This is a genomic window from Terriglobia bacterium (assembly GCA_032252755.1).
Classification (GTDB): domain Bacteria; phylum Acidobacteriota; class Terriglobia; order Terriglobales; family Acidobacteriaceae; genus JAVUPY01.
Genome location: JAVUPY010000017.1, coordinates 1 through 115,343 on the forward strand (window position 1 = coordinate 1; position 115,343 = coordinate 115,343).

Sequence of the window (115,343 nt, forward strand, 5' to 3'; positions counted from 1 at the left end):
TTTGACCGCGACAGGACCGGACCCCGGACCACCGCCGCCATGAGGCGTCGAGAACGTCTTGTGCAGGTTCAGATGCATCACGTCGACACCGAAGTCGCCGGGGCGCGTCTTGCCGACCAGCGCGTTCATGTTGGCGCCGTCCATGTAGAGCAGGCCGCCCTTGGCGTGCAGGATCTCGGCAATCTTCCCGATCTGCGTTTCAAAGCCGCCGAGTGTGCTCGGGTTGGTGATCATCAAACCGGCGATCTCGTCGTTCATCTGTGATTCAAGCGCCGCCAGATCGACCATGCCCTGCTCGTTCGATTTGAGGTTCTCGACCGCATAGCCGGACATCGCCGCCGTCGCAGGGTTCGTTCCGTGCGCAGAATCCGGAATAAGCATGCGCTTGCGCGGATTGCCCTGTGACTCCAGGTACGCGCGAATCAGCAGCACGCCCGTGAGTTCTCCGTGCGCGCCCGCCGCCGGTTGCAGCGTGATCGCATCCATGCCGCAGATTTCGATCAAGGCATCTGCAAGCGTCTTCATTACGCGCAGGCATCCCTGCGACACACGCTCCGGCTGATACGGATGCGCGTTCGCGAGTCCTTCAAATCGCGCTACTGCCTCGTTCACGCGCGCATTGTATTTCATCGTGCACGAGCCGAGGGGATACATCCCGTGATCGACCGCGTAGTTCCAGGTCGACATACGCGTGAAGTGCCGGATGATCTCGATTTCGCTGACCTCGGGCATATTGCCAAGGTCCTCGCGGGCCACGTTGCCGAGTTCCTTTGCCGGATCGACTTCTGGAACGTCGAGCGGCGCGAGTCGGTACCCCTTCTTGCCCGGAGAGGATTTCTCGAAGATCAGACCTTCGTTCTGGCTGATGTGCGTTGTCGCTTTGAGGATTTTGTCTTCCATCACTTCACCTCCGCGACAGCCGCGTCGATTGCTTCGCGCGTATTCATTTCGGTGCAGCACCATACGGCGGCATTGCCGAGTTCGGGATAGAACTTCCTCAGAGGGAAGCCGCCGACGATGTGCTTGTCCGTCAGCCGCTGCCCTATGACATAGGAATCGTCCGCCGTTTGCACGACGAATTCATTGAAACGTGGCGCCGAATCGAACAGCACCTTCGCCTTCTTGGCCATCTGCTGCCGTGCGTAAGCGGCCTTTGCAAGGTTCTGCTTCGCTAATTCCTTCAGCCCCTCGCGCCCGTAAATCGTCATGTAAATATTCGCCATCAGCGCGATCAGCGCCTGGTTGGTGCAGATGTTCGACGTCGCCTTCTCGCGCCGTATGTGTTGCTCGCGCGTCGACAGCGTCAACACGAACCCTCGCTTGCCATTACGGTCGCGTGTTTCGCCCACAAGGCGTCCGGGAATCTGCCGTACGAATTTCTCCTTCGTCGCGATGACACCGGCGTACGGCCCGCCGTAACCGAGCGGGATTCCGAACGACTGCGTCTCCATGGAGATGATATCGGCATCCGCCGGCGGCTTCACGATCCCTAGCGATAGTGCCTCGGAGATCGAGACCACGAGCAACGCGCCTTTCTTGTGCGCGAGATCCGCAATAGCCGCAACGTCCTCGATGGTGCCGAAGAAATTTGGCGACTGAATCAGCACGCACGCAGTCTGATCGTCAATTGAAGCGTCGAGCGCCTTCAGATCTACTCGCCCGTTGTCGCCGAAACCGATCTCCCCGAGAGGCATCCCCTGGTGCTTGACGTAGGTGCGAATCACCTCGCGATACTCCGGGTGCACGCTCCGTGCTACCAAAGCCTTGCTGCGGCCAGTCAGGCGCACAGCCATCATCAGAGCTTCGGCCGCGCCTGTTGAACCGTCGTACATGGAGGCGTTCGCGACATCCATCCCCGTGAGTTCACAGATCATCGACTGGAACTCGAATATCGACTGAAGTGTTCCCTGCGCGATTTCCGGCTGGTAGGGCGTGTAGGCGGTGAAGAATTCGCCGCGCGAGATGAGCGAGTCAATTACGACCGGCCGGTAATGGTTGTAGGCACCGGCCCCAAGAAAGATGTGAAAGCCGGTTGTGTTCTCGGCGGCACGTGCCTTGAACCACTCCATGATCTCCTGCTCTGACATCTGTCGTGGCACCTTGAGATCGCGGTTCAGCCGGTATTCCGCCGGGATCGGCGCAAAGAAATCGTCAATAGAATTAACGCCGATCTCGCGCAACATGTGTTCGCGGTCGGTGGGAGACTTCGGAAGATAGCGCATATTAATAGGGTAATCGGGTGATCCGGAAATCGGGTAATCGGCAAATGCAGCTTACCCGCATAACGATCGAAGCTCTGCTACTTCTCTTCTGCTGCAAACTTTTCGTAATCGGCGGCGGAGAGCAGTCTATTCAACTCGGACGGGTCCTTCAACGTCACCTTCACCATCCATGCCGCATGAGCGTCGCTGTTTACTTTCTCGGGGGCAGTCGCCAGCGCTTCGTTAATTTCGGTCACCGTCCCCGAAACCGGCGCAAACAGGTCGCTGACCGCTTTTACCGATTCGACGGTGCCGAAGCTTTCGCCCGCCTTCAACTCGGCACCAACCTTCGGCAGTTCGACAAACACGATGTCACCAAGCGAGTTCTGAGCATGATCGGTAATCCCAATCGTTCCGGTCGTACCGTCAACCTTGATCCACTCGTGCTCTTTGGTGTACTTGAAATCTGCGGGATAAGCCATCGAACGCTCCCTTGGCAATGAATGCCACTGAATTTCGTCACACGCCGGGCTTCGGCGCTGTACTCAACTTCGGTCTCTTGTAGAACGGTGTCGGAATCACCTTGCACTTCACCATCTGCCCGCGAATCTCGACGTTAACCTCGGTATCGATGCCAGACAATTCGAGGGGGACATACGCGAGCGCGATGTTCTTCTTCAGGAACGGCCCGGGCGATCCGCTCGTTACGTAGCCAATTTCTTTCCCGGCGAGATCGAATACCTTGTAGCCGTCGCGCGGAATTCCTCGGTCGACGTTCTCAAGGCCGACCAATTTGCGGGTGATCCCCTCTTCCTTTTGCTCAGCCAGCGCGGCTCGGCCGACAAAGTTGCCCTTGTCCATCTTGAGGAACCGATCGAGTCCCGCCTCCCAAACCGTAATCGACTCCGAAATTTCGTGCCCATATAAAGGAAGGCAACCCTCGAGCCGCAAGGTGTTGCGCGCGCCGAGCCCGCACGGAAGCACGCCAAACTCTTTCCCGGCGTCCATCACGGCGTTCCACACACGCGCGCTGGTCGCCTCGTCCGACGGGATATAGATCTCAAAGCCGTCCTCGGCCGTATATCCGGTCCTCGCGATTAGCGTGTTCGGCAAATCGCAAACTGCACCGTGCGTGAACCAGTAGAACTTCACCCTCGAGAGATCCGCGTCTGTCAGCTTCTGCAACAGCTTTACGCCGTTGGGACCCTGGATCGCGATCTGCGTGAAGTTGTCGCTGAGGTTTTCGACCCTGCAGTCGAATCCTTCCCCCTGACCCACGACCCAGTTGACGTCCTTCTCTCGAGTTCCGGCGTTGATCACCAGCAGGTAATCGCTCTCGCCCAGCCGATGCACGATGACATCGTCTACGAAGGTTCCCTCGGGATAGAGCAGAGCCGAATACTGGCACTGGCCGATCGCGAGTTTCGTCGCGTCGTTCATGGTCATACGCTGGATGGCGGCAAGCGCCTCACGCCCATGAACGCGAATATCGCCCATGTGGCTGACGTCGAAAATGCCGACGCTCGTGCGCACTGCCATGTGCTCGGCGATGAGTCCGCCGGCCTTGCGATCACCGTGAGGCGGGTACTCGACCGGCATATCCCAGCCCGCGAAGTCGACCATGCGGGCGCCCATCTGTCGATGAACAGCATTCAATGCGGTCTTGCGGGGTGTGCCAACAACCGTGGGAGCCAAGGAGAGTTTCCTTCGGGCAGACAACCTGTCTGCGCTCAGCAAGATAAAGCAACCTTGTACGTTAACACGCGCATTTTCCACGGGTCAATGAGTCGCAACCGCTCGAAAGAGGCAACCCCAAGGATACGAACGGACACTCTGGATTTCATGTTCCTTAGTGCCCTTCATGGTTAGCAAGCTCTTTCTTCTATTCTCATTTCGCGCTACTCTTCGCCCATGACCGAACGATTCCGCTGCGTGGTTTGCGAGCAGGTAGAAGACAGGTGCGAGTGCACCAAGTACTGTGCCCTGTGCCAGGGTTCCAACCAGGTACGCCTGTGTGAGGACGGTCAGTACTACTGCCTGGAGTGCCGCGAAGCCTGCGATTACCTGCCCGAAGGTAAATAAGCGAGTCCGCGCCTCGCGCGGTCGACACACTCGTTTATAATTGCCCACCAATTTCCGACGAAAGCTGCTGCGAGGCCTTTATTATGCGCATCCGTGTCACGATAGCCCTCGTCCTCTTCTGCTGCACTCTCATCTCCATCGCGCAAACCACGCCCGCGGAAAACGAATTCAAGCGCGTCGAAGTCATGGTCCTCATGCGCGACGGGGTTCATTTGCAGACCGTCTATTTTGTCCCGCTGAACCAGAAGGAGCCTCTGCCCATTCTGATGGTGCGCACTCCCTATGGCGTCCCGGAGACCGAAGCCTTTCTGCACGCGCCCTCCATGAAGCAACTCATCGCCGACGGATACATCTTCGTCTACCAGAACCTGCGCGGACGCTTTAAGTCCGAGGGCACCTTTAACATGTCGATGGCCTTCGATCCGAAAGGGCCAAACGAATCCACCGATGCCTACGACACCATCGACTGGCTCTTGAAGAACGTTCCCAACAACAACGGGAAGGTCGGTATTTTCGGCGTCTCCTACCCGGGACTCACTGCCGCGTTGAGCACCCTCGATCCGCATCCAGCGCTGAAGGCCATTTCCGAGCAGGCGTCTCCCGCCGACCAGTGGATGAATGACGATTTCCATCGCTACGGCGCACTGCGCCTGAGTTACGCCTTCGAATATTCCGTCCTCGAAGAAGCTGATAAAAACGCCAACACGCATTTCAACTTCGACAAGTTCGATACTTATCAGTGGTATCTGGATCTCGGCCCGCTCTCCAACATCAACGCCAAGTACCTTCACGGAAAGCTGCCGGCGTGGAACAACATGGCCGACCATCCGAATTACGACTCCTTCTGGCAAAAAGAATCGTTTACGAACCAGATCCACGGTGCAACCGTGCCGATCCTCAACGTCGCCGGATTTTGGGATCAGGAAGACCCGTGGGGTCCGTGGAAGATCTATTACAGCGACGAAAAGAACGATCCGAAGCACTACAACTTCATGGTCGCCGGCCCGTGGAATCACGGTGGATGGCGCGGTGCGGACGGCTCCCATCTCGGCCTGATCCCCTTCGGCGGACACAACACGTCTCTCGAGTTCCGTGAAAACATCGAGGCCCCGTGGTTCCGCTACTGGCTGCACGGAGAAGGCCAGCCGTTTACGTGGGAGGCGCAGACGTTCCAGACGGGTTCGAATACCTGGCACAAGTACAGCGCATGGCCTCCGAAGGAGGCGAAGAATACCAATCTCTATCTGCTCGCGGGCGGTGAACTCTCCTTCATTGCCCCGAAGAGCACCACCGGTTACGCGCAATACATCTCCGATCCCGCGAACCCCGTCCCATACCGCCATCGCCCAATCTCGCCGACCTATCCGGGAGGCGATTGGACCACCTGGGAGGTGCAGGATCAACGCTTCGTCGAGCATCGCCCCGATGTGCTCACGTTTGAGAGCAAGCCGCTGGATCATGACATAACGGTCACGGGGGAGTTGGCAGCAGATTTATTCGCTTCAACCACTGGCACCGATAGCGACTGGATCGTCAAACTGATCGATGTCTATCCCGAGGACGCTCAGCCGCGCAACATCGACACTGCGCCATACAAACCGGGTGAATATGCGCAGAGCTTGAACGGATACGAGTTGATCATTGCGGCAGAAGTAGCACGAGCGCGTTTCCGCAAAAGCTTCGAGAAACCTGTTCCGGTCGTTCCGAACCAAGTCACTGAGTACAAAATCCCGCTGCGCAGCCATGATCATGTATTCCTGAAGGGGCACCGCATCATGGTGCAGGTACAGAGCACATGGTTCCCCATCATCGACCGCAATCCGCAGAAGTTCGTGCCGAATATCTTTCAGGCGAAAGCGCGCGACTTCATCAAGGCTACGCAACGGGTCTACGGCACCGTGAAGGCACCATCACACATCGTGCTTCCGGTTATGCTGACATCTGCCGCGGAGCCTGGCTCTCGGTGATCTCGGTGACATGCTCTTCCATGTGGCGCAGGTAGTCCTCGATGACATATCGCAGCGTGACCGGCGGGTCGTTGCCGATGCGGCATTGGGCGGCGAGTTTGTCGTCGGCAATCTGCCTCACCACGCGAGCCAGCAGCGCGTTGTGTGCCTTCCACAATTCCAGCAGCTCGGACCACTGCATGTTCGCGTAATCGTGTATGGCCACCCAACCCTGCGCGTGATATGCAGGACCGCTATATTCGGCATCGAGCGCGGCCACAGCAAAGCGGACGTGATTATTGATTGCGGAGTCGATCAGATGACCCAGAACCTGCTTACGGGTCCATACATCAGGCTTGTAGGGTTCAGAAGCTTCAAATTCTGTGATGACTCTCAAATCAGCTTCTGCTGAGGCGAGTCGCGCGCTGAAATCATCGGCTAACTGTTCCGGCATTTTGTCCTCCCAAAAATAAATCTGTCGCGAACACGAACTATTCGATTCGCGACAGCATGAAAGGATGAAACAAAAATCTTTCGGTTCTATTTTGCTGTTGCTACCTGCAATTCATTGTTCACGGAAAAAACTCCCGGAACACCATTAGCGCGAAGCCCCGCAGCGTTCTTGTCCGCCTGTGAATCTACCACTCCCATCAGCGTCACGTGCCCGCCGTTCACGACAATGTGAATGCTGGGCGCCGCCTCCCATCCGTACCGGGAAAGGCCGTCATAACTGAAAATGGCCCTCGCGGTAGCGATACGGATACTCTGGTCCATCGGCGAAGGCGGAAGAATATTAATCTTGTTCTCAACCTTCTGAACACCCTCAATTCTCTTCACTACGTTTTCCGAATCGCTCTTCAGCGTCGGATTGATCACGTTGCCCAGCAGAGTTACCGTGCCGTTGTCCACCTTGTAACGAAGATCGTCGAATAGGCTGTAATACGGCAGCATCAGCAGTTCATGCCGGACTTCGCGTGCAATGCGCACGTCTCCGCGATTTGGTCCCTGTATGATCTGTACTCCCGGGATTACCGGAACCGAGCCGGTCATCTCATTCAGGTTGCCTGTTTGCGCCACAGGTTGCGACTGATTCTTTTGTTGGCCTTTCTGGTTTTGCGCAAAAACCCCAATCGTCAAGCCTAGGACGGCAGTTGCAACTGCCAGCACTGCTCTTCTCATATTCCTCAACCTCTCTTTCTGGATCAGGAACCCGGGCCGAAAAGTGTGCGCAGTGTCGTCGCACACCCTCCACATCGGTTCGAGAAACCCTCGTTCGGCAAAAGGCCCCTAATGAGTTGAAACCGGAAACCGCTCTGCAGTTGCACCGAAAACATCGGACATCAAAACGGTGGCTGATCGCCAGCGCCCTGAAAGTCACGATAAGCCGCTCAATCTGAGGCAACTTCGTCGAGCAGGTCTCCTTTCGCTCCCACCAGCTGGACCTTCATCGCAAGCACCCCAGCGGCGTGGGTCGAGCAACTGAGACAGGGGTCATAGGCCCGTACCACCGCCGAAACGCGGTTCAGCATGCCTTCATGCAGTTTGTCGCCGTGCACGTAGTGTTCTGCAACCTGCTGCACGCTCTTGCCGATCGCAAGGTTGTTATGCCCGGTCGCAACGATCAGGTTCGCCCATGTAATCGCACCATCCGGATTGACCTTGTAGTGGTGAATCAAGGTACCGCGTGGCGCCTCGATCATCCCGATACCTTCCATCGCGTTAACGCCCGCCATGGCACGTACGTGTGTATCGAGGATTGCCGGTTCGGACAGCAACTCTTCCATACGCTCAAGCGCGTAGACGATTTCAACGAGCCTCGCGTAATGGAATAGGAATGCGCTGTGCGCCGGATGTCCAAAGCGCTGGCGGAATTCCTTGAGTTCGGCGTCTGCCTTCGGAGTACCGCACCGGTCTGCGACATTGAGTCGTGCCAGGGGACCGACCCGGTACACACCATCGGAGATTCCCTTCGGAGTGAAATACGGTGCCTTAAGATACGACTCCCGCAGGCTCGTCTCGCCGATGAAAGTTGCATAATCGTCGGCCGCGATCTGGTCTTCGACGATTGTTCCATCGGCGGCACGGAACCGCAGCGCACCTTCGTAGAGTTGCAGGTTGCCCTTGGCGTCGACCAGGCCGGCATACATGGTCGGAGTCGAGCCAAAGCATTCGATTTCCTCCTTGTAATCGTCCAGCACACTCTTGAAGAACTGTAGCGTGCGGTCCGTGACCGCCATAGCCTGTGGAATCTCCGCCAGCAGCTTATCCCGGGTCTGTGCCGTTATCGGCGATGCCACTCCGCCTGGCACTACCCACGACGGGTGTACGCGCTCCTGGGCAAGAGCCTCTATGACCATCAACCCGAACTTGCGCAGGTCGATGCCGTCGCGAGCGAGTTCGGGATGACGCGCAATGATTCCGAGCACGTTGCGAGTTGCGGGATCGGATTCCATCCCCAGCAGGAAATCCGGCGCCGAAAGATAGAAGAAACTCAACGCGTGCGATTGCACGAACTGGCCGCAATGCAATACCTCGCGAAGCTTTCGCCCGGCCTGCGGCACCCGCACGGCGAGAATCCCGTCGCACGCCTTCGAAGATGCCAGTTGATGGCTGATCGGACAGATTCCGCATATGCGCGAGGTGATCCCCGGCATCTCGTAAAACGGGCGACCTTCCGTGAACTTCTCGAACCCGCGCACCTGCGTGACATGGAATTCCGTGCCCGCGACCTTGCCCGAGTCGTCCAGTTGAATCGTGATCTTGGCGTGGCCTTCAATGCGGCTCACGGGCTCAATGGTGATGCGCTTCATGCGCTCTCCTTATCCGAACTTTACGACCGGGGTCGTGTCGGTTTTCTTCTTGCCTTCCAGAAGACCGTTGATCAGGCCGAAGATCATCTTCGCCGGCGGCGGACAGCCCGGTACCGCAACATCTACCTTCACGAACTCCCGTAATGGACGTGCCGTCTTCAGCAGTGCTGGAACGCGGTCGGTCGGAACCACCTTGTTGCCCTGCGAGCCTTCGACGTAAACCCGCTGCAACAGTTTGCTTACCGGCACGGAATTGCGCATTGCCGGAACGTTGCCGGTAACGGCGCAATCGCCCAACGCAATCAGGAGTTGGGTGCGGGCGCGTATCTTCTGGATCTTCGCGAGGTCGTCCTGCGAACTGACCGCACCTTCAACCAGCGTGACGTCCACGTCCTCGGGAAACTCCTGCGCATCCACCAACGGCCCGTAGACGATGTCGATCTTGCGCGCCAGTTGGATGATGGCGGCATCCATATCGAGTAGCGACATGTGACATCCAGAGCAGCCGTCCAGCCAGACGGTGGCGACTTTCACCTTCTTCATGAGCGAACTCCTCTGCGGTGCACCAGCGAACTGATGTTGTCGTTCCGCTTCACCATCTCCTCCACTGCCCAACCCTTCTCGGCAAGCGCGCCCGTCGGACACGCTTGCACGCACTTGCCGCAATTCGTGCAACTGCGGGCATCGCTCCACTTCTGGTTCAGGTCGCTAACGATCCGTGAATGGATGCCGCGCGACGTCACCTCCCAAACGTGCGCGCCCTCGATCTCCGCGCACACCCGCACGCAGCGCGTGCAGAGAATACAGCGGTTGTGATCGAGCACGAAGCGCGGATGGGAAGCGTCGACCGACATTTTGGGGAAGTTGTACGCAAACCGAACCGTATCGATCCCCATCGCCGTCGCCAAACTCTGCAGTTCGCAGTGTCCGTTGGAGACGCACACCGCGCAGGTGTGATTCCTTTCGACAAAGAGGAGTTCCAGGGCCATCCGCCGATAGGCCGCCAGTTTCGGGGACTTCGTCGTTACCGACATACCGTCCTGGATTGGCGTGGTGCATGCGGGCAGCAATCGATTTACTCCCGCCACTTCGACAATACAGAGCCGGCACGCGCCTACGGGCGTCAAGCCCTCGAGATCGCAAAGGGTCGGGATGTATTTCCCGCTCGCCTTTGCAGCCTGGAGAATGGTCTGCCCTTCCAGCGCGGTAACCAGCTCGCCGTCAATTCGTATTGATAGTTTCTTTTGCGCCAAGGACATGCTCCTCTCTAGCTGATGTTGCTTTCCAACTCGATGTCACAACGGAGGCAGCGGCACGCCTCATCCAGAGCCTCCTCATGCGTCAGGCCCAGCACGACTTCGTCCGCGGAGCGTTGTCGCTTCGCAACCGCGAGCGTATGGCCGTGGTGGCGATGGTTGGGACTCGGTTCCTCCGGCAGCTCCTGCGAATAGGCAATGGCCGGAAACAGCCGGCTCCAGCGATTCGTTTCCATCAGTTGGAAATCGATGTTGCGTGCCACCTGCTTGCCATAAGCCATTGCATTCGAAACGTTGGAGGCGCCGGTTACGACATCGCCGCCGGCGTAGAACCTCGGCCGGCTCGTCGCCAGCGTGTACCGGTCGACCTCGATAGTGCCGCTCTGCTTCAGGCTCAGACCCGAAGCACGTGCGAAATCCAGGTCCACGCTTTCTCCGATTGCGAAGATCACCGAATCGCACTCGTAGCGCGAGATCTCGTCCGTCAGCACCGGCTTGCGACGACCTGAGGTGTCGTACCCGCCCAGCCGCGTCTTGACGAACTCAATCGCCTTTACTCGGCCCTTTGGATCGCCGAGCACGCGGTGCGGCGCGGCCAGGAAGACAAACCTTGCACCTTCTTCCTTCGCCGCCCGTGTCTCTTCTTCGATAGCGGGCATGTCTTTTTGTGTGCGGCGGTAGAACACAGTGACTTCAGCTCCAGAACGCAACGCGGTTCGTGCCGAATCAATGGCCGCATTACCCCCGCCGATAATTGCGACCTTCTTTCCAAGTGAAATCGGCTCGCCCCGTGCGACCGTTTCGAGGTACAGCAGCGCCGGGTGAACTCCTTGCAGCTCCGTTCCGGCCTGGTACACCGACGATTCTTTCCACGTACCGATGGAGATGAACACGGAGTCGAATCGGTCATCCAGTTCGTTGAGGGAAAGGTCGGTGCCAATCCGCGTGTTGAACACGAACTTGACGCCGAGCCGCTCGATCAATTCGATCTCGCGATGCAGCACCGACTTCGGCAAACGGTATTCCGGCAATGCGAAACGCAACATACCGCCGGCCTCCGCCTTCCCTTCAAACACGGTCACCTCGTGTCCCAGCAGCGCAAGATAGAACGCGGCGGTCAGACCAGCCGGGCCTGCACCGACCACTGCGATCTTCCTGCCGGTCGGCTCCAGTTTGCGCGCAACGACCTTCCCTGCCATTTCTTCGAAACGATCCGAAAGGAAGATTGAATCGGCAATGAAGCGGTGTACTTCCCGCATGTTCACCGATTCATCGATGGTCTGGCGCCGGCAACGTTCGTCGCACGGGTGCTGGCACACTCGTCCCGTGGACGCCGGCAGCGGATTCTCCAGAATCACCGCCTCAAACGCTTCGTCCAGCCGCCCTTCCTTGTAAAGCTGCAGGAACCGGGGGATGTTCATGTGCAGCGGGCAACTGTTCTCACACGGCGAGACTGCCAGTTCCGTGCAAACTCCTGCCTGGCAGCGGCGCGCCACAATGTGGTCCTCGAATTCGTCGTGGAAGTGCCGCAGCGTCGTCAGTACCGGATTCGGCGCCGTCTGGCCTAGTCCGCACAACGAACAATCACGAATGAAGCGACTCAGCTCGTCCAGCAGTTCAAGGTGGTGCATGGTTCCCGCGCCCTGCGTGATTCGGTTCAAGATGCGCAGGCACTTGTCGAGTCCCACGCGGCACGGAATGCACTTACCGCACGACTCCGAGTGGGTGAATTCGATGAAGTACCGCGCCACGTCCACCATGCAGTTGTCTTCATCCATCACCACCATGCCGCCCGACCCCATGATCGACCCAAGGTGCGCGAGGCTTTCGTAATCCACCGGCGTATCGAACATTTCCACCGGAATCGTTCCGCCAGACGGACCGCCCGTCTGGATCGCCCTGACCTCACGTCCGCCAGCACCGCCCTCACCAATGTCGTAGACAAATGTTTTCAGCGGCGTCCCGAGCGGCATCTCGACCAGGCCGGTATTGTTGACCTTTCCAACGAGCGAGAATACTTTCGTCCCCGAACTTTTCGGGCTGCCCGTCTCCGTGAACCACGCCGGGCCCTTCATGATGATCGGCGACACGTTGTACCAGGTCTCGACGTTGTTGATGTTGGTCGGATATCCCCATAAACCGTGCTGCGCAGGATACGGTGGACGTGGTCGCGGCCGCCCCGCCTGGCTCTCGAGAGAGGCGATCAGGGCCGTCTCTTCGCCGCAGACAAACGCTCCCGCACCCTCGACCACCTCGATATCAAAATTAAATCCGCGCCCCAGGATGTTCTCGCCCAACATGCCGTACTCGCGTGCCTGCTCGATCGCGCGGTTCAGACGGTGAACCGCCAGCGGATACTCGGCGCGGACATAAACGATTCCTTGCGTCGCACCCATCACGTATCCACCGATGATCATGCCTTCGAGCATCGAATGCGGATCGCTCTCGATCTCGTTGCGATTCATGTACGCGCCCGGATCGCCCTCGTCGGCGTTGCAGATGATGTACTTGCGATCCGCCTTCGCCTTCGCCAGGTACTCCCACTTGTTACCGGTCAGGAACCCCGCGCCACCACGTCCTCGCAGCTTCGCCGCCTTAATCTGCTCAATCACCATCTCCGGACGGCCTTCGATCAGAACTTTGTAGAGTGCCTGGTATCCACCGACTGCGATGTACTCCTCAATGTCATCGGGATTGATGAGTCCGGAGTTGCGCAGCACGATCTTCTTCTGGCCCTTGAAGAACGCGACATCGTTCCACGACGGCACTTCCGGATATCCGCGCCCGTATTTGACGTGCGCGCTGATGTGGTCCCACTCCTCGATCTTGCAGTAAACAAGGTCGGGCGTGATCTTACCCGTCATCAGATCGTGCAGAATACGGCCCGCATCGTTGGCCTGAACCTTGCGCAGCATCACCAGCGGATTTCCGGGCAGCCATACGTTTACCAGGGGCTCCTGGCAACACGCCCCAAAACATCCCACGCCGGCCAGAACGATGTTCGCTCCGCTGCGATCGATGGCTTCGGCGAAAGCGTGGTATACGCCTTCGGCGCCGTTGCCGCGCCCGCACGTCCCCATGCTGACCGCGATGCGCGGTGTCGAGGGGACGAGTTTAGCCAGCCCCCCTTCGCGCACGCTGCTGAATGCGCCTATATCTTGTATGCGCGGCATCAGTCGTTCTCCCGCTCGACGTTTCGGATCTCGCGTTGCAAGGTCCGTTCATTGACGTGGCTGCAGATGCGATGGTTGACCTCGACTACCGGTGCCAGTGCGCATTGCCCGAAGCACGCTACCGTCCGCACCGTAAACTTTCCATCCGCCGTCGTCAGTTGGATCTTGTCCCCTTCCATCTCCGTCGAGTCTTCCATCGGAAGACCGAGTTCCAGCCGAACACTCTGCAGCAGGTTCCGAGAGCCGCGCGTATGACAAGCCGTCCCGCGGCAGATGCAGATCGTGTTGTCGCCCTGCGGGTCCAGGTTGAATAAGGAATAGAACGTGCCAACGCTGAAAATTTGCGAAAGCGGAATCTCCATCTTCGTCGCGATGTACTTCAGCGTATCGAGAGGAAGGTACTTATGAGGATTGTGGTCCTGCGCCGCCTGGAGAATCGCCAGCAGGGCTCCCGGCCGTTCGCTATTTTTCGCGATCACCTGGTCTAGAAAAGCCTGCTCGGCAGTATCCAAACGGTCTTCTACGAGTGCGGGCATGGCACTCCTTTCGAGAGACCAGCACGACATTGTGCGTGCCTTGAAATGCTGTTATCGGCGGATGAGTCGGCCAGATTTAGCCTGCTAGAAGCCTCGATCCGTAGTTACGCGTTCCCACTGGGGAACCAAACCGCGCATCAGCACACGCGGGCACAAACGCGAACCCGTCTTTCGCCTGAACTGTTATTCGGGCCGCGGTCGGGACGATTCTGCGAATCGTCGTTGGCATTGGACTGTCTCGAATTGCGCCCCGGAGCGATGCTTCCACCCGAGGGGTAAACCGTTATGAGCCAACTAAAAGGATGGCGAATAAAAAACAGCTACTTAAATCCATGAATGCAACACTAATTATGAATGCACTACTAGGTTGGCGATATGCCGAGTACATGGCAGTGATACCCGTCACATCGAGGGGTGCTTCGTTCCCATCTTTGCAGGGGGATCCCATATTCGCGCGCCTTGGCAGTTCCAGCAGCCCTGTTAACTCATTCCGCCGAAGAAGTTGCGTCTACCACGTTCTTACCTGGCCGCCGCTCTCTCTCCGTGCAACAAGTCCGCGATTTCCCGGTACAGCTTCGTCTTCATTTCGTACCGTTCCTGCGCCCGCGTGATGTACCGCACTGTAACCGTGATCCCGGCGCCCGCGGGCCGCACGTTAATGGCTGGCGAAAGACTGAACGATTGTGATTGTGCCGGATAACCGCTCGTTGCCCGACGCCACTCCTGCTCAGCCTGACGTGTGTTCTCTGCCAACTGACCGGTGACCAGATCCGTAATCGCGTCGCGGATCTGGTGCGGGTTCTTTCCCGTCGGCACGTCAACTTCAAGCGAATCCCATGTCCACTGTCCGGCGGTCGAAAAATTGAAGTAGTGACCCTCGATCGCGAAACTGTTGACGAAGGTCACGCGGCGTCCGGTGGGATGCCCAACATCGGCGGACTCACCGGTCTCCAGCAACACAGTACGCATCAATCCGATCTCGACGACTTCTCCGCCGATTCCATTGATCTCCACCCAGTCGCCGACCCGAATGCCATTCTTTCCCATCAGGATGAACCAGCCGAAGAACGCGACAATGAAGTCCTTCAGTGCGACCGTCAGCCCGGCGCCCGCAAACGCCAATATCGTCGAAAGCTGTCCCGGCGAACCCAGGATCACCAGCAGCACCAGCAGCAACCCGATGGCCTGCACGACAAAGTGTCCGAGCAGCCTCATCGTCGCCATCCGACGCCGCTCTGACGCCAACTTCGTCGAGGCTCGATCCACCGCCACGTTTCCAGCAACGGTTCCCATGACGATTAGTACGATCCACAGCAGCGACTGCAGCATGCCGTGCTGCATCGTGCGATCGCGCGATGAGAGCAGTGCCAACCAGTCGCTATAGGACTGCGCCATCTGCTGCGCGTCCTGAATGCGCGCGTCGTATTCGGACAGCGTCTTGCGATCTTCGGACTCGTGCTGCAATAGGGCGAGTTTCGCCTTGTTCTGTTCTCTTGACCCCTGCTTGCCTGGAGTCGCCGCCTGCTCAGGTGGTTGCGCCTGTTTCTGTTGCGCCAGTTGACTTACGTGCTCTTCCAGGGCGTCATGCTTTTTGTCGAGATCTGCCGCGAGATCGCTTGCCTGCTGCCGTGCAGCCTCGACTTGCGCGCACTTGTCGCGAAGGTGCCGCCAGCCACGAATCTGCCCGACTAGCGTCCCCGCGACTTGGTAACTCTCGGCTTTCGACAGCCATACCTGAGCGGGGTTTGTGTTCGTATCCGTGTGTTGCGTCGCTTCGTGGTTCGCGAAGGCTCGCTGGATACGGCTCTGCTGGTCGCCGCCAGAGCGCATCAGGTCCAGTTTAGAGTCCTCCAACTCTCCCTGGTGAAGCGCCAGTTCCGCCTGCAGCAATTGCACTTCGTCCTGCAGTTCGTCGGCGCGATCGCCCTTCGCAGCGGCAGCAGCCGCCGTCAACTGCTTGATCTTGTCCTGATCATCCTTGACCTGGTCTTCCAGCGAGCGAATCTGTTGCCGCAGTTGCTTCACCGCCGGGGTCTCAGCCGGTGGGTGTACCTTCGCGTCCCGCAGGGCTGAGGCAAACGCCAGGTCCACCTCGTTGTCCGCAAGTCGCTGCGCACTGCGCACCAGACGCAATTCGTCTCGGGTCTCGGTAATTTTTTCCAGTTGCTGTGCCGTCTGCAGCGGCCGCTGGTTCACGATTCTCGAAATCGGAACGATCGCCGAGTTCCGTCGCGGCTGCGGTGACTGCTCCGCCCCGGTGTACCAAAGCCCCGCGCAAATCGCGATTACCAGCAGGAACAGGAAGATGAATGCAAGTTTCTCGCGCCCTTTTTCCATGCTCTGAGTAGAAGTGCTTCGTTTCAGGATAGAGTGAGTTTAACCCGGAACAGGAACTGCAATTTGGGGGCCGATTGCGCAGAGGGTTACGAAAGACGGAGCACAGCGGAGAATGGGTGAGCGGCTCTCAACCGGTGGTGCCGTCCCGCGCCTCGGCAGCATCTGCCGCGGCAACTATCGGCGCTTCTACTGCCCCGCGCGTCACCGCTTGCGTCTTCTGCATTACCTCAATGGGCATCACGGACGGCACGAACACAGAAAACAGCGTTCCCGATCGGCCCGGTTCGACCGTGCTGCGGGCCCGTATCAGTCCGCCTTGCTTCTGCACGATACCTTGAGATACCCACAAGCCCAGTCCGGTGCCCTTCTCACCCTTGGTCGTAAAGAACGGTTCGAAAAGCTTTTCGCGATCCTGCGGGGCAATGCCGGGGCCCCGGTCCGCCACGACCACGCGAACTCCGCGTTTACCCGTACGCGGATGCCTGCATGACCGCACCGACAGCATCAGTTCGCCTTCAATGGGCAACGCATCAATAGCGTTGAGAACCAGGTTGCTGAACACCTGTCTCAGCTCTCCGGGGAAGTTCAGAATTTCACCGTCGCTCCGGTATCGTCTTGTTACCCGCAGAGACTTGTCCAATACCTGTCGCGCGTAGAGTTCGAGTACGCTGTCCAGCACTTCCTCGAGCCGCACCGGGATCGGGTTGGCAGCCTCGCGGTAGAACGAGAGCGTATTCCTCGCAATCTGCGAGACGCGTCCCAACTCTGCCGCTGCAAGGTCAACGTATCGTTGATGAATCTCGTCCAACCCACTCGTCTGCAAGAGGTAAAGGAGGTTCGTCACCGCAGACAGCGGGTTATTAATCTCATGCGCCAGCGTCCCTGCGATGCGCCCAGCGGCCGCCAATTTCTCCGAGCGCCGCAATGCCTCTTCGATCAGCATCCGCTCGGAAATATCGAGCAATGTGATTACACATCCAACTGCATGGCCCGAATCGGACAGAATCCGGCCGGCACCCATCAATAACCTCACACCTTCGCCACCTGGTTTGGCCAGAATGACTTCCGAACTCTGGTGAGTGGTCCCGGCCAGGACCTGTCGTGCATGGAAACGCGCCGGCCGGTCTCCCGGATTCACTAGTTCAAGTGGCAGCACATCGTCGAAATACTGGAACTGTGGATTACCCCCGCAGATTTTCTCCAACGACCGGCTTGAAAGGATGATTCGTCCCTCTTCGTCGCATACTGCGATTCCCGAGCTCGCGTGTTCCAGCATCAGCCGCGAAAGCCGGCCCTCCGCAACGATCTGCTCGTTTCGCTTGTGGTGCCGCAGGTCGGTCACAACCATGGCGATCGCCTGCAGATCCTCGCTCGAAAACGGACTCATCGCCACTTGCACGGGGATGCGTTCTCCGGCGGTCGATTGTATTTCGATTTCGGCTACAACTCGTTCGCGCAGACTCTGGCCGAACATTCCAACGAAGGCGCTCAGGTGCCCGGGCGCGATGAAGGCCTCGATGGGAGCCCCCAGCAGTTCCTTGGCCGACCCTTGAATCATCTCTGCAAAGCGGTTGTTGCAGTACAGTATGTTTCCGTCGCGGGCCAGCGTAACCGCCCCTTCTGCCATCGCCGCCACGAAATCCGGCGTCGCTCCCAAACGCCCTGCAAGCTGGTCGCGCTTCTTTTCCGCCTTCGTGCGTTGGCGGATCTCCTGCTCCAGTTTGGCATTGGCTTCCAGGGTTGCCGCGAGCGCCTCTTCCAGTTTGGCGCTATTGGCTTGCATTGCCGCACCGTACCGTCGTAGCATTTCGTTCTTCTTCGCCAGCTCAACGAAGATGCGCACCTTCGACCGAAGCACGTCGGGATCGACCGGCTTAAGAAGATAGTCCACCGCCCCAGCCTTGTAGCCCTGCAGCATTTGGCTGTTTTCGGTTCCCAATCCGGTCAGGAAGATAATTGGAGTGTGCTTGAAACGCTCGCGCGTGCGAATCGTCGCCGCCAATTCAAAGCCATCCATCTCTGGCATCATGACATCCAGAACGATGACTGCCGGATCAACCTTCAACAAATGCTTTAAAGCAGCATTGGCATTGACGGCCGTCAGAATTTCTTCATCCAGAACTTCAAGGGCAGCTGCCATCGAATTGAGGACGTCGACATTATCGTCCACCAATAAAATGGTGACTTTCGGCGTCTCCAACTCCTTCGGCTTGCGTCGAGTAACCGGGTCCATAGGCACTTAAGGTTCGAATCCTAAGCGGCAGTAGCCGTTGTCTTGTTGTCCGGCAGCCACACGCGAAGGAGCGAGAATAGCTGCTCCAGGTCCACCGGCTTTGGAATGTAGTCCCAGGCTCCCGCCTGGATGCATTTCTCGCGGTCGCCCAGCATGGCCTTGGCGGTCACCGCGATGATGGGCAGGTTCCGGAACTTGTCCATCGCCCGGATTGCTCTCATAGCCGCGTAGCCATCCATCTCCGGCATCATGATGTCCATCAGCACCAGGTCGATCCCCGGCGTGTCCTGAAGCCGTTCGAGTGCCACGCGCCCGTTCTCGGCGTAAACCACCTCTACCTGTGCGGTCTCCAGCGCACTGGTAACGGCGAAGATATTCCTTGCATCGTCATCGACCATGAGGACTCGTCGGCCGGCCAGTTTTGGGTCCTTGATGCGGACCTGCCGCAGCATCTTCTGCTTCTGCTCCGAAAGCTGCGACTCATGGCGATGCAGGAAAATGGAAGCCACTTCAAGTAGTTCGCTCGGCGAGGTTGTCGTGCGAACCACGACGTTATCTGAGAGTACTTGCAACCGTCCGCTTATTCCGGACGGCATTGGCTCCGGCGCGTACGCAATCACCCGCAGCCAGTTTTCCCGGTAGAGCACCTGCGTGCGTTCAATCAGATCTGCGACCGTTCCATCCTCAAAGTTCGGCGACGAAACGACGCAATCAAACTGCTGCATGGCGCATGCTCCCACTGCATCTGCAATGTTCGAGGCCGGATAGCAGTGGACTATGGCGTCATCGAGCAACTCCACAATTTCCTCCCGCTGGGCCTCATTGCCGGAGACCACGAGGACGTGCCGGTCCTTCTCCTCGATGGTGCGGTGAATCCGGTCCACGACCGAGCCGAGAACTTGCGCCCCCGACGACTTCTGCGTGAACGAAGCCGCCCCGAGCGCGAGTGCACGCGTCTTTTCTTCGGCGATGGAGATTACGTGCACGGGAATGTGACTGGTGTGCGAATCGCGCTTGAGTCGCTCCAGCACAGAGAATCCGGAACAATCCGGCAGCAGGATATCGAGCGTGATCGCCGTCGGCTTCAGTTCGCGCGCCAGGTTCAGCGCGTGAACGCCGCGCGTCGAAATCACGCCTTTCATTCCGCGATTGCGTATCACCTCCAGCAGCAGCGATGCGAACGTAAGGTCATTCTCGATGATGAGAGCAACTTTGTCGTCCGGACGAATCCTGTTCCGGTCGTCGTCGAATTCCTGCAGTTGGCCGTGCAGATCGGCCCGCAACTCTGCATTCAATACCGCAGTCGTAGGCTCGGTTTCCGATGGCACCGCGGTCCGAATCGGCGTTGGTTCTCTGTGCTGCGCCTTCACGACGCTCGAGGGCGCAGCTATCTTCGCCGGCAGATAAACGGTGAAGATGCTTCCCCGCCCAACTTCGCTCTGCAGCGTGATTTCGCCGCCGAGCAACCGCACGATCTCGCGGCTGATCGACAAACCCAGGCCGGTGCCGCCGTACTTACGGCTGGTCGTGCCATCGGCCTGCTGGAAGGCCTCGAAGATCAGCCGCTGCTTCTCGGTCGGAATCCCGATTCCCGTGTCGTGCACCGAGAACGCAATCACGTTCTCGGCTACGTCCAGTTGCTTGTGGCCCTGCGTCCACCCGGTTTCCGCCGGTCCGATCTTCAACTTCACCGAACCGTGCTCGGTGAACTTGAAAGCGTTTGCCAGCAGGTTCTTTATCACTTGCTGCAAACGTGAAGGATCGGTATTGATGCTCATCGGCAGCTCGGAATGTAGTTCGACCTTGAACTCCAGCTTTTTCGAATCCGCAACGTGCCGGAACATGCGCTCCGTCGATTGCAGAATCTCCTGGAACGAAACATCCGTCAGCTCGATCAGCATGTTCCCCGACTCGATTCGCGCAAGATCGAGGATGTCATTGATCAGTACCAGCAGGTCCTGCCCCGAGGCATGGATTGTCTCTGCATACTTCACTTGCTTGTCGTTCAGATTGCCTTCCGAGTTCTCCGAAAGCATCCGCGCGAGGATCAAGAGGTTATTCAGCGGAGTACGTAACTCGTGTGACATGTTGGCGAGGAATTCGGATTTGTAGCGCGAAGTGAGTTCGAGTTGCTGCGCCTTGTCTTCCAGCGCACGCCGCGCGTGCTCCACCTCGCGGTTCTTGTCTTCGACCTCCGACTTCTGCTCTGCCAGTAGAACGGCTTTCTCCTGGAGTTCCTCGTTCTTCTTCTGCAACTGTTCCTGCTGGGTACGAAGCAGGTCTTCCGAGTTCTGCAGCGTCGCTGCCTGCTGTTCCAGCCGCCGGTTCGTCTTCGTAAGTTCTTCCTGCTGCGTCTGAAGTTTTTCGGCGAGTGCCTGCGACTCTTTCAGCAGCTCTTCCGTTCTCTTCGTTGCCGAAATCGTGTTCAGTGCGATACCTATCGATTCGGTCAGTTGATCCAGCAGTGCGAGGTGAATGGTGCTGAAATTCTGGAATGAGGCCAGTTCGCAAACCGCCTTGACCTCGCCTTCAAACAGCACCGGCAACACGACCACATTCAGCGGCGTTGCCTCACCGAGCCCCGAATTGATCTTGATGTAATCGTTTGGGACCTCGGTGATCAGGATTCGCTCCTTCTCCAGTGCGCACTGTCCTACCAGCCCTTCGCCAAGCTCAAAGCGATTGGAAATCCCCTTGCGCTCGCGGAAGGCGTAGCTGGCGAACATCTTCATTACCGACTTGTCGCCATCGGTATCGCTCAGGTAAAAGACGCCGTGCTGCGCGCCCACCAGCGGAGCCAGTTCCGAGAGCACCAGCTTGGCGAACGTGACCAGGTCTTTCTGGCCCTGCACCATGCGGGTGAACTTCGCGAGGTTGGACTTGAGCCAGTCCTGCTCTGTGTTCTTTCGCGTGGTGTCCTTCAGGTTCAAAATCATTTCATTGATGTTGTCTTTGAGGGCCGCGAGTTCGCCTTGCGCCTCGACCGAAATCGACCGTGCCAAGTCGCCCTTTGCCACGGCTCTTGCGACTTCGCCGATGGCTCGCACCTGCGTGGTGAGATTGGCGGCCAACTGGTTCACGTTGTTGGTAAGGTCGCTCCAGATGCCCGCGGCGCCCGGCACGCGTGCTTGACCGCCCAACTTCCCTTCGACTCCCACTTCGCGGGCCACCGTCGTCACCTGGTCGGCGAAAGTCGCCAGCGTATCGATCATTTCGTTGATCGTGTCCGCCAGCGCGGCGATTTCACCCTTCGCTTCGAGTACCAGTTTTCTCTTCAGGTCGCCGTTAGCGACCGCAGTCACGACCCGCACGATGCCGCGCACCTGGGTGGTCAGGTTGGCGGCCATCGAGTTCACCGACTCCGTCAGGTCCTTCCACACACCGGCGACGCCCTTCACGTCGGCCTGGCCGCCGAGTTTTCCGTCGGTACCCACCTCACGCGCCACGCGCGTCACTTCGCCCGCGAACGCGTTCAGTTGATCCACCATCGTGTTGATCGTGTTCTTCAGTTCGAGAATTTCTCCTTCCGCGTCGACCGTGATCTTGTTGGAAAGATCGCCCTTCGCGACGCCCGTCGTCACCGAAGCGATGTTACGCACCTGGTTCGTCAGGTTGCGCGCCATCGAGTTCACCGATTCGGTCAACTCCTTCCACACACCCGCAACGCCGCGCACATTCGCCTGACCACCGAGCTTTCCTTCCGTTCCTACTTCACGCGCCACGCGCGTCACTTCGGCGGCGAAGGCGTTGAGTTGGTCAACCATCGTGTTGATGGTGTTTTTCAACTCGAGAATTTCGCCCTGCGCGTCCACGGTAATCTTCCGTGAGAGGTCACCGTTTGCGACGCCTGTTGTCACCTGGGCAATGTTTCGCACCTGGCCCGTGAGGTTGCCGGCCATTGAGTTCACCGATTCGGTGAGATCTCTCCACACGCCGGCGACGCCCTTCACATCAGCCTGGCCGCCTAGTTTTCCGTCGGTGCCTACTTCGCGAGCCACGCGCGTCACTTCGGCCGCGAACCCGTTCAACTGGTCCACCATCGTGTTGATCGTCGTCTTCAACTCGAGAATTTCGCCCTGAGCATCGACGGTGATCTTCGTCGACAGGTCGCCTTTGGCGACGCCTGTCGTCACTTCCGCGATGTTTCGCACCTGGTTCGTCAGATTGCGCGCCATGGAATTCACCGACTCCGTCAGGTCCTTCCATACGCCGGCGACGCCCTTCACATCGGCCTGGCCACCCAGCTTTCCATCGGTCCCTACTTCGCGAGCCACGCGCGTCACTTCGGCCGCGAACCCGTTCAACTGGTCCACCATCGTGTTGATCGTATTCTTCAGTTCGAGGATTTCACCTTGAGCGTCGACCGTGATCTTCGTCGACAGGTCGCCTTTGGCAACGCCCGTCGTAACCTGCGCTATGTTCCGCACCTGGCTGGTGAGGTTGCCTGCCATGGAGTTCACCGACTCGGTCAGGTCCTTCCATACACCGGCCACCCCCTTGACGTTCGCCTGGCCACCCAGTTTCCCTTCTGTACCTACTTCGCGTGCCACGCGCGTCACTTCCGCGGCGAACCCGTTCAACTGGTCCACCATCGTGTTGATCGTGTCCTTCAACCCAAGAATTTCGCCACGAGCATCGACCGTAATCTTTCGTGAGAGGTCGCCGTTGGCGACGCCAGTCGTAACCTGTGCAATGTTTCGCACCTGGGCCGTGAGGTTGCCGGCCATCGAGTTCACCGACTCCGTCAGGTCTTTCCAGACACCGGCGACGCCTTTCACATTTGCCTGGCCGCCCAGTTTCCCGTCAGTACCTACTTCGCGTGCCACGCGCGTTACTTCGCCTGCAAACGCATTGAGCTGATCTACCATCGTGTTGATCGTGTTCTTGAGTTCCAAAATTTCGCCCTGCGCATCGACGGTGATCTTCGTCGAGAGGTCGCCTTTGGCCACGCCCGTCGTTACTTCCGCAATGTTTCTCACCTGCCCTGTCAGGTTGCGCGCCATCGAGTTCACGCTGTCTGTCAGGTCTTTCCACACACCAGCGACTCCACGCACATTCGCCTGGCCGCCCAACTTTCCGTCCGTTCCTACTTCGCGTGCCACGCGCGTCACTTCACCGGCGAACCCGTTCAGTTGGTCCACCATCGTGTTGATCGTGTTCTTGAGTTCCAAAATTTCGCCGCGGGCGTCGACCGTGATCTTTCTCGACAAGTCGCCATTAGCGACGCCTGTTGTTACCTCGGCGATGTTTCGCACCTGGTTGGTCAGGTTGCCGGCCATGGAGTTCACACTATCCGTCAAGTCTTTCCATACACCGGCGACGCCCTTCACTTTCGCTTGTCCGCCCAGCTTTCCTTCGGTTCCCACCTCGCGGGCCACGCGCGTCACTTCGTTGGCGAACCCGTTCAACTGCTCCGCCATCGTGTTCACCAGTTTGGCCGTCTTCAGGAACTCACCCGAAAGCGGCTTGCCGTCGACATCCAGCGTCATGCGCTGCCCGAGGTCTCCCTTGGCGACCGCACCGATCACGCGTCCCATCTCGGCCGTTGGTTGAACGAGGTCGGTGATCAACTGGTTCACCGAGTTGACCGACGTCGCCCACGATCCCGACGCCGTCGGCAATGAAATCCGCGTATTGATCCGGCCCTCGCGTGCCACGGCGTCGTACACGCGGGCAATCTCCCCGGCGAGTCGCTCCTGGCGCTCCAGAATTTCGTTCAAAGTGTCGGCCACCTTTCCGGCCACTCCCACCTTGTCCGGCGCCATTCGGGCGCTAAAATCCCCGTTTTTGTATGAGTTAAGAACTGTCAGGAGTTCCGAGGTGTCCAGAAGATCGTTGTTCTTGAGTTTCGAAGGCACTTCTTGGGTAGCCATAGGGTGAGCGCGTCTCCAATCAGGGTCCCTTCGTGACCCAGATCTGCGCGTTTGTCGCAGACGCGGGCTTCCAAAGGGCTTGCAGACATCAGAAAAGCGAATTTGAGCGCAGTCCGGGCGCGTTTAACCCCTCGTGACACTTAACAAACCGCTTGCAGGGAGGAACTAAAAGGCGGACCACACCGCGAGTGAGAAGCAGTTCTGCTGCCCGAAGTTGCCCATAAGTGGAATTTTTTGTAATCGGTGTTCGGTTCTTCGATTCGCTTAAAATCCCCGAGCCTCGGCCTTTGCGCTCAGCGTATATTTCTGTTGCGGAGACTCACCCTTGCTGAAACACAAAATCGTCTTCTTATTTGACGTCGATAACACACTGCTCGACAACGACCGCATCCAGGAGAACCTGCGCGACCACATCACCACCAAAGTGGGGGCTGAGTGCCAGCAGCATTACTGGGAAATCCTCGAACAGCTCCGGTCCGAACTCGGCTATGTGGATTACCTCGGCTCTCTCCAACGCTTTCGCGTCGCGCACCCCCGCGACGAAGGCATTCTTGAAGTTTCCAAGTACCTCATCGAATATCCATTTGCCAATCGCCTTTACCCGGGCTCCATCGATGCCATCGAGCACGTTCACAAATGGGGGCCCGCGGTCATCCTCAGCGATGGCGACGCCGTCTTCCAGCCCTGGAAGGTCCACCGTTCCGGCCTTGCCGAAGCTGTCCACAACAACTTCCTCGTCTACATCCACAAAGAGCAGATGCTCGACGAGGTCGAACATCATTTCCCAAGCGAGCACTACGTGATGATCGATGACAAGCTCCGCATCCTCGACGCCATGAAGCGACAATGGCGCGAGCGCGTCACCACGGTTTCCGTCGACCAGGGACACTATGCCCACAATCCCCAGAACCTCGCCCAATACCCGCAAGGGGACCTTCGCATCGAGCGGATCGGCGAACTCGCGGAACTCTCCCTCGCCGACTTTCACCCCGACCCCGAATCTGCCACCAGGAGCAACTAGCTTGCTGCGATAAGATTCTGAACACTTCGGTCAGCTCGAATCAGTGTTTTTCGTTAACAGATTTACCATTGGCCGATGACCCGATTCACGATGGCACGATCGCTGGATCGCTCGATGACACGCCCCTTTCTTGGCGTCCTCGTATTCGCTTTGCTCCTTGAGGGCTTCTGGGTGGAAGTTCACGCCTTCCGCATTTCCCAAACCCTCGGCGGACACATTGCGCCCGCATTCATCTGCTTCGCCCTGCTGCTCGTTCCGCTTTGGTTCTTCGGCTTCGGGCTCGGTGAACCACTGGCAAAGATAAAGCCGGTGGCACTCCGCGTATTGGTCCCTGCCACTCTCGCGGTCCCTTATCTCATCTTTTCGATCCCCCGCCACGAATTCCACTGGATCTACTTCATCTCACTCGCGCTCATCCCTGTAGCTACTGCCGCAATCATCGAATTTTCACGCCTGCCGCAAAAACTCACACTGCAGGATGTCGTCGTTCTTCTCGCCCTCGCCCTCATTCTCGAAACCCATGCTGTTGGCGGCGCATGGCCCTATCCCGGCCTCGGCAGCCTCCCCAAGCTCTATCTCGCCGATGTCGCCCTTTACGTGTACATCGTGAATCGACGCCTTGAGGGTATCGGCTATTCCTTCGTCCCCACTGACTCAGGCGACCCTTCTCGCGCGCAGTCCAGTGCGAAAGCGTGGCGCGGTTTGATTCCTTTCGCAATCGGTCTCCGTGAATGGTGTTTCTTCGCGCCCATCGGGATCGGTCTGGGCCTCGTGCTTCACTTCATCCGCTTCTTCCCGCGCGTGCACAACGCGATCGAAATCATCGGCGCTCTGCTCGTCACATTTCTCCTCACCGCTATCCCCGAAGAACTCTTTTTCCGCGGTATCCTCCAGAATCTTCTCGAACCTTGGATGGGCCGCACCCGCGCGCTCTTTACCGCCTCCGTCCTTTTCGGCCTTTCCCATTACCCAAAGGGAGCCATTTTCAACTGGCGCTACGTCATCCTCGCCTTTATCGCCGGAATCTTCTACGGACGCGCTTGGCGCTCCCGCCGCCAAATCCTCGCCTCCGCCACCACCCACACCCTCGTCGACACCGTCTGGTCCTTGTGGTTCCGGTAGCTGCTTTCTGCTCTTTGCGTCTGTGGTGAATCGACTGCGCGATTGTGTTAGCCTTCTCCCTTTCTTATGCACAGCCCTAACCACCACGTCGATCTCGAGTCCCTTGCCCTCCAATCCATGCTCGAACACGGCTTCGAGCCCGATTTTCCGCCTGAAGTGCAGCAACAACTTGATTCTTTGAACGCACACCCGCCGCAGATCTCTCCCTCGACCGACATCCGCGATCTTCGCAACCAGCCTTGGTCGTCAATCGACAACGACACCTCCAGGGACCTCGACCAGATCGAAGTTGCCGAAGACCTTGGCGACGGAAAGATCAAGGTAATGATCGGCATCGCCGACGTCGATACTTTCGCGAAGCGCGCTACTCCCATTGATCAGCACGCCGCCCGCGAAACCACCACCGTTTACACCGGCGTGCGCATCTTCCCCATGCTTCCTGAGCAGCTTTCCACCGCCGCAAGCTCCCTTCTGCAGGACCAGGACCGTCTCGCGATCGTGACTGAGTACGTCGTCGACACGCAGGGCTGCGTCGATTCCGGAAATATTTATCGCGCCATCGTTCGCAATAAGGCGCAACTCGCCTACAGCGCGGTCGGAGCCTGGCTCGAAGGCCACTCCGGACCGCCCGAACGCATCGCCAACTCACCTGAAATTCAGCAGCAGATCAAGCTGCAGGACCGCGCCGCGCAGGCGCTCAAGAGCGAGCGTTATCGTCACGGTGCGCTCAATATCGAGAGCACAGAACTCCAACCCGTGTTTCACGGAGACCAGGTTGTTGACGTAGCTCAGCAGGAAAAGAATCGTGCTTCCGACCTCATTGAAGATTTCATGATCGCCGCCAATGGCGCGGTCGCGCGCTACCTCCTCGACGTCTCCTCAATTCGCCGCATCGTGAGAACACCCCTGCGCTGGGACCGTATCGTCGAACTCGCCGCCCAGCATGGCGGTCATCTGCCCGCCACCCCTGATTCCAAGGCGCTCAACGATTTTCTCGAAAAGCAAAAAGCCGCCGATCCCGACCGCTTCCCTGAAGTCTCCCTCATCGTCGTGAAACTCATGGGCCCCGGCGAATACGTCCTCGAGCCTCCAGGCGACACCGGCGAAGGCCACTTTGGCCTCGCCGTGCAGGATTACACCCACTCCACCGCGCCCAACCGCCGCTTCGCCGATGTCGTTACCCAGCGTCTTATTAAGGCCAAGCTCGCGAAACGAAACGGCCCCTACTCCGATACCGAACTCAATACCATCGCGCAGAACTGCACGCAAAAGGAAAACGCTGCGCGTAAAGTCGAGCGCGAAATGGGTAAGCGAATCGCCGCGGTCGCGATGAGCCATCGGGTGGGAGAGACCTTCAATGCCATCGTTACCGGTGCGGGCCCGAAGGGCACCTTCGTGCGAGCCTTCCAACCGCACATCGAAGGCATGCTTCAGCACGGCCGCAACGGCTTCGACGTCGGCGACCGCCTGCGCGTCAAACTTGTCCACACCGACCCCGTGCACGGCTACATCGACTTCGACCACGCATAAATGCCTATTCACGACCGAAACACAGGAACACCGAGCACAATAATCGGATCTCACGATCTTAGGTTTTAAGCCCATCTTCCTCTGTGTCTCTGTGGTGAATAGGCTTTCGCTTTCTGTTGGTAAAACTTTCATTGCCTCTCTTTAGTCCATGTCTCCCCGGTCCCTTTTTCACAGCGGTATTTGTGCTAACCTCATCTCAAATTTTCACTTGGAGGTCTCGTAGGATGTCTTTCATCCACAGGCGGTATCTTCAGCTTGTGGCCGCTACGTTCCTGTTCGCGGTCTTCGTTGTTCCGCAACTTGCAGCGCAGAGCCATGTCGTAAGCCAGGCCGACCTGCAGAAAGAAACCGTCTCGGCCACACAAATCCGTCAGCAGAATATCGACAAGCTGACGAACGCCCTTGCCGCACCGAAGGTGCAGAAAGCAATGAAGGCGGCGCAACTTGATCCGGCGCAGGTGAAGACTGCGGTCTCTTCTCTCTCCAGCGCCGAACTCGCGCAACTCGCCTCGCGCGCGAACAACGCGCAGAACGATTTCGCCGCCGGCAGGATCGACGATCACGACCTTCTGCTCATTCTCGTCGCGATCGCGGCACTGATCCTGATCATCGTCGCGGTCCACTAGCGCGAAAGTCATGCTCGGACGGGTAGCAAAAGTAATTGCAGTCCCCCTGTGCTTTTGCACCCTTTCGGTGCCCCATATCTGCGCGCTTTTCGCAGATGTGGGTCTTTCCGCGGCCTTCACGCATTCCGCTGCGGATACCGGAGTCTGGCTCGACGTTCCCTTCGTCCAGCAGTCGAAAGATGGGTGCGGCGCCGCGTCCATCGCGATGGTGATGCAGTACTGGATCCGCCAGTCAGGCCGGCAACCGACTAAAGCTGCCGACGCGGTGCACATATTCGGCCAAATTCATTCGCCGGAAGCGCACGGCATCTACGCTTCAGCGATGGAGCGATACCTGCAGCAACAGGGTTATAGAACATTCGTCTTTCGCGGCGCGTGGTCCGATCTCGATCAGCACCTGCGAAAAGGTCGTCCGCTGATCGTGGCGCTGAAGCCGGTCGAGAACAGTCAAGCCTTGCACTATGTCGTCGTCGCAGGCGTGGACACCGGCCGCAATCTGGTAATGTTCAATGATCCCGCCGGACGCAAACTAGAGAAGCTGGATCGAAGGACCTTCGAAAAAGAGTGGAACGTCACCGGAAACTGGACGCTGCTCGCCGTGCCTCAATCCTGAGTGCAGCGCTCCTGTACATCTTGTTGCCGTCGTTTGTGCCGGCCGCCGCGCAGAGTTCGTCATCCCGAGAGGAACGCCCGTCCGGTAACGCAGTCGAAGTACCCCCATCTCGCTCTTCCGATATTCCGATCTTTCGATCTTCCGATGCCGCCCGGCAGGACCTCGATAATCTCCACCAACTCTTCGCCCAGAAGCGCTGGGCCGAAATCGTCGCCATCGTCCAGCCCTTTTCCAATCGCTCTGCCGACACCGACTACATCTACGGCACCGCACTCGCCAAGCTCAACCGATGGCCCGAAGCTCGCGAATGCTTCCTCGCGGGCCGTAAGCTCGCCCCACGTGATTCGCGCTTCCCGGAAGAGCTCGCCGGTGTCGCCTTCAAACAAAAGAACCGTTCCGAAGCGAGGCACTGGCTTTTCGTCGCCTTACATCTCAATCCGAAAGACGACTACGCCAATGATTTCCTCGGCACACTCTATTTTCTCGACGGCAATCTAGAAGCCGCGTTGAAGTACTGGAACCGCGTCCAAAAGCCAGTGCTGCAAAATGTCCGCACCGGACCTGAACTTCGAACAGACCTCGTGCTCATCGATCGCGCCCTCGCATTCGCTCCTGCAAGCATGATGACGCGCCCCCAATATCTCGCCTCAACCGCGCGCCTCGGCGGCCTCGGAATCTTTCCTCAGTTCAACATCCAACTCGAGGCCCGCAACGACGGCAAATTCGACGCTGCGCTGAACGCCAGCGAACTCAACGGCTTTGGCAGTAACATGTGGTCCGCTCTCCTGTCGACATTTCGCGGAGTCCCCTTCGAAACTATCACTCCCGAGTATTCGAATGTCCGCGGCGAAGCCATCAACATCCACTCTCTCTTCCGCTGGGATAAGAACAAACGCCGCATCAGCGCCGAAATTTCCGCTCCGCTGCGACGCGACCCACGCTGGCTTTGGCGACTCTCGACCGGCCTCCGAAACGAGAACTGGTCGCTCGAAAATTTCTCCGTTCTGCCAATCGACTCTCTTGGCGATCTCAACATGCGCCGCGAATCCGCGCTCGCCGGGATCGCTTCGTATCGCAGCGGAAAGTGGAACTGGTCCACCGGCGGCGAGTTCTCCCACCGCAATTTCCGCAACCTTGCTGTCGATTCAACTCTGCCACAATCTCTTTTCGTGAACGGTAACCAGCTCAAGCACTTCGCTCGCATCAACTACGGCCTGCTTCGCCTGCCCGAACATCGTTTCTTCATCACTACGTCGGCATCGACCGAGGAAGGGCGGTTCTGGAGCACACAAGACTCCACTTTTGCGAAGCTCCAATTCTCGTCCTCGCAGCACTGGTTCCCCCGTGCGACCAGCGACGATTACGAGATGCAGAGCAAGGTCAGCTATGGCCGCACATTTGGCGACGTACCGTTTGACGAATTATTCATGCTAGGAATCGAGCGCGACAATAACCTCATGCTCCGCGCACACGTCGGAACAAAAGACGGCCTTAAAGGCAGCGCGCCTCTCGGCAGGAACTATTTTCTGTCCAATTGGGAAATCGATAAGCAGATTTACAACGCCGGTCTTTTCCGCCTCACGCTCGGCCCATTCCTCGACACCGGCAAGATCACAGACCCGAACCCAGCGCTGGGTTCGCGCAAGTGGCTCTACGACACCGGCGCCCAACTCAAACTCCGCGTCCTTGATGTCGGGTTCGCCGTCGTTTACGGCAAGGATCTCCGCTCCGGCAATAACACCTTGTACGTATACCTCGTCCGCTAGTGAACTGCGCGCTGGCCCCTCGCATCGCGCATCCGGTGCGAGATAGTGGCGCAGCTCGTTCAGATGTCCGCTCTCGCCCACCCTCTCACTCGTTCGACCGCATTCACCCAGCGCAGATATCGCGCTTCGCGGTCGCGTGGTTGCATCTTCGGCTCAAACTCCCGATCCAGGCTCCACTGCTCCGTCAACTCGTCCCGCGACTTCCAGAATCCTGTCGCAAGCCCCGCCAGGTAAGCTGCCCCGAGCGCCGTCGTTTCCGTTACCTTCGGCCGCCGGACTCTCACGTCCATGATGTCCGCCTGGAATTGCATCAGTGAGTTATTCCGGCTGGCACCACCATCGACCCGCAATTCCGCCAGTCCGACTCCCGCATCGCGCTGCATCGCCTGCAAGACGTCGCGCGTCTGCAACGCAATCGCCTCAATCGCCGCCCTCGCTACATGCGCAACCGTCGACTCCCTCGTCAGCCCAATGATCATTCCTCGGGCATCGGGGTCCCAATAAGGCGCTCCGAGCCCAACGAACGCTGGCACAAAATAGACGCCATTCGAGTCTTCCACCGAGTTGCTCAGCGCCTCAATGTCTGCCGACTGTGCGATCGCCTTCAGCCCATCGCGCATCCACTGCACCACCGCGCCGGCGATAAACACCGCGCCCTCAACGCAATACGTCAGCTCGTCGCCAATCTTCCACCCGACCGTCGTCAGCAATCCGCCCTGCTGTTGAGGCGCACGCGACCCGGTATTGAGCAGCACGAAGCATCCTGTCCCGTACGTCGCCTTCGCCATTCCCGGCTCGAAACAGAGTTGACCAAACAGCGCCGCCTGCTGATCCCCCGCAATTCCTGCAATTGGAATCACACTTCCTAGCAGCGACGGCTCGGTCTCGCCGCAAACCTCGCTCGACGCCACAATCTCCGGCAGCATCACCCGCGGAATCTCCAATAGCCGCAGCAGCTCTTCATCCCATTCGCACGAATGAATGTTGAACAGCATCGTCCGGCTCGCATTGCTTACGTCAGTCGCGTGCCGCTTCCCTCCCGTCAGCCGCCACAGAAGAAAGGAATCCACGGTCCCGAACAGCGCCTCTCCATCTTCCGCACGCTCGCGCAATCCGGGAACCGTATCCAGAAGATGCTTCAGCTTCGTCGCAGAGAAATATGGATCGATCACCAGCCCTGTCTTCGCGCGTATCAGCTCGTCGTTCCCACCGTGGTGCAGGTCCTCGCAGATCGGCGCGGTCACCCGGCTCTGCCACACGATGGCGTTCGCCACTGGCTTCCCGGTCTTCCGATCCCACACAATGGTCGTTTCGCGCTGATTGGCAATCCCGATTGCGGCGATCTCTTCCGCAGAGATTCCTGAGCTGCGCAGCACTTCGCGTGCGACCTCCAGCTGCGAATTCCAGATCGCCTCGGGGTCATGCTCTACCTGTCCCGGCGCAGGATATATCTGCTCGAACTCCTTCTGGGCAACCGCCATTGGCGTTCCGGTGCGGTCAAAAAGAATGGCCCGGCTCGACGTGGTTCCCTGGTCCAGCGCTAGCACATATTTCTTCTTTTGTGTGCTCATGAGGTGAAAGTGCTCCCCATCAGGAGGCCGGTAATGGTGCTTCCCGAAAGTAATAACTGATTATGTTCACCTGTACCCACAGCTCAAGCAATTTACGCTACGATCATCGACATGGAGATGGCTAATACTTTTGTGGGCATTTTACTGGTAGCTGCGGCGGTGGGGTTCTCTTTCTTAATACGACGACATTTCCTCAACGGCTGAGACCCTGTTGGATTCGCAACATGTCCAGGCCCTGGGATCTCATCGCCTCTTCTCGGCGATACCAGCAGACACCGCAAACTTAGATCCCGCGAAAATCGCCCATTACCGCCCAGTAAGTCCAGCACTAACGCGGGCTAACGCTCTTCCCCCTTGATGGGCTTGTCTCCTCAAATTATTGAGTTGCCGCTGTTTCTGGACTCTGGTTCAGCTGAGCGGTAACGTTTTTCTGCGGGTTTGCATTTATTCTAAGTGAATTGATAGGAAAGGGACTGCCTCTCATGGTTTCTTGCAATCTTACTCTTACTCAGCCGACAGGTTCCGGGCGCCAGTTCGTCGCCACCAGCGGCACTGGACACCACTTAATTATCGATGACGCGGCGGGCGCGACCGGCGCCAAGCCAATCGAACTCGTCGCCATTGCTCTGGCTGGCTGTACGGCATTTGACGTGATCAACATACTCCGCAAAAAACGTCAGACGGTGACCGGGTACCAGGTCTCCTGTGAGGCTGACCAGGCCGCTGATCCGCCTCAGGTGTTCACCGATGTCCGGATCCATCATGTGATTACGGGAGAGGTCACTCCATCCGCAATTGAGGATGCAATTCGCCTCTCCGAGGAGAAGTATTGTTCAGTGGGTGCGATGATCGGCAAGAGCGCGAAGATCCATACGACTTACGAGATCCTCGATTCGTCGCTGGTCGGAGCAAAATAACCAGAGGTCCGCAATTCTTGCAGGAAATGCTTAGATTGCGAACTTCTTCTGATCGCGAATCTGGCTGCGCAGAACTTCGTGGATCAGGTGACAGGCTTTCTTCACCTCGGGAAACGCGAGAAAACAATACATGTGCTGCCCGTTGCGGTAAGTATCGATCACACCGGCAGCGCGAAGAATAGCCACGTGTTGCGACATATTTGCGCGGGAGAGCGACAGTTCCTTCTGCAATTCCGACATTGGCCGTTCGCCATCGCTGAGCAGCGACAGCAACTTCAATCGCTTCGGATGAGCGAATGCCTTGCAGATGACCGCCTGTCGCTCGAAGATCCTGTCGTCAATCGCGAAAGGCTTCCGTCCGTTTGATCTTTTCACAGCTTTATTCATCTTAATACCGCCAGCTTGGAGTTTAACCTGTGAACCAGGAAATCATTTGTGATCCCGCTCACCCTCCTCCGGGGTTGGGCTCTCCGCCATGATCTCGGTAACACTTTGGAGGATCCCTTCGGGTTTCGCCTGCGCATTCTGTTCGCACTCCCATTCCCGTTGCAGGATTTTCACCTCACGCCACCACTTAAAGTGATGCCGGTACGCATAGAGCTCGTCGACCATGCCGGTGATCATGGAATAGAATGCCGGACGTTCTTCGGGAAAAACGGCTCCCATATAAACGTGGATCATGAGACCAGAGACTACACTGCCCACCGCCAGGAAATGCAGCAGCATGGCCCATTGCACGAGAACGGTGCCGAGGTGAAAAGTCATGACCACGCCCGTGATCATGATGACGGGGATCATGACGTAAACCATGAGCGCATAAAGTTTCTGCCCGGCGTTGTAGGCGCCCTGGGGTGGTAGCGGTTCTTTCGTCCGGTTCAACAGGAGCAACAATCGGACTCTCAGCCAGGAGAAGTCATCTTCGTCCAGACCGACTTCCTTACGAAGAACTTCCGTGTGCAGGTAATCGCGCCAGCCAAATATCGCATAGACGAGGAAGACGATCATCCAAGTCATTCCGAAGGCAATATGCGCACGCAGCAGGTTGGCGCGAGTGCCGAACAGCTCTTCCATGAACGTTAGGTACCACTGCGGCATGAACCGGTAGGATGGAGCGACAATCAGCGCCGACCCCGTGGCCAGTTCAAAAGCCCAGACAATGGCGTTGAACCAGTGCAGAAGCACGATGGCCACGTGGTGCTTCTTGATACGGTTCTGAGCCATGATTTCGGCCTGCTCTGCCGTCAGCGGAACCGGGAGGTTGGGAATAGCCTCAAATGACATACAAGCCTCCTACTCGTCGAACTGCTTTTCGCCAACGGACAGCTGGCGGAAGAATGCCATGGCCTGGCCGGCAAACGTGGCGGTGACCATGAGATAAACAAGTTTTTTCGCGAGTTTGGCCCAGACCTGTCCGGCGGCAACGGTTCGCGGCGGCTGTGGAACGAATGACGCGAACCCCATCTCGATATGTTCTGGTTTACCGAGGTAGTAGACGTTGGGGCCGATCGCGATCTCGGCGGTCTCATTGCGGCGAGCGCCTTCATGGTAGACGAGATCGAACACGCGACTGTTGCGATCATCAAGATCACCGAAGATTTTTGCTTTCGCCGGGCAGGTAACGACGCACGCAGGTTCGATTCCCTGGTCGGTTCGCGACGAGCAGAAGTCGCACTTATCAACCTTGTCGATCGCCGGACTGACGTATCGCGCGCCGTAGGGACAGGCTGCGACGCAACTTCCGCACCCAATACAAAGCTGCCTGTCGACCCGAACGAGGCCGTCCTTGCCTTGCGATGTCGCGCCCGTGGGACACGCCGGAACGCAGGTGGGATGATCGCAGTTGTTGCACTGCGACAGGTAAAAAGTTGACTTGAAATTCGGGAAAGTGCCCCTGACGCCCGCTGGACGAACGCGCGTGCGTGCGTTGCCGTTGGGCACATCCCATTCCGATTTGCAGGCCACGGTGCAGGACTGGCAGCCTACGCATTTTTCGGTATCGACGACCATTGCATATCGCGCCATGTTTGCTCCTATCCCTTCTCTGCCGCGATTACGCGAACAAAGTTGACTCTCATGCCCGTCGCACCCGTGAGAGGATCGATGGCAACACGCGTCATGAGAGCCGTGTCCGAGAAACCGTGCTGGTAAGCCTTCTTCAAGCCGGGCGCTTGAGGACCGAATCCGTGCACGGTATAGGCGACGTCGTTGCGCATCCCGGGCGTGACTCTCAGAGTGACCGTCGGACTCTTCACGCCATCCTGGTTTTCTAGAATGACCTCCTGGCCATCTTTCAAGCCTGACTTGTTAGCCGCCTCGGCACTCAGCCAGACGGGGTTTTCGTGCATCAGGTCATCAAGCCATGCGTTGTTTTCGGTGCGCGAGAACGAGTGCACCGGAGCACGACCGTAGATCAGGCGCACGTACCCGGCGGGAGGATCGGGAACCGGTTCGTACTTCGGAAGCGCGTCGAGTTTGAGATCTGAGAGAACCGAAGATACGATTTCGATCTTTCCCGATTGCGTTGGAAAGAGCGGACCGTCGGATTCAGTGCGATCTTCTATATACGGTTTCCCGTCAAAAGAGATTGCACCCAGAGACTTGAGTTCCGACTCATTGATGTTCATCGGGGCGATCAGTTTCCGCAGATGCTCGTCCGGGTCTGTCCACGGGAAGTAGTCCTGCAACCCGAGTCTCTTCGCGGTTTCTTTGGCGATCCACCAGCCCGGCTTCGATTCATACATGGGTTCTACGGCCGGTTGGCGGATAGATACGAATGGACGCTTCGCGGTAGTCGAGACGGCAGGAGGGTCATAACGTTCGAGATAAGTAGCTTCAGGTAGGACGAGATCAGCGTAGCGAGTCTGTTCCTGCGGAAGGACATCGACAACGGCCATGAATTCCAGCTTCTTGATAGCCTCGAGCGTCTGCGCCCGCGTAGGAATGCTTTCGAGAATATTCTGGCCATAGACGACCCAGGCCTTGATCGGATACGGGTTTTCGGTCCGGGTCGTTTCGATCAGTCCATGGGTGAGACCGTACGCTTCTTCGCTTGCGAGGGGATAGACATCTCCCACGCGATCGCCACGGCCCCTTTCGGATTCCGGCATCGGTGGCAGTGGTATACGTCCCTGCGCAAGTTTGGTCGGCAGGAAAATTCCACCCTTGCGCCCGTAGGCTCCGAGTAATGCCGTTAGAATCGCCATCGCGCGCGCACGCTGCGTGTCGTTGCCATACCAGGTGACGTGACGTCCGGGATGGATCGCGACGGCCGGCTTGGCCTCAGCCATCGCATGCGCGGTTTCGCGAATCTGCGCGGCAGAAAGTTCCGTAATCGTCTCCGCCCACTCAGGCGTGAATTCCTTCACGTGAGCAGTGAGTTCCTTGAAGCCGACCGCGTACTCGTCGAGGTAATCCGTGTCGCACAGCTTTTCTGTGACCAGCACATTCATCCAGGCCAGCAGGAGCGCCGTATCGGTTCCGGGCTTGATCGGTAGCCACCAGGTAGCTTTCGAAGCTGCAGTGGAGAAGCGCGGGTCCACGACGATGAGTTTCGCGCCTTTTCCGAGTCCATCCGAGAAAGCCGTGACCTGCGATGTAAAGATGTTCTCGCCAATGTGGCTGCCCATGAGAACGATGCATTTGGACTCTTCCAGATCGACCGGTTCGGGCGAGTTCACAGGCCGCCCGAAAGTCAGCTGGTAACCGACATCGCGCGGACCGCGGCACTGCGCAAACGCTGGCTCAGCCGCGTTCGGTGTACCGTATGCCTTCATCAGAGTAGCGAAGAATCCCGAGCCAACGCCGTGCGGAAAGACAGCCACGCTCTCCGCGCCGTACTTCTGCTTTAGATCCTTCAATCGCGATGTGAGAAAGTCGAGGGCTTCATCCCACGAAACGCGCTTAAACTTCCCTTCTCCACGCTCTCCCGTTCGAATTTGCGGATACTTCAGGCGGTCGGGATCGTTGAGCAGTGCGACACCGGCGTTTCCCCGCGCGCAGAGCTTGCCCTTCGTAAGCGGGTGATCGGGGTTTCCCTGCAGCTTGAGTAACCTTCCGTCTTTGACTTCTGCAAGCACGCCGCAGCGCCAGAAGCACATCTCGCAGTTCGTTGGGATGAGTTCGACCCGAGTGTTGCCTTTCCAGCCAGGGGGAAACGGTTGTGCAACTGCAGAGGTCGCTGCGGCCGCACCGGCCACACCGCCAGTGACCTGGAGAAACTTTCGCCGTGAGATTCCTTTTGCCATTGCTTCACCTTCAAAGGGACGCCTGTCCCGTCTGAACTACACGTACTTGCCCGGCGGCCCGAGGACAGTTATGTCTCGCGGCCGCCGGAAAGAGGCACAACGCCCTAGAAGCGAGCGGTTAGCCCGACCGTCAACATGCCTGCCCGGTCATAGGTCGGGAATCCGAGCATCGGCGTGGAATCCAGGCGCTTTGGCGCGCCCACATGCCAACCGGATCCGCTCCAGGTGTAGTTGAAACGCTGGTAATCGGCTTTGAGAATGAAACGTTGGTTGATGCGATGCGTTAGATAGGTTTCGAAAACGTCACCACGAGCGCTTGTCTTCGGCGAAATGATGTCGTCTTCTGCTTGCGCGAAGTTGAACCAGTACTTGGAACCGTGGTTGTACTCAAATCCCAGCTTGGTTCGGCCATCGTTCTGCGGGAAGGCATAGCGCACGCCCGCGTACACCATGTAGCCGGAGTGGTTGGTGGCGCTCGCGTCGAACGGATCTGATCCCAACCCGCCAAACGGACTGGTTACGCCGTTCGGAAGGAGAGTGTTGGCGTTGATGCTCACAAAAGTATCGAACTGAGCGAGGCGCTTCTGCATCGTCAATCCGTACAGATTGATCCCACCCAGGTTGGCCGAGGGGCTGTAGCGCATGACGACCGGAGCCCCCACCGGGTTGCCAGTGATGGGGTTATTGGGTAATACCATCGTGCCGGCGAAACCGTCGGTTACATTCCAGGCGTGAGCATAGATCGCCTGAACAAATGTCTTTTCGGTCTCGATCAAGTCGATCATGCCGCCGAACAGGTGAACGTCTTTGACGCGATCAGCCGGGCTCTTCAGCAAGTCGCCATTTCCGAAGCCCGCCGTATAGCCCATGCCATAGCAGGCCCGCACAGTCATCGTATCGGTGATGTGGTAACCCACGGTCACGCCGTCGTACTGATAGTCGAACAATGAGCCGGGGGGCGTTCCGCCGCGCGGTTCGTCTTGCCGGAAATTCATGGGTGGCCCATCCGTGGAGGGACGCCGTCCAATGGACAGGTAGAGTTTTGAGCCGCCGATGTCGTGCCAGGTAAAGAACGCGCGCTCCACGCGCACCATGTCGCCTGTCGGAACCCGAGCGGTAGTGCCGTCAACGTTGAGCGAGTTTGCCTGGCCATTGAACACCTGGACATTGGTTGAGTCGCCGAACGTCTTGTACATGCTCAGACGGGCACCCACTGTAACGTTATCCGAGACCGGAGCATCGAAATTGAGACGCAGGCGATTTGTCATCAAGACATTCGTATCGGCCGAGTAGCCAGGCACAAGCACTCCGGGAACCTGCCCCAGGTACTGCATCATTGCCTGCTGCATCTGGGGCGAGAAAGCCCCGACCATCTGCTTCAGTCCGGGATTGTTAGGATCGGCGTTGTTGAACTGCAGGTTGTTGGCGAAATACTGATATGAGGAGTAATTGCTGGCGACAGCCCCATTCACCAGGTTGGCGAAGTTTGCTGGAGTATTAACTTGCCCATTGGGCAGCGTAGGGCTGCTCAAAATTGCTCCCATCTGGTCAGGCGTATAACCGTTCAAGGCCCCAAACCACAGCGTCTTCACCATCATGTTCTGTAGCCGCATCCCGTCGTAATGCGCCGGAACATGGCCGAAGATACTGTGCGATTCCACCCGGAAATCGCCGCTCCACTGCAGGCGATCGAGCGCGGAATGCCGCTCGGTCTTGTTGACGCGATCATCGAGGTCCTTTACCTGGGCCTGGAGGTCGGTCGCGGAGACCGTGTCGTCTTTCTTTGCTTCTTCCGCCTTTTTCGCTTCTTCTGCCGCTTTGTCCTGCGCGGCCTTCTCTTGTGCGGCGAGCCTCTCTTCCATGGCCGCCAATTGTTTCTTCAGTTGCTCGATTTCCTGCTTCATCTGGGCATTGTCCTGGCCGGTAGACGCGGTTTCTTGCGCCCTCGCCATCGGACTCGCGAGCATTGCAGTCAGAATGAACGTAGATATAGATGTGCGTATGAATGTGCGCATGATTCGTTCCTCAGAGAAAACGGTGAAGAATGCTGTCTAACCGCACGTCGCGGGCTGTTCCGAGTCCGCCGCGTGATCGATGCAGAAACGCTGAATGCTCTTGATCTGTTCTGGCGTCAGGAGATCAAACAGCTTCTTGCCTTCTTTGGGATGAACCGCGGTCTTGTGGCTCGTTGCGAGCTTGGTGGTAAAGAACCTGCGCCATTGTTCCTGGGTCAAAGTCATGGGCGTGTACATCCCATTCTTCGAACCCTTGTCGTGACAAACCTTGCAGTTGCTTCGATAAAGTGACTTGCCATCCTGCGGGCCGGCAGCGAAGACCAATCCCGTCAGGGTAATCAAAACAGCACACAACAACAAAAAACGATAGTAAGAATGCATCTCTAGCTCCTCCGGCTAAGAAATTTACATGCCGGCAACTCCAATCATCCGACTGTTCACGTACAGGAAACCGTGAGCCGTATCACATCGTTAAGTGTCAAACTGTTTAGATATTTCTTAACTTCGAAATACCGATCGCGTCATCCGTTCTTTTTTCCGGGAACGCTATTACTTGGCTGCTGGGCAAGCGAGGGGAAAAAGAGGGCCGGTCGAAGCCGGCCCTATTGGAGAAGGGCTGTTTAGAAAATGAAACGCACTCCGAACTGGAACTGGCGGGGCGTAGTGACAGTATTCGTCAGTGATCCGCCGTGTGGGGCCCGCCCGGATTACAGGTAAGATCAGGCCTCTGATTGAAATAAGAAACGCCATTTGCAATGTTCAACGCTCCGGCAGTCGGCGAGGCAATCGGAATACCGGAACTGACATACACAATGGCGTTGGTCGTCCAGTCCCCCAGAATCCTGTCTGTCGCGCCACTCAGATTCAGCGCACCGCCCATAACCCTGTATTGAAACGTATTAAAGACCTAAACCCTGTCTCTCAAGAGAAATTGTTACACACGCAGGTTATCCGAGAGGACGCGTGGATTGTCGAACCACGAGTTCAGGCGCAAGTTTTCGGTGCGCCAGCGAAAGTTCCCGCTTTTCCATCTTCGCCTTGATGGCCTGGACCACGAGGTCTGCCGCCGCGCTCCCCATGGTCTCCATTGGTTGCCGGACGGTCGTTAATGGAGGGATTGAAAATGCCGCGGGCGCCACATCATCGAAGCCTATCACCGAGCATTGTTCCGGCACCTTGATCCCGAGCTTCGCCAGCGCTCGCATTGCGCCCAGCGCCGTAATGTCGTCGTAGGCCATCAGCGCCGTGAACGGACGGCATCGTTTCAGCAGTTCCTCGGTGAGTTTCTCCGAAGTGTCGAACACCATATTCGGGTCCGCCTCGCTGGATATCTCGACCACCAGTTTGGAATCGATATTCAACTTCACAGACCGCGCGAATGATCGCACCGCATTCCACCGCAACTGGCTGTCTTCCAGCGCCTTCGGCCCGCGAATGAACGCGATCTGCCTGTGCCCAAGTTCGTACAGGTGCTCAATCGCCTTCCGCGCGCCCGCTTCGTTGTCTACGATCACCGAACTCATCGCATCCGGCTGGATTTCACGTGCCACGATGACCGTCGGAATGCGGTGTTTCTCCAGGTCCGACAGAAGGTTGATGTCAAGCACCAGCCAGTTCGCAATCACGATCAGCCCTTCGACACGGCGCTCCAACATCAGTTCCAGGTAGCGCTCAAATCGCGAAAGATCGTTATGCGCGTCGGCAAAGATCGAAAGGTAGGAATACTGAAAAAGTCCGTTCTCGATGCCACGCACGATCAAGGTGCAGAATGGGTCGGTAACATCGATGACCATGACCCCGATCGTGTGACTCCTGCTGCCACGTAACGAGCGTGCAAACTGGTTCGGACTGTAGCCCAGTCGCTCGGTAACCTTCTTGATGTGAACCTTCGTCTTTTCGGAAATGTAGCGCGCCAGGGGAGCATCATTCAGGACGATCGAAACCGTGCCCACAGAGAATCCGCTCTCGCGCGAAATATCTTTCACGGTAACCATCGACGAAGCTGTTTTGCCGCGGGACATTCCACAAACACATACTGCATTCCACCAGGAAACGCAAACGGAACTTTGGCCCCGCAGCAGTTCTGCGTCAATCCTGGTGTTTATCCTTTACAATCATCTCTTCATGTTCGCGAAGATTCAGCGCATTCATTTTGTAGGCATCGGTGGAATCGGCATGAGCGGCATTGCCGAGGTGCTGCTCAATCTCGGATACAAAGTTTCCGGCTCGGATCTCAAGCACTCGGGCGTAACAGCTCGGCTGATCTCCCTTGGCGCGCAGGTGTTCGATGGGCATCAGGCGGAGAACGTACGGGGAGCCGATGTTGTCGTTACGAGTTCGGCCATAGCCCGAGATAACCCAGAAGTCGCCGAGGCGCACCGCCTGCACCTGCCCGTCATCCAACGGGCCGAGATGCTCTCCGAGTTGATGCGCCTCAAGTACGGCATTGCCATTGCCGGGATGCACGGCAAAACCACCACCACCAGCATGGTTGCCTCCGTGCTCGCCGCAGGCGGCCTCGATCCCACGGTGGTGGTAGGCGGGCGCGTCGACGCAATGGGTTCCAACGCCCGTCTGGGCAAATCTCAGTATCTGGTCGCCGAAGCCGATGAAAGCGACCGCTCTTTCCTGAAGCTTTCGCCGATCCTCTCGGTGGTGACCAACATCGATCGCGAGCACATGGACTGCTACCGTGACATGCAGGACGTGGAAGATACGTTTATCGAATTTATAGACCGAGTGCCTTTTTACGGCATGGTCGTCGCCTGCTGGGACAACGAGGCTCTCCGGGCGCTTCTACCGCGAGTACAGCGGCGTGTGGTCACTTACGGAATAGGCGAAGGCGCGGATTTCCGCATCTCTTCCTTCGCGCGGTGCGGCACGCAGGCAGAACCGAACAGCACCTTCGAGGTCACCTACAAAGGCCGCAGCCTCGGCGAGTTCCACCTGCGCGTCCCGGGAGCCCACAATATCCTGAACGCAACCGCCGCCATCGCCGTCGGCATCGGGCTTGACGTCGGCCCGGAGCATATTCGCCGCGCACTCGAGGAGTTCCGCGGCGTGGACCGCCGATTCCAGATCAGGGGTTCCGGAGCCGGTGTCACCGTTATCGACGACTACGGACACCACCCCACCGAGATCAAAGCCACACTCGCTGCTGCGAAGGAATGCGGATATCGGCGCGTACTGGTCGTCTTCCAACCGCATCGCTACACAAGAACCCAATTGCTGATGGAAGACTTCGCGGACGCATTCCGCGACGCCGATGCCGTGTTCATGCTGGATATCTATGCGGCAAGCGAGCCGCCGATCGCAGGAGTGAACGCGCAGTCATTGGCAGCGAAAGTCCGCGACAAGTGCAACCGTCCGGCTGAGTATGTCGCGACCTTCGACGACGCCATTGAAGCCGTCGCGAAGAACGCGCAGGCAGGAGACATGGTGCTCACCTTGGGAGCAGGCAATGTCTCCCAACTCGGATTACTCATCGTGGATCGTCTGAGCGCAACGTACTGATTTGAGGATAGACAAACTGGGTGCCAATCCTGATGCCCTCTTTTGGCGTTAAAGTGGGATAGTTCTTTCAGGTCCTTCAAACCCTCAAGAGGCACGTACCTCGCGATGACTGCGCCCCGCCGGACTTGAGGACATCCTTATTGGGTAGTGCTGACCGCTGCTTTGCTCTTCCCCGCAATCCGTGCTGCGAGTTCGGCGATCTGCCCGGCTGCATTCGGATGTGACAGCTTCTTCGCAGCTTCCGACATCGACCGTAACCGTGCTCGGTCTTTCAGCAAGCCAATCACGTTTTCCGCGAATCGCTTCGAGTTCAAATCCTTCTCTTCGATCAGAACCGCGGCGTTATTTCGAACCAGTAATTCGGCGTTCTTGAACTGGTGATTGTCCGCTGCTCCGGCAAAAGGTACGAAAAGTGCCGGCTTCGCGGCGGCGGTGACTTCGGCAACGGTACTGGCGCCGGAGCGGCACACCAGCAGGTCGGCTCCGGCGAATGCTGAAGCCATGTTGTCGATAAACGGAGAAACTTCGGCCGAGATCTTCACGTCGAGATAGGCCTTGGTAACCATCTCGTATTCCTTCTCGCCGGTCTGATGGACGACATGCAGGCCGGGAAGCGCGGCGGAGAGTTGCGGAAGAGCCTCCACCAGAACCGTATTGAGGATATGCGACCCCTGGCTGCCGCCGAAGAGCAGCAGCGATGGACGAGCGTTCGCAGCGCGGGTTGGGATCTCGAAGAAGCGCTGCCTGACCGGCACGCCTGTCACAACGCAACGCTTAAAGTACTGGCATGTGGCCTCGAAGTGAACGGCCGCGGTAGTGGCGAACGGCGCAACCATCTTGTTCGCGAATCCAGGAACAACATTGGGTTCAAAAATGAGCGTGGGTATACGGCGCAGAGTCGCCGCGAGCATCGCCGGTCCGGAGGCATAGCCGCCGACCCCAATCACAACGTCAGGCTTAAATTCGCCGAGAATTTTGGACGAGGCCAGGATAGCTTGTGGAAGCGCGAACATCGTTTTAGCCCGGGTTGCCAGGCTGACGCGCTTGAGAGCCCCAACTTCGATAAGCCGCAACTCGAACCCGGACGCCGGGACAAGCCGGGTTTCAATGCCGCGCGCGGTGCCGATAAACACCACTTCGGCGCTCAGGCGCGACTTCAAGTCCTGGGCGATCGCGAGCGCCGGAATAACGTGACCGCCCGTCCCGCCACCTGCAAGAACCGCTCTCATCAATTTAGTCCGTCTGTTTTGTGATGTTCAGTAAAACGCCGACGCTGGCTAAGGTTATAAACAGCGACGACCCGCCATATGAAATGAAGGGCAATGGAATGCCTTTGGTTGGCAGGAGTCCGAGCACCACGCTGATATTGAAGAATGCCTGGACACCAACCATGGAGGTGATACCGACGGCGAGAAATCGCGCAAAGTTGTCCTTTGTATTCAATGCGCAGCGCAGGCCGCGATAGCAGAAGAACGCAAAAAGGGCCACGATTATGACCGATCCGATCAACCCCCACTCTTCGGCTATTACCGCGTAAATGAAGTCGGTCTGCGGCTCGGGAAGGTAGAACAGCTTCTGCTTCCCTTCCATCAGCCCCTTTCCTGTAAAACCACCCGTACCGACCGCGATCAGCGATTGGATCATGTGGAAGCCGCTGCCCTGCGGATCCGAGTAGGGGTTCAGGAACGCGAGAATACGCTGGTAGCGCCACGGCGTCCGGAAGATCAGCCAGTACAGCGGCACCATGGAAGCAGCCGCGGCGTATCCGAGATACTTGGGGTGCATTCCTGCGACCCAGAGCACCGTGGCAGTGATGGCGCAGCAAGCCATCGCGGTTCCGAGATCCGGCTCCTTTACAATCAGGAGCGCAAACAGCACGCTCGGGATGACTGCCGGAACCAGCGTTCGTCGCCAGTCTTCAATGTCGCGAAGACGGGTTTCCAGGAAGTACGCGAGATAAAGGATAAGCGCGGGTTTCGCAAGCTCCGACGGCTGAAACGAAAACGCGCCGAGTTTGATCCACCGATGCGTATTGTGCGACCGGTCGAGGAAGAGAACGAGTATCAGGAGCAGCGTTGTAATGGCCACGCTCGAGTAGACGAACGCCGGATGCCGGTACTTGCGGTAGTCCACGTTCATCAGCAGTAGCATCGCACCGATACCGGCGAACGCCCAGAACGTCTGCTTGACCATGAAGTAATAAGGCGAGCCGAAGCGGTCCTTGGCAATCACCGCCGAGGCACTGAAAACCATGACCAGCCCTATGAGAACAAGGAGAACGGTAACGCCAAAAAGCCACCGATCCACGCTGACGCGCTTGGCCACCTACTTACCTCCTACGTGGGTGGCTTCGCGCGCGGCCAGCGCATGAACGGCTTCTTTGAACGCGCGCCCGCGGTGTTCGTAGCTCTGGAACTGATCGAAGCTGGCACACGCGGGCGCCAGCAGCACGATGTCGCCAGCCTGTGCGAACTCGCTCGCCTTTCGGACAGCCTGGTCGAGAGTTCCAGCGCTGGTGATTTCGACACCGGCAATTTGCGACTCGATCTTCTGCGCCGCCGCACCAATCGTGTAAATCCGCTTCACACGCTCTTTGAGCAGATCGTTAAGCACGGAGTAGTCGCTGCCTTTGTCTTTCCCACCTAGAATCAGGTGAATGTTGCCGGGGAAAGACTCGAGCGCCTTGATCGTTGCATCGACGTTCGTGGCCTTGGAGTCATTGAAGTACTGCACGCCTCGAATGGTGGCAGTGTATTCGAGCCGATGCTCAACGGCCTTGAAATCCTTGACAGCCCGACGGACCTTCGTCGGTTCGACTCCAGCGAGAATCCCCATCGCGGCCGCCGCCAGAACGTTCTCAAGGTTGTGCGCGCCCTTGAGCGTGATCTCATCCACTGGCATGATCTCGCGCTCACCTCGCGCATCGCGAAAGATAATCTTCCCGTTGCGAACGAATGTTCCTCGCTCCACTTCTACTTTTCGGCTGAACCAGTAGACCTGCGGCGTAAGCTTCTGTACAAGCGTCACACAGGTCGCGTCGTCCATATTAAGGACGGCAAAATCCTTCTCCGACTGATTCTCGAAGATTCGCGCCTTTGCCGCGATGTAAGCCCCCATCGAGCCGTGCCGGTCAAGGTGGTCCGGCGTGATATTGAGAATCGCAGCGATATGCGGCCGAAAAGTCTCGATTGTTTCCAACTGGAAGCTGGAGATCTCCAGCACAACCCAAGTGCTGGGCGATGACTGGTCAACGAACGTAATAGCCGGCGTGCCAATGTTTCCGCCCACCAGCGATTGGAATCCACCCGCGGCAATCACCTCGCCGGTCAGCGTGGTCGTAGTCGTTTTTCCGTTCGACCCGGTGATCGCGATAACGCGACCCTGCAGGAAGCGCGTCGCCAATTCGATCTCGCCAATAACCGGAATCCCCAGTTTTCGGGCATTCATCAGCGGCGGGACGTCGTTCGGAACGCCGGGGCTGACCACAATCAGGTCCTGCTCGCGAAAAGTCCGCTCTCCGTGCTTGCCCGTTTCCACGACGATGCCCTTGTCGAGAAGCGCCGGGATCTCCGTCCGGAGTTGCTCCTGTGACTTCTCGTCGGAGACGGTGACCCGCGCCCCGCGCGATTGCAGAAACAAAGAAGATGCAACGCCCGATTTACCGAGCCCGACCACCAACACACGTTTGCCTTGCACGTCCATGAGTGCCTTCGTCATTGTGCCACGGAAAATGATTGGCGCAATCAGGTAAGAACCTATAAGTGTATCGTTTGAGGCTCAAAACCGGTTGCCTCAATGCGCCCGGGAGCGCCCTGAGATTAGCGCAGTTTCAAGGTCGTCAGTGCGAACAGCGCGAAGATCAGCGACGCGATCCAGAAGCGCACGATCACCTTCGACTCCGACCATCCCATCAGTTCGAAATGGTGGTGCAGCGGCGCCATCTTGAAGATTCTCTTCTTGCGAAGTTTGTAGCTGCCCACCTGCAGTATGACCGAGAGTGCTTCGATGACGAAGATGCCCCCGATGAACGGCAGCAGCAGTTCTTGCTTGATGATGACCGCAACCGTCCCAATCGCTCCGCCCAGCGCGAGCGACCCGACATCGCCCATGAAAACTTCCGCGGGGTGCGCGTTATACCAGAGAAAACCGATCGCTGACCCGACCATCGCCCCGCAGAAAATCGTCAGTTCCCCAACTTGCGGCAGGCTCTGAATTTCAAGGTAGCTGGCGAAAACGGCATGGCCGCTGACGTACGTCAGCACCGTCAGCGCGCCAGCCGCAATCACCGTGCACCCAATCGCGAGCCCGTCGAGGCCGTCGGTAAGGTTCACGGCATTGCTCGATCCGACAATTACCAGCACGACGAAAGCAATAAACGGCAGGAAAGCGATGGGCCACAGGTGCGGCTTATCGAGCAAAGAGCTAAAAACAAGGTCGGGCCGGAACTTCTTGGCGAAGGGCACAATCAAGTGCGTCGAGTACATGCCCACAGCCTGGTAGATGATCAGTGTCGCCCCGATGATGACAGCGAACAGGATCTGAAGTGCCATCTTGGTGCGCCCGGTCAGGCCAAGGTTCCGGCGGTGGACGACTTTCAGATAGTCGTCAGCAAACCCGATCCCCCCGTAGGCGAGAGTCGCAAAGACAGCGATCCAGACAAATCGATTCGTCAGGTCCGCCCAGAGAATCGTCGGAATCACGATGGCGATGACAATGAGCACTCCGCCCATTGTCGGAGTGCCAGCCTTCTTCTGGTGCGCCTTCGGACCTTCTTCCCGGATGTATTGGCCGATCTGGAACTCGCGCAGCCGGTTCACCACCCACGGCCCAACGATCAGCCCCATGAATAACGCCGTCAGGCTGGCGAAGGCCGTTCGGAACGTGAGGAATCGGAAGAGCCTGAACGGCCCGATGCCGAAGTGCCGGAAAATGTATTCGTATAAAAGCCAGTAGAGCAAAGAAAACCCTTTTCTAGAATGTCGGAATGACAATGTCAGAATGACGAATGGAACTGCTTTTCGCCGTAATGCATTTCATTCGTCATTTCGACATTCGTCATTTTGTTCGTATCATTCGCGACTTAAACACCTCAAGCCCTCTCTCCAACCTCACTCCCCGCGATGCCTTGAACAGAATCGCGTCTCCTTCGCGCACTTCCGAAGCCAGACGTTCGCCTGCCTCTTCAGGCGTCTCCACGAACTCCGCGTCCTGCAACCCCGCCTCGTGAGCACCTTCTACACAAGCCTGCGCCATGCCCCGGACGCCGATAAGCCGAGTAACGCCGCGTTCGGCCATGTAGCGCCCGCACTCGCGATGCAGTTCGGCGCTCGTCGGTCCCAGCTCGAGCATCTCCCCAGAGACCACAATGTGGCGCTTCGCCGGCATCGAGAGGAGTGCGTCTACCATTGCCCTGAGGGCTTTCGGATTGGAATTGTAGCAATCGTTCAGTACCGTGCTATTACCGATTTGGAGTACCTCTCCACGCTTTTCCACCGGAGCCATTGTGGCGAGAGCCGCGGCCGCCTCCGACGGTCGAAATCCGAACTGCATTGCCACTGCTACCGCGGCAAGCGCGTTCAGGACATTATGCTCGCCGACCAGAGGCAAAGTGGTGCGCTCCCGAACACCTTCCACCACAAGATCGAACTCGGTTCCAGCGGTGCCCCGTGCATCAATCTTCTGCGCCAAAATATCAGCGGGACGGCGAATACCATACATGACGACCTTGCCGCGGAAGTCGCGGCCGAATTGCGACACGTACTCGTCATCGGCATTCAGAACGGCCACGCCCTGTGCCGGAAGCGATTCGATCAGCTCGTACTTGGCTCGCGCGATCCCCGCGATCGAGTCGAAGAACTCGAGGTGTACCGGAGCAACGTTCGTCACGACACCCACGTCTGGCCTCGCCTGCCGGGCAAGTTCAGTGATCTCCCCCGCATGCGACATGCCGAGTTCCAGGACTGCGATCTCGTGCTCGGGCTCGAGCTGAAGCAGATTGAGCGGCAATCCAAAATGGTTGTTGAAGTTCCCGCGCGACTTGTGGACTCGGAACTTCGAAGCCAGTACGTGAGCAATGGTTTCTTTCGTCGTGGTCTTGCCGGCGGAGCCGGTAACCCCAACGAGCTTTTTCCCCCAGATGCGGCGGACAGCTGCACCCAGCGACTGCAGCGCCACAAGTGTATCGTCAACCGCCAGCAGGTTGGTCTTGGCCGCAAACCGTGCGGCCGCGTCTTCGCGAACGACAGCCGCGACTGCGCCGGCCGCCAGGGCGGCCTCGACATAGTCATGGCCATCGAGGCGCTCACCTTTGACGGCGAAGAACAGGTCGCCCGGTTGGATGGTGCGGCTGTCAATGGAATAACCGGTCGCGACGGCATTGTCGTCGAACTCACCCACCGCCTGCACCAGTTCCGAAATCCGCAAGAGAGATAACTTCATTCGTTCCTTACTTCCTGTACCCCAGCCGGTTCAACTCTTCTTTCGCAACCGTAAAATCGTCGAAGGGAAAAACGCCTTCTCGTGTCGTCTGCGTACGCTCGTGACCCTTTCCGGCAATTAGCACGATGTCCCCTGGCTTCGCCTCTTCAAGCGCCTTCGCAATCGCTTTGCGGCGGTCGGGCTCAAGGATATATGGCGTGCGCGTGCGCTGCAGGCCCAACAGGGCATCATTCATGATCGCCAGCGGATCTTCACTCCGGGGATTATCCGAGGTGAGCACGACAAAATTACTGCCATTCCCGGCGGCTTCGCCCATCATCGGCCGCTTGGCGCGATCGCGGTCTCCGCCGCAGCCAAATACTGTGATAACCTGCCCGCCCGCCTTGGCGACGAATTCACGCGCGAGCGCCGTGAGGTTCTTCAGGGCATCATCTGTGTGTGCATAGTCGACGACCACCGAAAACGGCTGGCCTTCATCGACGCTTTCGAACCGTCCGGGAACTCGCTCCAGCGCCCCAATACCGCGCGTGATCTCCTCAAGCGAACAGCCTCGGGCGTAAGCGGCGGCCGACGCGGCAAGCACGTTGTAAACGTTCACCCGCCCACGCATGGGCGAGAACACAGGAATCGTCCCAGTCGGCGTAACCAGGTCGAATCGGTTCCCCGCGGAGCTGATCTCAAGGCGCTGTGTGCGGAAATCGCCTTTGTCGAGACCATAGGTGAAGACTTCCTCACTGTGCTTTTTGCTGAAATCGAGCAGGCGCCGTCCGTACTCGTCCTCACAATTGGTGACCGCTACGCGCGGCGGTTCGGTTCCGCACCCCTCGAAAAGGATGCGCTTCGACGCGAAGTACGCATCCATTGTCTTGTGGTAGTCGAGATGATCCCGCGTGAGGTTCGAAAATATCGACACGTCGAACGGGATCGCATATACCCGCTGCTGCTCCAGCGCATGCGACGAGACCTCCATCACCGCTTCCGTGGCCCCGTCGGCCAGGGCATGCGCGAATATCTGGTTGAGTTCGAGCGATTCCGGTGTGGTGTGCGGTGCTGGTAGAACTTCACCCGGCAGGTGATATTCGACCGTGCCGACGAGGGCGTTCTTGCGTCCAGCCGTCTTGAGAATCGACTCGACGATGAACGTCGTTGTGGTCTTGCCGTTCGTACCGGTAATGCCCGTGATCCGCAGCTTCTCCGCCGGACGTTTGTAGAAATTCGCACTCAGACGAGCAAGAGCGCGGCGTCCGTGCGAAACCTGCGCCCACGCGATCCCCGTGCGCGGCGATTCTGCCGTCGAGTCGGAGACGACCGCAACAGCACCGGCGGCAATCGCCTTATCGATAAAGCGATTTCCGTCCGTGCTCTCGCCACGCATGGCGACGAAAGCAAAGCCGGGCTTCACCCGGCGGGAGTCGTAATCGAGACCCGTGATCTCGGTGTCCCCCTGCTGGGCGAGTACTTCGGCGCCATCCAACAAGCGCTGGAAATTCATCTGCATGAAATTATAAATGCGTGTGGATCGTGGATTGTGAATGGTGGATCGTTACTTAGGGTCCGGTACCTCGCCCAGAATCGTCCCAACCGCGATCTTCCGAACCATCCGTTGTCTTCAATGGCACGATCGCACGATCCCTTTGATCCACAATCCAAAATCTAACGTCTTACCTCGTGAATCTCACCGCGATCTTCGACCCAATGGGCAATTTCGTTCCTGGCGCGGGCGATTGCTCTCGCGCGATGCCGCTGCCGAGAATCGCCAACTCGAAGCCGGCTTCCTGGGCCTTCGCCACCGCCGTCCGCAGGGGCATACCGACGAGCGAGGGAACAACCTGGCCGTCTTCGGCGTCAAGAATAACCGTGCCTTGCGCCGGCGTGGGGTTCGGGTTCGGGAGCGGCGGACCATCTGAAACGGATTGCTTCATCGAGGCTTGCATAACTCCGCCGGACTTAGCTGTTGAGTTGGGCGTCGCATCGGCTTCGGTTTCCAGGGGCTCCCCAACATGCTCGTCGTCGCCATCGCTTAGGTCTTCATTCTTCAGCTTCGCGAGCATGCTTTTCCGCTGCGAGTCGGTCTTGATCTCCGCATCGTGAGGAACATTCAAGTACGCCAGGACCTTTTGCGCGATCCGCGCGAACACCGGTGCTGAAACCTGGCCGCCTTGGTGCAAGCCCTTGGGCGAGTCGAGGCTCACCACGATGGTTAGCGCCGGATTATTGACCGGCGCAAAACCTGCAAACGTCGCAACGTAATTTGTTTGAGAGTAACGGCCAGTCGCAGGATCCACTTTCTGCGCGGTACCGGTTTTACCCGCGCTCGTATAGCCATTCAGAATCGCGCGGCGCGCGGTGCCGAACAACACAACCTGTTCCATCAGTCTCTTCATGGTTGCCGCGGTCATCGTGGAGATGACCCGGTGCTGTTGCGGCGGTCGAAAGACGATTTGCTGGTAAAGACTGCTGGGCTCCGTCAATCCCGCGACTACCCGTGGCGGCGTGTAGATCCCGTCGTTCGCAACCGTCGAAATCATCGAGGCAAGTTGCAGCGGAGTTACCCCGACTTCCTGCCCAATGGACATCGCGCCGATTGATGATGCCGACCAGCGGCTCGGGGGCTTCACCAGCCCGCGCGTCTCCCCGGGCAGTTCAATTCCCGTATGCTGCCCGAACCCGTAATCGCGAATGTATTTGTAAAAACGATCCGGACCGAGACGTAGTCCCATTTTCACCGCCGCGACGTCGCTCGATTCGGCGTACGCCTTCTCCAGGGTTACAGTCCCGATGTGGTGTGCGTCCCGTATGCGAATCCCGCCGACATTGATGTACCCGGGATCGCAATCCGTGATCTCGTCCGTTTTCGCCAGGTGGTCTTCGAAAACCGCTGAGTAGGTAACCGTCTTAAACACCGAACCGGGCTCGTAGACATCGCTTACGGCATGGTTCTTCAGCGCGGCCGGAGTAATTTGTTTTGAAATGTTCGGATTAAACGTTGGCCTGTTTGCCAGGGCCAGTATTTCGCCCGTCCGCGGGTTTTGTACCACCACTGTCCCGGAAGCCGCGTGCGTATCCGCCATCGCTTGGGCGAGCTCGGTCTCTACAATGTATTGAATCTTCTCGTCGATGGTGAGGACCACGTTCTGACCCGGGTCCGGACGCTTTTCGATGCTGCCGAGCGATTTGCGCCGCGCGTCGAGCGAGATCACCATCTTGCCCGGCGTGCCGCGCAGTTGCTCATCGTACTCGCGCTCGATACCGGCAAGCCCCTCGTCATCAAGACCGACATAACCAAGCACCTGCGCGGTTAATTCGCGGTTGGGATAAAACCGCTTCGGCTCCTGCTGGAAGTAGATTCCCTTCAAATTCAGAGCGCGTATCCGCGCCGACACATCGCCATCAACCTTGCGCGCAATCCACGCGAAGTTTCGCGACCCCTTCAACCGCGCAAGCAGTTCGCGCGGATCCGTCTTCAGAATCCTTCCGAGTATCGATGCCGTCGAGGCTTGATCTGGAATTTCGCTGGGAACCGCAAACACCGAGTCAACCATGATCGACATCGCCAGTTCCTGCCCGTTGCGGTCATAAATAACTCCGCGCCGTGGAGCGACATCGACCGTACGCTGCTGCTGACGCTCAGCCCTGTCAACGAAAAACCCGTATTGGAAGATTTGTAGATAGACGAGCCGTCCGCAGATCGCAACGGCCCAAAAGCAAAGAAAAATGACAAAAAGATAAAGTCTTGGTTTGGCTCCGTTCGCTGCTGTAGTGGATGCCATCCGTATCCCTGATCGTAGTTCTTGAATGTTGTTGGTGGCCCCACATCTGCCGCGGTTAGCGGATGTGGGGTTACCGCATCCCGTCCTTTGAGATACCAATGGCGGTCCCACCTTGTGGACCGCCATCCTTTCGCCTAAGACTCTGGTTGAAGTCCGGCAAAACTATTGCGACAGGCTGACGACCGAAATCCCTGCTCGCGCCATTACCGGACCATTCGAGTCAGGCGCCGCGTCCATCTGCTGAACCTGACCGGCAGCCGGAACTTCAAACCCCATCGAGCGAGACAACTTGTCGATCCGCTCTGGATTCCGCAACGAAGCGTCTTCGAGTCGCAGCTCCCGGTTCTGCTCGATCAACTGGTCGCGCTGCGCCTTCGCCGCTTCAATGTTGTACCCGTACTCGATCGCCCGGAAATGCTGCCACACGTACACCGTGCACAAAACGAAAACCACCGCGGCTGCGATCATGAACATCCGCATCTCGCGCTTCCGCCCAGGATCGTCGATCTTCACCAGGCGCGAGTTATCGATCGTCTTTTGAAAGTACACTTCCGGCGAGCCGGGAACGAAACGTCGCGCCGCGGCGCGCGACGGCAACTTCGTCTCGGCAACGCTCTTGACGCGCGAGAGCAACGCTTCCTGCAAACTCGAAGTGGCAACAGCCCAGACCGACATTACGCTACCCCCATCAATAGCGGCGCATTCAACGGACGATAGAACTGCTGCTGGCCCGGAGGTAGCAGGACCGGGATCTTTTCGATCTCCTCCTGCAGCCGGACCTTGGTCTCGGCCTGATTCTCAGCCTTCTGAACCATATCCAGAAGCTCGTCAATCGTCGTACCGGTAAACATAACCATCAACCTTTCCACCTGATCCACAACCTGGAACTTATTCACATTACCCACAGAATTTTCCACATCACCGCAAAACCAATTTGGAAAATCCTAATCATCTCGTTCTCCTCGCGGCTCGCATCTTGGCGCTACGGCTCCGCGGATTCCCTGCGATCTCTTCCTCGTCTGCCGTGACCGGCTTGCGTGTCAGCACCTCCCAGGTGCCTTCGCGCGCGCCCTCGCGCAGCGCATCTTTCACCATCCGGTCTTCCAACGAGTGAAAGCTGATCATCACCAGCCTTCCCTCTTTCCGAAGCACCTTGGGCGCTGCCTCGAGCAGCGCCCCCAGGTCTTCCAGTTCGCGGTTTACGAATATTCGGAGAGCTTGAAAAGTCAATGTCGCTGGATGAATTCGCCGTTCCGCTTGTTCTGGTTTGCGGGGCCCCCGGCGCGAGCCGCTTTTGCTCGCGATGGGGCTTTTCATTGGCCGGGCCGCGGCCGATACAACTTGTGCTAGATGAGCGGTCGTTCTTATCGGCCGCGCCCGAACAATGGCTCTGGCGATTCTCCGCGACCTCCTTTCCTCACCGAATTCGTAAATCAGGTCGGCGAGTGTTTTCTCGTCGAACTGGTTTACCACTTGATCGGCGGTCAACTCGGCTTGCGGGTTCATCCGCATGTCGAGCGGTCCTTCCGCCTGAAAACTGAATCCACGCGCAGGGTCTTCGAACTGCATCGAGCTCACTCCCAGGTCCGCGAGCAATCCGTTCAGCGATCCCGGCTCCACTCTCGTCGCAACTTCTGCATACGAGGCATGCACCAGGGTCACGGAAGGCCAATCACTGCGCAGTTCCTGCGGAGGCTCCAACAACCGCCTGCGGGCCAACTCCAGCGCTCGCGTGTCCTTATCGAAGCCAATCAAACGACCCTGTGCGCCGAGGCGTTTTGCAATTTCGAAACTGTGCCCGCCCAGGCCCACCGTGGCGTCCAGATAAGTCCCGCCGCGCTGAACGGCCAGGAAATCGATCGCCTGTTTCAAAAGAACCGATACATGGCCAAACTTGCCTTTGCCATGCGCGCCCCTCTGAGCGCTGGGGTCGAACTCCCTGTCGCTGTCGTCCGTCACTAGATGCCCAACTTACCCAAAGTTTCCGCATCTTCAGGAGTGAACGGCTGCGCTTCCATCTCCTTCTTGAACTCTTCCGCGTTGCGCACTTCCAGGTTCGTCAGGTTCCCGAATACGAGTACTTCGCCTTTAATGTTCGCGCTCTCGCGCAGAAGGCTCGGAACCAGCAAACGCCCCTGTCCGTCCATCTCGACAACCTGCCCGTAGTAGTTGGTGCGATCGAGAAACTTCTTCTTCGTCGGATTGAAAGTCGGCAACGCTGCCAACTTCTGCTCGATCCGCTCCCACTCTTCCATCGGGTAAATCTGCGCGACCTTCCCATCCAGGCTCGTGATGTAGAACTTCAGCGAGCTGTACTTCTCGTCCAGCACGCGCTTGAAGTCCGCCGGGACCTTCAACCGTCCCTTTTCGTCGATCCGGGTTGGAGAGTTGCCGCGAAACATACTTGCTAGCTCGTCCAAGAGCTGCCAATCTTGCTGGTTCGGCCCCTTTTGAAGCTTTTTCGAACCCATTGCTGTCCAGGAGCCCCAGTGGCCTTGCTTCGACATCGAGTTGTTGGTCGACCACTTTTTGGTTCATCTGAGAACCGGCCACCACGACCAACCACCTTGCTCCACTTCGTACCACTTTGGACCACATCCTACGCCTAACTGGTTGTGTGTCAATAACTTTTTTAATGTGGAAAACGCGGACGGACATGTCCTTCAGGTAGTCTTTTGGGTTGCTGCGAATGAAGTCGAGGAATTGTGGTGTGACTCCCACCAGCCACAATCTTTAGCGTTTACTTCCGTGGTTCATGCGAACTAGCCCGTATAACTCGCGTTTTCACATTCCGCGTGGAGCCCCGGCTCCCTTTTGCAGGTACTAGCATTTTGTATCGAGCGGGTCGCTCCGGGTGGTCGAAGGTAGACTAAATTCCGTGTGGTGGTAAAAAGTGGAGCCCCGCGGGAATTTCGGGCAGCCGATGAACGTCAAAACCGACACTAAGTGATTATGTGGCTACACCTGCTTGGGTCATGTCTAACGGCACTGTTCTTCCTCGGACTCATGGGTTCCACCATTGTGGCTGTGCTCTTTCTCGTCGAATTGTTCGGAACTGTGTTGCACGGTGAGCACAATCGGGAGGATGAACCGATCCCCAGTTCTTGAGGGAGAGTCGCGAGACCCTATGTCTTCTTCGCTGCGGCTGCCCCACCCTCTCGCAAGAGCGAGAAGGATAGGGCAGGAGTGAGACAGTACGCCACCAGCCTACTGGCCGATTCTCACGGCTTCACCAAACGAATACTGCGTCCCGATCGGACCGGAGTTCATGTTCAGGCCAAACGCCTTCTTGCCCTCGTCGTATAGAACCCCGCGGACGGGAGCCGTTGCAGTGATACCCAAGTTCGGAAAGTCGATGTTGAGAATCGACACAAAAGAACAGTCTGGATTAACCGTCGTAGTCCCCCAGACGGGCAGTTCGATATTGCCTGTGGGTCCCAGTTTCTCGTAAAGCGTGCCCGTAAACTCACCCGTCATCGAAACATTCATCCGAATTAGCAATGCGTCAGAGAAGATAGGGTACGGGGTGTCAAACCGCACCAGGTTTTCCACGGTCCACAAGTAGCTACCCTGAGCGGTCTGCTGCCCGCAACTATTCGGCGGATCGCCGGGCTTGCCGATGCGGTGAGTTTCGCCGACATAGGTTAGGGTAGGAACACCCGTCTCCGTAGGAATGGAGCGACTCTCGCGACCGTTGTCGAAAGAAATGAAACGTTCTTCGACAGTGTATGTGCTGCCGAAAAGGTTGAACGGGAATTGTAGCTTGCCCGTGCAATCTGCGTTCAACTCCGTGACCGTCACCTCCACCGGCACCGGATCAGGCCCACTGCTGAATGACCCGATCCTGATCCAGTAAAAACCCTTGCCGATTCCGTTGCCATCGAAGGTGACTTCCCCGATGGCGACGAACGGCGATAACGCACCAGCCCAGTGCAACGGATACGGCTCCGAGTTTGGATCCAGGATCGCGCTTGATCCTTTCTCGGCGATCGCGTAGGTTCCCGTCAGACTCTTCAGATTGCACGGCCCTTGAGCCTGCGCCGCCGGGCCAGTCAGACCGAGGGTCATTAGCAAAAATGCAACGACAACAATTGTGATTCTCGTTTTCATCGTCGATTCCTTCTGCGGTTGATGTCTGGACGACATCGCTCGCTGACTGCAGGCAGTGGCAACTATTCTGTTCAGGCAGCGACGTATAGCAATAGACACTCCCTTGCTTAGTTCTTGTTTTGCCCTTGCCGCGTTCATCATTGGCATAGCGGGGTTTAACGTTGACCGAAAAGTCCCGCGGGGGTACGCTTTCGGCGCGGCGATTACCGCAGGACTGCGACAATGTCCAACGTCGTCCGCTTCGATCCCTTTGAAATAGACCTGGACTCGGGCGAACTCCGAAAGCGCGGCATCCGAATCAAGTTGCGAGATCAATCCTTCCAGGTGCTGCTCACCCTTTTGGAGCACCCCGGTGGCGTGGTCACACGCGAGGAGTTGCGTCAACGATTGTGGCGCAACGACGTTTTCGTTGACTTCGATAACAATCTCAACATTGTCGTCGCCCGGTTACGCGAGGCGCTGGGCGACCCTGCCGACCATCCCCGATTCATTCAGACATTGCCCAGGCGGGGTTATCGTTTCATCGCGCCCGTTCGCGAAGTGCCAGCGCATCCGCAAGAGACTCCCCTGCCGTCGCGAACCAGGGTTGTCGTGCTTCCCTTCATAAACCTGAGCGGTGATTCAGCGCAGGATTACTTCAGCGATGCCATGACCGACGAGATCATCACCGCGCTCGCAACCTTAGCGCCGGAGCAACTCGCCGTTATCGCCCGCACGACCGCCATGCTTTATAAGAGCAGTCACAAGGATGTTGGACAGATTGGTCGCGAATTGCACGTGGACCACGTCGTGGAAGGCGGTGTCCGCACCGACGGCGATCACGTCGCCATCAATGTGCAACTGATTCAGACCAGCGACCAGGTGCACGTCTTCGCGAAGAGATATGACATCGAGATGAATCAGGTCTTCCGTCTTCAGAGTCGTATTGCCGCCGACATCGCTAGGCAAATCCCTTCTCTATCCAGCAAGCTTGGCACCGGAGACCCCGCCAGAAAGCAGCCAACCAGCGATTTACTCGCATACCAGTCGTATCTCCGCGGTCGCCAGCACATGTACAGGGAAACACCGCTGGAATTGATCGAGGCAAGAAAGTGTTTCGAAGAAGCCATCGCCCGCGATGCCCAATTCGCTCTCGCTTATGACGCTTTGGGTGAGGCTTATTTTTGGACAGGATTTTTCGGGTACATACCACCGAAGGAGGCGTTTTCGGCAGGGCTTTGGGCCGCCCTGCGGGCCCTCGAGATCGATAACACGCTGGCCGAGACCCACGGACTGCTCGGGCAGTTTCGCCAACAGCTTGACTACAACTGGCCCGAGGTTCAACGCGAATTAAATCGCGCTATGGAACTGAACCCGTCATCCCCGCTTGTCCGCTTTCGGTATGCCGGAAGCGGACTCCTGCCCCAAGGTCGCCTTACGGAGGGCATCACCCACCTTGAATATGCATTGCAGCTGGATCCTCTTTCTCTGCTGCTGCGCTGTTGGGTTTCGGTTTTCTTCTGGTTGGCGCATGAATACGACCGGGCATTGGCAGCCGCACGTTTCCTGGTGGGACTCGCTCCGGACTACTACTTACCCCAAATGATGATCGGCCACATCTGCCGCGACATGGGAAAACTCCAGGAGGCGATCACTGCTCAGCGCCTGGCTGTGGAGTGGTCAGGTGGTGCACCGCAAATGCTGGGTTGGCTCGGCTTTTCCCTGGCCCTCGAGGGCAACACGTCTGAAGCTCGTTCGCTGCTGAACCGCATTCACTCCCTTGCGGATCAAACATACGTGTCACCGACATCTTTCGCCGTCATCCACCTTGGGCTGGGAGAAATCGACGAGACTTTTCTCTGGATGGAGCAGGCAATCGAAGACCGCGATCCCATCATGATCCCCATCAAAAGTTATCCTTTCCTCGACCCACTACGCGCAGATCCTCGTTTTACCGGCCTGCTCCGCAAGATGAACCTCGAATCCTGACCCGATTTTCAGCGAACGGTCACGGCCAGCCCGAAGATCGCCCACCTGCTACCAATGAATTCCCGTTGTCATCCTCTCGCGTACATCCAGTGCGACAACGTGGAGCACGCGAATTCACGTGTTGCGGATATTACTTCCGTTTTCGAAAATTTCTCCTGAGTGCACGCTCACGATGCACGACTCCTTCTTTGCAACGCTTTGCACTCTTCGCGCGCGGGCTCATTTACTTCCGAATCGTTTCTTCTACGCGTTTCATCGGGCTTTCTCGGCGCTTTCCTTGCCTGAGTGGGTTTTTGCGGTGGTCGTTGGGAGGCCTTTCTGTTATCTCCCCGGGAATTCCTTATGCCATGCCTGTTCCAGCGTGTATGAAAAGTTTTCGTGGAAAAAAATTAGCCTCCTGATTACGGAAGGCCGCTTTCAAACTGGCCACAAATTCATTTGCAATTGAAAGGCAATAGCACTAAGGTGTGCAACGCGCGCGCTTTGTTCATCCCTCCGCACGAGGCGGCGATACAGCTTCAATTCTTCAGGAGGACATAGCAACAATGAAAAGCATTCATGGCTGGGCGATTCTTCTCGTAATTGCCCTGCTGATTGCCAGCCCCGCAGTCGCACAAACGGGTAATGGAGGGCCAAGTGGGACCCATTACAACCTTAACGTAATCGGAGTTGATAAAGGCAAGACAGCCGATATGGACGGAACCCAGGGCCACACGATCTTCGTCCCTCTCTGGGGAACGGCGAAGATCCTGCTTTGTGATTCCGCCACTTGCTCCGACGGTGCTTTTGAGGTGCTGGATCGAAATGGCACCGATGCTGACGGAGCTTCGTTCGCTCTTCCCAATCCTGACGTAGACGGTGACGGTACGACAACGTATTCCGTCTTCGCTCGGGCGCTTGGGAGTCCAAAGAACTCTCCTTACAACATCGTCACAACCTGCGCTTATGACCCGGCAGAGCCTGACGTACCGATCTGCTCCGTCATCTCAATGAATCTGACCCGAACCAAAGGTCCCTCGAAGTTCACGAACGTCAGCAAGTACCTGCTTTACATTTATGCTGATATCGATGCCGACGGGACCGTTGAACGCGTCCCGCTATTTGACGACGGACTCGTGGACTTTTATTGGAATTGGGAAAACCACGGGCTGCGGCTTGCCCAACTCCGGTTCTATCCCTGCTCCAGCACGGTTCCGGACCCGAGCAATCCCGATGGGCCCACGACCGACACTTGCAATCCGTAAGACCAACCTCGCTGTCGTGGGCCTCACTGCCCACGACAGCCTCTCTTCATATACATATGAGACTTCTTACTCGAGCATCTCTGGTTTTTCTCCTCTTTCTGACGTTGGCAACAGAGCTATTCGCTTTCGATGGGCCCAAGGCTGAGTTTCCCCAAACTACGTTTCAATTTGGCAAGGTACTCCGCGGTTCTGTCGTCGAACACGAATTTTTAATTCGAAATACCGGCGATCAAGCACTTACTGTCAAGGGCGTCACGATGAGTGTGCCGCTCAGGCTGCTGCACATGGTTCCAACAGTGCCGCCGGGCGGAGAGGCGAAACTGAAGTTCGCCCTTAATACCAATGAGGTTGGAAACTTCTACGAAGGAATGATCGTGGTTGCTACCGATGATCCCGCACAACCTGAATTCCAACTGACATTTGACGGCAACATTATCTCAACGGTCGAGATCTCCCCGATGCCGGCGTTTTATGTCGCCTCGCAACGAGGTCAGTTGAAAGAAGAGTCTCTTGAAATTATCAATCACCAACCGGACCCGCTACATATCGAAAGCGTGGAATCTTCCAGTAATCGATTCACCTTGCGTCTCGTGACCATCGAAGATGGGCAGCGCTACAGGTTGTTCCTGAAGATGAATCCAAACGCGGAGCTCGGAAAGAAAGATGAACTCATCCGCATCCACACAACCAGCAAGGAACACCCGATCGTGAATGTGGGAGCGCACACCTATGTCCGCGACCACGTGTACACTTTTCCTCCCGCGGTGGAGTTTGGACGGCTCAGACTGGCTGATATAAGCGACACCAAGATCGCCGATGCATTAACTCAGAGACTGGTGGTTTATGACAGAGATCGAACAGACCTGCAGGTGCGACTTTCGAGCGATTTGCCTTTTCTCAGCATGATTTCGCGTCGCGCCACCACAGGGGATCGCTCCGAGGTGTTCGTTTCCGTGGATCCGGCCAGGATCGCGCCCGGAAACTACAGCGGCACCATTGAGATCATCACTAACGATGCGAGAGTGCCAAAACTAAAGGTTCCGGTATCGATCGCGGTTCAGAGGTAAGTGGATTTCTGTGTGGACTACTGGGTCGATGGTTTCCATTCGTCCAAATGTGGAACCGCCGTTCGTCAATTCGACCAGTAATAGGTCATCTTCACCTGGAACTGGTATGACGCCCGTTCCAACCCGCGTCCCGTGGTCTGCGTGTAGATCGCAAAGAAATCGCTGTTCGGACGGAAGATATAGCGCAGCCTGACATTCACACTCGAGAGCTTGGCGTCGTTGTTGATCTGCACGAACGTCGAACTCAGCAACTTGCGCGAAACGTTCACGTTCATTCGCCCGCCGATCAGGTTCGTCGAGAAGTTTCCCTGCGGCAGTCGCACGCGGTTGAAACGGTCCGTCAGTTCCAGCATGAAATGCGCATCGGGACGGACTACGAAAGCAGCACCGGTTTCATACAGCTGTCCGGAATAGAAATCACCCCACGCCTGTTCCACTTCCCACATGAACCGCTTGCTCGCATCACTGACGTACTCAACCGACGGACGCAAGAAATGGTACGTAGCCTGAGGAATGACGATCCCCGGACGGATCTCGAAGGGCCCCGGCAGCGCGTCCGTCAGGTCCTCGGCGCGGAACTCGAAGGCCGCCGAATTCTTGAAGTCGGTTCTCCAGTTCAACTCCGCCTGTCGCGTTGAGAGTCGTCCCTGCCGGTTCTCGTGGTACTCCATCGCGTTCTCGAACTGCATCTGCCGCACGAAAGGCAGAAACTTCGGACGCGGCTTGTATGCAGCCACGCCGTAATACTGGCGATCTCCCGTGCGCTCGACAAAGCCCATCTCCGGGTTAAAGTTCTTGCCGATGTCCTCGACAACACCGTTGAAAGTCCAGAGGTCATCCTTGTACTCGGCCTGCATGCGCGCCGAATGCGTATCGGAATGCAACCCGGGCGTTGCGGTCGCCATCAGGATTCCGATCACATGGAAATGATCGGTCAGGTTCAGAGTCGTATCGGCCCCGAAGCCGCGGTTATAGTCGTGTGGCACACCGCCTTCCCGGTTTACGACCATTGCGCCCACGTATGATCGCTTCAGGATTCCAGCTTTCACCCGACCAACCGTGAATTGCTGGCGTGGAATTCCGTTCGCGCCAATTGTCCCCAGTTCTCGCGTCTGCACCTGCAGAAAACCGATGTCGAAGCGGCCCGTCTTCCCCGTTAACTTCGCGCCGTAGTCGATGGGCACTGGTTCCCCGTCCTCGGTTAAGCCGATGCGCCGGCTGAAGAATAACTGGTTCCAGTGCGAGCGCCCGAAATCGAAAATGCCCGCATTTTCCAGGAAGAATTCGCGCTTCTCGGGGAAGAAGAGCGGAAAACGCGATAGGTTCACTTGCTGCTCGTCTACTTCCGTCTGCCCGAAATCGGGGTTCGCCGTCACCTCAGCCGTGAGCGACGGAGTCACGCCGATTCTCGCCACCTCGAGCCCACCAGCACCGAACATCCCGGCGTCATAACCCGCATAGCCGATGCGCTCAACGCCTTGGCGCCAGCCGGAAGTCACATATGGTTTGATCTCGAACAGACGTCTCCGATGCAGTTCGCCTACTCCGTCCAGATCGCCGGCCTGCGACACGCGCTCCAGGGCGAAGCTGCGCTGCCAGCCACTCCAGAGATTCTCTTCGTTCTTTCGCCGAATGACTCGTGAGACATTGAATCCCCAGCGGTCGCGCCCTTCTTTGAATCGCAGACTGCTGAGCGGAATTGCGATCTCCACCGTCCAGCCGCCCTTGTCCACCCGCGCCTCGCTGACCCACGCCGTATCCCAGGAGATGTTGGTTGGGTCTTCGTCCTCGTAATCGCCGCCCAAGCCGTCTTCGGTAATGAGAGCATCCTGTTGAGTACCCAGCGGTGTTACTGTAAAGCGGTACGCGCTGCGCCGGTCGTGATACGTGTCAAGTACGATCGCGATCTTGTCGTCATTGCTGAAATCCGCGTCGCGCACCAACTCGCGCGCGTTTATTCGTCGAGGCTCACTGTCCCAGGCACGAATTCCGAGGTAGAGGTTCCTGTTGTCATAAAGAACCCGGATTTCAGTCCTTTCGCTAGCCGGTGCTCCTTCTTGCGGCTCTCGCTGTCGAAAATTATTGGCAGCTTCTGCTCGCGACCACACGGGTTCATCAAGACGTCCGTCCACCTTGATCGGCTCGGAAATGTGCAACGCGCGTATATGTGGCTGCGCGGTGGACACCTCGGAACTTGGAGTCTGAGCCTTACCCGCGACCGCACACGCACAAACGGCCAGGACCGCTGTCAGGAAGGTCAGCCTTGAAAAGCCTTGCAGCATGGAGTGTTCGAAACAGATTCTTTCAACTGTCGGTTCTCAGGTACATGCTGCCGCATGGAAACACCGGTTGCAGCAGCGAAGGTCACATAGGCAGGTGATTCAACGGTTCACTCGGAGGAAATCAGCGAGAAGGCTGAACGGGCAAAATGGGATGGTTCATCACGTCGTCCACTTCATGGAGAGCACAGGGTCTTATTTCAGGAACACGCCAGAAATGTGGTAGAGAAATCGAGCGAGCAGAATGGCTCCTACCGCCGCGCACGTCACAACCACAACGAGTTCCTCACCTGGTGCGAGTACGGCCGACCGTTCAGCGCGAGAGGGTAGGGCAGTTATTCTGGCCGTGCCTGAAAACAGAAGGTCGCGAATCGAGGGGGCGACGGTTTTCAATCGTCAATCCGAAAATAGTCAATCGTCAGTTCAGTCACCTCACGCCGCCTCGGTTTTCCCAATCTCGACGTCGCGAACCCGGCCAGGAACAGTCTCCGGACGTCCAACGCTGACGTAGTTGAACCCGCGCCGCTCCATCTCCTGGAGCGAGTACAAGTTTCGCCCGTCGATAAGAATTGGGTGGCGGAGTTCCTTGCGCATCCGATCAAAATCGAGCGCCGTGAACTCTTCCCAATCGGTGAGCACCAGCATCGCATCGGCACCTTTCGCGGCGTCATAGGCACTCGCGGCAAACGTGACTGAATCTGATTCGAGTTCCTCACGAGCGCGATCCATCGCTGCTGGATCGTAGGCGACGATCTGGCATTTCTCCTTCAGCAGCATTTTCACCAGCGCTATCGCCGGAGACTCGCGGATATCGTCCGTTCCGCCCTTGAAGGCGAGTCCGAGAACCGCAAGTCGCTTCCCTTTCAATGTCCAGAGCACGTTGCGGACTTTGCGCAGGAAGAATTTACGCTGGTCTTCGTTGATCCGCATAACTTCCTCGAGCAGGTGGAACCCGCAGCCGTACTCGCGCGCGGCCGAGTGCAGCGCCGTCAGGTCTTTGGGGAAGCAGGAACCGCCATAGCCGATTCCCGGCTTGAGGAACTTGTTCCCGATGCGCTGGTCCGAGCCCATGCCTTCGCAGACTTCCTGGATGTCTGCACCTGCGGACTCGCAGAGATTCGCGACCGCATTGATGAACGACACCTTCATCGCCAGGAACGCATTCGATGCGTGCTTGATCATCTCTGCGCTGCGCGTATGCGTGACAATCATTGGCGCCGGGAGCGGAGCCGCGTCGGGAATGGGAATTGCCCCCTTGGTTCGCGCGTAAGTTCCAAGCGTGAGCGGCAGATAAGCTTGCTCAAGAATGAGCCTTGATTTCAGGCAGTCGGAACCGATCACGATGCGGTCCGGAAAAAGGAAGTCTGTTACGGCGGTGCCTTCCCGCAGGAACTCGGGATTCGAGGCGACGCAGAACAGCTTGGGCGATGCACCGTATCGAATCAGGATCCGCTTCACCCAGTCGTTAGTACCGACTGGAACCGTGCTCTTGACCACGATCACTTTATGCCGGTCAATGTTGACGGCAATGTCGTGGCAAACTGATTCGAGAACGGACAGGTCCGCTTCCCCAGTTTCGCAAGGCGGCGTGCCGACAGCGATGAACACGATGGAACTGGCCCGAACAGCCTCATGCAGGCTTGAAGTAAAGATAAGGCGATCGCCGGAGTGCCGCTTGAGCAACTCCGGCAGGAACTCCTCGTGAATGATACATTCGCCTCTTCTCAGGGCCTGAATTTTGGATTCATCATTATCAACACTGATTACATGGTGACCAACTTCCGCCATGCACGCGGCCGCTACCAGGCCGACGTACCCAGACCCAATGATCGCGATATTCATCCCTTTGATCGTCCCTTCTTCAGTTTGAAGCCTCAGCTTTCTTTCTGGACTAACCCTTCCAGTTGCACCAGCGGCGCCGGTTTTTGCTCCTGGATGTCGCTGTAATCCTTGTCGTCGAACGATCCTGTGTAGTAAGCGTGAGCGCGTTCCCAAGCCTCGTCGTCAGGCAGAGCGCCGAATGTTTCGATGTAAAGCGGACTGCCCGGGAACGGGAACATCGGCACGGGCTCGCTCACCCAGACATCATGTTGCTTGAGATTCTCCTGCCAGATACGGATATCGTTCTTGTCGTCGTGCTCGGTGAGGATGAGGTTCGCCTGCACCCATGGGATACGCTGCTTGGCATAGATGAGCAGCTCTGTTATGCGTTCGGTGCTCATCCGGCAGTTCTTGTTCAGATCCTCGCGGCCTTCTTCGGTGATGGACTCAATCCCGACTTCTATGGAGATGGTGTTAGCGCGGCCGAGCAGGTCGAGCGTTTCTTCGTTCCACAGATCGATACGCGTCTGGAAACCGATCTGAACGTTGCGCTCCGCGATAGCTTCGAGAAGGCGACGGACGTTCTTGCCAACCCCGAATATCTCGTCGATGAAGTAGATGTAATCGACTCCACGGTCGACCAGGCGATCGACTTCGAGCAGCACTTCCTCAACCTCGCGCTCGTGGAATTTGTTGCGGAAGAGCGTCTTGTTGCAGAAGGTACACGCCCAAGGACATCCACGAGCAAACTCGAGTTCGGCGCCGCGACCTTCGCCCCAGAAGACGTGATGACGATGCCAGTGCTTCTCGACGTTGTAATTGTCGAAATCAAGCGCCTTGAGGGTCTTCATATCAGCGGCGCCCAGTGTCGAAGCAATGTGTTCACCTTGCTCGTCACGCCAGCAGCATCCGTCGATTTCCTGCCATGGGCGAGAAGCAAGATCGGCAATCGCCTGATCGGGCTCCCCCTTGAGGACGACATCGGCCCCGGTTTTGCGGAGAGCGGCGCGCGGAGTGGCCGAACCGTGCGGACCAATGAGCACCTTAGTGGCTCCTTGGCCTAGCGCGGCAAACCACTCCATGGGGACGCGCAACTCTGGAGGAGGGCATCGCCAGAACAGATACGACGGAGCAGAAGGGATGATCAGAAAATCTGGATGAAAGGAGCGCATTCGCGAGCGCACTTCGTCCAAAGACACGTTATCAGTCTGTGCGTCGATGAGCATGGGCTCGTGGTCCGCCTCCCGAACCTTGTCATAGGCGAACATGAGTTCGAGAGGAACGTGGGGATCGCGGCATCCGAAATAGGTGGATCCCGTGAAATCCCAGTTCGGATTCACGAAGGCGAATTTCATGCGGTTCGCCCCAACTCCAGGCTGGTGTTCTGTGCGGCCTCGGACTCCGACGGCCGAACAGCGGCAATCAGCTCGCGGTTTTTGCGGTACCAGGCGAGCATTCGTTCCAGCACATCACGAACATTCACTTCTGGCCTCCAGCCGGTAATTCGGGTGAGCTTGGAGTAGTCACTCACGTAATACAGCTGATCTCCGGCGCGAAGCCGATCGCGCTCAAAGTCGATTCGCTCACCTGTAAGTTCACGTATGTGTTCGATGAGCTCCAGCAACGAGACTGAGTTCGCTTCACCGCCACCAACGTTGAATACCTCTCCTGCGGTCTGGTCCTGCCGCTCGCGAACGACTTCAAAGGCGCGAAGGAGATCTTCGACATAGAGAACATCACGCACCTGAAGACCGCTGCCGTAGATCGTGATAGGTGCTCGCTGCATGGCAGAGTACAGGAAGTGAGCGACCCAGCCCTGGTCTTCGTTGCCGAACTGGCGCGGGCCCGCGATGCACGACATGCGGAACACCACCGTGGGCAGGCCGTAAATGCGCGCGTAGTCGTGGACGTACTGGTCGGCCGCTCCCTTCGAGCAGCCATAAGGAGAGTGAAAGTCGAGAGGCTGCGATTCGTCGGTCGCCGCTACGTTACCGGTAATGATGTATCGGGTAGGCTGGGCGACGGCGGTTCGGCCCGCGAGATCACCGTAAACTTTATTGGTGGATGTGAAGAGCAAGAAAGGATTGCGGCCCGTTTGCCGTGCGGCCTCGAGTACATTGATAGTTCCACCCACATTAATGTCGAAGTCGTAGCGGGGATCGGCGACGGCAGTCGTCACCGCGACCTGTGCGGCGAAGTGGTAGATCTCTGTCGCGTGTTTGACGACTTTAGCAACTTTGGCCTGATCGCGAACATCTCCGATGGTAATTTGCAGGCGACCGCTCTTGCCCGCGGCCTTCTGGAGGAAGTCGAGGTTATGACGCGCGCCTGGGCGCGAGAGATTGTCGAAGACGTGGACCTTGGCCTCGGTGGACTCGAGCAATCTACGAGCCCAGTTCGAGCCGATAAAACCCGCACCGCCAAGGATCAAAACTGACCGAAACCGCTCCATCTTCATCTTGAAAGGTTCACTCCGAACTCGGAAGTAGACACGCCTTTGGCGCCCTTGGGTAAGTAGATGCGAGGGGTATGCTCTCGTGTTTGCCCCGGCTTGGAAAAGGAAGAGAATGTTTCAAGAAAAGAAAAACCGTCACGTGCAACTAGTCCTCCGGTAAGTCATGCGAGAGAATTTCCGGCGCCGGCGTTGCGCCAAAGCGCGCCAGCGGAATGGCAAGACGCTTGCCTCAAAATGGCTCAAGGTTCTTGAGAGGATGTTAAAGGTGATCCAATCGGATTTAGGAGATATGAAACAGTGATCGACAGCCGCGGGTTGGACCGCTACACGGACCATTACTTCCTCAATTCGCGTATTGCTTTCCAGCACTGCGGTAATCAGCGACGTGTGATGTACCAGGTCTTCCAGCGCGGCGAGGTTATGCTGTGCGGGATGAGTTATGTCCGCGAGTTGCTGAGCTCCATCGGATCGGAGATTGAGATTTCTGCTCTCGACGATGGAGACAGGGTGTCGCCGATGGAGTCGGTAATGCATATTGTGGGACCGATTGACAGGCTCCTGACTTACGAGACCGTGTACCTCGGGCTGCTCGCGCGCATGACTCGGATTGCGACGAACGTGAGCGAGGCAGTGGACGCGGCAGGCGGGAAACCGGTGCTGTTCTTCCCTGCCCGCTTCGACATTCCAGAGGCACAAGAGTATGACGGCTATGCAGCGAAGATCGGCGGGGCTTTCGGGGCTTCGACGCAAGCGGAAGCCGACGCGTTTCACCAGCCCGCGGTGGGCACAATGCCTCACGCCATGATCGCAGCATTTAAGGGCAACACTGTTGCGGCAGCCCTGGCGTATGCAGAAGCTCTACCGAACGAGCCCCTCTGGGCATTGGTGGATTTCGAGAATGATTCGGCGCGAACGGCTGTTGAGGTTTTCAGGGCATTGAGGGATCGTCGGCACCGGCTGGCGGGAGTTCGATTGGATACGAGCCAGGACTTAGTGGATCGAGCCCTGCAGGAGCAGAGAATCGAATCGCCCGGAGTACAACCGCAGCTGGTCTTCGAAGTGAGGCGCCGGTTGGATGAAGCGGGTGCCCGCGACGTGAAGATTTCTGTCAGCGGTGGATTCTCGGCGGAGAAGATTCGGACTTTTGAGGAGAGGAAAACTCCGGTTGACGTCTATGCGATTGGGGAACGCTTTCTGAGAGGCTCGACTCCATTCACATCGGATGTGGTCGGGTATTACGAAGGGGACGCATTCATCCCTTGCGCCAAAGTGGGGCGGGAGTTCCGGCCGAACTCGAGGCTGAAAAGAATGGTATTTCCGGCAAAATGAGCGGCGGCACCTGCCGCCGCGACTGCCGGCTAAATAGTCCTGCGGTATGAACTTTTTACTTCTTATCCAGTTTGAGCGAAGCGCTGTTGATGCAGTAACGCAGGCCTGTCGGGCGTGGGCCGTCAGGAAAGACGTGGCCGAGATGTGAACCGCAGGCCGAGCAGGTGACCTCGACGCGGCGCATTCCGAAGGTGTTGTCGGAGTGCTCTTCGACCTTGTCTTTGTCCATTGCTTCGTAGAAGCTGGGCCACCCGCTGCCGGAATCGTACTTCGTCTCCGAACTGAAGAGATCCTGGCCACACGCGGCGCACTTGTAAGTGCCTGGCACTTTGGTGTGTGCATACTCGCCGGTAAAGGCCGGTTCCGTTCCCTTCTGGCGCAGGACGCGGTACTGCTCAGGAGTAAGTTCCTTCTTCCATTCTTCTTCTGTCTTTTGAACTTTGGCCGTCATTGTTGGTCCACCTGTTGATTAGATGGAGAATGCGCGCGAAAGATACAGAGGATGGAAGATCTGCAATTCGCGCATCTACTTCTTTGCTCCCAGTGCGAGTCCTTCGACCCAGGGACCGGAGCCGAGCAGGGATTGTCCGCCATCGCAGACCATTACAGTTCCCGATATGTAAGACGCAGACTCGCTCCCGAGGAAGATGGCAACTTCGGCGATGTCGTCTTTTGTCCCGAAGCGGCGAAGTGGGATGCTGTGGGTGAGCGTGTCGCGGACCTGCTGGTTCGCAGCGAGGCGCGTCATGCCTTCAGTGTCGTCGATTGGCCCGGGGACGATGGAGTTGACGCGGACTCCTTCAGGACCCCACTCGATCGCCAGCGTGCGCGTGATCATATCGACGCCCGCCTTTGCGGCACATACGTGCGACTGCAACGGCATGGGCGTGAAAGCCTGCGGCGCGGAGATATTAATAATGACAGCTCCGGGTTTGCGCAGAAACTCGTAGGCTGCGCGGCAGGCGTTAAACGTACCGAGGAGATCGATATCGACCACAGACTTGAAGGCATTGGACGACATGCCGGCGGCCATCGCGGGGAAGTTTCCGGCGGCACCACAAACGAGAATGTCGATTGGACCGAGAGCGGAATGGATTTCGGCAATGGCACGAGAGAGAGACGGATAGTCGCGCACGTCGGCGGAAATCCCGATCGCGGCGGTGTCCAGGCTCTTGAGTTTCTCAACCGCCCCGTCGAGCTTCTCCTGCTTGCGCCCGATGATGCCGAGCTTCGCTCCTTGCTGTGCGAACCGTTCGGCGATACGAAGGTTGATTCCGGAACCACCGCCCGTGATGACGGCGAGTTTGTTCGCGAAGAGGCCGTTCTTAAAAGCGGACATAAGAGTAGAGGTACAAGGTGTAGGTACAAGGTGCAAGAGAAAAACATCCTGAACCTTGCACCTTGAACCTTGCACTACGAATTTTATTGTCCGCGGCTGGCCGGTGGAATGATCCCGTTGGAGCGAACGTATTCGACCATCTGGCCATAGTGGTCGTAGGGGTGACTGACACCTAGCATAATGAGGCCGAGGCGGGTGGGCTTATTCTTGCCACCAAAAGGATTCTCGACCTGGCCGTCGATGTTGTCCTTATTCACGCTGGCGAACGCCTTGTGAAGATAGTCGAACGAATCCTTCAGAAACTTGATTTTCTCAGCCTTGGTCTTGAGATCGGGACCGTTTTCGCCCTTGCCGATATCAACGGGGATCTTCTCCCCGAGAAGTGCGGCGCCGATCATGTAGTTGGTCGCACCAACATGCGTAACCTGCTGGCCGAAATTGCGCACGCCCTTGAATTCACCGTTTGTGGGCGCATAGTCGAACTTATCGTCGGGCATAGCTTCCGCGAGTGGGACAAACTCGTGTTCAACGCCTGACAGGGACCGATCGGCAGCCTGGGTGACTGTGGGAGCCGATTGCTGTGCTTGTGCGAACAGCAGCGGTGCCACAAAGAGCACCAGGAACACCGCAAAAACCACGGACTTCTTCATACCATCCTCCTGAATTGAAAACGGCAGAGCCACACATTGTTACGGGAGACTTCGGATCACGGAAATCCTAGTCGTATTGGACGCGCTGTCAACCGAAAGGTTACTCGAGATAGGTTCGCCAGCGGTTCGCTGGCCGAAGAGTCACTGGCGGATGCGCCAACTCCGGATTAGGGTGCCGTTCTTTGCCGGTGAACTCATTGGTGCGCGCTCAGGATGTTCACGAACAACCGCAACGCCCCGGGCACGCCATAGGGCAACTGGCGGAAGAACGCGTAGCCGGTGTAGACGTACGTGCCCTTACCGTAATTGGCGCGCAGCAGGCCGCCCTGGAGCGGCGGTTCGCCGGGATCATGGGACGCAAGGAGCGGGATGAGTTTGCCACCCCAACTACTCATGAAATTGAGGCCACGCTCCTGGATCCAGCCATTGAAATCGGCCTCCACGATGTCGTTCGGGTCGTTAAAGATGAAGTCCTTGGGATCGAGGATTTCAACTGGCGCCTGTTCAACTGTCACTCTGCCGCGACCTAGTTCAGCGGGATACGGGGTGTAATTGCCGGAGTTAAATTCGGAGATGGCGGAATTGTATTGCACGACGAGGGTGCCGCCCTTCTGAACAAATGACAACAGGCGTGCGTTGTTCTTGCGCACGTCCTCGTTCACATCGTAAGCGCGAATACCGAGGATGATGGCGTTGTAGCGCGAGAGATCGCCCGAGGCGAGTTCCTCGGGCGAGATCATGCGGACGCTAAGCCCCGCCTGCCGGAGGACCGACGGAATTTCGTCTCCGGCCCCCATGATGTAGCCGACTTCGAAGTTCTGTGGCAGTTCCAGCCGAACAACGCTGACACGCTGCAGCGCGGGCTGATAGTAATAGGCGGTGCCAAGATCGGGACGCGACACCGTCGTGAAGCCCTGGCTATAGACGTGCCCGTTGTAGTCGAGATTGGCGTTGATCTGAAAACGCATCTCGTGATCGGCATTCGGGAAGAGGTAGAACTTGTACACGCGCTCGGTTCCCTTCCCCTCGATGGAAACAGGCTGCGAAACAGGTTCTACGCGCCAATCGGAACCCGCCGAAACGGACAGCTGTGCGCCACGAATTTTGGGGACGAAGCTGCGGACGCGAACGTTGATCTCGACTGGCTGCGTCTGGCCGACGCGAACGACACGAGTCGGATCCGAAAACAGGACGGAAGCTTCCGGTGCAACGGCGAGCGGAGCCGCACGGGTGCCGCCTTCGAGGACGGAATCCGCTTCAACCAGTTGGGTCACCTTACTTGTAATTCCATTCAACTCGTATTCCACTTCCGCGCGGACCGGAGGTGGTGTAAGCGGTAAACCCAGGTCGGCTGGATTGTCGACTTTGTAGATGGTGTCCACTTCCGGGTCATCCCGATGGAAGTAGGGCTTCGTATATTGTGCGGACGACGAGACTTTGACACTGAAGCGGCGCTCAAGTGGCGAGGCGTTGTCGGGCGGGAGTTCCGTTACGGTCCAACCTTCCGGAGTAAGGATCGCGGCGTGCTGAATGTGCGCTCCTGCGGGCGCATGCAGTTGCAGCTTCACGGTTAACTGCTGCCCAGGAACGATAAGTTCTGCCGACGGCGTTGCGTTCGCATCGAGTTTCGCGTCCAGAGAGACGCCTTCGGCAACATTAATCGCGTGCTCGATGGCGGCATGCGTCGGCAAATGGGCCTCGACATCGTTTAAGGCGACTTTGCCGATACCGGCACGAGCCATCTCGTTATCCAGATCGGTGAGGGTCGTGTCGGCTTCGCCGAGTGCTTTCGCAGCGGCCTGCGGATCTTTCTCCGCGGAGGTTGCGGCGGCCTCGATCCGGGATTGTAGATCGGCGAATAAACCGGGCAAGCGTTCCGACCGATGCGATTCAGGACCCAACCGCTTGACGAGTCCCCTGATCGAAGTGTCGATGCCGTCAAAGAAGCTGTTCTCGTGGCCGTTCTCGTCCAGCGTATTCGGAAGAACGGAGTCCACCAGTTTGTAGCGTGCGTAACGCGGGCCCGACGGGACGTGGAACTGACCCGCGCCCTGCGAGGTCTGATGGCGCAGGCCCTCAATGGCGAACTGCTGGTAACTCGTGCCGAGCAGAGCCGAATCCTTCGTGGTCTCAATCTTTATGGTGTAGTCCGTACTCTCGCGGAACCCTGTACCGATGTAGAGCTTCTTCGCCTGCCAGGGGAGCAGCCCTTCTTCGATCTGCTCTGGAAACTTATTCGGATCGGCGGCAGCGCGGAACGCTTCTTTGGTAAGAATGCCGGCGGCCTGGTGATGCCCGTGTCCGTCATTGGCATTGCCCTGAAAGCGAGAGACGATGACGTCAGGCCGGAAGGTTCGGATGACCCGCACCATATCCGCCAGCGGAACCTCGTGACCCCACTTCTGAAAGGTCTCGTCCGCGGTCTTGCTGAACCCGAAGTCGCAGACGCGAGTGAACCGCTGGTGAACATCGTAGTAGCGGTCGGCGTCCGTGAGTTCCAGCGTGCGAAGCACGCCAAGTTCGTCGAACAGCCCGCTGCCCGTACGGTTCTGGCCTCCCTCGCCGCGATTCAGCGTGAGCAACTCCACATGCACGCCATCTCCGCGCGAAAGCAGCGTCAAAAGGCCTCCGTCTTCGTCATCAGGGTGAGCGGTGGTGTGCAGCAGGCGTCCTGTGTTCTGCAGATGGCGGATAGCCTGCACAAGTCCGGCGGTGCCGGTGTCCTGCGGAAGCGGCGGGAGGCCTTCCTGTGCGGCCTGGGCACTCGCAACTGCGGCGAGCGAGAGAATCAGAAAAATAGCAGTTGCGAAGCGACGCGCTGGTCGCATTCAAGTCTCCGGGTGGGTGATATGAATTGCGCTCTTCATCGGATGCAAGACTGCATACAGACGAAGCAGAAACTGCGCCGACCATTGTAGTGGACGATCCGAGATGTAGCGAGTCTGTCAGGCAAATTGAGTATCGTGCCATCCTCCCACCGTGCCATCCGAAAGAACCTGACTCACTCGCAACACCGCAGCGCCTTCCATCTCGCTGTGCTTCATCGCGAGGATGGCTTCGTTGGCGTGCTCAAGGCGGAATTCGTCCACCGTTGTGTGGATTGGAACTTCGGCAGCGAGAGAGAGGAACTCGCGCACGTCCTGATGCGTGCTGTTGGCGACGCTGCGCAGGACGCGTTCGTGGTAGATCAGGTCGTATGGCATCTGCGGGATGTCGCTCATGGTGATTCCCGCCAGCGCGACGGTTCCGCCCTTGCGGATACCTCGTAGTGCGGTGAGGACGAGCCCTCCCGCGGGTGCGAAGACGATAGCGGCATCGGCGAGCGTGGGCGGAATCTCTTGCGCGGTGCCGACCCAGGCGGCTCCAAGTTCTCGTGCCAGCCGCTGGTGCTTTTCGCTACGGGTGATGACGTACACGTTGCAGCCCTCATGTCTCGCGAGTTGAAGGACGATGTGCGCGGAGCCCCCAAACCCGAGCAGCGCGATGGTTTCGCCCTTGCGAATCCCGCTCAGGCGGTACGAGCGATATCCGATGACTCCAGCACATAACAGCGGCGCAGCGTTGAGGTCGGTAAAGGCCCGCGGGATCGAGTACGCGCTCGCGGCGGGTACGATCACGCACTCGGCGTATCCACCATGGACATGAAAGCCAGTGAACCGTGCACCTTCGCAGAGATTCTCCTGCCCGCGACGACAATACCCGCACGTCCCGTCTGTCGAATAAAGCCAGGGAACCCCCACGCGATCGCCTTCGCGATGAGATTGAACTTCCGCTCCGAGCGCATCGACGGTGCCCACGATCTGGTGCCCTGGAATGACCGGAAACTTCGGCGGATGTATGTCGCCTTCCACTATGTGCAGGTCGGTATGACACACCCCGCAGACGTTCACGCAAACGCGAACCTCGCCGGGGCCAGGCGAAGGCAGCGGCACTTCTTCCAGACGCAGCCCACGCTGCTCGGCGGGCCCTTGTTGGTGGAGAACCATGGCGCGCATAGACGAAGTCTAGCACCGTGATTCAGCCGCGCTATTCTAGAATGAAGCTTCTTCCCATCGGAGCCATCATGCCTACGGAAACTAAGCCTTCCTTTTCCTTTCCCCCTGAAACCGATGAAGCCTGGCAGCAATATGTAGAAGATTTCCGCCGGTCGGGTCATCTGACGGTGGATTGGATTGCCCGCTACTTGGAGCACGTGCGCGAGTATCCGGTTTTGGCGAGGACCAAGCCGGGCGAACTCGTGGACGCGCTGCCGAAGCAGGGGCCAGAGCATGGCGAGTCCTTCGACGCTATGCTGCGCGATTTCCAGGAGATCGTCCTCCCGGCGGTGACGCACTGGAATCACCCGAACTTCTTTGCTTACTTCGCATGTACTGGATCCACGCCGGCCATTTTGGGCGAAATGTTGGCCGCAGCACTGAACACCAACGGCCTGCACTGGAAAACTTCGCCCGCGGTTGCGGAACTGGAGACCGTTGCGCTCGGGTGGTTGCGGCAGTGGATGGGTCTGCCGGATGACTTTTTCGGAATCGTCTACGACACGGCTTCGGTCAGCAGCTTCCACGCAATCTGCGCCGCGCGCGACAAGTTCGATCCGGCAGCGCGGGAAAATGGCCATCCTGCAGGATTAGTGCTGTACACGAGCGACCAGGCGCACTCTTCCATCGAGAAAGGCGCCATTGCCGCCGGGGTCGGCCAGAAGTTCGTGCGAAAAATCCCTTCCGATGCCGAATTCCGCATGGACGTCAACGCGCTGGCGGCGGCGATTGAGCGAGATAAGGAAGCGGGGCTGAAACCGTTCTGCGTCGTTGCAACGTTAGGAACGACTTCCAGCACGAGCGTGGACCCCCTGCCCGCGATCGCCGATCTCTGCGCAAAGCACAATCTGTGGCTTCACGCTGACCTGGCATATGCGGGCGCATGCGCCATCCTGCCCGAGTATCGCGGGACCTTTGCAGGCATCGACCGCGCCGACTCCATCGTGGTGAATCCGCACAAGTGGCTCATGACACCCATCGACCTCAGCGCCTTCTATACGCGGCATCCCGACATTTTGCGGCGGGCCTTTTCGCTCACGCCGGAGTACCTGCGGACGACCGGCGATCCGCGAGAGCATAACCTGATGGACTATGGCGTGCCCCTCGGACATCGCTTCCGCGCCCTGAAGTTCTGGTTCGTGCTGCGATACTTCGGCCGCGAGGGGTTGCAGTCCATTCTCCGATCGCACATTGAGATGGCGAAAGAGTTTGCGTCGTGGGTGGAACAGGATTCGCGATTCGAATTGTCGGCGCCCGTTCCCTTCTCAACGGTTTGCTTCCGATACCGCGGCAGCGATGACGAGAATCGCGCCCTGTTGGAACGAGTGAATGCCGATGGAAAACTCTTCATCTCGCATACCACCTTGGCCGGGAAAATCGTTCTTCGGGTGGCAATCGGGAATCTTGGAACCCGTCGCGAGGACGTCCTCAGGGCTTGGGAGTTAATCCAGCGCCGGACAAATTAGAATTCCCGGGCTGCGCCGAGTCCCAGACGGCACATTATTTTGTGACGGATATCACTATTAAAATCAATAGGTTGTCAGATTATCCCCTTCCAAATTACGGAGCCCACAATCCGGCTTCCCCCGTATGCTATTAAAACTAAAGTGGTTAGTCTCACCACTAAAGTGGAGAAGAACGTGCATCAACTCTGTTGAGCTCCTCTCGCAAACAATCTGGTTCCTGTGGAAGACCGCGATAGGCGCGAGTTTCGGCCAATTACCAATCTTAAACAACCGGAACGCTCGGTCGCGATAGGCGACTGAATCCTATGGAGGCTCTATGAGGTGTTTTACACGCCTGATCGTGACAGTAGCGCTGGTGCTTCTCTGCGCACTCGGGGCGATCGCGCAAACCAGTAACGGCACCCTCGCGGGCGTCGTCACCGATTCGACCGGTGCGGCGATCGTCAACGCGAAGGTAACCGCAACTTCCGTTCAAACCGGAGACGTGCGCACCGCAACAACCAATTCGGTGGGCGCTTACCGCTTTGAATCTCTCCTTCCGGGGACCTATCATGTCGAGGCTACCGCGGATCGCTTCTCCGTCATCAAGTTGAGTGGTGTTCAGGTTGCCGCCTCAATCATCACGTCGGTGAACATCCAGTTGAAGCCCGGCGCAAGTTCGGAAACCGTTGAGGTTTCCGCACAGGCGGTTCAACTGCAAACTGAGAGCGGTGAAATCAGCGACACCATCGGTGCCACCGCGGTCGAATCTCTTCCGATCGCGAATCTGAATGCTTACTCGCTGGCTACTACGCTCCCGGGTATCGTCACGGGCCCTGCGAACGATTTCACTAACGGCACGAACTTCTCTGTCAACGGGAACCGAGCCCGTTCAAACAACTTCCTGATCGAAGGTCAGGACAATAACGATGCCGGTATCGCTGGACAGGGCATGCAACCAGGCAACCTCGAAGCCATCCAGGAAGTCAGCGTGATGACGAACGCCTATGCTGCCGAGTTTGGTCACGGTGGCGGTTCGGTCAATAACCTGATTTTCAAGAGCGGGACGAATAATTTCCACGGCTCGGCTTGGGAGAGGTTCTCAAGTTCGGCCATGGACGCCAATGACCATGGAAACAACTTCAACGGCGTAACGAAAGCAAAGTACCACGAGAATGTTTTCGGATTCGCTCTCGGCGGCCCGATTGTGAAGGACAAGTTGTTCTTCTTCGCTTCGTATCAGTGGGACAAGTACCGCGCTGCTTTGAATGGCGACCCGATTACTGTCTTTACCCCGGCCGGTATTGCTCAACTGAAGGCTCTCCTGCCGAGTGAAAGTGCAGCGCAGCAGGCACAGATAAATACTTTATTGCAGGTTTACGACAACCCTGAATTGCAGGGGCCGTTCAATCCATTGACGATCAATGATGTTCCGCTGGGATTTGATCCGAATATCGCCGGGTTTGACCGCGGAACAGTACAGATCGGCAAGATGCAGCGTGAGGGCATTGCGGCGAACTACGAATCGCCTGAGTTGGACCTGAAGGGCGACTACCTCATTACGCGAAACGATACTCTGAACCTGCGACTGATCAGAACCTACTACACAACCCCCTACGACATCGGTAACTTCTCGACTCAGTTGCCGGGATTCGACACTTACCAATACGGCCCAGCTTACAATGCTGGTATTACTTATACCCATGTCTTTACGCCAAACCTGCTGAACGAATTGCGTATGTCATATGGGCGCATCGGCTTTACGTTTGATTGGCGTCCTGATACTTACAGCAATCCACTGGTTGATAATGGGAATATGCCCGCTGTCAACATCGGTGGCACCTATGCCCTGACCGGGTGGGGACCTCCAAGCGGAACTCCCCAGGGACGTTTCCACAACACCTACCAGTTGCAGGATTCCATAAGCTGGACGACCGGTCGCCACACCTGGAAGTTCGGATTCGATATCGCCGACATCCGCGTGGTTGACACGATTCCCTTCAGCAACTACTTCGGCTCAATCGGTTACTCCGACAGCAGCGTGAACGGCGAAGTTTACAGAGGCATCGCGAACTTCATAGACGGCTTTTCCGGAAGCGGTTCGGCCAGTCAGACCTTTGGCAGCAACCTGGCCCGCGCTCCCATCAAGTCGCAGAACTACTTTGCGCAGGACACCTGGAAATTGCGCTCGAACCTGACGCTCACTCTTGGTGTCCGGTATGAGTACAATAGCCCGTTCGCAAACGAGATTCCGTACCCAGCCATGAACATCAATGATCCGGCCCCGGCCAATTATCCGGTACGGATCGAGCAGAAGAAGGATACGAACGACTGGGGTCCGCGCGTCAGCTTCGCTTATACGCCCCGGATCTGGACGAAGTTGTTTGGTGACAACAAGACCGTGGTCCGCGGCGGCTTCGGTACCTTCTACGATCACGGATTCACTAATATCCTGGATAACAACCTGTCCGGCGCGCCGAATGACGTGCCGGCCACGCTAACGAACAAACCCGTTCCGGCGACTCCGCGTGGTCGAGCGGGATGGTCATGGGCTTATGCAAAGCCACTGCTCTCGCCAATCCTGAATCCTTATGCCAGCGTAACGAGCATCCAGTCCAACCTGAGGAGTCCCGAGATTTACCAGTGGAACTTGAGCGTTGAACGTGAACTGGGAGCCGGGTTCTTCGCCACTGTTGGTTACGTCGGAACGCGCGGCGCGCACCTGTACGGCACCGATGCACTGAACCCGTACATCAACGATCCGAATGATCCGCTATTCCAGTCTGTTTGCGGCGGCGCCACCTACTGCCGCATCTTCCCGGACCGCGGCTCGATCGGAATTCGCGATAATACCGGCGACTCGATTTACCACGGGTTGCAGGCTGATGTGCTGCGGAAGTTCTCGAAGGGCATGGAAGTGCGCGCGAATTACACATGGTCGCATGCTATTGATGACGTCTCGGAGGTCTTTACAACGGGCAACTACTCCACCTACCCGGTCGTACAGTACAACGTTGCGGGACGTGGAGTTTATGACCGTGGTCCCTCCACGATGGATCGCCGTCATCGAGTGGCAATTAGCTATGTGTACACAGTTCCGAACCTGCCTGCGGCGAAGTTTGCAGATAACAAAGCCTTGGCAGTCCTGGGACAGATTTACACGAACTGGCAAATCTCGGGAACGACCTCGTTCCAGAGTGGAGCTCCGGCGAACGTTGAAAATGGCTACTGGCTCGGATCCTATGACTGGAACTGGGACGGCATCGGCAACGACCGCCCGACTCTCGGAAACCCGAAGGCTCCGCTCGATACGTATGGCGTCTACGAGGGCTCCAATGTCTGCGACGGTCCTTCCTATATGAACGGCGATCCGTGCTCACCGGTCGATCCTAGCTCGGTACACTGGATTACCGGAGAACTGTTCGCTGCTGGCGCGCCAAAAGGGATGCTTGGACGCAATTCGTTCCTCACCCACGGCCGGCAGGATTGGACGTTCGCTCTGGCGAAGTCGTTCAAACTTGGAGAAGGAAGCCAGAAGCTGGAATATCGGATGGAGATGTTCAACCCGTTCAACCATGGCAACACTCGTGTTCCTGACCTCACGTTGCAAACTGGCTCAGCTTACGGCGACTTTGCTGATTACCGGTACACCGTTGAAGGCAACCGCAGTATCCGCATGTGGCTGAAGTTGTCGTTCTGACAAACGTTTAGCAGTTGCATCTTTGGGCCAGCCTTCGGGCTGGCCCTCTTTTTGGCGCTTGCGGCCTACCGTCGACCCCCAGAAGAAGTTGTCGCTGACAACGTCCCACAGTGAGCTCCGCCGCTCGCACCCCAACTTTCAAGGGTCTTCCTGTCAACCCGGGTTTTTAGATTTAAGCTCCTTGTTTTCACACTTTTACAGTAAAAATTTCCGCAAATTATTGAAAACAAAGATCCGCAAAATAGGGGGGTAGGGGTCTTCCCGCAAGTATTTGAAAATAAGGCTCCCCCGCTCATGTTGAGTTTGCCGCGGCGCAATCGTCAGCTAGAATGTCTTGGGAACTGAGGAGACGCCATGCGTCTCCTTTTTCGTGAGGGACATGCAAAACGAATTCATGGCGCGAGCGATCGCGCTCTCGATCGAGAACGTGAAGCACGGCAAGGGCGGACCCTTCGGGTGTGTCGTCGTGCGCCATGGCAAGATCATCGCCGAAGGCGCGAACGAGGTGACGGCCACGAAGGACCCCACAGCGCACGCCGAGATCGTAGCCATAAGGAAAGCCTGCAACGCTCTAGGGAGTTTTCAACTCGACGGCTGCGAGATCTATACGTCTTGCGAACCCTGCCCCATGTGTCTCGGCGCCATCTACTGGGCGCGCCCTGCGCGTCTCTATTTCGCATCGACGGCCGAGGACGCCGCTCGCGTGGGATTCGACGACCGGTTTATCTACGAGCAACTCGAGGTCCCCTACGCGGAGCGCACGATTCCGGCCGAGCAGATTATGCGCGAAGAGGCCAAAAAAGCCTTCGCGCTCTGGCGAGAGAGCGCGAGTAAGGTCGAGTATTAGCATGGCCGCGGTTATTTGCCCCGCTGCTCGATTTTCGCCCAGGTGTCTTTCAGAGCGACGGTGCGGTTGAAGGCCAAGCGGTCGCCGCTTGAGTCTGGATCGACGCAGAAGTAACCAAGTCGCTCGAACTGGAACCGATCTCCAGGCTTGGCACCGGCCAGCGTGGGTTCGACCTTTGCGTTCTGCACAACTTCAAGCGAGTTAGGATTCAGGTTCGCGGTGAAGTCCTTCCCTTCCTCAACATGGTTAGGATTCTGCATGTTGAACAGCTTGTCGTAGAGTCGAACCTCGGCATCGAGAGCAGTGGCAGCAGAAACCCAGTGAATCGTAGCCTTTACTTTGCGCTTGTCGGGCGCATTGCCGCTGCGGGTCTCAGGATCGTATGTGCAATGGACCTCAACCACCTCGCCGGCTGAGTTCTTGCGTACATCGGTGCACTTGATGAAGTACCCACCTCGCAGCCGAACTTCGCGTCCAGGCGAAAGCCGAAAGAACTGCTTCGGCGGATCTTCCCGGAAGTCGTCTTGCTCGACGTATAGCTCGCGAGAAAACGGAACCTTTCGCACCCCGGCGGAAGTATCCTCTGGATTCACCGCGAGTTCGAGTTCTTCCTTCTGATTCTCAGGGTAATTGTCGATGACAACTTTCAGCGGGCGAAGCACGGCCATGGCTCGCGGAGCGTGTTTGTTCAGATCCTCGCGAACGAAGTATTCGAGCATGGCGAAGTCGGTGGTGCCGTTAGTCCGCGAGACGCCGACTGCCGCGCAGAAATTGCGGATCGCTTCCGGCGTATAGCCGCGGCGGCGAATGCCGCAGAGAGTGGGCATGCGCGGGTCGTCCCAGCCGCTGACGTATTTTTCCTGCACCAGTTGCAGCAGCTTGCGCTTGCTGAGCAACGTATAAGTAAGGTTGAGGCGGTCGAACTCGATTTGCTGCGATGGAAAGATGCCAAGTTCGCGAATGTACCATTGATAAAGCGGCTGGTGATCGGTGAACTCGAGCGTACACATCGAATGCGTGACGCGCTCGATCGAGTCGGATTGCCCATGCGCGAAATCGTACATCGGATAGATGCACCACTTATTTCCGGTTCTGTGATGTTCGGCGTGCAGGATGCGGTACATCACCGGGTCGCGCATATTCAGGTTCGGAGAGGCCATGTCAATCTTCGCGCGAAGGGTCTTTGAACCGTCCGGAAATTCACCTGCACGCATGCGCTCGAACAGATTCAGGTTCTCTTCTATGGAGCGGTTGCGGAATGGGCTCTCATCCCCCGGTTCGGTGAGGGAGCCTCGATAGCGGCGGATTTCATCCTGCGAGAGATCGTCGACGTAAGCTTTGCCGGCATTGATTAGTCGTACGGCCCACGCGTAAAGCTGGTCGAAATAATCGGATGCGTAGTAGAGGCCGTCCCAGTGGAAGCCGAGCCACTTGACGTCGGCCATGATGGACTCGACGTACTCGGTCTCTTCCTTCTCGGGGTTGGTGTCGTCGAAGCGCAAGTTGGTGTGGCCGCCGAACTCGTCCGCAAGACCGAAGTCGAGACAGATGGCCTTGGCGTGCCCGATGTGGAGATAACCGTTGGGTTCGGGTGGAAAGCGCGTCTGGACGCGACCTTCGTACTTGTTGGTCTTGAGATCTTCAATGAACCTTTCGCGGATGAAATTGCTGGGGGCGGCTGCGGGCGAGCTTTCGGCGGGAGTAGCGGCCGGATTGGAAGTCTCTTCTTTAGAGAGGTTCGACATAATCTGCGGGCACGAAAAGCGCCAAGTTTTATTTTATAACAGGCTGTGGCAGAGCCTCTGAGAGCGGATCCTTGTTGCGCTTTACTTGATCTTCCTGTATTGTCACTCCACTTTCCCCCGGCCAAAGGCGTTGAATCCAAGGTTCATTTCTCCAGAGGTTCGTCCGATGCAAGCAGCACGCCTTACCACGCCCAAGAATCTGTTCTATTTCGCCGTCGCCATTGCCACGCTATTCGTGCTCTACAACAACGAGCGATTCTTCCTGCACGACCGAACGGACCCTGAGTGGGTACACCTTCGTCCGGTCGGCAATTGGATCTTCTTGCATGGCATCCCCGGCGCGATCGCGCTTCTCAGTGCGCCAATTCAGTTTTCGAGCCGCATCCGCAACCGTTATCCCGTATTCCATCGCACCACCGGCTACGTCTACTTCGTCTCAGTTCTGATCGCTGCGCCGTTGGGCATGTATGTCGCCCGCCTGCTTAGCTCGAATCCAGTGAGCTACACGATCAGTTGGGTTCACGGTGGCTGCTGGCTACTCTGCACTCTCATCGCCATCAAGTTGGTACGCAACCGCGACATTACTCGCCATCGTGAATGGATGATGAGGTCTTACTCCTGGGCGCTGATCTTCCTCACCGCGCGGATTGCGATCCGGGTCATCCATCCGACCGACCCGAATACAATCGATGCCATCGTCTGGATCACCATGGGCACCGCAATGCTCTGGCCGCAACTGATCATCAACTGGCGACAAATTTTCCCGAAGCGCAAAACACAGGCCGTGCCGATTGGTCGCACCGCAGTAGCCGCGGGCGATTAGCTCGAACGGAGCGGCAAGTTAGGTAACGCTTCGATCGATTGGTGCGTCAAGGGTAAAGGCTCTTGGAACGGCCCAAGCACTCAAGGAATCTGCCACTGCTTCTGAAAACGCTGGTACTCGGATTCGGGGAGTTGGACCAGCACCGCGTGATCTTTGCGACCGATCCAGTCGACAATGGCCTCGATGTTCTCGATTGGCATTGCAGTGCAACCGGCAGTACCAGTCGTCGAGTTGGTCCACTTATGGAGAAAGATGCAGGAACCGTTACCGGGCACGGCGTGGTCCATGTTGTAGTTGACGATGACCCCCCATACGTACTGAGGTATCTCGCGCATCTTCTCCGAGCTGTTCCAGTCAACGTTCTGCACTTTGAGGCGGTCGACCACCTGCCCGTAATACTGCGACTTGACGTCGTCAACGCACTCCGTGGTGGGAGTTAACGACCTATAGTTTCCCGACTCGGAGAGCGAGGGCGCAAAACCGAACGTGCCCCGATTGAGCGGAAAAATGCCAGCGGGAGATCGGCCATCGCCTTCGTGCTTCACGGGGCCGGGATATAGCTCGGAGTGGCCTCGGGCGAGTGATGGATCCCAGGCAAGGCCATTCTTGCCGACTACGATCTCGATTTTGTCGCCTACTCGCTTCCAGTGCTTGCCATGTCGCTCATAACGCGTCAGGGTTCCCTGAAGATTGTTCCAATCAGGGGTGGTAACGACAATGAGTTTATTCGCCGATGCCAATACCGGGGGGACTTGTGCAAACAGGCTCGCGGTCAAGAGAGTTACGGATCCAATCAGCAGAGTTAGGATGGGCCGAGGCATGCAGCCATGATACTTCGAAAGCGCGCAGCCGTCGCGGTGACCTTACGGTTCTGCAGCGTTGAATTTCGAAGAGAGTGCCATCACTTCCTGTAAACACTCTCGCGCACTTTCAGCAAGAGCGGCTTGGCTATGAAGCAGAAACCAATCTCGCGACTCGGTAAATAGCCGCAAAGCCCGCTCCAGGTGCAGCCTGGGATTTTCGCCAAGCGAAGCTAATCGCAACAGTGCTTGTCCACAATTGAATTGGGCAAAGGCATAGATCCTGGGGGATGCTTCTTCATCGAGTGTACGGAGAGCGAGTTCAAAGTGGCGAAGGGCCGCCAGCGCACGTCGAATGTTTCGTCTTGGATCATCGGCAGACACTGACAACAATGCTGTTCCAATATTGTTGTGGATAGAGGGGCTCCCGGTCCGAAACTCCTGGTTAGAGATCTGCAATGCCCGTCGGTAACAGCGCAAAGCTCGGCAAATATTCTCTCGGCGATCGCCTGTTTTCAATTCTCGGTATGCCGTACCGAGATTCTGAAGGACCTTGGCATATCGCTTCGCGTCCTGATCTCGCGTCCATACCTGTAAGGCTGCGGTGTAATGTTGAACCGCATGCTGCCACTTGTCCGGAGATGACTTCTGAGGACATTCGCACCATGTATTTCCCAGGTTGTATTCCTCCCTCGCCCAATGGTCGAGATCTCCCTGCGACTGATACATGGCGGATGCCTGCCGTTGGCATTCCAAGGCAGCCCCGACCCGTGCCTTTACGGGTAGCTGATGAGATGCCAGATAGGTGTTCCCCAGTGTTGAAAGAACAGAAGCACGATCTTCAATCTTCGCCGAACCCGGCAAGAGTGAAAGTGCATTTTGGAGATGATAGAGCGCAACGTCAGGGTCGACTAAGGGGTGAAGCAGGCAGCCGCCTGCAAAGCAGAGGCCGAGGTGATATTGAACCTTCCACTCTTGCGGAGCGAGTTGGGCAGCGCTTTCCAAGGCTCGGATAGCGGCTTCACATTCATGCCGACTACATTGAGCGGCCGCATTATCCATCAGTTGATCTATGTCTGACATATCAGGCGCTAATCATGCGTTCACGTTGCCAACAGGAACTAATTTCGCTGCACTGCCGCTAAAACGCGATCTGCAGGCGCTCCATCACCGCATGCTCCGTGGGACGATTTCCTATCACCGCACCTTGTCCGAAGCGTGTCTGCTCATAGTTGAAGGCCAGTCTTGTGAAGTAGTTCAAATACCAGTTGAGGCCGACGCACCAGGCACGCGCCGAATTGGCCGACTTGGTGGAATCGGCGAAGCCCACGGTGAAAGCGGTGGGGTCAATCGTCAGTTCGGAGTAGCGCGCAGCCAATTCCCATGCGCCAATTCCGAGCGGGATATTCCCGCCCTCCAGCCCGGTTCGGGGGACAACACCTCGGAACGTCTTCTGCTCGCCCGTGATGACCCACGATCCGGCGATCTGCCAGGCGTGATCGTCAACGGCCTGATTGATCATTTCCCCGGCAGCATTGGTTCCGGCAATTTGCTGGCGCAGAGTCACATATTCCGCCATCAACCCGAACGGGCCCGCATAGTAATGAGCCTGTGGTGAATAAGTGAGTCGCCGACCGTCCGCAATTATGTTTGTCACGCTCTGCGTACCGCTATAAGTGAAGAACGTCGCCTGTCCAGCGGCACTCTTAAAGTTGGGCAGCACTGCGTTCTCATCTTGTCGCCCGGTTGATGCTGCGATGCCAAAGCCCAAGCCCTTCAGGAGCGGCTGCCCACCGCGCGCGAACGGCGTCGCGAAGATGCGGCCCACGACATCCTTGCCATTGTGGGTTGTCGCACCGGTGGGCGCGATTCCGTCGATGTTGCCGCCGGCGGGCGCGCCGTTGAGTACTGCCGCCTGGTATGCAAGGCGACCACGAATGTCCCCATAAAGCTGAAATCCCTCATCACGATTGGGCACAAGATTATTCGTCAGCGATTGTTCGATGAATGTTCGGTCCGCGTCGTTTTGCAGCAGTTCCAGGCCAAGGGGTGTCTTGAACTTGCCACCACGAAGGACGGTGTAAGGCGTCAGCTTAAGATCGGCATAGGCGTCGTAGATTGAGTTTGAGCCGTTTCCGAACTCAGGCATGAAACGAAAACTCACAAACCTGCCAAGATCGCCTTCCAGGATGGCGCGGGCGCGGCGAATATTGAATACATTTATTAGCGGAACTCCCTGCCTGTCGATGAAGGATTTGCCGTCCATTTGCACGTGGCCGCCAAATCTCAACCGGAAGTTCTTGTCCGGGCTGACGATTGAGAACGTATCGCGGCCGGCAGTAACGCCGGGCGCTTCCTTTGCGTTTGCATTGTGTTGCAGGAGGTCACCTCTCTCACCGATCTCCTCCAAGCGGCTGCTCAGGTCCACGGGAGCAGAGGTGGGGGCAGGTCTCACCTGCGAGGCCGCATTGATGCGGTTCCTGAGTTCGATTTGCTCGGCCTTGAGTTGCTGATTTTCCAACTCAAGCTGCTGTATTTTCTGTTCCAGGGCAACAAGCCGAGCTTCCACCTTTGCGTCAGAGGCGGAGTTCACCGCCACTTCTCGCGTGCCCTCATCAGCCGCGGATTGAGCGTGGGCCGGCTGGGTATCGTTCGATTGTGCGCAGGCGAAACCGGCCAGAACGAAAATAGCCGCAGCAGCACCAGTTATGAAACGCATCATTCTCTCCTGAGATCCGTCGCCAACCCAGGAAGCGTCGCCACTGCCGATTCAACGGAAGGTACCGTTAACTCGCAAACCCGTCAGAGTACTGCAATACGGCACATCTCATAACTGCAATCTCGAGACTGCGCTTAGGAAAAAGAATGATGGCTGTATCAACAGGAACTGACGGCATTTCGACTTTCCCTTCCGCCGAACGTCGATTGCCAAAAACCTTTTGGCGAAACGCTAGCTGAGAGCGAACAGCGTAGAGTTGAGCCATTGTGGCCAACACCTCAGTTCGAAACAGTGAGCGTCATCACCGTAACTCGTGAGTTTTGCTGCGCACTGGCGTACGCCTGAGCACTCGGATCGAGAGAGTACCGGCAAATGGACCAAGCAGTTGCTCCACATCACCGATCACCGTGCTATTCATCACGGAATCCCATGACGCGCTTCAGTACTGTGAGGATGATCTGCGCTGCGCTTTGAACGGTAGTTGGGGAGGGTCCCCATGGCAGCTTCCGTCGCCTCCGTCGGTCTTAAGAGCATCCTCGTTGCGCTCGATCTATCCCCAAGATCCCAGTTGGTCTTGGACTATGCCGCTCTGATTGCGCGGCATCACTGCTCCAAGATCATTGCTACGCACATTCTGTATTATGGCTCTCCTTTTCCATATGACGAGATTCCGCCCAGCGGTTTCCAGGACGTCGGAAGCGCGCGGCGAAGCCTCGAATCAATGTTGTCTTCAAAACTTCCCGATGTTGAACACGAGGTCCGGATGTCAGGTGGCGATGATGCGCCAAAAACACTCCAAGCCATCGCGTCTGAATACCACGTAGACCTGATCGTTGCCGGGACACAGGGCAGAAAAGGGCTGAAGAAACTGGTTGCCGGGTCTGTTGCAGAATCACTTCTCCGCCGTGTCAATTGCCCCGTGATGACAATAGGACCCTTGGTAAGCGGGTGCCCGGCAACGGGCAGCTTGCACCATATCCTCGTCGCAACCGATTTCTCATCCGCGTGTGCGCGCGCCTTATCTTTCTCGTGCGAATGGTCTCGCACCTACAATGCCGGATTGACCATCCTGCATGTGTGTGAAGAGTCAGAGGTGGCGGCCTCGAAAGCAAAGCTGCAATGCTGCCCGGAAGCAGGGATCGAGAAACTTGTCGAAACCGGCGATGTTGCAGAACGTATCGCACGAGTGGCAGAACAAAAAGGGAGCGGACTGATCACGATGGCGCTGCATCCTGAATCCCCGTTCCTTGCGTCCCATCTGGGGCGGACCGTTGTGCACCGTGTGATCACGTCCGTGCATTGTCCTGTGCTCACATTCCCCTGCACCGCTCAATCGCCGAACAGGTAGGTCTTGCCGCAGTCTGTTTTATTCCTACCGCGTAACCTCCGAGCGTGACTGCGCGGTCGCAGCCCATTCTGTGAGGTCCTCAGGCAGGTGATTGTAAGTCCGCAGCCCGCCTGATAATAGTTTCGCATTGAACCCATGCTGCAGCAGAATGCGCACGGCGTAATATGCGATCTGGCCTGCGCCGCAGCAGACCAGGATTTCGCGTTCGCGCGGCAGTTCGTGTAACCGTTGACGCAACTGCTCGACCGGGATGTTGCGTGCGCCATCCAATCGCCCGGCGGCAAACTCGAATGGCTGCCTCACGTCGATCACAAATGAATCCCGGCTTCGCACAAAGTCTTCCCATTCGGCGCAAGGCACGTCGCCTCGCATGACATTGGCTGCAATCATTCCCGCTAAGTTGACCGGATCCTTTGCCGACTTGTACTGCGGGTACCGAGAAGCCCGGCAAAGTTCCGCATCCTCCAAATCGAAAACCTTAGCACCCATATGGATGGCCATTGCTATCACATCAATAGTTCGCTCGTCGCCGTTCTCACCGATTTCCTGCGCGCCCAGGACCTTGCCATCGACAACGGAGAAGATCAGCTTTATGTGCATGGGACTGGCCCCCGGCTTGTAAGAGGGATGATTGTCGGGATGCAAATAAATACTTTTGAAGTCGGTGATGCCGGAGGATCGGAGCGCACTCTCCGTTGCTCCCGTGGTGGCCAACGTAAGACCGAATGCCTTGCAGACGCCGGTGCGTTGCAGACCTCGGAATCGTGTCGGACGTCCGCAAATGGCATCCGCGGCAATACGTCCCTGGCGGTTCGCAAGAGCGGCCGACGCTACCACGCGCGACTCAGTGTCAGGCCATTCAGAGGATTCTGCGATGTCGCCAACGGCCCATATGCATGGATCGCTGGTGCGCATCTGAGAATCGACAATGACTCCTCCCCAAGGTCCGAGTTCGAGTCCAGCCTTGGCAGCGAGTACCGTTTCTGGCCGCAAGCGGGTCGAGACCACCGCCATATCTGTGGCGAAGTGTTTAGTACAACTCGTGCGCACGAGAAGCGCTCCATCCTGAGAAAGGCCAAATGCGATCACGTCCTCCTTCAAGTGCACGTCAACGTGACATTCGAGCAGGCGCACCCTGACAAACTCGGCCATCTCGGGATCGAGGCACGGCAGCACTTGCCCCTGTCTTTCTAGGATTGTGACCTTCAGCCCACGACGCACGAGTTCCTGCGCGGTTTCGAGTCCTATTAACCCTGCGCCGACTATAACCGCCGACTTTGGCCGATGGACATCAATCCATTGCTGGATTGACCGGTCGTCGGGAACTGACCGCTGAACAAAAACGCCCGGCAAATCAATACCCGGGAGCGCCGGAGGCCGCGGCGATGCAAACGGCGCCAGCACGAGAGCCGTGTAGTGATCGTGATAGGTTTCGCCGTTCGTGAGCTGCTTTACGGTCACTTCCTTATTCAGCCGGTCGATGGCTTCAACCTTGTGCCCGGCCCGAACTTCGATATTGAAACGTGAACTCAGCAGCTTGAGCGAAGCAGGGATCTTGGCCTTCTCTTCATCGGCTGAGGCGCAGGATTCGGTGCTCGCAACGTATTCGGTCCGTTTGAACAAGACAATCTCAGCGTGCTCATCTAATCGTCGTGCCCGAACTGCGCAGGCTAACCCTCCTGCAACCCCACCGACGATCAAAATGCGGTTCCTCGACATATGGGCTCCTAAACTTCAGAGGGTTTACGGCAGCTGCGACGCGATAGGAAAGTACGCTGAAGTACTGGCTCCGAGATGCCAAAAGACCGGTTCATCGCTCTACCTGTGATCCTCTGTTTTGCCGGCCGTTGTACTCTGGCTGGCATCTTGTTTCGTTGCGGCGAAGGTGTAATTGCCTTGCAGAAACTGCTCTACAAACCATCGCATAACGGCATCACTGGTCATATACATGTCAAGTTGACTGGCGGAAGCCATGAGGCGCCCGAGAATATCGAGGTTGGCCTCAGTTTCTTCCGCCGGCGCTTTCTTGAACCAGGCATTAACGAGATCGGCACGGCGATCGACGACGAAGCCATAGTGCGCGAGACAAGCCTCTATGAAACATGCGCGAAGATTGCGCCGATAGTGCACTGCGCCGCCCCCAGCGAAGCGGAATGAAATATAGTTATGACTCGGTACGTCGCTCAGGCAGGCATCGACCAGGCTGAAGTGATAGGCAAGCCGGGAGTTCAGGTTCATGTACTCGTCGGCCACGAGCAGATAGCTCATGTCTCCAAGCGCGCGGGTTGGACCGTGAACTGCCGTGAGGGCATTGGAAATCACAGACGCCAGATCACCAAAGCTAGCGGGTATCTCGCGTCTCCAACTGACGTCTGGCCGGCTCATTCCTCGCCAAAGAGCCTGAAAAGGTCTGGAAACAATTTCTTCCGGCCTGACTTCCTCAGTTGAACCATTCGTACTGGCCAATCCCCCACCTAAATCGAGGACGTGGAGATTGACCGGCACTGGGGTGAGGAGCCTCCGGGAAGTGCGCCGGGATCCGCTTTCCAGTTCGATGTCACCTACCTCAAACATGATTCCGATGGCTTTCTCGTGGCAGAAGCGGAGCACATCGTGGGCCGACTTGCAGCCGGATGGTCGAAAATCGGCGGCTGCGGGATCAAGCAAATGAAGTGTAAGCAGGCGCTCGCTGATCGGATCTACTGGATTTTTCCACCGACGGTCACTGCCACTTACCTCGATCGTGCGGGACGGCCACAGGTTTCCGGCATAAACCCTCGGCTGAACAGCATCGAGGCTGACGGGATCGCCCGCATGTATTTTTTCGAAGACGCCGTTCAGTTGAAAAATGGCGGGAATCTTGGCTTCCCGTAATAAAGCGGCGGCGTGCCCTGTCACGTTTCCCGACTCTGCGACAAGGCCGGCAATACGGGGGAACACTTCCACGATTTCAGGCGAAGCTCTGCGTACAAAAAGTATTGCTCCCTCCGGGGTGGTTTGCAGAAGTCTGGGTTCAGAAACCAAATATGCTGTTCCCGACACTCTCCCGGGGTACACAGTACGGCCACCGGCCAGCAATGGTTCCTGTTTGATCCGCGATTTCGCCTTGATGGAAGCGGCTGTCGCAAGAGCTAACGTCCGTGACTGCACGATCCAGAGCTTGCCTGCGTCATCCAGAACCCATTCCACATCCTGCGGCGTTTTGAAATGTTCCTCCAACTGCACGGCCCATGCAGCGAGAGTCTCAACTTCGGTGGGGGTCAGGCTTGGCGCAGTGACCTGCGTTGAGGGAAGTGGGCGACGAGCGTGCCCACCTGTTTCCAGAAGTACAATTTCCTCCTCCTTGGCGGCGACGCTCTGCTCGACAATGTGGTGCGGTCGCCGGCGAGTAACCACAAACAGGTCGGCCGGCACCCGGCCGCTGGCAATATCCAGTCCCAGTCCGTGAGTGGCCGTGATCCACAGAACGTTGCTCTTCGGGTCTGCCGGATCGCGACTATACAAGATGCCCGACGCGCGTGCGCGAAGAGTATTCAGAAAAAGGACAGGGAGCGCCGTCTCGATTTCCGACAGTCCGGCTGAGAGGCGATAGAACAGGGCGCGCTCGCTGAAGCGTCCGGCGACAACACGCTTGTAGGCATCGATCAACTGATGAGGTGGAACGTTGAGCAAGCTCACGAACTGGCCTGCAAAAGTGCGCTCTCCTCCTTCACCCACCGCACTGGAGCGGACCGCCAATCCAGCCGATCCCTGGAGTGCGCGAGCTCGCTCGATGATTGCTACCTCGATCGCCCGCGGAACGGGCAACTCCATCACCATCGCAGTGAGTTGAGCGGAGATTCTTTGCAAGGCGGCGAGATCGTTGAGATCCAGATTGTGAGTGGCGTCGCGAATCTTCTCCCACAGCGGCGTTCCGCAGAATTGCCGGTAAGCTTCGGCGGTAAGCACAAAGCCGTCGGGCACGGGCAGATGAAGCTTGTTACGAATTTCGCCCAGGGCTGCTGCCTTGCCGCCCGCTTCGGCGATGTCGGTTCCCTGGACCTCATCCATGCGGTGGGAAAAATCCGGGGGGATCAATTCCTCGCGCGCTGCCACATAGCGTTCCACTTCGTTTCGTTGGACCTGAAGAGACTGATGGAGTTGTGAAAACGACAGTCCGCTCAGGCATTCGAGCGCGGAGACCGTACCGTCCGCTTTCTGGAAGACCGCTGCGGTTTTTTGGCCCATTATCTCCCGACGCGGTGAGACAAAGCGGAGGTCTTCCTGTATCCCCGCCATCAGTTCCAGACATTCATTATTGAAAGAGAGTAGTTCACGGAAACACACATAACGGCGTCGGATCCGATCTTCAGTAGCGCCGGCAGGTTCAGCTGGCTTCTTTTTTGACCACCATGACATCGGATTGACACCTCAGTACAAAACAACGGAACGACCGTTGCGTCATAAGTGGCGGCCGTAACTCCACCCGAACGGTTTCAATGTCCTCCGCCGCCGCTCTTAGCCAAGTCGGTCTTGGTCACATTCATGAGACGAATGGCCTGGCCGGGCTGCTTGTAGTAATAGCGCACCTCATCGCCAGCCTTCCAGGTTTCGTCAGGGAGCGCGACGTCCGCATCCGTCAATGCAAGCGTAACCAGCATCCGCTCCGACGGGGAGTATAGAGTCAGGGTCTTGTTTTGGCGATCAATTGCGGGCAGTTGCCTCTTAGCAACGCGATCATCGTCGCTGGTAACTCCTTTGCTCTCGGCAATCGGCGAGTAGCGAAGACTCCTAAGGGTTTGCTCATGATAAAAAACGATCTCCCGCTTTTTGGCATTGAGGAGGAGTAGTTTCCCGGGATCGGGAGCGGGCCCCATTTCGCTTGCTATACCTGGAATCCGTACTTCGCGCACGGGCAAAGCATACCTGGGTTCTCCGGGGCGAGGATTGTCGGCTTCGAGGACTATTGTCATGACGCCCCTGGACTTGTCGTACTCGACCACGCGGCCCTGGCTGACTCGTCCCAGTTTGCAGCCGGAAAGCAACACAAGGCCCAAGGTTGCGGCGAGAGTAACAGACCATGATTTGTTAAACATGTTCACCTCGTCAGAATCAGGCGTGAACAAGGTCAGCCTTGCTCTCCTTGCGCAGAGCGCGTTCCTCGCGTACGCCGCGGATGAACTTCATAAGAATGAACAGCGACAACGCAGAAACGAGTCCTATGATGAGAACGGTCGCGGAGATGTCCAGAATCCCTTTTAGGCTGGGCACTGCTGAGGCAAGGATCTTGAACAGGATCGACACGCCGCAGCCGATAACCGCGATCCCGAAAAATACGCGGATGCCATATCCCTTGACGTACTTGGTGGCTATCGAACCGATCTGCGCGCCGATAGATGAGCCCACGAGCATGATGAGGGCTGCCAGAAGTTCAGTCCGACCCTTGTAGCTGTAGGACGCGGCACCATACAGGCCGGAGATAACAATCTCAAACAGGTCGGTTCCGACCGCGATATGTGTTGGACAGCCAATCAGGTAGATCAGCGCAGGCATGCGGATCAATCCGCCGCCTATGCCCAGTACTCCGGCGAGCCAACCCGTGAAAAAGCTTACAAGGATAGGCAGCCAGATGGAGCAGCGGATACCTGCCCGTTTGAAGTGCACTACGGGAGGAATTTTTATCTTGTGGAGCGTCTTGTGCCACTCTATGCCCGTGGCGAGCGCATCCAACTGCCGCCCGGAGGCCAGCGCTTCGCGTTCCTTCTTTCGACGCTTGGAAACATCCGTGAACACCAGCCAGGCGATCAGGGTAAGTAACACAAGGTAGCCAACGCGAACATAAAGATCAATTTTGCCGATCCTCTCCAGCCACATGATCATCTGGGCGCCAGTCTCAAAACCGCCGACGGTGCCAATCACCATGATCAGACCGAGACGATAATCCACGTTGCCGAACTTACCGTGACGCAATGTGGAAACGAGTGATGGACCGGACATCTGGGCAACATCCGTGCCAATAGCGAAGGCCATGGGGAATCCGAGGATATTCAGGCCCGGTGTGACCATCCACCCGCCGCCCATGCCAAAGAACCCACCGATCATCCCGACGCCGAAACCGAGGACTACAAGACCCGGCCAAAATATCTCCGTTCCCGAAATTGGCATGAATATGTGGAGCCAATCCATTTGTTTAGACCTCCGTTCCACGCACCGCTCAGTGTTCCGACAGTTCTCGAGACTTCAGGTTGATGCCGAGGCGTACCATTACAATGCTGGTCAATCTGCCGAATATCAGAGCGGTCACGGGGATAACAACGATCGTGATCGCGGCAAACCAGAAATGGCTATCGTTGTAGAGATTGGCCCACCAAGCCTGCCAGCCGGTGAACTTACGGCTGTCGGCTACGATCACCGGGGAGTCGCCGGGACGTGGCGCGGCAAACAGCCACAAAGGCAGGAGCACCAAACTGAGTGTGGTCATTACTCGAGCGAATTGTCTGGCCATACACAACCTCTCTTTCCAGCCTTCAGGCGCACGGAGGTCAGGAGCGCATCGGCACCATGAGTTCATGAGTATCGAGACCGCTGACTCCCGGCACTGCGCTTGCGACGCGGCGCACCGCATCAAGTTGTTCGATCGTGTTGAGTTTGCCGCGGATCGATACGACACCCAACTCGCTTGAGGTCTCGACCTCCACGTCCCCGGTCGCCCGGTCGAGCGCGAGTTCGGCGCGCACGCGGCTCGCCAAGGCGAAATCGTCCATACACTGCTTGCACCGGGAGGTGAACTCGAAACAGCGCTCCAACATTACAGTGCTGATCAAATTGCAGGCATTTTCGATCGTCAGGTGTTCGAGATTGATCACCACGTCGTAAAGAGATGAATCTTCCCAGTTGACTCCATAGAGAAGCTGAGTCCACTTGCGGCGGTCTTCATCCATCCGGTGGATGTAGGCGATAGCCTCGTCGCGCCCGTATTTCAGGCGATCGCGAACCATTTCAATTCTCTGTTCGATGGGTGCGATGACACGTGTGCGAAGGATATGTGGTCCGCCTTGCAGGAGAAGGTGTCCGGCCAATCCGTGATAGATCGCCTTGCCGTCCTTGACCTCCTCCGTCAGCGCTGCCTGGATCAGTGCCAGGTAGACATAGCGGCGATGACTGAAGCGCTCGAAGAATCCCGGAGGCCGTTCCAGCGCTTCCCGGATCTCTTGTTGAGTCACGCCTCTTCCGGACGCGGCCGCACGCTCCACGATGACGTCACGGTCGATGCAGCGATAGCCGAGTTTCTTGGAGAGGCACTCGGCGAGCGTCTTGCCGCCGCTGAAGGAACCCCGGGATATCGTGATGATCGCCATTGCATACTCCTTTATCTGAGATTCTGGAAATCCTCCACACACTCACCTGCACGACTGCAGTTGCGCTTCAATGGTGCACGACCCGTTCGCCCGGGGCCTCGACTTCTTTCTCCGCAGGAACGCCCACTGGCGGTGGAAGTTCCGGCGGACGGGGCCTTGTCGGTCGCCGCAATCTTGAAACAACCGCATCGATTCCGAACCCCGCGCACATTGCAGACAATACAGCGAGCAAGCCATACCACCACGGATGCTTGTGGGCAAGCGTTACCATGAACTCTGGAAAGCCAACCTCCACCAGGTTCAGCGTCGTGGCGGCGCGACCCACAACGGCGCGGTCCCGGCATGCGTACACCTCGACCTCATAAGCACCGGGCGAAGCCGTCCTCGGCCAGTGAAACGACAACGTGTAGTGCCCCGCAGGACCTTCGTTTGCGATATCTACCCGGTTTGCGACGCGACGGTAGGTTCCGTCACTTTTCTTCAGGTCGAGATAACTCTTTTCGATCAAATCCCGGTATAGCGGGTCCGGATCGCCCTTTCCTGTCCGGATATGCATCCTCTTCTTGACCGACAATTCGTCTAGTTCGTAGTCATCAATGGTCGCGCGGTCGAGAAAGGTATGCATGTCCGCGCTGCTGAACCTTAGGAACAGTGACGGAGTTCCGGTCACGTGGACCTTATCCACCGTCACCCAGATCGGACCTACGCGGCCTTTCTTGTTGAACAGTTCGTCCTTCGCGGGACCTCGAACGATGACGATGATCTGCGACCCCCTCGGCACCGTTCCCTCGATGCGCACCGGCGCGCCATTGTAGAACGTCCCCATCTCGATCTTTTCGGGGGAAAGCCGCAAGGTGGTCGCCGGCATCGCCATGGCCGCGTCAGCCGGTGCCGGGACCTTCTCGGTCTGAGAGAAAGCTTGTCCCCCGAAGCAAAGGGCAGCGAATAACAATACGATTACCGGTACCATGCTAATGACCTCGTGATGCCCATACCTGGGCTACCGCAGTGCGATGGTCACGCTGGACTTCGGCGTGCCCGCCTGAAGGCGAAAGCGGGTTGGCAGGCGGCAGCACGATGCCCACTGCCATTCGTATTCCGACCGCAAGCGCCAAAACTCCGAGCACAATGAGCAGTTGCTCGCCCCTCAGCCGCTTGCTCACTCGTGCACCGATCTGCGCCCCGATTGTCGATCCGGCGGCGATCAGGATCGCCAAAACGACATCGACCGTGTGATTGGTGGCCGCCTGCATGAGAGTCACTCCGATACACGTGAACATGATCTGGAACAGATCGGTACCAACCGCCACGTGAGCCGGCATGCGAAGGATGTACACCATCATCGGCACCATGATGAAACCGCCACCGACGCCCATTACGGCGGTCATGATGCCGACAAGACCACAGAGACAAAAAGGCACCAGGAGCGAATGCCTGACGCCCGAACGTTCAAAGCTGATTTGGAATGGAAGTCGCTCCAGCATAGAGACCCTGTGGGTTGGCCTGCTGCTGTGCTTTGGCTCCATTACGCCGCGCCGTAGCTTCTTGATACTGTCGCGCAAGGTGAAGCTTCCAACCCCACCCAGCACGACGATATACATGATGGTGATCAGAAAATCGGCGCCACCCGATGCTCGCAGGATCTTAATCACTTGCACGCCCAGCGCCGATCCAAATACCCCCCCGACAAGGCATACAGTTCCCATCCGCAGGTCTACATTCTTCAGGCGAAAATGGGCCGCGACACCGGAGGCCGAGGTCGCGACGATAGCATTCGTATCGGAAGCCGCAGCCACCGTGAGCGGAACCCCGATCATCGCCAGGATCGGGGTCATGAGAAAGCCGCCTCCGACTCCGAGTAAGCCCGACAAGAAACCGATCACGGCCCCAGCCGTTATCAATAACGCGAAATTGATGGATAACCCCGCAATTGGAAGGAGGATCGGAACTGCCGCAACTGCCACCACGGCCACCAACAGGAATTTCACCGGCACAGACACCTCCCCACTGGACATGCGCTGGCAACGATCACATGTGGCCGCTGCAGGGATGCAGCTGGTCCCGCAGGACGCTTCAAAACGTTGGGCGGCGCCAGCACAAGGGCCAGCAACATCTTCATCATCATCGCAAGCGCCAGGACTGCCATGAGTCCCATCAGTTGATCGCCGCGGAGGAAACGGCTCAGGCGTGCTCCGGCCTGCGCACCCAGCGTCGAACCCAGGGCCACGATCAACGCCAGTACAATATCGACCGTATGGTTCGCCCCCGCCTGCATCACTGTCGTGCCCGCACATGTGAACAGGATCTGAAACAGGCTCGTACCCACGGCAACGTGCGCTGGCATGCCCAGCAGGTACACCATCGCAGGCACCAGGATGAATCCACCACCGACGCCCATGATGGCGGTCATCAGGCCGACGATAACTGCCAGCGCAAGAGGCACCAGCACGGAATGGCGAACTCCAGAGCGTGGAAAATCCAACTGCCATGGCAGCTTCGAGAGAATCGGCGAAGTAGCTCGTCGTTCGTCTTTTGCCTGCATGGCTCCTCGGCGCCACTTACGTATGCTGTCGTGCAGAATCAGGCCGCCAACGATTCCGAGCATGGCGACATAGGCCAGATTGATGACGAGATTGGCGTTTCCCACTCTTTCAAGCGATTCCAGGATGCGCACACCGAACGCGGACCCGAGCAGACCGCCGATAAGAGCGACGACTCCGATGCGCAAATCGACATTCTTCAACCGGAAATGCGCGGCCACTCCGGACGAAGATGTCGCCACGATAGCATTCGTGTCGGAAGCCGCGGCCACTATCGGCGGAACACCGATCGTGATGAGAATTGGCGTCAGCAGAAAACCTCCACCCACGCCGAGCAGTCCAGAAAGGAGACCGATCAAAATCCCCGATCCGATCAGGAAACTGGAATTGATCGACAGGCCAGCGATGGGCAACAGGACTGCAGCGGAGAAAACGAGCATAGCCGCGACCACTACGGTCTTCATGGTCGCGACCTCCGGTGCGGTGTCGAAAACAACTGCGATGGTAGATTCGAATTCGTATCGGCGATCACGAATACCTCATGCTGAGCCGATGCGACTGAACCTGTCGGGTGCCTCAACAGGTGGTCGGGGGCCACTACGAGACCGATTACCATCTTGAACATCACCGCGAGCGCCAGGACACCAAGCAAGCCCATCAGTTGGTCGCCGCGCAGCAGGCGGCTCAACCGTACGCCTATTTGCGCGCCGATGGTCGAGCCCACTGCGAGCAGCAGTGCCAGCACAACATCCACAGTGTGATTAGTTCCCGCCTGCAGGTAGGTTGCTCCCAGGCAAGTGAACAGGATTTGAAAAAGACTTGTACCCACGGCAACGTGCGCCGGCATCCCCAGGAGGTAGACCATTAATGGGACCAGCATGAAGCCGCCACCCACTCCCATAACAGCGGTCAGAAGCCCGACTGCGACACACACGAACAGAGGCACAAGGACGGAATGACGAACCCGCGAATGGGGGAAATCAACCTGCAACGGCAGCCGCGATAACCAGTTCAGGCCGCGAGGTGTAATACTGGCCCGATAAATACTGCCGGAGCGCCATCTGCGAAGACTCGTACGGAGAATGAAGAAACCCACCGCTCCGAGCATAATGATGTAAGCGAGATCTATGACGAGGTTAGCGCTTCCTGCAGCCTCTAACCCTTCCATGATCCGCACTCCAAAGGCTGAACCCGCCAATCCGCCAAGCACGGCGATTGCACCCATGCGTAGATCAACGTTTTTCAAGCGAAAATGGGCGCCGACTCCAGAGGAGGATGTCGCGAGAATGGCGTTGGTGCCTGAAGCGGCGGCGACCACGGGCGGGACACCGATCGTGATCAGCATCGGGGTGAGCATGAAACCGCCCCCGACGCCTAACAGGCCGCACAAAACGCCAATGAGTCCGCCCCCGACGATCAACAGCACGATGCTGATGCTGATCCCGGCAACCGGTAAAAGCACGTGCATACGCACTCCATGCCCGTTTATGGGCTCTTCCGCTTTGCAGAAGACACGGAGTGAAGCTTTCCGGCAGGAAACGGGAGCGCGTTTCCGGTCGCAATTGGACTGCTACTTACCCGGCGTGGTCCCACGAGGAACTCGCGCCGTATGGAGGTTCGGCGGCGCGGGCTCTCTCGCGCGCCGCCGGCTTCCATGTCGGCTACTTCTTTACCCCGGTTGCAGCCGAGTGCAGCTTAACTTCGACTTTTTCTTCCAGCTTGTCGTAATACTCTTTCAGGATCGCAATTACTTCCGGCCGAGAGAATTCCGCCGGCACGGGTTTACCTTCGCTCATCAGTTTCCGCAGCAACGTACCCGAGAGCAGGAGGCGCGCACCACCCTTGTAATTGCCATTGTCGTCAATCACCGCCTTGCTCTCGTGAGGGCAAGTCTTCATCGACGCCATGCTTCCACACTCATAACAATAGAATGTCCAGTCCATGCAAAGGGGCTGCAGACGCAACGCTCCTGCCGGGACTTCATTGAAGATCTTCTGTGCATCGAACGGCCCGTAGTAGTCGCCAACCCCGGCATGATCGCGCCCCACAATCAGGTGCGAGCATCCGTAGTTCTGGCGGAAGACGGCATGCAGCAGAGCCTCGCGAGGTCCGGCGTAACGCATCTCCATTGGATATCCGCCCTGGATAACTCGCTCCTTGCGGAAGTACTTGTTAACGAGCGCGTCGATTGCCTTGACGCGCACGTCCGCCGGAATGTCGCCGGGCTTCAGCTTGCCCAGGAGCTGGTGAACGTACACGCCGTCGCACACCTCGATGGCGATCCATGCAAGGTATGCGTGGGAGTTGTGCATCGGGTTTCTCAACTGCAGGGCCGCCACCGTGCTCCAGCCGCGTGATTCAAATTCCTTGCGAGCTTCCGCGGGACGCTGGTAAATCCCCTTGAACTCATCCGGGAAGAATGACTCGGAGATGACCTTGACCGGTCCGGCCAGGTTCACATCCGGCTGTTCCATGACCTTCTGGACTCCGGGATGCGCCGGATCAACCGTGCGGAAAACTTCCTTGCACTCGTGTTGCTTGTCGTACTTGTATTTCTCGGTCACTTTCATCGTTCCCATCAGTTCATTGGTTTCGCTATCCCACAGCGCCACCTCTTCCCCTAGGGCGATGGAGTTCGCCAGATCTTCCTTGACGGATAAAGTGATCGGGATTGGCCAGAAAAGCCCTTTCCTGCTCGGCAAGCTGTAATCGTCGCAGCTCCCTTTCCAGTCGTCCTTGCCCATGAATCCGTCGAGTGGAGTGAAAGCGCCGATCGCCATCATCAGCAGGTCGCCGGTTTCCCGACTGGTCATCGGCACCTTCTTCATGCGGGCGGCCCGGCTGATCTCCTCGATTTGCTGGGCGCCTTCCAGTAACAGCGGTTTAAGTTCCGTACTGCCATGTGGAGGAACTAGTTTGCTCATGTATGATGCCTCCTCAAAATTAATCCCTTGGTCCAAACCCCTATTGAATGCCCGCGCCGCGAGCTGTCTGGCAGTTTCATCCATGCTCTGTTGCCGGAGTTGCAGCCCCAGTCTCCAATGCCTCCAACTTCGCGGATTCTGCCAGCACCCCGGCAACATAGATCCCCAGTGGCCGGTACAACAGGTGGGCCCACTTCCCGAATGGCACTTCGACCACCAGCATCGGCACGGCGATCATCATGTGCACGGCGTAGGTCGTGTACGTCGCGATCGGCAGATTCATCAACCGAAACACATTAACGGCAATTCCTGTAACAGCCGTCAGCAGCAGCAGCACAGGGAACAGCCAGTCAGAAAGGTGGCTGAAGCGATGCATCTCCGATGACTTGCGCATCCGGTCAACGATCATCCATATCGTTACAACCACCAGCACAGCCGTGGCGTAGTAGCCGAGAATGCTCGTCCACTGGAAACTCGCGTCTTTCACCTGGAACCATGGCAGGAACACCACCACCATGGTGAACATGCTGCCGTACCCGGTTACGAGCAAGAGATGTCGTATCCAATTCTTGAGCGCTTCCGGGTCGTTGCACTGTTTCCATCGCGATTGCGCCACAGCCTGTATCACGAACTGCGGAAGCTGCGTCAGATAAATGCGGAAGCGGATGCGCCTGCCCGCGGTGAGACGCAGGAACATCCGCAGCGCATTGCTCATCAGGAGAAGGCTGAGAATTAATGCCAGCACCGTGTCGCCCAAGTGCACCATCTTGACCGGAGCGAACTTCTCCAGCATTACGGTGGACATCGCCTCGGGTCCGGAACGGTGCAGCAGTCCGAAGCCAAAGCTCTGCGGGACGGTAAACAACGTTCCAACAAGTACCGCAACCAGGAGGAGAATCCCGATCTCCCAGTACGCCGAGCGATACATCAGCCGCGACAAACCGGTCCAGTCATACGCGGTAGTGAGATACCGGCGCAAGGCCATCATCATCTCGCCGGGATCCGCCTTGCGAGGACAGAGCTTGGAACATTCGCCGCAGTAGAAACAGAGCCACGGTCCGGGATCCGCCAGAAGTTCGTCCCTCAATCCCCACTGAGCCAGCAGCACCTGCTTGCGTGGAAACTGGTGCTCCGACGTCGCCAGACTGCAAGCGGAAACACAGGTAGCGCACTGGTAACACTTCTTGAACTCTCCGCCGCATTCCAACGCGTCTTCGATAAACTTCCGGTCCGGCCGAATCGTTACCGTAGCCACACTAGAACCCCTTGTAAGGATTGGGACCGAGGTCCCGTACCTTTGCGACAAATTGGTTGATCGTGTCCGGCAGCGTGAGATAGTCGTCTGCCGACACTTGCACCAACTGGATGCGCTCGGATTCCAACTGCAAGCGCTGCAGAGTTTCCTTGACGTTTTCCAGGCGGCGATTCGCCAGTTCGCTCCCACGCACGAAGTGGCATTGGTAATCGTCGCCGAACTTGCATCCCAGCAGCAGGATGCCGTCCACACCACGGGAGAGGGCGTCGGCAATCCACACGATGTTCATCGACCCTAGGCAGCGCAGCGGAATGATCCGCACACTGGCGTCGTATTGCAGGCGTTCCATGCCGACCTGGTCGAGCACCGGGCAGGCATCGTTCTCGCAGGCGAAGATGACGATGCGCGGCTTCTCTTCATCTTCTTCCGGAACTTCGATCGCCTTCACCATGCTTGCGATCATTTCCACCGAGTAGTTCTTGAAAGATACGATCCGCTCCGGACAGGCCCCCATGCAGATGCCGCACCGCCGGCAGCGATAAGCATTGAACTTCGGCGTGCCCTTCTCGTCCTCGTCGAGAGACCCAAATGGACATTCCTCGGTGCAGCGTTTGCACTGCGTACAGCGCTGCAGAGAGAAGACGGGATACGAAAGATCGCCGGCGCGGGGATGCAACGCCTGCCCTTGCGAGGCCATGTGCACACTTTGGATTGCCTTCATTACAGCGCCCGCAGCGTCTTCCTCGGCGCGCACCATGTCCATCGGCGCGCGTACGGCACCCGCCGTGAATATCCCCGTCCGCCGAGTCTCGTATGGGAAGCAGATAAAGTGGGAGCTCGGGAACCCACCGTTACGTACTGGCAGATCCGGCCCTTGACGGTAGGTCAACCGAAGGATCTCCGTGCCCTCGTGTCGTTTCAGTTGCTCTACTGTTAACTCCGCTTCCCGGCGTTGGGTTTCGGACTCATTGCGGGCGACTTTTTGCTGCGCATCGTGCAACGCGCGGATGGCTTCGCCGTCGGCGGAGTTGGGAACCATGCCTGTTGCCAGAACCACCATGTCCACAGGGATGCTGATCGATTTCCCAAGCGGCGAATCGGTTACCGTGACGGAGAGCTTTCCGTCGCCACCGCGTGCCACCCCCTTCACTTCTCCCTTGGTGAAAAAATTGAGCGGGTGGTTCTGGACCTTCTGGTAGTACTCTTCGTACCGTCCCGGAGTGGTGACATCCTTGTAGATGACAAAAACATTCGCGGTGGGATTCTGTTCGCGGATGTACTCCACCTGTTTCAGCGTCGTCATGCAGCAAGTGGAAGAGCAGTAAGCGAGATGTTGCGCGTCACGCGATCCGGCGCACTGCACGAACAAGATGCTCTCTACCGGCTTCCCGTCCGAGACCCGCTTGATCGGCCCCGCTGCACCGAGGCTCTCCAGTTCGACGCTGGTTACGACATCCGCAACTCCATATCCGAGTGCACCAAGCTTCTTTGCGTCGTATGGCTTCCATCCGGTTGCCATCACGATCGCGCCTACCCGGTGCACCGCGCTGGAGGCGCCATTCTGAAGTGTCACATCGAATGCCCCGGGCTGCCCCTCAGTGCGTACGATTGTCGTCGAGCAGAACACCTTTACGCGGGGGTGCGACATAACCGCCGCAATGCGCTCCGGTAGCGGACTTGGCACGGCCTCTGTGAAGGGCGCGTGCATGGGATAGGTCTTCTTTATGCCGGCGAGCGCTCCGCCCAGGCATCGCTGCTTCTCGACAAGCAGTACGTCACACCCGGCGTTGGCAGCGTCGAGCGCCGCAGTGATTCCGGTAATTCCACCACCGACCACGAGGAGTGTGTGGGAGACCGGGTCCGCCAGCGGTTCCAGCGGTTCCATGTGCCGCACTTTGCTGACGCCCATCCGCAGAGAATCTTCCGCTAATGCCTGGGTCTCTTCGTCTTTCGGCACATGGCACCAGGCAACCTGCTCACGGAGGTTTACCCGGTCGCTGACTACAGCACCGTTGAAGTTGAACTGCTGAGTCTTCGCGCGCGACGAACAACCCGCAATGACGACAGCGTCGATACCGGCACCTTCGATATCCTGCCGGATCTGTGCGGTGCCTTCGTCGCCGCAAAGGAATTCATGCGTCCGGCACAACTCTGCCTTGCACTCTTTCATCGCGACGCTCTTGAGGCTTTCAACATCAAGCGCTTCGCCGATCGAACAACCGGTGCAGACATAGACTCCGACACGCTTATTCATTTCTGGCCCCTGCCACAACCTGCAATGCCTTCAGTGCGGCCCCAGTTGCATCCCGCACCGTTGCCGACACCTCCGCTGGTCGCTTGACGCAGCCTGCGGCATAAATCCCGCTGCTGCCGGTAACGAACCCGAACTCGTCCACGCTCACGGCGGCAGGCAACCCGGTACTCTGCGGCACCATGCCTGTCGCCAGTACCACCAGGTCGAAGCGACACGTGATCTTCTCGCCCCCTAGCACATCGTCTGCAGTAACCAGCAGGTCGCGCGTGGTCGGGTCTTCTTCAATCTTGCCAACCTTCCCCTTGATCAGTTCGATCCCGCCCATCGCCTTGACGGCCGCGCCGAACTCCTCCAGTTGCCCGGGCGTGCGCAAGTCTATATAGAAGATCGTTACCTGGGCTTCGGGATACTGTGTGCGAATGTAGTTGGCGTGTTTCAGCGAGGCGCTACAACACACTGCCGAACAATAGGGGAGATGGTTCTCGTCGCGTGAGCCGGCGCATTGCACGAATGCTACCGAACGCGGCTCTTTTGCGTCCGAAGGCCGCAGCACTTTGCCTTGCGTGGGACCGCTCGGTACGGCCAGCCGCTCAAGCACAACATTGGTGACGACGTTCTTGAACTTCCCGTACCCGAGATTGGTAATTTTCGTGGCGTCGTATGGGGTCCAGCCCGCCGCCACTACAACCGCCGCAACCTGTAACGTCAGCTGTTTCGGACCCTGCTGCAACTCAATTGCTCGGTAGCGGCAGGCGTCGGCGCACTCGTGACAATCTTCAGGACACGCGCTTCGTTCAATCGCATACTGGCCGGGAAAAGCAGTTCCCCGGATGAGGTGGATGGCTTTTGTCTTTGACAGTCCGTAGTTGAACTCATCAGTGACTTCCACCGGGCACGCCTGCGTGCACTCGTCGCACATTGTGCAGGCTTCGGTGACATAGCGGGGATTCAATTTCAGGACGACTTCGAATGCCCCGGGCGCGCCGGCGATGCTCTCCACCTCGGCCAGCGTATGCACCTTCACATGGGGGTTCTTCTTCAGCCGCTGGAAGTTGATTTCCAGGCCGCAAGCCGGCGGACACATCTTGGGGAAATAGTGGTTGAGCCGCGCCACGCGTCCCCCAAGCCACGCCGACTTCTCCGCCAACACGACCTCGCATCCCGCCTCGGCCAGTTCAATCGCCGTTGTGATGCCGGCGATGCCGCCGCCGATCACCAGAATGGGCTTCCCTTTCCCGTTCGTTGGTCCAGTGTTCTGCATGTCACTTAATGGCTGCGGCGCTTTCTGCGGGCTGTGTCTCCACCCGCTGTGTCGCGATCTTCTTGAGCTTCATCCGTTTTGCGTGGAGGATGGAAAAAGCGATCCAGTCGAAGGCGAACTCCAGCAACTCTTCGTCGTCGGTGCGAATTGCTTCTATACGGGTCTCATCCACTTCAAAGAAGTCAAGGAACTTGGTTTGGAAGATGAAGCGGCGGAAGCGATCGACGTCATATGCGGCCATGTAGAACATGGCCAGTTTGTCCGGCGTCAGCGCCTCGCGGTTCTCCCATCCGCCGTGTCCCATCAGTCGCCGGAATGACTCGTCCAGGGCTTCCGCAGCGTCCACTTGCTGCTCTGCCATCCAGTCGCGCACCGAGAGTTCCCGCTCGGCTGCGTGTCCTTCGCAAATCTCCTCGCGAACGACGAAAAAGAATCGTTGCGAAACCTGGGCACTATCTTTCGGTTCCGCCATCCCCAGCGGATACATGCGGCACGACCACGGGCGCTGTGAATAGACGGCGCATCCCCGCTCACCGACAAACGGACAATTCTGAGAATTCTCGTCCATCTTGAGGAAAACTACCGGCGTGCCTTTTTCCTTCGATTCCAGCACCAGCGTGTACTTTTCGAGGAAATCGGAGGAATCCATCTTCAAAGCGCGCTTCATCCGCAACACGTCATAGGGAGTCAGCAGGATGGAGACGTCATGACAGCATCGGGTAAAACACTTCAGGTCTTTGTCGCAACGGAAGCAGAAGTGGTCGTCTAGCCCGAGCCGTGGAGAGTTTTCTACTACCGCATTCGCCTTGAGGTCAGTTTCGATCATTCGTTGGGTCCCTTTCCGGTCGCAGATAGTTCTTCAGGGCGTCGACCGACCAGACGGGAAGAGGTCCGTTGTCACCCGTCTGTGGGTCGAGGCGATACCGATACGAAGCATTGACATTGAATTGCGACCGCATCCAAGCCCAGCCCCGGAGGAAATACGGACAGGAATCGTTGAAGCAAACGAGTTGATATTCGTCGCTCCAGCAGGCTAGCTGCGGGTTGTTCCACATCCGCAACCGCTCACCGCAGTGTGGACAATGGTTTCTCTCTTCCGGCAGACTCATAGCGATTCAGTTGGGGGAGTTACCCGCTCCAGCAACTCCCCCGCCAAGTCCCCGCCAGTCCGCAGCAGCTTGTGCCTGGGCTTGCGGGAAATCGTGAAAAGTTGGGGGGAGTTACCCGCTCCAGCAACTCCCCCGCCTTATCCCGCTAGTCCGCAGCTTTTGCCTGGGCTTGCGGGAAGACGTGGAAAATGGGCCGTTTGAACAGCTCCCAGTTCCCGGTTTTTGGATCGCACCGGCAGTTCGCGAAGACATGCCAGTTCTTCTCGTCCAGCTTCGGCGTATCCGCCCGGAAGTAATACCCGGGCCAACGCGTCTCTTCACGGAACAGCATGGTGCGGACATGGGCTTCCGCCTGCCACATACGGTGCACGTTCTCCCAGCACCGCATCAGTTCGTGAAGGTTCTTGGCGCCAAGTTTCAACGAGTCTTCCTTCAGGAAGGCCAGCAATTCCAGCGCCCGTTCCAGTTGTTTCTTGTTGGTGGTGAACTGTGAGGTTACTCCGCCCGCGTATTCGTCCATGATCTTCTGCAAACGGAACATGAACATGCGTGGCCGGATGTAGTTCGGGTTCACCTCGTCGTCGGTGGTCAGCTTCTCGTTGCCTTCGAATGTCTCAAGAGGCTTGAGAATCTCCGCAATCAACGCGTCCAGCGCTGCCTGATCGACTTTGGGCTTGGTATTGTTTTCGACGATGAATTTCACGGCCGATTTGGCAGCGATGCGTCCTTCAGCGTGCGAGCCGGACGAGAACTTGTGGCTCGATGCCCCGGATGCGTCGCCGGCGCAGAACAGCCCTTTCACCGTCGACATGTTCGAATAACCCCAGAAGTACGCGTTCCGTGTCTCAGAGGTCTGAAGATCTTCCGGGCCACTGACCCACGCTCCCGAAGCTCCCGAGTGCGATCCGATGAAATACGGCTCGGCAGCGGCGATCTCCGAAGCCTTCTGTTCCGGCTGGACGTTAGTCGCAGCCCAAAGGATTGCCTGCGAGATCGTCATGTCGAGGAAGTCTTCCCAGGCTTCCGACTCCAGTTCCTTCATCTTCTTCTTGTAGGCTTTGGGGTCGTCCTTGTACTGATCGGCGATCTTCTGCATGGCCTCTTCGGTCCGCATAAAGATCGGGCCTTTGCCTTCCATGACATCGAGCATGCCCAGGTAGTTGCGCAGGTTGGCGGGAATGGGCTTCACCCGCCCGTACGGTCCCCACTTCTCCAGTTCGGGTCTGCGTTCCACCATGTATTCGCCGCCCATGGCGTTCGTGGCGCGCGACTTGAACAGCAGGAACCAGGCTCCGACCGGACCGTAAGCGTCCTTGAAGCGCACTGGGATGAAGCGAACTTCCTGGCAGGTCATCTCCGCGCCTGCCTTCAGCGTGAAGTACGCCGAAGAGCCGGAGTTCCACGGTGGATACCAGGCTCGACCGAAGCCTTCGCCCGAGCTCCGTGGCTTGAATACGTGAACGGCGCCACCCATCGCGGTCAATGTGGCCTTCGCCTTGAAGACGAAAACCTTGTTTTCGCGGACTGAAAAACCGATGGCGCCGGCGCAACGCTCGCCATCCATCAGCGGACCTACGATGAAGACACGCTCGTAGATCTCGCCAACGCCGCCCTGCAGCAGGGCGTTCTTCGCCGCTTCTGCGACTACCACCTTGTAGGACTCGCCGTTGATCATGAGCTGCCACCGGCCCTCATGAACGTACTTGCCGTTCTCGTCCTTCCAGATCGGCAGGCCCCACTTCTCGAAGAGGTGGACCGTCGAATCTACGTGGCGCGCGATATCAGCCACGAGATCCTCGCGCGTTACTCCCATCAGGTCATTGCGAACGTAGTCAACATAGTCCTTCACGGTGTTGGCTCCGTCGCGCAGCCCGACGTACTGGTTTATGGCGGAAAGGCCCATGGCTACCGCGCCAGAACGATCTACCGCGGCCTTGTCCACCAGTGTGACTTTCAACCCATGCTGCTTCGCCCAGTAGGCGGCTTCGACGGCAGCGCCGCACGCCGCCATGCCTCCGCCGAGGATGAGCAGATCGGTTTCGACAACAACGGTTTCGAATTTAGCCACGGGCGCCTCCATTCAACGTGAAGACTTCGGGCAGTCCCAGTGATTCTGGTTCGGTGGACAATGCAGGACCATTCAGGTCGCCTTTGTCCTTGTATCCACCGCTGGGTACGGCCGAGCCTTCCGGCGTTGTCCGAATCGGGAACTTAAACCGCTTCACGTCGCCGTTGCGGAACTTCACCGTCCACATAATGGAGTCGGTGGACCGCAGCGGAGTGGCGGAAGCTCCCAGTGGCACAAAGTCCTGGTAACCGCGCACTTCGACGGCCTGGGTGGGGCAAATCTTTACGCAGTTGTAGCATTCCCAGCACATCGAAACGTCCCGGTTGTAGGCCTTCATCTTTTCTTTATCCAGGACCATCAGGTCGTTGGGGCAAATGTATTGGCAAGCAGTCTTGTCCAATGCCTTGCACCCGTCGCATTTGTCGGGATTAACGTAGCTAGGCAATAGAGCACCTCCGGGTCGCAGTTAGAGGAACGACCCCGTTATCGGTGACAGCCAATCGATTTTTTAGTGGGAGAGAAACGTGCAGAACAAATGGGATAGGGGCCAATGGCCCGCACAACCGGCAATAAAAAGAGGAAATAGATCTGAATTTATAAGATTAATGAGACCCGAATTTCCGGTTGCGCCCGCTGAGCTGCACGCGTCAGAGAGACGGCGGAGGTGGTCGTTGCAGGTCGTAAGCTTCCAGTATCTCCGCTCGGGCAGCTTCGGCCTTGCGGAGCGTTGCCCGGATCCATCCACGCTGGGGAAGCCACCGGTCCCGCACCGATGCGTGAGGGAGCCTTACCCTGAAGATCGACATCGAGTTTTGGTTCGGGGTCATGCTTACTCCCCCTTCACCGCGATCTACAGATTTGCCTCGTGTCGAATCATCGTCCTCTTAGTTCTTTCATTGCGGTGACTTGCGTCACGTTTCTCTGTGGTAATTAATCGAGATTCGTCCGAATGCGCTCAGGCCATCCAAACTCCACCGCACCGAGATGTTTCCGGCCTTCCCGCGCGATTTAGTCGGAAAAAGCAGCGATGCATGTGCTCGCTTCGTTATCTAACGAACTTCGCCACGTGACGTAGATCACAGGAATTTTAAGAAGGAACGTTGGTGGTGATGGAACCTTTTGCTCGAGGAGGAGCGATTGGAACCGGAGGTCAGTCCGTGCAAAACCTCACCGTCGCCCAGGTCGGGGGTTCCGTCCCATGAATTCCGCGAACGCTTCGCGATCAACGATGCTTTCCAGCAGTTTTGCGCGGCGCGCAGCCGACAGTCTTTGCGAGAGAATCTTTCGGCGCTGCTCGCCAACTTCCTCCAGCCAGGCGCCGTACTCCGGGCCAAACTGCTGTTCCAATTCTGCTCGCAGCCGTTTTGCCAGGGCCGGACTGCGGCCATCCGTCGATATCGCGATCTGCAGTGCTCCGCGCCTGACCACGGCCGAGTAGAAGAAATCGCAGTGCTCAGGATCATCGACCGCATTACAAAGCACGCCCATCCGTTGGCAGTGGCGTGAAATCTCGCGATTCTTCGCTACTGAATCGGTAGCTGCCACCACGAGGAGAGCCCCGCGCAAATCTGTCGGCTGAAAGGAACCCTTTCTCCATGTGACACTTCCCGCGGCCGCTAGTTTTTTAATCACGGGGCGAACACGAGGTGCAACCACCAAAACGCGGGCGCCAGAATGAAGCAGACCCATGGCCTTGCTTTCGCCGATCGCTCCTCCGCCGACGATCACACATGTTTTTCCTCTCAGCTTAAGAAAAATCGGAAATAGAGAAGTCTGATCCTGGATCTTCCCTGTCTTCCCGTTGCGCACCGCCCTGGCCTCCCGACCCGCGATTTATCTGCTCAGAAGCATACGCCTTCACGTGAGAGATCAAACCGTTTCCTCATGTTGTCACATCTGAAGCGTGACTCGGGTCACATCAATTCATCCGCGCTTCGGAGTACGGTGACGCTTGTGCGACCGCTCCCGCACGAGGCAATTCATCATACATTCGGTTTAGGCGAAGGGAGCGGACTATGGCCGACGCCGGCAATGGTAAGCCGAAGACGAAACTCCTGGACGAATTAGAAAAAGGTCCCTGGCCCAGTTTCGTCACGGAAATCAAATCAGCTTCTCAATCCAGCGAAAGCGCCCAGGATCTCCTCGGGCAGCTTGAACTTTCCTACGAGGAAAAGAAGGGTCACTGGAAACACGGCGGTATGGTCGGCGTCCTCGGATATGGCGGCGGCGTTATCGGCCGTTACAGCGATGTCCCCGAAAAATTTCCAAAGGTCGCGCACTTCCATACCATTCGTGTGAACCAGCCCGCTGGTTGGTTTTACACCAGCGATGCCCTGCGTAAGATCTGCGATATCTGGGAGCGCCATGGATCGGGGCTCACCAATATGCACGGATCCACCGGCGACATCATTCTGCTGGGGACCACAACCGATCAGCTCGAGCCGACTTTTCAGGAGCTGGCCCAAAACGGTTTCGATCTCGGCGGATCCGGGTCTGCGGTGCGCACTCCCAGTTGCTGCGTGGGCATGGCGCGATGCGAATGGTCGTGTTTCGACACGATGAAGCTTTGCTATGACGTAACGCAGAACTATCAGGACGAACTCCATCGCCCGGCGTTCGCGTACAAGTTCAAGTTCAAATTCTCCGGCTGTCCCAACGATTGTGTGGCATCGATCGCCCGCGCCGATCTTTCGATCATCGGCACATGGAAGGACGATATCCAGGTGGATGACGCGGAGGTGGCGAACTATGCCGCCGCCGGTCTCGACATCCAGAAGGATGTCTGCGATCTCTGCCCCAGCAAGACCATGGGTTGGGACGGCAAGAAGCTCTCGATCAACAACCGCGAGTGCGTCCACTGCATGCACTGTATTAATGCGATGCCGAAAGCGCTACGGCCCGGTAAGGAGCGCGGAGCGGTCATCCTGCTCGGCTCAAAAGCACCCATCATCCAGGGTGCTCTCCTTTCCTCGGTGCTGATTCCGTTCGTGCCCGCAGAAGAACTCTTCGACACGATTAAAGAACTCGTTCGCCGCATTTGGGACTTCTGGGACGAATACGGCAAGAACCGCGAGCGCATCGGCGAGTTGATTCAGCGGGTCGGCATGCCGGCGTTCCTTGATGGCATTGGCCTTGACCCGGTGCCAGAGATGGTCTCGGCGCCTCGTGACAACCCATACATATTCTTCCAGACAGAGAAAGGGGACGAGAAATGAGCACTGCACCGAAACAGCCCCGCATCACCGATATTGGGCCGCCGCACTACGAGAAGTTTCTGCCCCCGATCATCAAGAAGAACTACGGTACTTGGAAGTATCACGAGATTCTCTCTCCCGGCGTGCTGGTACACGTCGGCGAAAGCGGTGACCGCCTCTATTCCGTGCGCGTCGGCACTCCAAGGCTTATCTCGGTTCAAACGCTCCGGAAGTTTGCCGAGTTGGCCGACAAGTACTCCGGTGGACACCTGCGCTTCACGAGCCGAAACAATGTCGAATTCCTGCTCGAGAAGAAGGAGAACATCGAACCTCTTCGCAAAGAGATCGAGGCGATGGGATACCTGATCGGCGGGACCGGCAACTCCATCAGCAACATTGTTCACACACAGGGTTGGGTACACTGCCACTCGTCAGCGACCGATGCATCGGGCATAGTGAAGTGCGTCATGGACGCGCTGCACGAGCACTTCACGCACCAGAAACTGCCTGCGAAGTTGCGCATCGCCCTGGCCTGCTGCCTCAACATGTGCGGCGCAGTGCACTGCTCCGACATCTCGATCCTTGGCATCCATCGTATGCCGCCCAAAGTGCAGCACGATTTGTTGCCCAAGGTTTGCGAGGTGCCAACCCTGATCGCCTCCTGCCCGACGGGCGCCATTCGCCCTGCTACCTATGAGGGAAAACCGTCGGTCGAAGTCGTGAAAGAGCAGTGCATGTTCTGCGGCAACTGCTACACCGTTTGCCCCGCCATGCCGCTCAGCGATCCCGACAATGATGGCCTTTCAATCTGGGTGGGCGGCAAGGTCAGCAACGCCCGGTCGGCTCCGAAATTCTCGAAGCTCGCCGTTCCGTTCCTTCCGAATAATCCTCCGCGTTGGCCGGAAGTCGTCGAGGCGGTGGTCAAGATTGTCGATGTGTACGCGGAGAACGCGCGCCCGTACGAACGAGTGGGAGAGTGGATCGAGCGCATCGGCTGGCCGCGCTTCTTCCAACTCACCGGGTTCCCGTTCACTCGTCATCACATTGACGATTTCAAACATGCAGGGCTGACGTTTGCACGTTCCGCGCATGTGAAGTACTGACCGTCGGTTGGAAAGAGGTTCGGCCCATGGCTCTGTTCAAAGAAGTCAAGAAGCCGGTAATCAAGGGGGCGGCTGCGGGCAGTGGTGATATCAGCCCGCTGCGCCCCCAATACATAGCCAAAACGCCGCCATGCTCGTCTCACTGTCCCAATGGCACCGAGATCCGCGAGTTGCTGATCACCATCGCGCAGGCGGCAGCATACGGTCGTACAAACGAGCAGGCGTTCGAAGTCGCATGGACGCGCCTGGTGGAACGCAATCCGTTCCCCGGCGTGTGCGGGCGTGTGTGTCCTCATCCCTGTGAGGATGGATGCAATCGCAAGAACAAGGACGGCGCAGCTTCCATCAATGCGGTGGAACGCTTCCTCGGCGACTTCGCAATCTCTAAGGGCCTGAAACTCTCCAGGCTCCGGTCCGAGCAGCACGCCGAAAAAATCGCGGTGATCGGTTCCGGTCCCGCTGGCTTGTCCTGCGCCTATCAACTTGCTCGTCGCGGTTATCACGTCACGGTTTTCGAGGCTTTCTCAAAACCCGGCGGAATGTTGCGCTACGGCATCCCACGGTACCGCCTGCCGCGCGAGGTTCTCGATGCCGAAATCGGGAGAATCCTCGAAGTCGGTGTCGAACTGAAGTGCAACACCGTCGTTGGCAAGGATATTGCTCTCGAGCAATTGCGCAACGAGTACAAGGTGGTATTCGTCGGCATCGGCGCGCAGAAGGGCATGAAGCTCAAGGTGCCCGGGGAGGACGCAATCAACGTCTTCACTGGAACCGACTTTCTCAACATCGTGAACAGCGGCGGTACGCCCGAGGTAGGCAAGAAGGTCATCGTCATTGGCGGCGGCGACACCGCGATTGACGCAGCCCGCGTCTCACGCCGTCTGGGTGCGGAGGAAGTCACGATCCTCTATCGGCGCACACGGACCGAAATGCCTGCCGTTCATTCCGAGATAGAAGGTGCTTTGGAAGAAGGAGTCAAGAT

Annotated in this window: 86 protein-coding genes (1 of these 86 running past the window's edge); 21 read left to right on the top strand and 65 right to left on the bottom strand. The window is 57.6% G+C overall.

Translation table 11 applies throughout. The annotated features are described in order from the left end of the window. From gcvPB to gcvT, 4 genes are all read right to left on the bottom strand, one after another. Nucleotides 1-900 (bottom strand): aminomethyl-transferring glycine dehydrogenase subunit GcvPB (gene gcvPB, locus ROO76_02865; protein MDT8067086.1); only part of this gene is annotated, 900 nt, incomplete at its 3' end. Then, nucleotides 900-2,222 carry an aminomethyl-transferring glycine dehydrogenase subunit GcvPA gene (gcvPA, locus tag ROO76_02870; protein MDT8067087.1) on the bottom strand — a complete coding sequence of 441 codons (1,323 nt, stop codon included), beginning with the start codon at nucleotides 2,220-2,222 and terminating at the stop codon, nucleotides 900-902. The genes gcvPA and gcvPB, both read right to left, overlap by 1 nt. Nucleotides 2,223-2,299: 77 nt before the next feature. Next, nucleotides 2,300-2,683, bottom strand: a complete 384-nt coding sequence (gcvH, locus tag ROO76_02875; protein ID MDT8067088.1) for a glycine cleavage system protein GcvH — start codon at nucleotides 2,681-2,683, stop codon at nucleotides 2,300-2,302. Nucleotides 2,684-2,720: 37 nt separating this feature from the next. Then, nucleotides 2,721-3,896 carry a glycine cleavage system aminomethyltransferase GcvT gene (gene gcvT / locus ROO76_02880; protein ID MDT8067089.1) on the bottom strand — a complete coding sequence of 392 codons (1,176 nt, stop codon included), beginning with the start codon at nucleotides 3,894-3,896 and terminating at the stop codon, nucleotides 2,721-2,723. A 470-nt stretch (nucleotides 3,897-4,366) separates the two neighbouring features. On the opposite strand from gcvT, the gene ROO76_02885 reads away from it, so the two are divergent. Further along, on the top strand, nucleotides 4,367-6,250 hold the full coding sequence (locus ROO76_02885) for a CocE/NonD family hydrolase (protein MDT8067090.1): 1,884 nt from the start codon (nucleotides 4,367-4,369) through the stop codon (nucleotides 6,248-6,250). Here the strand turns inward: ROO76_02885 and ROO76_02890 are convergent. From ROO76_02890 to ROO76_02935, 10 genes are all read right to left on the bottom strand, one after another. Further along, nucleotides 6,213-6,683 carry a DinB family protein gene (locus ROO76_02890; GenBank protein MDT8067091.1) on the bottom strand — a complete coding sequence of 157 codons (471 nt, stop codon included), beginning with the start codon at nucleotides 6,681-6,683 and terminating at the stop codon, nucleotides 6,213-6,215. The two genes, ROO76_02885 and ROO76_02890, sit on opposite strands and share 38 nt — an antisense overlap. 86 nt (nucleotides 6,684-6,769) lie before the next feature. Next, nucleotides 6,770-7,408, bottom strand: a complete 639-nt coding sequence (locus ROO76_02895) for a BON domain-containing protein (protein MDT8067092.1) — start codon at nucleotides 7,406-7,408, stop codon at nucleotides 6,770-6,772. A 209-nt stretch (nucleotides 7,409-7,617) separates the two neighbouring features. Next, nucleotides 7,618-9,039, bottom strand: a complete 1,422-nt coding sequence (locus ROO76_02900) for a Ni/Fe hydrogenase subunit alpha (GenBank protein ID MDT8067093.1) — start codon at nucleotides 9,037-9,039, stop codon at nucleotides 7,618-7,620. A 9-nt stretch (nucleotides 9,040-9,048) separates the two neighbouring features. Beyond that, nucleotides 9,049-9,582, bottom strand: coding sequence for an NADP oxidoreductase (locus ROO76_02905; GenBank protein ID MDT8067094.1), 534 nt, complete (start codon nucleotides 9,580-9,582; stop codon nucleotides 9,049-9,051). After that, nucleotides 9,579-10,298 carry a bidirectional hydrogenase complex protein HoxU gene (gene hoxU / locus ROO76_02910; protein MDT8067095.1) on the bottom strand — a complete coding sequence of 240 codons (720 nt, stop codon included), beginning with the start codon at nucleotides 10,296-10,298 and terminating at the stop codon, nucleotides 9,579-9,581. The genes ROO76_02905 and hoxU overlap by 4 nt, the downstream gene beginning before the upstream one ends. An 8-nt stretch (nucleotides 10,299-10,306) precedes the next feature. Next, a complete protein-coding gene (locus ROO76_02915; GenBank protein ID MDT8067096.1) occupies nucleotides 10,307-13,468 on the bottom strand; it encodes an NADH-ubiquinone oxidoreductase-F iron-sulfur binding region domain-containing protein in 3,162 nt (1,053 codons plus the stop codon). Further along, nucleotides 13,468-14,004, bottom strand: a complete 537-nt coding sequence (locus ROO76_02920) for an NAD(P)H-dependent oxidoreductase subunit E (protein MDT8067097.1) — start codon at nucleotides 14,002-14,004, stop codon at nucleotides 13,468-13,470. The genes ROO76_02915 and ROO76_02920 overlap by 1 nt, the downstream gene beginning before the upstream one ends. Nucleotides 14,005-14,523: 519 nt before the next feature. Continuing rightward, nucleotides 14,524-16,341, bottom strand: a complete 1,818-nt coding sequence (locus ROO76_02925; GenBank protein MDT8067098.1) for a mechanosensitive ion channel — start codon at nucleotides 16,339-16,341, stop codon at nucleotides 14,524-14,526. A 127-nt stretch (nucleotides 16,342-16,468) separates the two neighbouring features. After that, nucleotides 16,469-18,574, bottom strand: coding sequence for a response regulator (locus tag ROO76_02930; GenBank protein MDT8067099.1), 2,106 nt, complete (start codon nucleotides 18,572-18,574; stop codon nucleotides 16,469-16,471). Nucleotides 18,575-18,594: 20 nt separating this feature from the next. After that, complete coding sequence (locus ROO76_02935; GenBank protein ID MDT8067100.1) at nucleotides 18,595-24,447, bottom strand: HAMP domain-containing protein; 5,853 nt, start codon at nucleotides 24,445-24,447, stop codon at nucleotides 18,595-18,597. 325 nt (nucleotides 24,448-24,772) lie between these two features. On the opposite strand from ROO76_02935, the gene ROO76_02940 reads away from it, so the two are divergent. The 6 genes from ROO76_02940 to ROO76_02965 all read left to right on the top strand — a co-directional run bounded on the left by ROO76_02940 (nucleotide 24,773) and on the right by ROO76_02965 (nucleotide 31,125). Next, a complete protein-coding gene (locus ROO76_02940; GenBank protein ID MDT8067101.1) occupies nucleotides 24,773-25,468 on the top strand; it encodes an HAD family hydrolase in 696 nt (231 codons plus the stop codon). Between the two features lie 114 nt (nucleotides 25,469-25,582). Beyond that, entirely contained in the window at nucleotides 25,583-26,590 is a 1,008-nt protein-coding gene (locus tag ROO76_02945) for a CPBP family intramembrane glutamic endopeptidase (GenBank protein ID MDT8067102.1), read from the top strand. A gap of 66 nt (nucleotides 26,591-26,656) precedes the next feature. Then, nucleotides 26,657-28,120, top strand: coding sequence for an RNB domain-containing ribonuclease (locus tag ROO76_02950; GenBank protein MDT8067103.1), 1,464 nt, complete (start codon nucleotides 26,657-26,659; stop codon nucleotides 28,118-28,120). 224 nt (nucleotides 28,121-28,344) lie between these two features. Beyond that, nucleotides 28,345-28,746: a PA2779 family protein gene (locus ROO76_02955; protein MDT8067104.1), complete on the top strand. Its 402-nt coding sequence runs from the start codon at nucleotides 28,345-28,347 to the stop codon at nucleotides 28,744-28,746. Between the two features lie 97 nt (nucleotides 28,747-28,843). After that, a complete protein-coding gene (locus ROO76_02960; protein MDT8067105.1) occupies nucleotides 28,844-29,359 on the top strand; it encodes a C39 family peptidase in 516 nt (171 codons plus the stop codon). Next, on the top strand, nucleotides 29,311-31,125 hold the full coding sequence (locus ROO76_02965) for a tetratricopeptide repeat protein (GenBank protein ID MDT8067106.1): 1,815 nt from the start codon (nucleotides 29,311-29,313) through the stop codon (nucleotides 31,123-31,125). The genes ROO76_02960 and ROO76_02965 overlap by 49 nt, the downstream gene beginning before the upstream one ends. Nucleotides 31,126-31,184: 59 nt before the next feature. Here ROO76_02965 and glpK read toward each other — a convergent pair whose 3' ends face one another. Beyond that, nucleotides 31,185-32,696, bottom strand: a complete 1,512-nt coding sequence (glpK, locus tag ROO76_02970; GenBank protein MDT8067107.1) for a glycerol kinase GlpK — start codon at nucleotides 32,694-32,696, stop codon at nucleotides 31,185-31,187. 482 nt (nucleotides 32,697-33,178) lie between these two features. Here glpK and ROO76_02975 point away from each other — a divergent pair, with 482 nt between their 5' ends. Further along, complete coding sequence (locus ROO76_02975; protein ID MDT8067108.1) at nucleotides 33,179-33,613, top strand: OsmC family protein; 435 nt, start codon at nucleotides 33,179-33,181, stop codon at nucleotides 33,611-33,613. A gap of 30 nt (nucleotides 33,614-33,643) precedes the next feature. Here the strand turns inward: ROO76_02975 and ROO76_02980 are convergent, their stop codons facing one another. The 7 genes from ROO76_02980 to ROO76_03010 all read right to left on the bottom strand — a co-directional run bounded on the left by ROO76_02980 (nucleotide 33,644) and on the right by ROO76_03010 (nucleotide 41,893). After that, nucleotides 33,644-33,988 (bottom strand): metalloregulator ArsR/SmtB family transcription factor, encoded by a 345-nt coding sequence (locus ROO76_02980; protein ID MDT8067109.1) that lies wholly within the window; start codon nucleotides 33,986-33,988, stop codon nucleotides 33,644-33,646. A gap of 54 nt (nucleotides 33,989-34,042) precedes the next feature. Continuing rightward, nucleotides 34,043-34,894 (bottom strand): cytochrome b/b6 domain-containing protein, encoded by an 852-nt coding sequence (locus ROO76_02985; protein ID MDT8067110.1) that lies wholly within the window; start codon nucleotides 34,892-34,894, stop codon nucleotides 34,043-34,045. 9 nt (nucleotides 34,895-34,903) lie between these two features. Further along, nucleotides 34,904-35,635: a 4Fe-4S dicluster domain-containing protein gene (locus ROO76_02990; GenBank protein MDT8067111.1), complete on the bottom strand. Its 732-nt coding sequence runs from the start codon at nucleotides 35,633-35,635 to the stop codon at nucleotides 34,904-34,906. Between the two features lie 8 nt (nucleotides 35,636-35,643). After that, entirely contained in the window at nucleotides 35,644-37,857 is a 2,214-nt protein-coding gene (locus tag ROO76_02995; GenBank protein ID MDT8067112.1) for a molybdopterin-dependent oxidoreductase, read from the bottom strand. A 104-nt stretch (nucleotides 37,858-37,961) separates the two neighbouring features. Then, nucleotides 37,962-39,872, bottom strand: a complete 1,911-nt coding sequence (locus tag ROO76_03000) for a DUF3373 family protein (GenBank protein MDT8067113.1) — start codon at nucleotides 39,870-39,872, stop codon at nucleotides 37,962-37,964. A 36-nt stretch (nucleotides 39,873-39,908) separates the two neighbouring features. Further along, nucleotides 39,909-40,253, bottom strand: coding sequence for a cytochrome c (locus ROO76_03005; protein ID MDT8067114.1), 345 nt, complete (start codon nucleotides 40,251-40,253; stop codon nucleotides 39,909-39,911). A gap of 566 nt (nucleotides 40,254-40,819) precedes the next feature. Next, nucleotides 40,820-41,893 carry a LacI family DNA-binding transcriptional regulator gene (locus ROO76_03010; protein MDT8067115.1) on the bottom strand — a complete coding sequence of 358 codons (1,074 nt, stop codon included), beginning with the start codon at nucleotides 41,891-41,893 and terminating at the stop codon, nucleotides 40,820-40,822. 103 nt (nucleotides 41,894-41,996) lie between these two features. On the opposite strand from ROO76_03010, the gene murC reads away from it, so the two are divergent. Beyond that, on the top strand, nucleotides 41,997-43,385 hold the full coding sequence (murC, locus tag ROO76_03015; GenBank protein MDT8067116.1) for a UDP-N-acetylmuramate--L-alanine ligase: 1,389 nt from the start codon (nucleotides 41,997-41,999) through the stop codon (nucleotides 43,383-43,385). A 137-nt stretch (nucleotides 43,386-43,522) separates the two neighbouring features. Here murC and murG read toward each other — a convergent pair whose 3' ends face one another. From murG to ROO76_03075, 12 genes are all read right to left on the bottom strand, one after another. After that, entirely contained in the window at nucleotides 43,523-44,614 is a 1,092-nt protein-coding gene (gene murG / locus ROO76_03020) for an undecaprenyldiphospho-muramoylpentapeptide beta-N-acetylglucosaminyltransferase (protein ID MDT8067117.1), read from the bottom strand. A 4-nt stretch (nucleotides 44,615-44,618) separates the two neighbouring features. Next, nucleotides 44,619-45,710 (bottom strand): putative lipid II flippase FtsW, encoded by a 1,092-nt coding sequence (gene ftsW / locus ROO76_03025; protein MDT8067118.1) that lies wholly within the window; start codon nucleotides 45,708-45,710, stop codon nucleotides 44,619-44,621. Continuing rightward, nucleotides 45,711-47,087, bottom strand: a complete 1,377-nt coding sequence (gene murD, locus ROO76_03030; protein ID MDT8067119.1) for a UDP-N-acetylmuramoyl-L-alanine--D-glutamate ligase — start codon at nucleotides 47,085-47,087, stop codon at nucleotides 45,711-45,713. 116 nt (nucleotides 47,088-47,203) lie between these two features. Continuing rightward, a complete protein-coding gene (gene mraY / locus ROO76_03035; protein MDT8067120.1) occupies nucleotides 47,204-48,343 on the bottom strand; it encodes a phospho-N-acetylmuramoyl-pentapeptide-transferase in 1,140 nt (379 codons plus the stop codon). Between the two features lie 97 nt (nucleotides 48,344-48,440). After that, nucleotides 48,441-49,823 (bottom strand): UDP-N-acetylmuramoyl-tripeptide--D-alanyl-D-alanine ligase, encoded by a 1,383-nt coding sequence (gene murF / locus ROO76_03040; GenBank protein MDT8067121.1) that lies wholly within the window; start codon nucleotides 49,821-49,823, stop codon nucleotides 48,441-48,443. 7 nt (nucleotides 49,824-49,830) lie between these two features. Beyond that, nucleotides 49,831-51,315, bottom strand: coding sequence for a UDP-N-acetylmuramoyl-L-alanyl-D-glutamate--2,6-diaminopimelate ligase (locus ROO76_03045; GenBank protein ID MDT8067122.1), 1,485 nt, complete (start codon nucleotides 51,313-51,315; stop codon nucleotides 49,831-49,833). 169 nt (nucleotides 51,316-51,484) lie between these two features. Next, on the bottom strand, nucleotides 51,485-53,593 hold the full coding sequence (locus tag ROO76_03050; protein MDT8067123.1) for a penicillin-binding protein: 2,109 nt from the start codon (nucleotides 53,591-53,593) through the stop codon (nucleotides 51,485-51,487). Nucleotides 53,594-53,755: 162 nt separating this feature from the next. Continuing rightward, nucleotides 53,756-54,268 carry a cell division protein FtsL gene (locus tag ROO76_03055; GenBank protein MDT8067124.1) on the bottom strand — a complete coding sequence of 171 codons (513 nt, stop codon included), beginning with the start codon at nucleotides 54,266-54,268 and terminating at the stop codon, nucleotides 53,756-53,758. Then, nucleotides 54,268-54,498 carry a hypothetical protein gene (locus ROO76_03060; protein ID MDT8067125.1) on the bottom strand — a complete coding sequence of 77 codons (231 nt, stop codon included), beginning with the start codon at nucleotides 54,496-54,498 and terminating at the stop codon, nucleotides 54,268-54,270. Before ROO76_03060 ends, ROO76_03055 begins: the two co-directional genes overlap by 1 nt. A gap of 43 nt (nucleotides 54,499-54,541) precedes the next feature. Next, nucleotides 54,542-55,552: a 16S rRNA (cytosine(1402)-N(4))-methyltransferase RsmH gene (rsmH, locus tag ROO76_03065; protein MDT8067126.1), complete on the bottom strand. Its 1,011-nt coding sequence runs from the start codon at nucleotides 55,550-55,552 to the stop codon at nucleotides 54,542-54,544. Continuing rightward, a complete protein-coding gene (locus ROO76_03070) occupies nucleotides 55,552-55,995 on the bottom strand; it encodes a division/cell wall cluster transcriptional repressor MraZ (GenBank protein ID MDT8067127.1) in 444 nt (147 codons plus the stop codon). The genes rsmH and ROO76_03070 overlap by 1 nt, the downstream gene beginning before the upstream one ends. Before the next feature lie 805 nt (nucleotides 55,996-56,800). After that, nucleotides 56,801-57,703: a hypothetical protein gene (locus tag ROO76_03075; protein ID MDT8067128.1), complete on the bottom strand. Its 903-nt coding sequence runs from the start codon at nucleotides 57,701-57,703 to the stop codon at nucleotides 56,801-56,803. Between the two features lie 222 nt (nucleotides 57,704-57,925). On the opposite strand from ROO76_03075, the gene ROO76_03080 reads away from it, so the two are divergent. From ROO76_03080 to ROO76_03090, 3 genes are all read left to right on the top strand, one after another. After that, nucleotides 57,926-59,671, top strand: a complete 1,746-nt coding sequence (locus tag ROO76_03080) for a winged helix-turn-helix domain-containing protein (GenBank protein MDT8067129.1) — start codon at nucleotides 57,926-57,928, stop codon at nucleotides 59,669-59,671. A gap of 545 nt (nucleotides 59,672-60,216) precedes the next feature. Continuing rightward, nucleotides 60,217-60,915, top strand: coding sequence for a hypothetical protein (locus ROO76_03085; protein ID MDT8067130.1), 699 nt, complete (start codon nucleotides 60,217-60,219; stop codon nucleotides 60,913-60,915). 56 nt (nucleotides 60,916-60,971) lie between these two features. Beyond that, on the top strand, nucleotides 60,972-61,982 hold the full coding sequence (locus tag ROO76_03090) for a DUF1573 domain-containing protein (GenBank protein ID MDT8067131.1): 1,011 nt from the start codon (nucleotides 60,972-60,974) through the stop codon (nucleotides 61,980-61,982). Between the two features lie 65 nt (nucleotides 61,983-62,047). Here ROO76_03090 and ROO76_03095 read toward each other — a convergent pair whose 3' ends face one another. The 4 genes from ROO76_03095 to ROO76_03110 all read right to left on the bottom strand — a co-directional run bounded on the left by ROO76_03095 (nucleotide 62,048) and on the right by ROO76_03110 (nucleotide 68,540). Then, entirely contained in the window at nucleotides 62,048-64,264 is a 2,217-nt protein-coding gene (locus tag ROO76_03095) for a DUF5916 domain-containing protein (protein ID MDT8067132.1), read from the bottom strand. A 429-nt stretch (nucleotides 64,265-64,693) separates the two neighbouring features. After that, nucleotides 64,694-66,103 (bottom strand): UDP-glucose/GDP-mannose dehydrogenase family protein, encoded by a 1,410-nt coding sequence (locus tag ROO76_03100; protein ID MDT8067133.1) that lies wholly within the window; start codon nucleotides 66,101-66,103, stop codon nucleotides 64,694-64,696. A gap of 32 nt (nucleotides 66,104-66,135) precedes the next feature. Beyond that, entirely contained in the window at nucleotides 66,136-67,437 is a 1,302-nt protein-coding gene (locus tag ROO76_03105; protein MDT8067134.1) for a TIGR04295 family B12-binding domain-containing radical SAM protein, read from the bottom strand. Then, nucleotides 67,434-68,540, bottom strand: a complete 1,107-nt coding sequence (locus tag ROO76_03110; protein MDT8067135.1) for a GDP-mannose 4,6-dehydratase — start codon at nucleotides 68,538-68,540, stop codon at nucleotides 67,434-67,436. Before ROO76_03110 ends, ROO76_03105 begins: the two co-directional genes overlap by 4 nt. 294 nt (nucleotides 68,541-68,834) lie before the next feature. Between ROO76_03110 and ROO76_03115 the strand changes: the two genes are divergently transcribed. Next, on the top strand, nucleotides 68,835-69,866 hold the full coding sequence (locus tag ROO76_03115) for a quinolinate phosphoribosyl transferase (protein MDT8067136.1): 1,032 nt from the start codon (nucleotides 68,835-68,837) through the stop codon (nucleotides 69,864-69,866). 55 nt (nucleotides 69,867-69,921) lie between these two features. Here ROO76_03115 and msrB read toward each other — a convergent pair whose 3' ends face one another. From msrB to ROO76_03140, 5 genes are all read right to left on the bottom strand, one after another. After that, nucleotides 69,922-70,317, bottom strand: a complete 396-nt coding sequence (gene msrB, locus ROO76_03120) for a peptide-methionine (R)-S-oxide reductase MsrB (protein MDT8067137.1) — start codon at nucleotides 70,315-70,317, stop codon at nucleotides 69,922-69,924. A gap of 75 nt (nucleotides 70,318-70,392) precedes the next feature. Then, on the bottom strand, nucleotides 70,393-71,205 hold the full coding sequence (locus tag ROO76_03125) for an SDR family oxidoreductase (protein ID MDT8067138.1): 813 nt from the start codon (nucleotides 71,203-71,205) through the stop codon (nucleotides 70,393-70,395). Nucleotides 71,206-71,288: 83 nt separating this feature from the next. Next, nucleotides 71,289-71,855, bottom strand: coding sequence for a DinB family protein (locus ROO76_03130; protein ID MDT8067139.1), 567 nt, complete (start codon nucleotides 71,853-71,855; stop codon nucleotides 71,289-71,291). 194 nt (nucleotides 71,856-72,049) lie between these two features. Continuing rightward, the gene (locus tag ROO76_03135) at nucleotides 72,050-74,683 is read right to left on the bottom strand and encodes a PIG-L family deacetylase (protein ID MDT8067140.1); all 2,634 of its coding nucleotides are present in this window, start codon (nucleotides 74,681-74,683) and stop codon (nucleotides 72,050-72,052) included. A gap of 117 nt (nucleotides 74,684-74,800) precedes the next feature. Next, complete coding sequence (locus ROO76_03140; protein ID MDT8067141.1) at nucleotides 74,801-75,850, bottom strand: zinc-dependent alcohol dehydrogenase family protein; 1,050 nt, start codon at nucleotides 75,848-75,850, stop codon at nucleotides 74,801-74,803. A gap of 68 nt (nucleotides 75,851-75,918) precedes the next feature. Between ROO76_03140 and ROO76_03145 the strand changes: the two genes are divergently transcribed. The 3 genes from ROO76_03145 to ROO76_03155 all read left to right on the top strand — a co-directional run bounded on the left by ROO76_03145 (nucleotide 75,919) and on the right by ROO76_03155 (nucleotide 81,881). Beyond that, nucleotides 75,919-77,355, top strand: a complete 1,437-nt coding sequence (locus ROO76_03145; protein MDT8067142.1) for an aminotransferase class I/II-fold pyridoxal phosphate-dependent enzyme — start codon at nucleotides 75,919-75,921, stop codon at nucleotides 77,353-77,355. Nucleotides 77,356-77,671: 316 nt separating this feature from the next. Beyond that, nucleotides 77,672-81,034 carry a TonB-dependent receptor gene (locus tag ROO76_03150; GenBank protein ID MDT8067143.1) on the top strand — a complete coding sequence of 1,121 codons (3,363 nt, stop codon included), beginning with the start codon at nucleotides 77,672-77,674 and terminating at the stop codon, nucleotides 81,032-81,034. Nucleotides 81,035-81,413: 379 nt separating this feature from the next. Continuing rightward, a complete protein-coding gene (locus ROO76_03155) occupies nucleotides 81,414-81,881 on the top strand; it encodes a nucleoside deaminase (GenBank protein ID MDT8067144.1) in 468 nt (155 codons plus the stop codon). An 11-nt stretch (nucleotides 81,882-81,892) separates the two neighbouring features. Here the strand turns inward: ROO76_03155 and ROO76_03160 are convergent, their stop codons facing one another. Beyond that, nucleotides 81,893-83,626, bottom strand: coding sequence for a glutamine--tRNA ligase/YqeY domain fusion protein (locus tag ROO76_03160; protein MDT8067145.1), 1,734 nt, complete (start codon nucleotides 83,624-83,626; stop codon nucleotides 81,893-81,895). Between the two features lie 166 nt (nucleotides 83,627-83,792). Here ROO76_03160 and ROO76_03165 point away from each other — a divergent pair, with 166 nt between their 5' ends. Then, on the top strand, nucleotides 83,793-84,449 hold the full coding sequence (locus tag ROO76_03165) for a DUF2306 domain-containing protein (protein MDT8067146.1): 657 nt from the start codon (nucleotides 83,793-83,795) through the stop codon (nucleotides 84,447-84,449). Between the two features lie 80 nt (nucleotides 84,450-84,529). On the opposite strand, the gene ROO76_03170 is transcribed toward ROO76_03165, so the two are convergent. The 3 genes from ROO76_03170 to ROO76_03180 are packed head-to-tail and all read right to left on the bottom strand — an operon-like array spanning nucleotide 84,530 to nucleotide 87,968. Continuing rightward, on the bottom strand, nucleotides 84,530-85,270 hold the full coding sequence (locus ROO76_03170) for a L,D-transpeptidase family protein (GenBank protein MDT8067147.1): 741 nt from the start codon (nucleotides 85,268-85,270) through the stop codon (nucleotides 84,530-84,532). A 42-nt stretch (nucleotides 85,271-85,312) separates the two neighbouring features. Further along, nucleotides 85,313-86,332 (bottom strand): hypothetical protein, encoded by a 1,020-nt coding sequence (locus ROO76_03175; GenBank protein MDT8067148.1) that lies wholly within the window; start codon nucleotides 86,330-86,332, stop codon nucleotides 85,313-85,315. 58 nt (nucleotides 86,333-86,390) lie between these two features. Further along, nucleotides 86,391-87,968, bottom strand: a complete 1,578-nt coding sequence (locus tag ROO76_03180; GenBank protein MDT8067149.1) for a porin — start codon at nucleotides 87,966-87,968, stop codon at nucleotides 86,391-86,393. Between the two features lie 496 nt (nucleotides 87,969-88,464). Between ROO76_03180 and ROO76_03185 the strand changes: the two genes are divergently transcribed. Continuing rightward, entirely contained in the window at nucleotides 88,465-89,316 is an 852-nt protein-coding gene (locus ROO76_03185; GenBank protein ID MDT8067150.1) for a universal stress protein, read from the top strand. A 24-nt stretch (nucleotides 89,317-89,340) separates the two neighbouring features. Here the strand turns inward: ROO76_03185 and ROO76_03190 are convergent, their stop codons facing one another. The 18 genes from ROO76_03190 to ROO76_03275 form a co-directional block, all read right to left on the bottom strand. Beyond that, a complete protein-coding gene (locus tag ROO76_03190; protein MDT8067151.1) occupies nucleotides 89,341-91,035 on the bottom strand; it encodes an FAD-dependent oxidoreductase in 1,695 nt (564 codons plus the stop codon). Between the two features lie 99 nt (nucleotides 91,036-91,134). After that, nucleotides 91,135-93,543, bottom strand: a complete 2,409-nt coding sequence (locus ROO76_03195; protein MDT8067152.1) for a PEP/pyruvate-binding domain-containing protein — start codon at nucleotides 93,541-93,543, stop codon at nucleotides 91,135-91,137. Nucleotides 93,544-93,791: 248 nt separating this feature from the next. Next, nucleotides 93,792-94,391 (bottom strand): DUF4881 domain-containing protein, encoded by a 600-nt coding sequence (locus ROO76_03200; protein ID MDT8067153.1) that lies wholly within the window; start codon nucleotides 94,389-94,391, stop codon nucleotides 93,792-93,794. A 16-nt stretch (nucleotides 94,392-94,407) separates the two neighbouring features. Beyond that, the gene (locus ROO76_03205; GenBank protein ID MDT8067154.1) at nucleotides 94,408-95,481 is read right to left on the bottom strand and encodes a sulfite exporter TauE/SafE family protein; all 1,074 of its coding nucleotides are present in this window, start codon (nucleotides 95,479-95,481) and stop codon (nucleotides 94,408-94,410) included. A gap of 28 nt (nucleotides 95,482-95,509) precedes the next feature. Beyond that, nucleotides 95,510-95,800 (bottom strand): hypothetical protein, encoded by a 291-nt coding sequence (locus ROO76_03210; GenBank protein ID MDT8067155.1) that lies wholly within the window; start codon nucleotides 95,798-95,800, stop codon nucleotides 95,510-95,512. A gap of 37 nt (nucleotides 95,801-95,837) precedes the next feature. Beyond that, nucleotides 95,838-96,653: a cytidylate kinase family protein gene (locus tag ROO76_03215; protein ID MDT8067156.1), complete on the bottom strand. Its 816-nt coding sequence runs from the start codon at nucleotides 96,651-96,653 to the stop codon at nucleotides 95,838-95,840. Nucleotides 96,654-96,720: 67 nt separating this feature from the next. After that, the gene (locus ROO76_03220) at nucleotides 96,721-97,623 is read right to left on the bottom strand and encodes a TIGR02186 family protein (protein ID MDT8067157.1); all 903 of its coding nucleotides are present in this window, start codon (nucleotides 97,621-97,623) and stop codon (nucleotides 96,721-96,723) included. A gap of 1 nt (nucleotide 97,624) precedes the next feature. After that, on the bottom strand, nucleotides 97,625-98,647 hold the full coding sequence (locus ROO76_03225; protein MDT8067158.1) for a sulfite exporter TauE/SafE family protein: 1,023 nt from the start codon (nucleotides 98,645-98,647) through the stop codon (nucleotides 97,625-97,627). Then, nucleotides 98,638-99,657, bottom strand: a complete 1,020-nt coding sequence (locus ROO76_03230) for a sulfite exporter TauE/SafE family protein (GenBank protein MDT8067159.1) — start codon at nucleotides 99,655-99,657, stop codon at nucleotides 98,638-98,640. The genes ROO76_03225 and ROO76_03230 overlap by 10 nt, the downstream gene beginning before the upstream one ends. Further along, nucleotides 99,654-100,661 carry a sulfite exporter TauE/SafE family protein gene (locus ROO76_03235; GenBank protein ID MDT8067160.1) on the bottom strand — a complete coding sequence of 336 codons (1,008 nt, stop codon included), beginning with the start codon at nucleotides 100,659-100,661 and terminating at the stop codon, nucleotides 99,654-99,656. The genes ROO76_03230 and ROO76_03235 overlap by 4 nt, the downstream gene beginning before the upstream one ends. Nucleotides 100,662-100,854: 193 nt before the next feature. After that, on the bottom strand, nucleotides 100,855-102,117 hold the full coding sequence (sat, locus tag ROO76_03240; GenBank protein MDT8067161.1) for a sulfate adenylyltransferase: 1,263 nt from the start codon (nucleotides 102,115-102,117) through the stop codon (nucleotides 100,855-100,857). Nucleotides 102,118-102,193: 76 nt separating this feature from the next. Beyond that, nucleotides 102,194-103,372 carry a 4Fe-4S dicluster domain-containing protein gene (locus ROO76_03245; GenBank protein MDT8067162.1) on the bottom strand — a complete coding sequence of 393 codons (1,179 nt, stop codon included), beginning with the start codon at nucleotides 103,370-103,372 and terminating at the stop codon, nucleotides 102,194-102,196. A 1-nt stretch (nucleotide 103,373) separates the two neighbouring features. Continuing rightward, nucleotides 103,374-105,626 (bottom strand): hydrogenase iron-sulfur subunit, encoded by a 2,253-nt coding sequence (locus tag ROO76_03250; GenBank protein ID MDT8067163.1) that lies wholly within the window; start codon nucleotides 105,624-105,626, stop codon nucleotides 103,374-103,376. Beyond that, nucleotides 105,619-106,887: an FAD-dependent oxidoreductase gene (locus ROO76_03255; GenBank protein ID MDT8067164.1), complete on the bottom strand. Its 1,269-nt coding sequence runs from the start codon at nucleotides 106,885-106,887 to the stop codon at nucleotides 105,619-105,621. Before ROO76_03255 ends, ROO76_03250 begins: the two co-directional genes overlap by 8 nt. Before the next feature lies 1 nt (nucleotide 106,888). Then, nucleotides 106,889-107,713, bottom strand: coding sequence for a YkgJ family cysteine cluster protein (locus ROO76_03260; protein ID MDT8067165.1), 825 nt, complete (start codon nucleotides 107,711-107,713; stop codon nucleotides 106,889-106,891). Nucleotides 107,714-108,141: 428 nt separating this feature from the next. Then, complete coding sequence (aprA, locus tag ROO76_03265; protein ID MDT8067166.1) at nucleotides 108,142-110,064, bottom strand: adenylyl-sulfate reductase subunit alpha; 1,923 nt, start codon at nucleotides 110,062-110,064, stop codon at nucleotides 108,142-108,144. Then, the gene (gene aprB, locus ROO76_03270; GenBank protein ID MDT8067167.1) at nucleotides 110,057-110,509 is read right to left on the bottom strand and encodes an adenylyl-sulfate reductase subunit beta; all 453 of its coding nucleotides are present in this window, start codon (nucleotides 110,507-110,509) and stop codon (nucleotides 110,057-110,059) included. The genes aprA and aprB overlap by 8 nt, the downstream gene beginning before the upstream one ends. A 722-nt stretch (nucleotides 110,510-111,231) precedes the next feature. Beyond that, nucleotides 111,232-111,873 carry a bifunctional precorrin-2 dehydrogenase/sirohydrochlorin ferrochelatase gene (locus tag ROO76_03275; GenBank protein MDT8067168.1) on the bottom strand — a complete coding sequence of 214 codons (642 nt, stop codon included), beginning with the start codon at nucleotides 111,871-111,873 and terminating at the stop codon, nucleotides 111,232-111,234. 206 nt (nucleotides 111,874-112,079) lie between these two features. On the opposite strand from ROO76_03275, the gene dsrA reads away from it, so the two are divergent. The 3 genes in view from dsrA to ROO76_03290 are tightly spaced (at most 26 nt apart) and all read left to right on the top strand, a layout consistent with a single transcriptional unit that may run on beyond the window. Continuing rightward, nucleotides 112,080-113,279, top strand: coding sequence for a dissimilatory-type sulfite reductase subunit alpha (gene dsrA / locus ROO76_03280; GenBank protein ID MDT8067169.1), 1,200 nt, complete (start codon nucleotides 112,080-112,082; stop codon nucleotides 113,277-113,279). Then, the gene (gene dsrB, locus ROO76_03285; protein ID MDT8067170.1) at nucleotides 113,276-114,361 is read left to right on the top strand and encodes a dissimilatory-type sulfite reductase subunit beta; all 1,086 of its coding nucleotides are present in this window, start codon (nucleotides 113,276-113,278) and stop codon (nucleotides 114,359-114,361) included. The genes dsrA and dsrB overlap by 4 nt, the downstream gene beginning before the upstream one ends. A gap of 26 nt (nucleotides 114,362-114,387) precedes the next feature. Continuing rightward, nucleotides 114,388-115,343, top strand: the 5' portion of a protein-coding gene (locus ROO76_03290) for an NAD(P)-binding protein (protein ID MDT8067171.1). Its footprint extends 709 nt past the window's final position; the window shows 956 of its 1,665 coding nt (coding positions 1-956); its start codon is at nucleotides 114,388-114,390; its stop codon lies beyond the right edge, outside the window.

What these genes read in the sequence shown, in the direction of transcription:
- ROO76_02885 (MDT8067090.1), top strand. Translation starts at nt 4,367, where the DNA reads ATGCGCATCCGTGTCACGATAGCCCTCGTCCTCTTCTGCTGCACTCTC.
- ROO76_02895 (MDT8067092.1), bottom strand. Translation starts at nt 7,408, where the DNA reads ATGAGAAGAGCAGTGCTGGCAGTTGCAACTGCCGTCCTAGGCTTGACG.
- ROO76_02995 (MDT8067112.1), bottom strand. Translation starts at nt 37,857, where the DNA reads ATGGCAAAAGGAATCTCACGGCGAAAGTTTCTCCAGGTCACTGGCGGT.
- ROO76_03255 (MDT8067164.1), bottom strand. Translation starts at nt 106,887, where the DNA reads ATGCAGAACACTGGACCAACGAACGGGAAAGGGAAGCCCATTCTGGTG.
- ROO76_02950 (MDT8067103.1), top strand. Translation starts at nt 26,657, where the DNA reads ATGCACAGCCCTAACCACCACGTCGATCTCGAGTCCCTTGCCCTCCAA.
- gcvH (MDT8067088.1), bottom strand. Translation starts at nt 2,683, where the DNA reads ATGGCTTATCCCGCAGATTTCAAGTACACCAAAGAGCACGAGTGGATC.
- ROO76_03190 (MDT8067151.1), bottom strand. Translation starts at nt 91,035, where the DNA reads ATGTCGAGGAACCGCATTTTGATCGTCGGTGGGGTTGCAGGAGGGTTA.
- msrB (MDT8067137.1), bottom strand. Translation starts at nt 70,317, where the DNA reads ATGACGGCCAAAGTTCAAAAGACAGAAGAAGAATGGAAGAAGGAACTT.
- ROO76_03150 (MDT8067143.1), top strand. Translation starts at nt 77,672, where the DNA reads ATGAGGTGTTTTACACGCCTGATCGTGACAGTAGCGCTGGTGCTTCTC.
- murD (MDT8067119.1), bottom strand. Translation starts at nt 47,087, where the DNA reads ATGGACGTGCAAGGCAAACGTGTGTTGGTGGTCGGGCTCGGTAAATCG.
- ROO76_03135 (MDT8067140.1), bottom strand. Translation starts at nt 74,683, where the DNA reads ATGCGACCAGCGCGTCGCTTCGCAACTGCTATTTTTCTGATTCTCTCG.
- ROO76_03100 (MDT8067133.1), bottom strand. Translation starts at nt 66,103, where the DNA reads ATGAATATCGCGATCATTGGGTCTGGGTACGTCGGCCTGGTAGCGGCC.
- hoxU (MDT8067095.1), bottom strand. Translation starts at nt 10,298, where the DNA reads ATGTCCTTGGCGCAAAAGAAACTATCAATACGAATTGACGGCGAGCTG.
- murG (MDT8067117.1), bottom strand. Translation starts at nt 44,614, where the DNA reads ATGAGAGCGGTTCTTGCAGGTGGCGGGACGGGCGGTCACGTTATTCCG.
- ROO76_03125 (MDT8067138.1), bottom strand. Translation starts at nt 71,205, where the DNA reads ATGTCCGCTTTTAAGAACGGCCTCTTCGCGAACAAACTCGCCGTCATC.
- ROO76_03200 (MDT8067153.1), bottom strand. Translation starts at nt 94,391, where the DNA reads ATGTTTAACAAATCATGGTCTGTTACTCTCGCCGCAACCTTGGGCCTT.
- ROO76_03250 (MDT8067163.1), bottom strand. Translation starts at nt 105,626, where the DNA reads ATGAATAAGCGTGTCGGAGTCTATGTCTGCACCGGTTGTTCGATCGGC.
- ROO76_03220 (MDT8067157.1), bottom strand. Translation starts at nt 97,623, where the DNA reads ATGGTACCGGTAATCGTATTGTTATTCGCTGCCCTTTGCTTCGGGGGA.
- ROO76_03230 (MDT8067159.1), bottom strand. Translation starts at nt 99,657, where the DNA reads ATGAAGACCGTAGTGGTCGCGGCTATGCTCGTTTTCTCCGCTGCAGTC.
- ROO76_03165 (MDT8067146.1), top strand. Translation starts at nt 83,793, where the DNA reads ATGCAAGCAGCACGCCTTACCACGCCCAAGAATCTGTTCTATTTCGCC.
- ROO76_03155 (MDT8067144.1), top strand. Translation starts at nt 81,414, where the DNA reads ATGCAAAACGAATTCATGGCGCGAGCGATCGCGCTCTCGATCGAGAAC.
- gcvPA (MDT8067087.1), bottom strand. Translation starts at nt 2,222, where the DNA reads ATGCGCTATCTTCCGAAGTCTCCCACCGACCGCGAACACATGTTGCGC.
- ROO76_03095 (MDT8067132.1), bottom strand. Translation starts at nt 64,264, where the DNA reads ATGCTGCAAGGCTTTTCAAGGCTGACCTTCCTGACAGCGGTCCTGGCC.
- ROO76_03085 (MDT8067130.1), top strand. Translation starts at nt 60,217, where the DNA reads ATGAAAAGCATTCATGGCTGGGCGATTCTTCTCGTAATTGCCCTGCTG.
- ROO76_02900 (MDT8067093.1), bottom strand. Translation starts at nt 9,039, where the DNA reads ATGAAGCGCATCACCATTGAGCCCGTGAGCCGCATTGAAGGCCACGCC.
- dsrB (MDT8067170.1), top strand. Translation starts at nt 113,276, where the DNA reads ATGAGCACTGCACCGAAACAGCCCCGCATCACCGATATTGGGCCGCCG.
- ROO76_02930 (MDT8067099.1), bottom strand. Translation starts at nt 18,574, where the DNA reads ATGGACCCGGTTACTCGACGCAAGCCGAAGGAGTTGGAGACGCCGAAA.
- ROO76_03070 (MDT8067127.1), bottom strand. Translation starts at nt 55,995, where the DNA reads ATGTTTCGCGGCAACTCTCCAACCCGGATCGACGAAAAGGGACGGTTG.
- ROO76_02975 (MDT8067108.1), top strand. Translation starts at nt 33,179, where the DNA reads ATGGTTTCTTGCAATCTTACTCTTACTCAGCCGACAGGTTCCGGGCGC.
- murF (MDT8067121.1), bottom strand. Translation starts at nt 49,823, where the DNA reads ATGAAGTTATCTCTCTTGCGGATTTCGGAACTGGTGCAGGCGGTGGGT.
- ROO76_03090 (MDT8067131.1), top strand. Translation starts at nt 60,972, where the DNA reads ATGAGACTTCTTACTCGAGCATCTCTGGTTTTTCTCCTCTTTCTGACG.
- ROO76_02945 (MDT8067102.1), top strand. Translation starts at nt 25,583, where the DNA reads ATGACACGCCCCTTTCTTGGCGTCCTCGTATTCGCTTTGCTCCTTGAG.
- dsrA (MDT8067169.1), top strand. Translation starts at nt 112,080, where the DNA reads ATGGCCGACGCCGGCAATGGTAAGCCGAAGACGAAACTCCTGGACGAA.
- ROO76_02935 (MDT8067100.1), bottom strand. Translation starts at nt 24,447, where the DNA reads ATGGCTACCCAAGAAGTGCCTTCGAAACTCAAGAACAACGATCTTCTG.
- ROO76_03055 (MDT8067124.1), bottom strand. Translation starts at nt 54,268, where the DNA reads ATGTCGGTCTGGGCTGTTGCCACTTCGAGTTTGCAGGAAGCGTTGCTC.
- ROO76_03045 (MDT8067122.1), bottom strand. Translation starts at nt 51,315, where the DNA reads ATGAATTTCCAGCGCTTGTTGGATGGCGCCGAAGTACTCGCCCAGCAG.
- ROO76_03175 (MDT8067148.1), bottom strand. Translation starts at nt 86,332, where the DNA reads ATGTCAGACATAGATCAACTGATGGATAATGCGGCCGCTCAATGTAGT.
- ROO76_02890 (MDT8067091.1), bottom strand. Translation starts at nt 6,683, where the DNA reads ATGCCGGAACAGTTAGCCGATGATTTCAGCGCGCGACTCGCCTCAGCA.
- ROO76_03145 (MDT8067142.1), top strand. Translation starts at nt 75,919, where the DNA reads ATGCCTACGGAAACTAAGCCTTCCTTTTCCTTTCCCCCTGAAACCGAT.
- ROO76_02915 (MDT8067096.1), bottom strand. Translation starts at nt 13,468, where the DNA reads ATGCCGCGCATACAAGATATAGGCGCATTCAGCAGCGTGCGCGAAGGG.
- murC (MDT8067116.1), top strand. Translation starts at nt 41,997, where the DNA reads ATGTTCGCGAAGATTCAGCGCATTCATTTTGTAGGCATCGGTGGAATC.
- ROO76_03215 (MDT8067156.1), bottom strand. Translation starts at nt 96,653, where the DNA reads ATGGCGATCATCACGATATCCCGGGGTTCCTTCAGCGGCGGCAAGACG.
- ROO76_03050 (MDT8067123.1), bottom strand. Translation starts at nt 53,593, where the DNA reads ATGGCATCCACTACAGCAGCGAACGGAGCCAAACCAAGACTTTATCTT.
- sat (MDT8067161.1), bottom strand. Translation starts at nt 102,117, where the DNA reads ATGAGCAAACTAGTTCCTCCACATGGCAGTACGGAACTTAAACCGCTG.
- ROO76_02955 (MDT8067104.1), top strand. Translation starts at nt 28,345, where the DNA reads ATGTCTTTCATCCACAGGCGGTATCTTCAGCTTGTGGCCGCTACGTTC.
- ROO76_02990 (MDT8067111.1), bottom strand. Translation starts at nt 35,635, where the DNA reads ATGGCGCGATATGCAATGGTCGTCGATACCGAAAAATGCGTAGGCTGC.
- ROO76_03195 (MDT8067152.1), bottom strand. Translation starts at nt 93,543, where the DNA reads ATGGGCCAAAAAACCGCAGCGGTCTTCCAGAAAGCGGACGGTACGGTC.
- ROO76_03180 (MDT8067149.1), bottom strand. Translation starts at nt 87,968, where the DNA reads ATGCGTTTCATAACTGGTGCTGCTGCGGCTATTTTCGTTCTGGCCGGT.
- ROO76_03205 (MDT8067154.1), bottom strand. Translation starts at nt 95,481, where the DNA reads ATGGATTGGCTCCACATATTCATGCCAATTTCGGGAACGGAGATATTT.
- ROO76_03160 (MDT8067145.1), bottom strand. Translation starts at nt 83,626, where the DNA reads ATGTCGAACCTCTCTAAAGAAGAGACTTCCAATCCGGCCGCTACTCCC.
- ROO76_03110 (MDT8067135.1), bottom strand. Translation starts at nt 68,540, where the DNA reads ATGAAGATGGAGCGGTTTCGGTCAGTTTTGATCCTTGGCGGTGCGGGT.
- ROO76_02925 (MDT8067098.1), bottom strand. Translation starts at nt 16,341, where the DNA reads ATGGAAAAAGGGCGCGAGAAACTTGCATTCATCTTCCTGTTCCTGCTG.
- ROO76_03105 (MDT8067134.1), bottom strand. Translation starts at nt 67,437, where the DNA reads ATGAAATTCGCCTTCGTGAATCCGAACTGGGATTTCACGGGATCCACC.
- ROO76_03170 (MDT8067147.1), bottom strand. Translation starts at nt 85,270, where the DNA reads ATGCCTCGGCCCATCCTAACTCTGCTGATTGGATCCGTAACTCTCTTG.
- ROO76_03000 (MDT8067113.1), bottom strand. Translation starts at nt 39,872, where the DNA reads ATGCGCACATTCATACGCACATCTATATCTACGTTCATTCTGACTGCA.
- ROO76_03260 (MDT8067165.1), bottom strand. Translation starts at nt 107,713, where the DNA reads ATGATCGAAACTGACCTCAAGGCGAATGCGGTAGTAGAAAACTCTCCA.
- ROO76_03130 (MDT8067139.1), bottom strand. Translation starts at nt 71,855, where the DNA reads ATGAAGAAGTCCGTGGTTTTTGCGGTGTTCCTGGTGCTCTTTGTGGCA.
- ROO76_03080 (MDT8067129.1), top strand. Translation starts at nt 57,926, where the DNA reads ATGTCCAACGTCGTCCGCTTCGATCCCTTTGAAATAGACCTGGACTCG.
- ROO76_03075 (MDT8067128.1), bottom strand. Translation starts at nt 57,703, where the DNA reads ATGAAAACGAGAATCACAATTGTTGTCGTTGCATTTTTGCTAATGACC.
- ROO76_03010 (MDT8067115.1), bottom strand. Translation starts at nt 41,893, where the DNA reads ATGTCCCGCGGCAAAACAGCTTCGTCGATGGTTACCGTGAAAGATATT.
- glpK (MDT8067107.1), bottom strand. Translation starts at nt 32,696, where the DNA reads ATGAGCACACAAAAGAAGAAATATGTGCTAGCGCTGGACCAGGGAACC.
- ROO76_03005 (MDT8067114.1), bottom strand. Translation starts at nt 40,253, where the DNA reads ATGCATTCTTACTATCGTTTTTTGTTGTTGTGTGCTGTTTTGATTACC.
- ROO76_02905 (MDT8067094.1), bottom strand. Translation starts at nt 9,582, where the DNA reads ATGAAGAAGGTGAAAGTCGCCACCGTCTGGCTGGACGGCTGCTCTGGA.
- ROO76_03210 (MDT8067155.1), bottom strand. Translation starts at nt 95,800, where the DNA reads ATGGCCAGACAATTCGCTCGAGTAATGACCACACTCAGTTTGGTGCTC.
- ROO76_02985 (MDT8067110.1), bottom strand. Translation starts at nt 34,894, where the DNA reads ATGTCATTTGAGGCTATTCCCAACCTCCCGGTTCCGCTGACGGCAGAG.
- ROO76_03140 (MDT8067141.1), bottom strand. Translation starts at nt 75,850, where the DNA reads ATGCGCGCCATGGTTCTCCACCAACAAGGGCCCGCCGAGCAGCGTGGG.
- ROO76_03185 (MDT8067150.1), top strand. Translation starts at nt 88,465, where the DNA reads ATGGCAGCTTCCGTCGCCTCCGTCGGTCTTAAGAGCATCCTCGTTGCG.
- ROO76_03235 (MDT8067160.1), bottom strand. Translation starts at nt 100,661, where the DNA reads ATGCACGTGCTTTTACCGGTTGCCGGGATCAGCATCAGCATCGTGCTG.
- ROO76_02920 (MDT8067097.1), bottom strand. Translation starts at nt 14,004, where the DNA reads ATGCCCGCACTCGTAGAAGACCGTTTGGATACTGCCGAGCAGGCTTTT.